We start from the raw sequence: 115,343 nt of genomic DNA on the forward strand, positions 1-115,343 counted from the left end.
CATCAGGCTCTCTTTCGCGCGCCCTTCTTCTGCCTCATTGAGGTGATAATCCATCAGCTTATGAAACACCCGCATGGTCGGATGGCGCTGTAACTGGCGAGTAATATAGACCTGCGCAGTGTCGTGCCCTTCCCGCGCTTCCAGAATATCGGCAAGCATCAACTCAGCGGCGGCGCCGGTGTTTTCTTCCACGGCCCGACGTAAGAACTCCGCCCATTCATCATTTTTACCAAGCTGCTGATAGCACGTCTGCAACATCTCCAGCGTTTCACTGACCAGCTCTTTATCCTGGGAGATAACCCGCTGTAAGCTCTCCACCGCTTTGGCGTATTCCCCCTTTGCCATAAACACACGGCCCATCATGATAGAAACACGGGCGCTGTTTTTGTCTGCGGCGGCGCCTTTTTTCAGCAACGTCATAGCGCGATCCATATCATCGCAGCCCATCTGTTGCAGCGCCAGTTCACAATAGAAATGTGCGATCTCAATGCGCTGTTTGTCTTTGCCGAGCTTCACCAGCCGCTCAGCCACATCAATCGCTTTCTGCCAGTCGCTGGTCGCCTGATAAATTTGCAACAGCTGTTGCAACGCCCCTACGCGGAAATCCGTTTCATCCGTGAGCTGGTTGAACATATCTTCCGCCCGGTCATACAACCCGGCCGCCATGTAATCACGCCCCAGTTGCTGCACAGCCAGCAGACGCTGCTCATAAGTCAGCGACGCGCTTTCCATTAAGGTCTGGTGGATGCGGATGGCGCGGTCTACTTCACCGCGAGAGCGAAACAGGTTTCCAAGAGTGAGATGAGCCTCAACGGTGCCGGTATCCTCTTTCAGCATATCGAGGAACAGATCCACCGCTTTATCCTGTTGGTTACTCAGGAGGAAGTTAACCCCCGCCACATAGTCGCGAGAAAGACGGTTAGCTTCGTCCTGTTTTGTTTGTTGCGCACTTCTGCGACCCATATACCAGCCATAGGCTGCCGCTACAGGTAAAAGCAGAAACAACAACTCCAGCATAAATGATTATTCCTTCACAACCGACGAATCGGCAGATACCGCAACGTCGGTCGCAGGCGAAAGCTGGTTTTCCAGTCGTTTGATTTTTCGTTCGGCACGCACCAGGGAGACGCGAACACGCAGCCAGAACAGGCCGCAAATTAGCCAACCAATAGCAAAGCCTGCGGCAAATAAAACGGCAAGCAACGTAGAAATACGGTACTCCCCTTGAGCCAGCAGGTAATTAAACGTTACCTGTTGATCGTTCTGCGCACCCAATGTCACCGAAATAACAAAAATCGCCAACACCAGTAAGAAAATGAGTAAATATTTCACATTACTTCCCGTTATGTGGTTTGAGCGAATAAATCGTGTTCAACTTACCGCATTCAGCCCTTTAAATTACCATTTTCGCGACGCGCGCGAAACGGAAAAGCGTTCTGTCCACTCATGATTTAAGGGCAAATTACGGAAAATCAACCACCGTCAACGTTCTTACTCCCGCTGCGCTATCTCGCGAGCCTCTTCAACGGGTGGCGTAAGCGGCCCGCAAATGCGCTGAGCAAGCCAGGTCGCCAGCGTCACCAGAAGCCAGGATATCAACGTCGCGACAACTAAATCACGCGGCCAATGCATACCCAACAACAGGCGACTGCCCATAACACTTGTCGCCCAGACTAACAAAATCGCAATCGTAAGGGTACGCCTGCGCGGCCATAATAGTCCTACCGCCAACAACGCCCAGCTTGCGGCAAACAGGGTATGCCCGGAAGGAAACGCGAATCCGGTCTCTTTTTGCCAGTGTTGACGCAGAAAAGCCGGAATATCCTGCTGCCCGGACAGCTGTTCTTTGACTAAGTGCCCGCGTTCTTTACGTTTTAAAGTGTAGAACTCATCAACGGGAATATGGTGCGTTTTTTCCAGCCAAATAACAAAGGGTCGGGGTTCCTGCACCCGCTCCTTCACCAGCGATTTTACCCCCTGCCCCAGCAGGATCGCACCGGCCAGAATAGCAAAAAGCATCATTGCGGCTTTCAGGCGAAATCTCAGGCACCAAAGAAACCAGGCGCACAGAAGCACATGCGTAATAATTCCCCACGGCTGCGTCACCGTTTCTGTCACCCAGTATAAGGATTTTAACCACCAGACCGAGTGTCCGGGTTGCCAGTTCCAGCCTGAAATCCATACGCTAACCGGCATCACAAGCAACAGAGCAGCGCCTACGGTTGTGCGCTTCGCAATCGAAAGCATGACCTCTCCTTTCGTCGATAAGTGCCACAATCATAACTGAAAACCTGGCGTGCCGGAAAATTGACAAATTTGTGCCATTCCAAAAGCGATCGCACGGCAGCGATTAGGTGAAGTCCGCCGCCTTATGGCAAAATAGAAACATACAGAAGCCAATTGGCGATGACACCAGCATTATCTGGAGAAATACATGCAGCTTAAACGAGTGGCAGAAGCCAAACTGCCAACCCCATGGGGCGATTTCCTGATGGTGGGATTTGAAGAACTGGCAACCGGACACGACCACGTCGCGCTGGTTTATGGCGATATCTCTGGTCAAACCCCTGTCCTGGCTCGCGTCCATTCAGAATGTCTGACCGGCGACGCATTGTTTAGTCTGCGCTGCGATTGTGGTTTTCAGTTAGAGGCGGCGCTGACGCATATCGCGGAAGAAGGTCGCGGTATTCTGCTCTACCACCGTCAGGAAGGACGTAATATTGGCCTGCTCAATAAGATTCGCGCCTACGCGTTACAGGATCAGGGCTACGATACCGTGGAAGCCAACCATCAGCTGGGGTTTGCCGCCGATGAGCGTGATTTCACCCTGTGCGCCGATATGTTTAAACTGCTGGGCGTCGATGAAGTCCGTCTGCTGACCAATAACCCTAAGAAAGTCGAAATTCTGACGGAAGCAGGTATCAATATTGTTGAGCGCGTACCGCTGATTGTTGGCCGTAACCCAAATAACGAACACTATCTGGATACCAAAGCCGCTAAGATGGGGCATTTATTGGGTAAATAAATTTTTGCTATTAAAGGCCTGATGAGCACCGCGCCATCAGGCCTTTTTTATGTCTTAATGCAACATATTACGAATCACATAATGCAGAATGCCGTCATTCTGGTAGTAGGTTAATTCAGTTGCGGTATCGATACGGCACCGGCACGAAATCACCTCTGTGCTGCCATCCACTTTGGTTAACGTCACCGGAATGGCGGCGCCAGGCTTCAGGTTTTGCAGACTGGCAATATCAATTGTCTCCTCGCCGGTTAACCCGAGCGTTTTACGCGTAACGCCCTGCGGGAACTCCAGCGGTAGAATCCCCATACCAATCAGGTTTGAACGGTGAATACGTTCAAACGACTCGGCAATCACGACGCGAATACCCAGCAAACGCGGGCCTTTGGCCGCCCAGTCACGGCTGGAACCGGAACCGTACTCTTTACCCGCAATCACCGCCAGCGGCGTTTTCTCCTGCTGATACAGCATCGCTGCATCATAGATGGAGATCACCTCCGTCCCCGGCAAATGTCGGGTCATTCCTCCTTCAACGCCGGGAACCATTTCGTTGCGGATACGAATATTCGCAAACGTACCGCGCATCATCACTTCATGGTTTCCACGGCGCGAACCGTAGGAGTTGAAGTCCCGACGCTCAACGCCATGATTCTGCAAATAGCGCCCTGCCGGGCTGTCCGCCTTTATGCTGCCCGCCGGAGAGATATGGTCAGTGGTGACGGAATCCCCCAGCATGGCCAGAATACGGGCGCCATGAATATCCTCAACCGGATCGGGTTGAACCTGCATTTCGTCAAAGAACGGTGACAAGCGGATATAAGTGGAGTCATCCTGCCAGCCATAGGTATCTGAGCGATCAACATTGATCGCTTTCCATTCCGGCGTCCCTTCAAAAACCTCTGCATACTCTTTGTGGAACATTTCTGACGACACCAGCTCAACGGCGCGGGCGATCTCCTGCGCGGAAGGCCAGATATCCTTCAGATAAACCGGGTCGCCTTTGCGATCGTGGCCCAGCGGCTCTTTCGCCAGGTTAATATTCATATTGCCCGCCAGCGCATAGGCAACAACCAGCGGCGGCGACGCCAGCCAGTTGGTTTTCACCAGCGGATGGATTCGGCCTTCAAAGTTACGGTTGCCGGAAAGTACCGCGCCCACCGTCAAGTCGCCCTTTTTGATTGCCGTTTCGATAGGCTCCGGCAGTGGGCCGGAGTTACCAATACAGGTGGTGCACCCATACCCCACCAGATTAAAGCCAAGTTCATCAAGATAAGGCGTGAGTTTCGCCTGCGCCAGGTAATCCGAGACCACTTTCGATCCCGGCGCCAGCGAGGCTTTCACCCACGGCTGCCGTTTCAGTCCCAGCGTTACCGCTTTTTTCGCCAGCAAACCGGCGGCCATCAGCACGCTGGGGTTTGAAGTATTGGTACAGGAGGTGATAGCTGCAATCACGACAGCGCCGTCCGGGAGCTGGTATTGATGGCCGTTCATAACATAATCGATTGGCTGCCGGTCTTTTTGCGCGGTGTTCAGTTCCAGCTCCGTGCTCGCGGCGAAGGCTTTCGGCACATCTGCCAGCGCAACCCGATCCTGCGGGCGCTTCGGCCCGGCAAGGCTCGCCTCGACATCCCCCATATCCAGTTCCAGCGAACTGGTGAAAACAGGTTCATCGCCAGGGTTTCGCCACATCCCCTGCGCTTTGGCATAGGTTTCGACCAGCTCAACCTGCTCCTCGCTACGGCCGCTTAAACGCATATATTCGAGGGTGATGCCGTCAATCGGGAAGAAGCCGCAGGTCGCGCCATATTCCGGCGACATGTTTGCTATCGTCGCGCGATCGGCCAATGGCAAGGAGTCCAGACCGTCGCCGTAGAATTCAACGAATTTACCAACGACGCCGTGTTTACGCAGCATCTGGGTCACGGTCAGCACCAGGTCGGTCGCGGTGATACCTTCACGCAGCTTACCGGTCAACTTGAAGCCAACAACATCGGGAATGAGCATTGAAACCGGCTGGCCCAGCATCGCGGCTTCCGCTTCAATCCCCCCGACGCCCCATCCCAGCACGCCAAGGCCGTTAATCATCGTGGTGTGGGAGTCGGTGCCGACCAGCGTGTCCGGGTATGCAACCCACTCTCCCGCCTGCAATTCGCTCCAGACGGCCTTGCCAAGGTACTCCAGGTTCACCTGGTGGCAGATCCCGGTTCCTGGCGGCACCACGCTGAAGCGACTAAAAGCCTGTTGCCCCCATTTCAGGAACACATAGCGCTCGTGGTTGCGTTCCATTTCCAGACGCACGTTCTCTTCGAAAGCGTCATCATCGCCAAAGCGATCGACCGTTACCGAGTGGTCAATAACAAGGTCTACCGGGGATAGCGGATTCACTTTCGCAGTATCCCCGCCGAGGCGTTTGACCGCTTCGCGCATGGCAGCCAGATCCACCACCGCCGGGACGCCGGTAAAATCCTGCATTAATACACGGGCGGGTCGATAGGCAATTTCGCGATCGGCATGGGCTTTTTTCAGCCACCCGGCTAACGCCTGAATATCTTCTTCGGTAACAGAGTCGCCGTCCTGCCAGCGCAGCAGGTTTTCAAGCAGAACTTTTAGCGACTTGGGCAAGCGGGTAATATCGCCCAGTTTTTTGGCAGCCAGGGGCAGACTGTAGTAATGATAGGTTTTGTCTTTGGCCTGCAACGTGTCCTTACTGGCTTCTCGTAGGGTTGACGACATAGCTCCTCCTTAATAACAGGGTTGGATACCCTGACTCTCCTCAGGGTTAGTATTAAAGATAACACAAACAGAATGTAACGTTTTGATAACAACCCGAATTGATAAAAGAGGAGAAACCTTACGGACGGGAATTGGCATGCGCAGGCCCGATGACGTTGCGCCATCGGGCATTGACCGGCATACGATCAGAAAGAGACAATCCAGATAAGTTGAGCCCAGAACAAGAGCGATACTGAGAACGCCCCAATCCATGACCAATATTTAAGATTCACAGTTTGCATAGGCTACACCGACATTTGTTTAATACTTTATGCTGAGATTTACTCAGCGCTTATTGCTGTGGTGTATAAGAAAGTACAGTACGGGATGTTAATGACCTGTACTGGAAATGATGATTAAAAAAATCGCCAATTATTGTTTCTGTTGCTCATCTTCAGCGAATGAATCAATAAATGCCTGTTGCTGTTGTGTGAGTTTCCAGGATTCTGGAATATTCGTCACACATTCGCTCCGCGCTTCCTTCACGCTATCACGAGGCTGACGTGCTGGCGTTGAGGGTTGCTGATGTTCCTGCGAAACCATGACTTACCCCCACACTTGCCAGATAACCAGCGCAATCACAACCCAGAACAGCGCAGAGCCGAGGAATACCGCCAGCCATGCTTTGCGTTTAAGCTCGGGGTCCCTGCGGGGTTCCTGGTTTCCAGAAGGCATTGCTAACCTCATACAATCGGCATCACTTATCATTTTAGCACCAAACAATCGGTACAATTAATCATCAGATGAGACAAATCCTAAAGAAACTTTAGTCAAAAATCCAGTGAATTTACGAATCGTTTCCCATGAATAAATCAATCTTTTGACCGGAAATAAATATTTGAAAGGCGGAATTTGCGAGGCGGGTAATTCGAAACTACTTTACTGGCGCTTTTCCATGAATACGATGCAGGTAATATGATCGCAGAAAAAACGAAAACCATAATCCATAAATTTAGTGGTTATTCAGGTATCTCCTCGTGTCTGGAGATACCTGAAAACTCACGCGCGTGATTACTTTTCCGGTAATTTAATATCGTTAAACATGGCTTCAATTTCTTCGTTAGAACGCAAGGCCACGGCGGTATCCACAACATCGCGCGTCAGATGCGGCGCAAAGCGTTGAATAAAGTCGTACATATAGCTGCGTAAAAACGTGCTGCGGCGAAAACCAATTTTCGTGGTGCTATGGCTGAAAATATCATGCGCATCGACACGCACCAGGTCCGGGTCGGAAATCGGATCGACGGCCATGCTGGCAATCACCCCTACCCCCAGTCCAAGTCGGACGTATGTTTTTATCACGTCCGCATCGGTTGCCGTAAAGACAATACGCGGCGTCAGCCCGGCGCGATTAAACGCGGTATCCAGCTCGGAGCGCCCGGTAAAGCCAAAGGTGTAGGTCACCAGCGGATACTGTGCCAGTTCCTCAATCGTCACCGATGATTTAGCGGCCAGCGGGTGCTCTGGCGTGACGACGATAGAGCGATTCCAGTGGTAGCATGGCAGCATCACCAGATCGTCATACAGGTGCAGCGCTTCAGTGGCGATAGCGAAGTCGGCATTCCCTTTCGAAACCGCTTCCGCGATTTGCGTGGGCGACCCCTGATGCATATGCAATGAAACGCGAGGATAGCGCTCAATAAAGCCCTTGATCACATTTGGCAGCGCATAGCGCGCCTGAGTGTGCGTGGTGGCAATATACAGAGAACCTTTATCCGGCCAGGTGTGTTCGCCCGCCACGGACTTGATGGCATCGACTTTGGACAACACTTCGCGCGCAATGCGAATAATTTCCTGCCCCGCTGGCGTCACTTGCGTCAGGTGTTTACCGCTACGCGCAAAAATCTGGATGCCAAGCTCATCTTCCAGCATACGAACTTGCTTACTGATACCCGGCTGGGAGGTGTAAAGCCCTTCGGCGGTGGAAGAGACATTAAGGTTGTGATTAACCACCTCAACAATGTAGCGAAGCTGCTGTAATTTCATGTTAAACCATCCAGATTAGCGCCGTCATGTCATCGTTTGATAAGCAGCACGTCACGCGCTGCTAATACGATTTAATAATAAAAAAGCCGTTAACTATAACCACTATATCATTTATATCAGAGCTGTATAGCTGCGAAGAAAAAATAATAAGCCCGGAATAAAAAAGGGCCGCTTGCGCGACCCTCTTAAGTGAAATTCAGCCAGGTGACTGTTATTTCTTACCTTCTACCCACTTGCCATCAACGAAGAATGCTGACCATCCCGTCGCTTTCCCGTCTTTTTCAGCGGCAACATACTGCTGTTTCGTCTTACGGCTAAAACGCACCAGCGTCTTATTGCCTTCCGGGTCCTGCTGCGGCGCATCGGCCAGATAACGCAGTTTTTCCGGCAGACGGTCGCGGAAGCGGTACAACTCTTCCACTAACGGCGCACGCGTTTCACGCGATTTCGGGAAGGTATTCGCCGCGAGGAAGATCCCTGCGGCGCCGTCACGCAGCACGAAATACGCGTCCGATTTCTCGCACGGCAGTTCCGGCAACGGCACCGGATCTTCTTTCGGCGGCGCGACTTCACCGTTACGCAGAATCTTACGGGTATTTTTACATTCGTCGTTAGTACAGGCCATGTACTTACCAAAACGCCCCATTTTCAGGTGCATTTCAGAGCCACATTTTTCGCACTCAACGATCGGGCCGTCATAACCTTTAATACGGAACTCGCCCTCTTCGATTTCGTAACCGTCGCAGGTCGGGTTATTACCGCAGACGTGCAGCTTGCGTTTCGGATCGATCAGGTAGCTGTCCATTGCGGTGCCGCACTTCTGGCAACGACGTTTTGCACGCAAGGCGTTGGTTTCCGCATCATCGCCTTCCAGTACGTTCAGCACTTCATTTTCCGGCACCAGGTTGATGGTGGTTTTGCAGCGCTCTTTCGGCGGCAGCGCATAGCCGGAACATCCCAGGAACACGCCGGTGCTGGCGGTGCGAATCCCCATCTTGCGCCCGCATGTCGGGCAGTCAATGCTGGTCAGCACCATCTGGTTAGGGCGCATGCCGCCCTCTTCAGGATCTTTCTCCGCTTTATCAAGCTGCTGAGTAAAATCGCTGAAGAAGTTATCAAGCACGTTTTTCCACTCGGCTTCGTGGCTGGCCACCTTGTCGAGGCTGTCTTCCATCTGGGCGGTGAAATCATAGTTCATCAGCTCGCGGAAGTTTTCTTCCAGTCGATCGGTGACAATCTCACCCATTTTTTCAGCATAGAAGCGACGGTTTTCCACGCGGACATAACCGCGATCCTGAATGGTCGAGATAATCGACGCATAGGTGGATGGACGACCAATACCGCGTTTTTCCAGCTCTTTAACCAGCGATGCTTCACTGAAGCGCGCCGGTGGTTTGGTGAAGTGCTGCGCCGGAGTCAGTTCAACCAGCGTCAACACATCGCCTTTATTCACCGCAGGCAACGTCCGGTCTTCATCGCCTTTACGCAGCGCAGGCATGACTTTCGTCCAGCCGTCGAAACGCAGAATGCGGCCACGCGCTTTCAGGCGGAAATCACCCGCGCCGACCGTCAGCGTGGTGGAATCGTACTGGGCTGGCGTCATCTGACAGGCGACAAACTGACGCCAGATCAGCTGATACAGTTTCTGCGCGTCCGCTTCCATATCCTTCAGCGCTTCGGCCATCACCGCGACATCAGAAGGACGGATCGCTTCGTGCGCTTCCTGTGAATTTTCTTTGCTGGCGTACTGGTTCGGGTTCTCCGGCAGGTATTTCTTGCCGAAGCTATCGCTGATATAACCGCGAACCATGTTTACCGCATCCTGGCTCAGGTTGGTGGAGTCAGTACGCATGTAGGTGATGTAGCCCGCTTCGTACAAGCGCTGCGCCATCATCATGGTTTTTTTCACGCCAAAGCCCAGACGCGTGCTCGCCGCCTGTTGCAGCGTCGACGTGATAAACGGCGCGCCAGGCTTACTGCTGGTCGGTTTATCTTCACGCTCCAGTACGCTGTAACGCGCTTTTTCCAGCAGGCTGACCGCCGCCAGCGTTTGCTCGCGGTTAACCGGACGGAACGGTTTATCATTCTGGTGCGTAACGTCGAGCGGCAAGGCATCGCCAGAAGGCGTTGTCGTGCTGGCGTTCACTTCCCAGAACTCTTCCGGTACGAACGCTTTGATGTCACGTTCGCGCTCAACAACCAGACGCACGGCAACGGACTGTACGCGGCCTGCCGACAGGCCTCGCGCAATTTTTTTCCACAGCAATGGCGACACCATATAGCCCACAACGCGGTCCATAAAGCGGCGCGCCTGCTGCGCGTTAACACGGTCGATATTCAGTTCGCCTGGCTTATCAAACGCCTGGCGAATCGCGTTTTTGGTTATTTCGTTAAACACCACGCGGCTATAGCGCGTGTCATCACCCCCGATCACCTCCCGCAGGTGCCAGGCAATGGCTTCCCCTTCGCGGTCAAGGTCGGTTGCGAGATAGATGTGGTCGGCTTTTTCAGCCAATTGTTTCAGTTCAGAGACGACCTTCTCTTTACCGGGCAGCACTTCATACTGCGCATCCCAGTTATGCCAAGGGTCAACCCCCATTCGGTTGACGAGAGCGCCACGTTCATCCTTTTTGGGCTTTTTAGCCGTTTTGGTGGAGGTAGAGTCGGCGCTCTTTTTAGCTGCTGAGCCACTGGTCGGCAAATCACGGATATGACCGACGCTGGACTTAACCACGTAATCATTACCCAGATACTTGTTGATCGTTTTGGCTTTTGCCGGGGACTCAACGATGACAAGAGCTTTACCCATATTCACCTTTACCTAAATTGATTCTTCCTGGAATGCGTCGCACGTTGATTCACCTTCCACTGGCGACGAGACACCGATATGGTCTCTGTGTCGGCGGATATCAACCCCTTGTACTGACTCGGTGCGCGAAACGTGATCCTCAGGTGACTGAGTTAACAGGCTTTTTAGCACACAAGCGCTATAGCACGACGGAATTTTGGTCGAATGTCAAGCAAATCTGTTGCCAGATTGACGAAAGCGTCACACTGTACCTGATAAAATTCGTTACGCAACTTTATTAGCATGCAAAAACAAATCTCGCCAGTAACAGCACCTTTACAAGACCTTCGTGTTTATCAGGGAATATTTGCCCATAAGCAGCGCCCGGCGTAGACTAATGTCCTTGTTTAAGGAGTAAATAATGCATAAAGACACCCAACCTATCGATCGTGAAACACTGCTGATTGAAGCCAACAAAATCATTCGTGAGCATGAGGACACGCTGGCGGGGATTGTCGCCACCGGTGTGACGCAGCGAAACGGCGTACTGGTCTTCAGCGGCGATTACTTTTTAGACGAGCAAGGTTTACCGACGCCAAAAAGCACCGCCGTGTTTAATATGTTTAAACATCTGGCGCATGTGCTTTCTGAGAAGTATCACCTGATCGATTAACGCAGGAAAGGTTTTGCCGGATGGCGGCTACGCCTTATCCGGCCTACAAAACAATCCGTAGGCCCGGTAAGCATTAGCGCCACCGGGCTGTTTGCCGGATGGCGGCTGCGCCTTATCCGGCCTACAAAACAGTCCGCAGGCCCGGTAAGCGTTAGCGCCACCGGGCTGTTTGCCGGATGGCGGCTGCGCCTTATCCGGCCTACAAAACACTCCGTAGGCCCGGTAAGCGTTAGCGCCACCGGGCAATGACAATTTTACATCAGCGGTTTTTGTCCGCGCTGCCACCAGCGTAGCAACAAACGATCGGCGCTTTCTGCGGCGCTGCCCGTAAACCGATCCATCAATTTCTTGCGCTGCATAAAGCGAACGTTGAACACCTCATAACCGTCCATCAAGCGGAGAATGACGTCATCACTGGTGTTGATTTCGTCCACCAGACCTTTCTCCAGCGCCTGTTGGCCATACCAGTGCTCGCCTGTGGCCACCTGTTCGATATCCAGCACAGGACGCATCTGCTGCACAAAATGCTTAAACAGGTGATGGGTTTCATTCAGATCTTCACGGAATTTCTGACGCCCTTCCTCCGTGTTCTCGCCAAGCAGCGTCAGCGTGCGCTTATACTGGCCCGCCGTGTGCAGCTCAATATCGATATCCTTCCCTTTCAAAAAGCGATTAAAGTTAGGGATTTGCGCCACAACGCCAATAGAGCCAACAATCGCAAACGGCGCCGAAACAATTTTGTCGGCCACACAGGCCATCATGTAACCGCCGCTGGCGGCGACTTTGTCCACCGTTACCGTCAACGGGATCTGCTTATCGCGCAGACGCTGCAATTGCGAAGCCGCCAGGCCATAGCCATGCACAACGCCGCCGGGGCTTTCCAGACGCACGACCACCTGATCCTGCGGTTTAAACGCCGCTAACACCGCCGTCACCTCCTCACGCAGCGCGCTGACTTCGTGGGCATCCATACTGCCTTTAAAATCCAGCACCCAGGCACGAGGTTTCCCCGTCGCGGCATTTTCCCCCTGCTTTGCTTTCGCTTTCGCCGCTTTTGCCTCCAGCTTCAGCTTCTTTTTCTGCGCTTTATGCCAGAGTTTTTGTTGATGACCGTCCATCAGCGCCGTCGCCAGATCGTCCTTCATCTCTTTATATTGCTCGCTGAGATTCGTTACCCGCAGTTCCCCACGCTGGCGTTTACGCTGGGCAGCATTCACGATCAGCATCACAATGACGGCGATTGCCACCACGACAGTGACGATTTTTGCCAAAAACAACCCATATTCAGACAACAATTCCACGAGTCCCACCTTGGTTAAACAACGCTATTTTGGCTCAGTGTACAACAGGCGTGTTAGCCCGTCTCGTTTGATCCTGCGTTGCGGTTACTGGGTGAAAAGTATGACAAAGTGTTCATTTTTCGGCGTTATCGCCGTTGACTGATTGAAATGACGCGGGCTTTCAGGCATAAAGCCGAAAAGTTAAAGAGAAGATAAGACAACTGGCAGGGTGACCCAACGCGTCGCCGAGGAGTAGCCGTGCATTACCAACCTAAACAAGATCTACTGCAAAATCGCATTATTCTGGTCACTGGCGCCAGTGATGGCATTGGCCGCGAAGCCGCGCTCACCTACGCGCGCTACGGCGCAAACGTTATTTTGCTGGGTCGAAATGAAGAAAAACTGCGTCAGGTCGCACAGACTGTCGCCGAAGATACAGGCGCATTGCCACAGTGGTTTACGCTGGATCTACTGACCTGCACCGCTGAAGAGTGCCACCAGTTAGGCCAGAGGATTGCGGCGCACTATCCACGACTGGATGGCGTTCTGCATAACGCCGGGTTACTGGGCGATATCTGCCCAATGAGCGAACAAAATCCGCACGTCTGGCAGGATGTTATGCAGGTTAACGTCAATGCGACATTCATGCTGACTCAGGCACTGCTTCCTTTATTACTTAAATCCGACGCCGGTTCGCTGGTCTTTACCTCATCAAGCGTCGGTCGTCAGGGACGCGCCAACTGGGGCGCTTACGCCACCTCTAAATTCGCCACCGAAGGCATGATGCAGGTACTGGCGGACGAATACCAGAACCACCCCTTACGTGTAAATTGCATCAACCCAGGCGGCACGCGCACGAGTATGCGCGCCAGCGCCTTCCCTACGGAAGATCCGCAGAAGTTAAAAACGCCCGCCGATATCATGCCCCTCTATTTGTGGCTGATGGGCGACGACAGCCGCCGTAAAACCGGTATGACTTTTGATGCCCAGCCGGGCCGTAGACCAGGAATCGCCCAATGACTGAAGAACGCTATCAACAACGCCAGCAGCGTGTGAAAGACCGGGTCGACGCCCGCGTTGCGGCGGCGCAGGACGAACGCGGCATCATCATCGTGTTTACCGGCAACGGTAAAGGCAAAACCACGGCGGCATTCGGTACCGCAACGCGCGCCGTCGGCCACGGTAAAAAAGTGGGCGTGGTGCAGTTCATTAAAGGCACATGGCCTAACGGTGAGCGCAATCTGCTGGAGCCCCACGGCGTGGAATTTCAGGTGATGGCGACCGGGTTCACCTGGGAAACGCAAAATCGCGAAACCGACACCGCAGCCTGTATGGCTGTCTGGGAACATGGCAAACGTATGCTGGCGGACCTAACGTTGGATATGGTCGTGCTGGATGAACTGACCTACATGGTGGCATATGACTATCTGCCGCTTGAAGAGGTCATCAATGCCTTAAATGCCCGTCCGCAGAATCAGACGGTAATTATTACCGGTCGCGGTTGTCATCGCGATATTCTGGAACTGGCCGACACGGTCAGCGAGCTGCGTCCGGTCAAACATGCTTTTGAAGCGGGCGTGAAGGCCCAGATGGGAATTGATTATTAGGAAACGGTGCCGGATGACGGCGTAAACGCTTTATCCGGCCTACGGCCAAAACGTAGGCCCGGTAAGCGTAAGCGCCACCGGGCATTCAGCATCAACCGTTGTTGTTACGACCGCCTGAACGACGACCGCCGCCAACCTGGCTGTGACGCTTCACCGCACGGCGAATCTGGTTCGCCTTCATACGACGTCGGTCTTTCTCCACGGCCACTTTGGAGGTGGTTTCCGGCGCCAGTTGCACCAGTTCACGCAGATAGTTGGTCTGCGCCAGATCCAGTTCAGTCCAGCCACCGCGCGGCAGCCCTTTCGGCAATGGAATATCACCATAGCGCACGCGGATCAGTCGGCTAACCTGCACGCCAACCGCTTCCCACAGACGACGTACCTCACGGTTACGCCCTTCGGTCAGCGTGACGTTGTACCACTGGTTAATGCCCTCACCACCGCTGAATTTGATGGTCTTAAACGCCGCCGGGCCATCTTCCAGTTGAACGCCACGACTCAGGTCACGCAGCTTGGCGTCATCAACCTGACCAAATACGCGCACGGCGTATTCACGCTCAACTTCACGACTCGGGTGCATCAGACGGTTCGCCAGTTCGCCATCCGTCGTGAACAACAGCAAACCGCAGGTATTCACATCCAGACGACCTACGGCAATCCAGCGCGCGCCGCGCAGTTTCGGTAAGCGATCAAAAACGGTAGGACGACCTTCCGGGTCGTTACGGGTACACAGCTCACCTTCTGGTTTGTAATAGGCCAGAACGCGACAAATTTGTTCCGCAGACTCTTTCACCGAGATCAGATGACCGTCGATACGGATTTTCAGACCCGGCGTGATTTCAACGCGATCGCCAAGCGTGGCGATTTTGCCGTCAACGCTTACGCGGCCTGCTTCAATAATGGATTCAATTTCACGGCGAGAACCGTGGCCAGCGCGAGCCAGCACTTTTTGTAACTTTTCGCTCATAGAGCTTCCTTCAGGTGTCGCCTTCACAGGCGTCGAACAGGAGAATCAACGGCGCTTTACAGCGCCATTTTAAGGCCGCGTAGTATACAGAGTTGCGCCCTTATAAGAAAGGTTTAACGTCACCAACGCCTTCGCGCAAGACAACCGGGGAATCATCGGTTAAATCAATCACCGTGGTCGGTTGCTGGCCGAGGTAACCGCCGTGAATGATCAAATCGACCTGTTTTTCCAGGCGGTCTTTGATCTCTTCCGGGTCAGACTCGGTAAATTCGCTGCCGGGCAGCATCAGCGAGGTGGAGAGCATCGGTTCGCCCAGCGCTTCCAGCAGTGCCAGCGCGATCGGGTTCGACGGCACGCGCAGACCGATTGTTTTCCGTTTTTCCTGTAACAGGCGGCGCGGCACGTCTTTCGTTCCCTTCAGGATAAAAGTGTAGTTGCCCGGCGTATTGTTTTTAATTAAGCGAAAAGCAACGTTATCGACAAACGAATAGGTCGATAACTCAGACAGATCCCGACACATCAGCGTGAAGTTATGCCCGTCCGGCAGGTGGCGAATGCGGCAGATGCGTTCCATCGCCCCTTTATCTTCGATTTTACAACCCAGCGCATAGCCGGAATCGGTTGGATAAACAATCACCCCGCCTTTACGCACAATTTCAACCGCCTGATTGATCAGCCGTTGTTGCGGGTTTTCAGGATGAATATAAAAAAACTGGCTCATACTTCCCTCACTGTGGTGTTTGTGGCTCTTCCCACAGCTGCCATACGCCTTCGACGCCTGCTGGCAGCCAGAGCTTGCGACCCAGTTCAATCCACGGGCACGGCTGATGAAAATCAGAGCCTTGTGATGCCCATAAATGGTGCTGGCGCGCATAGGTCGCCAGTTGGGTTCGCTCATTGGGCGACTGCTGGCATTGCGCCACTTCCATCGCATCACCGCGATGCAGCGCAAAATACGCAATCAACCTTTTCAGCCACTTAGCGCTAAGGTCGTAGCGGCCTGGATGGGCCAATACTGCCTTACCGCCAGAATGATGAATCACATCAATAGCTTGTTCTATTGTACACCACTGTGGCGGAACGTATCCGGTTTTCCCACGCGCAAGGTATTTTTTAAAAACATCGGCAATACTCCCGGCTTTGCCGCACTCCACCAGAAAACGGGCGAAATGCCCGCGCGTCACGGCCCCACCGTCGGCAAGCCGCAAAGCGCCTTCCCACGCCCCAGGAATATGCGCTTTCTCCAGACGCTCGGCAATCAGACGCGCACGCTGCTGACGACGTTCGGTTTGTTCCGCCAGGAACGCGCACATCGCCGGATGCGCAATGTCGATATTCAGACCCACAATATGGATCTCATGATTTTCCCAGACAGTTGAAATTTCCACGCCAGGAATCAGGTTCAGGGCAAGCCCGGAACGTGAAATTTCTTCTCTTGCCGCCGGAATAGCGGCTGTGGTGTCATGATCGGTGATCGCCAGTGTGCCGACTCGCATCTCTACCGCACGATGTACTAACGCTTCTGGCGTTAACCGACCATCGGACGCCGTTGTATGACTGTGCAGGTCGTAAATCACTGCGTAATTCGTGTCGCTCAAGGCGGCTCCCGTCTTAATAAATGTTCTTTCACAAACATCATAACGGTTCCGGCAAATATACTGAAATCAGGTGTTGACTTTATTTCATCGAACTAGTTAACTAGTACGCAAGTTCACATGAAGAAGGTATCTGAGATGAAAGCAACATTCGTACTGCACGGTTGGTGGCGCACTTCCTGATTTCGGGCAGTGTATGACGTCTGCAATAAGCAACCAGATACCCGGCCCGCCAGATGAGCGGGCTTTTTTTTGAACAGAATGAATGAGAATAACGATGCAAATACAAAAACCAACACTCGAATTGCTTTCCTGCAATGCCGCCTACCGTGAGAACCCGACGGCGTTGTTCCATCAGGTTTGTGGCGACCGCCCGGCAACGCTGCTGCTGGAATCTGCTGATATCGACAGTAAAAATGATCTGAAAAGCCTGCTGTTGGTCGATAGCGCGCTGCGCATTACCGCTTTGGGTGACACTGTCACTATCGAAGCGTTAACGGATAACGGTGCATCCCTGCTCCCGCTGCTGGATGCCGCGCTGCCTGCGGGCGTTGAAAATGCAGCGCAGCCCGGCAGCCGGAAGCTGCGCTTTCCCGCAGTAAGCCCGCTGTTAGATGAGGATGCGCGTCTGTGTTCGCTGTCGGTATTTGACGCATTCCGTCTGTTGCAGAACCTGGTGAATGTGCCTGCTGAAGAGCGCGAAGCCATGTTTTTCGGCGGTTTGTTTGCCTATGACCTGGTGGCGGGATTTGAAGCGTTACCGCAACTGGAAGCCGGTAATCGCTGCCCGGATTACTGTTTCTATCTGGCGGAAACGCTGATGGTGATTGACCATCAGAAGAAAAGCACCCGTATTCAGGCAAGCCTCTTTACCGATAATGAAGCGGAAAAACAGCGTCTGACGGCGCGCCTCGCGCAGCTGACGCAGCAATTAACCGAACCCGCGCCGCCGTTGCCCGTTACGCCAGTGCCGCAAATGCGCTGCGAATGCAGCCAGAGCGACGAAGAGTTTGGCGCCGTTGTGCGTACCATGCAGAAAGCGATTCGCGCAGGAGAGATTTTCCAGGTGGTGCCTTCCCGCCGCTTCTCATTACCCTGCCCGTCACCGCTGGCGGCCTATTACGTACTGAAAAAGAGCAACCCAAGTCCATACATGTTCTTTATGCAGGATAACGATTTCACCCTGTTTGGCGCCTCCCCGGAAAGCTCGCTGAAGTACGACGCGACCAGTCGCCAGATTGAGATATACCCCATCGCCGGCACGCGCCCGCGCGGTCGCCGTGCCGATGGCTCGCTGGATCGCGATCTCGACAGCCGCATTGAGCTGGAGATGCGCACCGACCATAAAGAGCTGTCTGAACACCTGATGCTGGTCGATCTGGCGCGTAATGATCTGGCGCGCATTTGTACTCCCGGCAGCCGCTACGTTGCCGACCTGACGAAAGTCGATCGTTATTCGTTCGTTATGCACCTGGTGTCCCGCGTGGTGGGTGAATTACGCAGCGATCTGGATGTGCTGCATGCTTATCGCGCCTGTATGAATATGGGCACGCTGAGCGGCGCGCCAAAAGTTCGCGCCATGCAGCTTATCGCCGGTGCCGAAGGGCGTCGTCGCGGCAGTTATGGCGGTGCGGTGGGCTATTTCACCGCGCATGGCGATCTCGATACCTGCATTGTGATTCGCTCTGCTCTGGTGGAAGACGGCATCGCCACCGTGCAGGCCGGTGCCGGAATCGTGCTGGATTCTGTTCCGCAGTCTGAAGCCGACGAAACCCGTAATAAAGCGCGCGCGGTTCTGCGTGCTATTGCCACCGCGCACCATGCACAGGAGATTTTCTAATGGCTGACATTCTGCTGCTCGATAACATCGACTCTTTTACTTACAACCTGGCAGATCAGCTACGGGCCAACGGCCACAATGTGGTGATTTACCGTAACCATATCCCGGCGCAGACCTTAATCGACCGTCTTGCGACGATGAAAAACCCGGTGCTGATGCTTTCTCCAGGGCCTGGCGTCCCCAGCGAAGCCGGTTGTATGCCGGAGTTGTTGACCCGTCTGCGCGGCAAGCTGCCCATTATCGGCATCTGCCTCGGACACCAGGCGATTGTTGAAGCCTACGGTGGTTACGTCGGTCAGGCGGGCGAGATTCTCCACGGCAAAGCGTCGAGCATTGAACATGACGGACAGGCGATGTTTGCCGGCCTTGTGAACCCGCTGCCGGTCGCTCGTTATCACTCTCTGGTGGGCAGCAACGTGCCTGCGGGGCTGACGATTAACGCCCATTTTAACGGCATGGTGATGGCGGTGCGTCACGACACGGATCGCGTCTGCGGTTTTCAGTTCCACCCGGAGTCCATTCTTACTACGCAAGGTGCGCTGTTGCTGGAACAAACGCTGGCCTGGGCGCAACAAAAGCTGGAGCCGACCAATACGCTGCAACCGATTCTGGAAAAATTGTACCAGGCGCAAACCATGACCCAGCAGGAAAGCCACCAGCTTTTCTCTGCCGTGGTCCGTGGCGAACTGAAGCCAGAACAACTGGCGGCGGCGCTGGTCAGTATGAAAGTGCGTGGCGAACATCCGAACGAAATCGCTGGCGCCGCTACCGCGCTGCTGGAAAATGCCGCGCCGTTCCCGCGCCCGGACTATCTGTTTGCCGATATTGTCGGCACCGGCGGTGACGGCAGCAACAGCATCAATATTTCCACCGCCAGCGCCTTTGTGGCGGCGGCCTGTGGACTGAAGGTGGCCAAACATGGCAACCGCAGCGTCTCCAGTAAATCTGGTTCGTCCGATCTGCTGGCAGCATTCGGTATCAATCTGGATATGAACGCCGATAAATCGCGTCAGGCGCTGGACGACCTGGGCGTCTGCTTCCTGTTCGCACCGAAATACCATACGGGTTTCCGTCATGCGATGCCGGTTCGCCAGCAGCTTAAAACCCGCACTTTGTTCAATGTGCTGGGGCCGCTGATCAACCCGGCTCACCCGCCGCTGGCGCTGATTGGCGTCTACAGCCCGGAGCTGGTGCTGCCCATTGCCGAAACTCTGCGGGTACTGGGTTATCAGCGTGCGGCGGTGGTTCACAGCGGCGGTATGGATGAAGTGTCGCTGCATGCGCCAACCATTGTGGCTGAACTGCACGACGGCGAAATCAAGAGCTACCAGCTCACGGCGGAAGACTTCGGCCTCACCCCGTATCACCAGGAACAGCTGGCAGGCGGCACGCCGGAAGAAAACCGTGACATTCTCACCCGCTTGTTACAAGGTAAAGGTGAAGCCGCTCACGAGGCCGCTGTCGCTGCGAATGTCGCCATGTTAATGCGCCTGCATGGTAAGGAAGATTTAAAGGCCAATGCGCAAACTGTGATTGATGTACTGCGCAGTGGCGCAGCTTATGACCGGGTTACCGCACTGGCGGCAAGAGGGTAAATGATGCAAACCGTTTTAGCGAAAATCGTCGCGGATAAGGCGATCTGGGTAGAAGCCCGTAAGCAACAACAACCGTTAGCCAGTTTCCAGAATGAGGTTCAGCCAAGTGCCCGCCATTTCTATGATGCGCTGCAAGGCACGCGTACCGCATTTATTCTGGAGTGTAAAAAAGCGTCCCCCTCCAAAGGGGTGATTCGTGATGACTTCGACCCCGCGCAGATTGCCGGTGTTTATAAACATTACGCGTCGGCGATTTCCGTTCTGACCGATGAGAAATATTTCCAGGGGAGTTTTGACTTTCTCACTGTTGTCAGCCGTATCGCGCCGCAGCCGGTTCTGTGTAAGGACTTCATCATCGATCCTTACCAAATCTATCTGGCGCGTTACTACCAGGCCGATGCCTGTCTGCTGATGCTCTCCGTACTGGATGACGAGCAATATCGCCAGCTTTCCGCCGTCGCCCACAGTCTGAAAATGGGCGTGCTGACGGAAGTCAGTAACGAAGAAGAACTGGAGCGCGCCATCGCACTGGGTGCGAAAGTCGTCGGCATTAATAACCGCGACCTGCGCGATCTGTCGATTGACCTTAACCGTACCCGTCAGCTTGCGCCAAAACTGGGGCACGGCGTGACCGTGATCAGCGAGTCCGGGATTAACACCTATGCACAGGTGCGCGAGCTAAGCCACTTCGCTAACGGTTTTCTGATCGGTTCTGCGTTGATGTCCCATGCCGATCTGCACGCCGCCGTGCGTCGCGTGCTGCTTGGCGAGAACAAAGTCTGCGGCCTGACGCGCGCTCAGGATGCAAAAGCCGCTTACGAAGCAGGCGCCATTTATGGCGGACTGATTTTTGTTCCCTCGTCGCCTCGCGTCGTAAATCTCGACCAGGCGCGCGAGGTGATAGCCGCAGCCCCCCTGCAATATGTCGGCGTATTCCGCAATACCGCTATCACCGAGGTATGTGAAAAAGCGACCACCTTGTCGCTCAAGGCCGTGCAACTGCATGGCAGCGAAGACCAGGCTTATGTCGATGCTCTGCGCGCCGCATTACCGGAACAGGTACAAATCTGGAAAGCGCTTAACGTGGGCGACGCACTGCCTGCTCGTGATTACCAGCACGTTGATAAGTACGTTCTCGATAACGGCCAGGGCGGCAGCGGCCAACGTTTTGACTGGTCGTTATTGAACGGTGAAACGCTGGACAACGTATTGCTGGCGGGCGGATTAGGCGCAGACAACTGCGTGGAAGCGGCAAAAACCGGCTGTGCCGGTCTCGATTTTAATTCTGGTGTAGAGTCACAGCCGGGCATCAAAGATGCACACCTTCTGGCCTCGGTCTTTCAGACACTGCGCGCATATTAAGGAAGAAAACATGACAACATTACTCAATCCCTACTTTGGTGAATTTGGCGGCATGTATGTCCCGCAAATTCTGATGCCTGCCCTGCGCCAGCTGGAAGAAGCGTTCGTCAGCGCGCAGAAAGATCCGCAGTTTCAGGCCCAGTTTGCCGATCTGCTGAAGAACTATGCAGGCCGTCCAACCGCGCTGACCAAATGCCAGAATATCACCGCCGGCACCAAAACCACGCTGTATCTGAAGCGTGAAGATTTACTGCACGGCGGCGCGCACAAAACAAACCAGGTACTGGGTCAGGCGCTGCTGGCGAAACGCATGGGTAAAACAGAGATTATCGCCGAAACGGGCGCAGGTCAGCATGGCGTGGCTTCCGCGCTCGCCAGTGCCCTGCTCGGTCTGAAATGCCGTATCTATATGGGCGCAAAAGACGTCGAGCGTCAGTCGCCAAACGTCTTTCGTATGCGACTGATGGGCGCAGAAGTGATCCCTGTACACAGCGGCTCCGCTACCCTGAAAGACGCCTGCAACGAAGCGCTTCGCGACTGGTCCGGCAGCTATGAATCCGCGCACTATATGCTCGGAACTGCGGCAGGCCCGCACCCGTTCCCGACCATCGTCCGTGAATTTCAGCGCATGATCGGGGAAGAGACGAAAGCGCAAATCCTCGAAAAAGAAGGTCGTCTGCCGGATGCCGTGATTGCCTGCGTGGGCGGCGGCTCCAACGCAATCGGCATGTTTGCGGACTTCATCAACGAAACCAGCGTGGGTTTGATTGGCGTCGAACCTGGCGGCCACGGGATTGAAACAGGCGAGCACGGCGCACCGCTGAAGCATGGCCGCGTAGGCATCTATTTCGGTATGAAAGCGCCGATGATGCAAACCGAAGAAGGGCAAATTGAAGAGTCCTACTCCATTTCCGCCGGGCTGGATTTCCCGTCCGTTGGGCCGCAGCATGCGTATCTGAACAGCATTGGTCGCGCCGATTACGTGTCGATCACCGATGACGAAGCGCTGGAAGCCTTTAAAACGCTCTGTCTGCATGAAGGGATTATTCCGGCGCTGGAGTCGTCCCATGCCCTGGCTCACGCCCTGAAAATGATGCGTGAAAATCCAGAAAAAGAACAATTGCTGGTCGTTAACCTTTCCGGTCGCGGCGACAAAGACATTTTCACCGTACACGATATTCTGAAAGCGCGAGGGGAAATCTGATGGAACGCTATGAAAACCTGTTTGCACAGCTGAAGGATCGCAAGGAAGGCGCATTTGTCCCCTTCGTGACCCTGGGCGATCCTTCCGTTGAACAGTCACTGAACATTATTGATACGCTGATTGAAGCCGGCGCCGACGCCCTTGAACTCGGCATTCCGTTCTCCGATCCGCTGGCAGACGGGCCGACCATCCAGGAAGCCACGCTGCGCGCGTTTGCCGCAGGCGTAACGCCTACGCAATGCTTTGAGATGCTGGCGCTGATTCGTCAGAAACACCCGACGATTCCGATTGGTCTGCTGATGTACGCCAACCTGGTGTTCAGCAAAGGGATCGACGAATTTTACGCGCAGTGCGAGAAAGTCGGTGTGGATTCCGTACTGGTGGCGGATGTGCCTGTTGAGGAGTCTGCGCCCTTCCGTCAGGCGGCATTACGCTACAACGTGGCGCCGATTTTCATCTGCCCGCCCAATGCCGATGACGATCTGTTGCGCCAGATAGCCTCTTATGGACGCGGTTATACCTATCTGCTTTCGCGGGCAGGCGTGACGGGCGCAGAAAACCGCGCCGCATTACCGCTGCATCATCTGGTGGAAAAACTGAAAGAGTATAACGCCGCGCCCCCGTTGCAGGGCTTTGGCATCTCTTCCCCGGAACAGGTTACAGGTGCCATTGAAGCCGGCGCCGCCGGGGCGATTTCCGGGTCAGCAATCGTTAAGCTCATTGAGAAAAACGTCGCAAACCCTGGGCAGATGCTGACCGAGCTGAAAGCGTTTGTCACGGCAATGAAAGCCGCGACCCGCGCATAATATTGCGCAGGCAACAGGCCCGATGATGCCATGCTTATCGGGCCAATCCTGTCATTCCCTCATCTGCTTCATTTTGTACATTTCGTTATCCGCATGCTGAATAGCCGTATCCAGATCGCGGGTTACTTCTGCGACGCCCCATGACACCGACAGCGGTACAACATGACCATCAACCATAAATGCATAATCATTTATCTGGCCGGTTATCCGCTCCGCGATGGCTATCGCGTCACCGATCTGCGCACGGTAAAGCAAAATAACGAACTCATCGCCGCCGGTACGAATCACCAGGTCATGACTGGTGCGGGTGTTAGAGAGCATTCTGTTGGCGATGATTTGCAACGCCCGGTCTCCCGCCACATGCCCCCAGGTGTCGTTGATGGCTTTAAACTTATTACAATCCAGCAGCACCACGCAGCTGCGCGTTAAGTCCCTGCGCTTCACAATATCAAGGATCTTGCGGTTAAAGCAGCCCGTCAGCGAGTCGATATACACCTTCAGGTCGCTCGCGTTCAGCCAGTATTTTAAGCCGAGGAAGATCAGGATAAAGAAGAATGGCGCCAGCAGAATCGCAATCCCGGCCTGCGTGTCGTATCTGACGAACCGATGCAGAGAGAGCGAGGAATGGAACGCATATTTTGCAGACATTGCGCGGATAGACTCCCCGGCAACAGGCTGGCAATCACCGCTCAGGCAGAGATTTTCCTGCGTGGGCGTATGCACCAGGGCCACATTAAGGCCGGGTGGAATATGATGTTCAAAGGCCTCCGTCAGCGCCTCCTGTAGCTCAGGTTTAGAATGGTCATACACCAGATACGCAACGATATGATCGGAGATCTCTTTTCCAGAAAGATCGTAAATATAACTGACTACGCTGTACGCTTTTTCATTCGTGATTTTGTCCGTATAAAAGTCCGTTGAACTGAGCGACTTGGATTTGACATTCTTTTGCAGCAGACGCGTATAAAAGCCCACGGGCGGTAAGAAAAAGTCGGTGATATCGCCCGCCATTTTAGAGTCGCTAAAATAGAAGGGTTTTGCATCTGCTGGCGTGAACCAATAAAAATAGCTGGCATCTTTGGCGATAATGTAGCGATGCGCGGCATAATCCCCCGGATTAAGGGTGTTCATCCGATCCCGAATAAACTCCGCCGCCGCAAACATACATAAAGCGTTAATATTGGGCTGACGGGAAACAATAGTGCCCGTTGCGGAATGGATCCGCGCCCGGTCGGCATTGATTCCCCATGAATCCGCATCCCTGGGGGAAAACCTTGAGAGGTTGCCGCACTGCCCGGCATTTTTGATCTGGTGATAGCGAACCCCTGTCGCATCGGCGATGAGTTCGTTATCGTTGAAAATATCCATCATCCGCGTTTGCAGACGACTCATCCCTTCATTCACAACGGCCTGTCGTTGTTCGTAAATAATAAAGAGATACAGTGAAGTAAAAAGTAAAGTGATAAGCGCTGACATCAACAACGCCTGGCTATTTCTTAGGCTGTCCTGAACAATCTTCACTGAGGCACCTTAAGCCTGAATCGCGGGGCCGAATACGTTAGTAGATTTTGCTGATACAGTACAGTTTTCAGTGATTAATCATCTCCTTCAATCGGGTATCCCGCCCTGCGAATAGCCTCACGGCAGTCACTGACGCCAGCGGCGTACCCGGCTTCAATCTCACAAACCGGACTCGAACTGCAATAAGGTAAACGGACGGGCGTAGCAATATTCTCTTCCAGCGCATCAATCTTATGCATTGCATCCAGCAGCATACGCAGCGCCTGTAAAGTGAACTCAGCCTCTTCATCTCTGACTATCGATTCCAGGGTCGCGATTTTTTGTTGCAGAAGGGCTTGAGTTACTATCATCGTCAATGCTCTCAAAACAGGCTTGTTTCAAAGATAGCATCTCAGGGAGAGGTATGATGTTGAAATCAGCAGAATATAAAAAGCGGGCTGTAAGACAGCCCGCTTTTTAGATGGGTCACATAAACTCAGAAACGATAACCGGCAGAGAACATAAATACCCACGGGTCGAGGCGGACGCTGTCATGCTGCTGGGCACCACCGAGTTTATAGCTTGCGGTAGTATCGATATCCATATACCAGACCGACATGTTAATTAACCAGTCCCGGTTAATCAGGTAATCCATACCCACCTGCCCGGCCATTCCCCAGGAATCCTTCAGACTCAGATCGGACAATCCTGTCTCTTTACCATTGTTGTTGAAACCTTCGTCAAAGAAGGTGGTGTAGTTTACACCTGCGCCAATATAAGGACGCAGTTTGCTACTGGCGTCGCCAAAGTACCACTGCGCCATTAATGTCGGCGGCAGGTGACGCACGGTAGCGATATCACCGGTATCCCCTGTCCCAATTTTATGGCGGAACGGCGTCGCCGCCAGCAGTTCAATACCAATGTTGTCGGTTGCCATATAAGTAAAAGTCAAACCGAGTTGCGTATTGTTACTGACATCAAAACCGTTCAGACTCCCCAGCGTTCCGCCTGCCCCTTCCGTCGGTCTCACGGTCGCCGAGCCCGCACGGATAAAAAACTCACCGCTCTCATGCGCAAGCGCACTACCAGAGAGAAGAGTACTTACTGCCAGGGCTGCCACTGTTAACTTTTTCATATCCGCTCCATCGTTATGGTTATAAATGCGTCACGAATATACCTACAATGGAGTAATAAGTGATCCAATACAGATCACATTAGGTCCTGTAATTTAACCTTTATTGATCCAGATTAATTTAGAACTTGCATCTAAAATCCTGGTTAAAGCCGTTTGAATCAAATTTTCCGAATTTTAGTGATAAATAGCCTTTTTCAACCAGGCGGATGGATTGTAAAAAAGAGGACGACTGGCGGTTTCGCAGCCAAAATTACCCGCGCTTTACAAAGATATGCTTTTCCATACACCCCGTGATGCTGCCACTGTAGAGTTATCCAGGGTACAATTGCCCGCAAATTAACACCTGCAAAACTCAAGGAGAGTGCATGTCTATCACGGCGAAGTCCGTTTACCGTGACACGGGGAACTTTTTCCGTAATCAATTTGTAACCATCTTGCTGGTTTCGTTGCTGTGCGCATTTATTACGGTGGTTTTAGGTCATGCCTTTTCCCCCAGCGATGCCCAAATCGCGCAACTCAGTGAAGGGGATCATCTGACCGGTAGCGTCGGCCTGTTCGATCTGGTGCAGAACATGACGCCGGAACAGCAGCAAATATTATTACGGGCTTCAGCGGCATCAACATTTTCAGGACTCATTGGCAATGCGATCCTGGCAGGGGGCGTTTTGCTGATGATCCAGCTGATTTCCGCCGGTCATCGGGTCAGCGCATTACGTGCTATCGGTGCCAGCGCGCCGGTTTTACCTAAATTGTTTGTCCTGATTTTTCTGACTACCCTGTTAGTGCAAATCGGTATTATGCTGATTGTCGTACCGGGGATTTTGATGGCGATTCTGCTGGCGCTTGCGCCGGTGATGCTGGTTCAGGACAAGATGGGCGTATTTGCCGCCATGCGCAACAGTATGCGTCTGGCGTGGTCTAATATGCGACTGGTCGCTCCGGCGGTGATCGGCTGGTTACTGGCGAAAACGCTCTTGCTGCTGTTTGCCCCCAGTTTTGCAGCGCTGACGCCGAATGTTGGCGCAGTGTTGGCGAATACGCTGAGCAATTTGATTTCCGCCATATTGCTCATCTATTTGTTCCGTCTGTATATGTTGATTCGCCAATAACCCTGAACGTGTTAAGGGCCAGTTTGCCCAAAACTTTTGATTACGGAATCGAAGAATGAAGCAGTTTCTTGATTTTTTACCACTGGTTGTCTTTTTTGCTTTTTATAAGCTGTACGACATCTATGCGGCGACCTCCGCCCTGATTGTCGCAACAGCCATTGTGTTGATCTACAGTTGGGTTCGCTATCGCAAGGTCGAAAAGATGGCGTTGATCACTTTCGTTCTGGTTGCCGTGTTCGGCGGCCTGACCATTTTCTTCCACAACGATGAGTTTATTAAGTGGAAGGTGACGGTGATTTACGGCCTGTTTGCCGGTGCGCTGCTGATAAGCCAGTGGGTCATGAAAAAGCCGCTGATTCAACGCATGTTAGGGAAAGAACTGACGTTGCCGCAGCCGGTCTGGTCTAAGCTGAACCTGGCATGGGCCGTATTTTTCATCCTCTGCGGGCTCGCCAATATCTACATCGCGTTTTGGCTGCCGCAAAACATCTGGGTCAACTTCAAAGTGTTCGGTTTAACCGCGCTGACGCTGATTTTTACCCTTCTGAGCGGGGTCTACATTTACCGCCATCTGCCGCAGGAAGATAAATCCTGAGTTCTGTTTGCCAGGCCGTCTGGTCTGGCATCCCCTTCACGCCAGCCTGACGCGCGTTTCCCCTCTGTTCTCCCTGCGCAAATCATAGTAGCATTCGCGCCTGAAATCTTTCTTCACAGTCGGTTCTACAATGACAACAACAAATAACGCTCCTCAGGGCGAACTGGTTTTACGCACGCTGGCCATGCCCGCCGATACCAATGCTAACGGCGATATTTTTGGCGGCTGGCTCATGTCACAAATGGATATTGGCGGCGCGATTCAGGCTAAAGAAATTGCTCATGGTCGCGTAGTGACCGTGCGCGTTGAGGGAATGAGTTTTCTGCGCCCTGTCGCCGTAGGCGACGTCGTATGCTGTTATGCCCGCTGCGTTAAACGCGGCACAACGTCTGTCAGCATTAATATTGAAGTGTGGGTGAAAAAGGTGGCGTCAGAGCCAATCGGCCAGCGTTATAAAGCAACCGAGGCGCTGTTCATCTATGTGGCGGTAGACAGTGACGGTAAACCTCGCCCGCTGCCGGTTCAGGCATGAATTACCGGATAAGGCGGTGCGCCGCCTTATCCGCTCTACGATTTAAGAGGATCGCGATTACTCGATCTGCGTGGTGCCGTTCAGACGGAAGATGATATTAACCACTAAGCCCGACCCCGGTTTCCCTGCTTCATAGCGCCATCTGCGCATCGCGTTTTTCACTTCACGCTCAAACATATTCGCCGGCTGAGCGGAAAGCACCTGAACATTCTCCACTCGCCCGTCTGAAGTGACGTCGAATTTCACTTTCACGCGGCCTTCAATACGCAACGCTTGCGCTCGTGCCGGATACTGCGGCTGGTTGCGGCTCAACGCGCGAGGCCCCGCAGGAACACTGACGGCCGGTTTGCTGGTTGCCGCTGCGGTATTCGTTGTCGGACGCGACGGCGCCGTATTTTCAAACGGTGCGGCCGGGCGCGATTCAGCAGGCTTAACATCACGTTTAGGCTGCTCCTGAACCTTTTTCACCGGTTTAGGTTTTGGCTTCGGCTTAGGTTTCGGCTTCTCAATCACCACCGGCGCCTCTTTTGGCGGCTCAGGAATAGGTTCCGGTTCCGGCTCAGGTTCGACGACGGGTTCCGGCGGCGGCTGAACCGCCTGTGGTGGCTCAAGATCGGCAGGCGCGACCATTGTGATTGAGATCGGCTGCGCGGGCGCAGGCAGTTCAATAACCTGATGTACCGAGGTATACAGCAGACCCGCCACTACAGCACCATGAATGCCAACGGAAAGTAACGTCGGCCAGTGAAAGCGACGAGGTAAATCAAGGGTCATTGAAGTCATAATCGTTTCAGTTAAAAAACCAGGCCTCGATTTTAAATGCAAATAGCAATCATATTCAATAAGACATCACGGTAAGCCGCATTTAAAACGCAATATTACCGCAAAAAGTCCCTGTGTTATGCACGGTCTTAACAAAGTCGTTATCTTTGCGTTGCAGTTGAAAGACCTTTCCAATAACGTAATTAACGACTTTTACCGATTAAGGAGCTCTACCCGTGCTGTATGTCATTTACGCTCAGGATATCGCCGATTCTCTTGAAAAACGTCTTTCCGTCCGCCCTGCCCATCTGGCACGCCTGCAACTGCTCCATGATGAGGGCCGACTGTTGACCGCAGGCCCTATGCCAGCCGTTGACAGCAACGATCCCGGTGCCGCCGGGTTTACCGGCTCAACCGTGATTGCACAATTCGAATCGCTGGAAGAAGCGCAGTCCTGGGCAGACGCAGACCCGTATGTGGCTGCGGGCGTGTATGCGCAAGTCTCTGTAAAACCGTATAAAAAAGTCTTTTAAATCAGGCGGGGTTTGCATTCATGGGCACCGAATACGGTGCCCTGGTTGTATCAGATGCTGTGAATCGCAAACAATAACGTGTTACGTTGATGATTGAGAATGCATTTTCTGATTGAGTGGATACGCATATTACGACGCGACTGTCCTTCAAGCCAACGCGCTTTACGGCGGCTAGCCTGACGTTGCATGCGCCAGCGTCCCACTTCCGTTCTACTACGCTTCATGTTAACTACTCTTACAGTGCCAGAGCAGGCATTATACCCTCTCGTCAGGAGCAGACCAGCGCTTTTCCGGTGTTTTTATTTGCCAGATGAAGCCTGATGCGTAAACTCTTAACAATACGCTTTCAAAAGGATTTTTAAATTTATGACAACCTTCTACACAGTGGTGAGTTGGCTGGTCATTCTGGGGTACTGGATACTTATTGCCGGTGTGACGTTACGTATTTTAATGAAACGACGCGCCGTTCCCTCCGCGATGGCCTGGCTCTTAATCATCTATATTCTGCCGCTGGTAGGGATTATTGCTTATTTATCATTCGGCGAGCTGCATTTAGGGAAACGCCGCGCCGAACGCGCCAGAGCGATGTGGCCGTCCACCGCTAAGTGGCTGAACGACCTCAAAGCCTGTAAACACATTTTCGCCGAAGAGAACAGCAGCGTCGCTTCGTCACTGTTTAAGCTGTGTGAACGACGCCAGGGAATCGCTGGCGTTAAAGGCAATCAGCTGCAACTGCTGACCGACTCTGACGATGTGATGCAGGCGCTTATCCGCGACATTCAACTGGCGCGCCATAACATTGAGATGGTGTTCTACATCTGGCAGCCCGGCGGCATGGCGGATCAGGTTGCAGAGTCGCTGATGGCGGCGGCGCGACGCGGCATTCATTGCCGTCTGATGCTGGACTCCGCCGGGAGCGTGGCCTTTTTCCGCAGCCCGTGGGCGGCCATGATGCGTAACGCCGGAATTGAAGTAGTTGAGGCGCTGAAGGTCAATCTGATGCGTGTCTTTCTGCGCCGTATGGATTTGCGCCAGCACCGCAAGATGGTGATGATTGATAACTACATCGCCTATACCGGCAGCATGAATATGGTCGATCCGCGTTTCTTCAAACAGGACGCCGGCGTGGGACAATGGGTTGATCTGATGGCAAGAATGGAAGGCCCGGTAGCGACCGCGATGGGGATTGTCTACTCCTGCGACTGGGAAATCGAAACGGGTAAACGCATCCTGCCGCCGCCTCCAGACGTCAATATCATGCCGTTTGAACAGGCCAGCGGACACACCATTCATACTATCGCCTCAGGACCCGGCTTCCCGGAAGATCTGATTCACCAGGCGCTGCTGACGGCAGCCTATTCCGCTCGTGAATATCTGATCATGACAACGCCCTATTTCGTCCCCAGCGACGATTTACTGCACGCGATCTGCACGGCGGCGCAGCGCGGCGTGGATGTCAGCATCATCCTGCCACGTAAAAATGACTCCATGCTGGTCGGCTGGGCCAGCCGCGCCTTTTTCACTGAGCTGCTGGCCGCCGGAGTCAAAATCTATCAGTTTGAAGGTGGATTGTTGCACACCAAGAGCGTGCTGGTGGATGGCGAGCTGAGTCTGGTTGGCACCGTGAACCTGGATATGCGCAGCCTGTGGTTAAATTTTGAAATCACGCTGGTGATTGACGACGCTGGATTCGGCGGCGATCTGGCTGCGGTTCAGGATGATTATATTTCACGTTCTCGCCTGCTTGATGCCCGCCTGTGGGTAAAACGGCCATTATGGCAGCGGATTACTGAGCGACTGTTTTACTTCTTCAGTCCGTTGCTGTAAAACGTGCCCAAGAGACGGTAAACGGGTAGTCATTATGGAAATGGATCTGAACAATCGCCTGACTGAAGACGAAACGCTTGAGCAGGCTTATGATATTTTTCTCGAACTGGCGGCAGATAATCTCGATCCGGCAGATATTATTCTGTTCAATTTACAGTTCGAAGAGCGCGGCGGCGCGGAGTTATTCGATCCGTCAGAAGACTGGCAGGAACACGTTGATTTTGACCTCAACCCTGACTTTTTTGCCGAAGTCGTGATTGGCCTGGCGGATAGCGAAGACGGTGAAATTAACGATATTTTTGCCCGCGTGCTGTTATGCCGCGAAAAAGATCACAAACTTTGCCATATCCTTTGGCGTGAATAAGAAAGACGTCGAGCAATCAGGCTGATGCCAAAAAAAGGGCTGACATCATGTCAGCCCTTAAATTTATAGCGGGTCCACCTTCAGGCAGGAAACCGCATGCCTGAAACTGCCCTCCAGCACCGGTCGGGTTTTCGCACACTCCGGCCCGGCAATCGGGCAACGCGTGCGGAAAACACACCCCGACGGCGGATTGATGGGTGACGGTAATTCCCCTTCCAGCAACTGAATCGTTTTGTTCTTTTCCAGATCGGGGTCGGGAATCGGCACGGCGGACATCAGCGCTTTGGTATAAGGGTGCAGCGGATTGTGATACACCTCATCGTAGGTTCCCAATTCCACCGCATGACCCAGATACATCACTAGCACACGATCGGAAATATGCTTCACCACCGCCAGATCGTGAGCGATGAAGATCAGCGATAATCCCATTTCACGCTGTAGCTGTTGCAGCAGATTCACCACCTGCGCCTGAATCGACACGTCCAGCGCCGAAACCGGCTCATCGCAAATAATCAGCTTCGGCTCCAGGATCAGAGCACGCGCGATACCAATACGCTGGCACTGGCCGCCGGAAAACTCATGCGGGTAACGGTTAATCAGATTCGGCAGCAGCCCCACCTTCATCATCATCGCTTTCACCCGATCGCGCACTTCCTGGCGCGGCAATTTGGGATGATAGGTGCGTAATGGTTCAGCGATGATTTCTCCAATGGTCATGCGTGGGTTCAATGACGCCAGCGGGTCCTGGAAAATCATCTGAATATCGCTGCGTACGTCCCGCCATTCATCAGGTTTCATCCCCAGCAGATCTTTCCCTAACCACGCCACGCGGCCATCGGTCGCTTTCACCAGACCAATAATCGCCCGCGCAAAGGTCGATTTACCGCAGCCGGACTCCCCAACCACCCCCAGCGTTTCACCTTCATACAATCGCAGCGTAACGCCATCGACCGCTTTCAGGGTTTTCGCCGGCTGCCAGAACCACTGTTTGCCATCTTTGATATCGAAATGCACTTTGAGATCGGCAATTTCGAGGAGCACTTTTCTCTCCAGGGTCACAGCATTCATACCAGCTCCTCCACCGGTTTAAAGCAGGCGCGCAAACGCCCCGGACTGAACTCCTCCAGGGGTGGAGTTGAACTGCAAATCTCCATCGCATACGGGCAACGCGGCTGGAATGGACACCCTTTAGGCAAGCGCAGCAAGTTCGGCGGGTTGCCCGGAATGGTCAACATCGTTTCCCCTTCGGCATCCAGACGCGGAACCGCATTAAGCAAACCGATAGAATACGGATGAACAGGCTGGTAAAAGACGTCGCGCGCCTTGCCGTATTCCATCGTACGCCCGGCGTACATCACCAGCACCTTATCGCAAATACCGGCCACGACGCCAAGGTCGTGCGTAATCATGATAATCGCCGTGTTAAATTCGCGTTTCAGTTCATTAAGCAACGTCATGATCTGCGCCTGAACGGTCACGTCCAGCGCGGTTGTCGGTTCATCCGCAATCAGTAATTTCGGCCGACACAGCAGCGCCATCGCAATCATCACACGCTGGCGCATCCCGCCGGAAAACTCATGCGGATACATCTTCATCCGTTTCCGCGCTTCCGGCATTTTCACCGCGTCCAGCATTCTGACAGACTCTTCAAACGCTTCGGCCTTGCTCATACCTTTATGCAGCATCAGCACTTCCATTAACTGCTCGCCAACCCGCATGTACGGGTTAAGAGAGGTCATTGGGTCCTGAAAAATCATTGAGATTTGTTCAGCGCGTAGCCTGTTGAGTTCACGCTCTGGCAGGTTGAGAATTTCGCGGCCGTTAAACGTCGCAGAACCACCAATGCGGCCATTCGCCGCCAGCAGCCCCATCAACGCAAACGCCGTTTGCGATTTGCCTGAACCTGACTCGCCGACAATGCCTAAGGTCTCCCCGGCACGCAGCGTAAAGTTCAGGTCGTTTACGGCCGTCACATCGCCGTCGGGTGTACTAAACGTCACGCGAAGATCTTTCACGTCCAGCAGTGCGTTAGCCCGTTGTTGCGCGAGTGGCGCGGTTGAGGTTTCAATTACGCTCATGGCTGCACTCCTTAACGATCTTTCGGGTCGAGGGCGTCACGCAGGCCATCGCCGATAAAGTTAAAACAGAATAAGGTCACAACGAGAAAACCCGCCGGGAACAGCAGCAACCAGGGTGAAACCTCCATAGAGTTCGCACCATCGCTCAACAATGCGCCCCAACTGCTCAGCGGCTCCTGCGTCCCTAAACCCAGAAAGCTGAGGAAGGATTCAAACAGGATCATGCTCGGCACCAGCAGCGATGCATAAACCACCACCACGCCCAGCACGTTCGGCACAATATGACGCACAACAATACTGACCGTTGAAACCCCGCCAACCTGCGCCGCTTCGATAAACTCTTTGCGTTTCAGGCTTAACGTCTGCCCGCGAACGATACGCGCCATATCCAGCCAGGAGACCATCCCGATCGCCACAAAAATCAGCAGGATGTTTTGGCCGAAGAAGGTCACCAGCAAAATGACGAAGAACATAAACGGAAAGGAGTTGAGGATTTCCAGCAGACGCATCATTACGGAGTCAATTTTGCCGCCAAGATAGCCGGACAGCGACCCGTACAGCGTACCGACAACCACCGCCACCAGCGCGGCAGCAATGCCGACCATCAGCGAGATTCGCCCGCCTATCGCCACACGAACCAGCAGATCGCGCCCGGAGGAGTCCGTACCAAAATAGTGGCCCGACTCCATATCCGGCGCGCTGGACATCATGCCCCAGTCCGTATCGAAATAGGTGAACTGTGACAGCATCGGCGCCAGTGTGACAAACAGCGCGATAATGACCAGAACGACAAGGCTGGCCACCGCCGCGCGGTTATGCATAAAACGACGGTGAGCATCCTGCCACAGGCTGCGCCCTTCAACCTCCAGCTTCTCACTGAAATTCTCCAGCGTCTCGCTGTTTTTCTTACTTAACATCATAGCGAGCTCCAGTATCAGTAACGAATTTTCGGGTCGATAACGGCGTACAGCACATCGACAATCGCATTAAACAGAATGGTGAGCGTACCGACGAGAATGGTCAGACTCAGCACCAGCGAATAGTCGCGGTTCAGCGCCCCGTTCACGAAAAGTTGCCCGATCCCCGGCAAACCATAAATCGTCTCAATAACCATTGAACCCGTAATGATACCGACAAAGGCCGGGCCCATATAAGACAGTACGGGTAACAACGCCGGTTTTAAGGCATGACGGAAGATAATCCGGCGCATCGGCAAACCTTTTGCGCGCGCGGTACGGATAAAGTTGGAGTGCAACACTTCAATCATGGAGCCACGGGTAATACGGGCGATACTGGCGATATAGGCGAGCGACAGCGCGACCATCGGCAAAATCATAAATTTCAGCGCCCCGCCATTCCAGCCGCCGCCGGGCAGCCATTTTAAGGTGATGGCAAATATCATGACTAATAAGGGGGCGACCACGAAACTGGGAATCACGACCCCGGTCATTGCCACCCCCATCACCGTATAATCCCAGCGCGTATTTTGTTTCAGCGCCGCAATCACGCCCGCGCTCACGCCAATAATAACGGCAAGGAAAAAGGCGGCTGCGCCCAGCTTCGCCGAAACCGGGAAACTCGACGCCACCAGATCGTTGACCGTATAGTCCTTATATTTAAACGAAGGCCCAAAATCGCCATGCGCCAGTTGTTTCAGATAGCTGAAGTACTGCGTCATGATGGGATCATTAAGATGGTATTTCGCTTCGATATTCGCCAGCACTTCCGGCGGTAATGCGCGCTCTCCGGTGAAAGGGCTTCCCGGTGCGAGACGCATCATAAAGAACGAAATCGTAATAAGTATAAAAAGCGTCGGAATCGCTTCCAGACAGCGACGTAAAATAAATTTTAACATTGCCCGTACCTTCTGGCGTGTGCCTTTACATCTCGTCATTCAGACGCACTGAAAGAGAGATGTTTATAGTGCGATGAAAATAAGACACTGTGGGGCAAAACACATTTGCCCCACGCTTTGCCATTAATGCTTGATAATATACAAGTTCTTAACGTAGATATTATCCATCGGGTCTTTACCGGTATAGCCGCCTACCCACGGTTTCACCAGACGCGCGTTCACATAGTAATAGAGCGGCACAATCGCAGAATCTTTATCAAGCTGCTGTTCCGCTTTGGCATACAACTCGGTGCGTTGCGCTTCGTCGGTCACTTTCAGCGTGTCGGCAATCAGCTTGTCAAACTCCGGGCTCTTATAGTGAGCGGTGTTGTTTGAGCTGTCGGACAGCATGGTGTTCAGGAAGGACGTCGGTTCATTGTAGTCTGCACACCAGCCCGCACGCGCGACATCAAACGTCCCCTGATGACGGGTATCAAGGAAGGTTTTCCACTCCTGGTTTTCCAGCTTCACGTTGGCGCCCAGGTTTTTCTTCCAGATTGATGCGACCGCGATTGCCAGTTTTTTATGCAGATCGGAGGTGTTGTACAGCAGATCAAACGTTAACGGCTTATCGGCGGTATAACCGGCTTCCGCCAGCAGTTTTTTCGCCTCTTCGTTACGTTTTTCCTGTGACCATGTGAACCACTCAGGCTCAACCAGTTTCGCGCCATCGGTATACGGAGGGGTGTAGCTGTAGGCTGGCAAATCGCCCTGGTTCTTCACTTTATTAACGATAATGTCGCGATCCATCGCCAGTTTCAGCGCGGTGCGAACGCGCACGTCGTTAAACGGCGCTTTCTGGTTATTAATTTCGTAATAGTAAGTGCACAGATACGGGTCAACGCGCACTTCATTTGGGATCTCTTTTTTCAGCTTCTGGAATAACTCAATCGGCATGTTGTTATAGGTCATGTCGATTTCACCGCTGCGGTAGCGGTTCACATCAGTTACTTCAGAAGAGATTGGCAGATAAGTCACCTGGTTGATAACCGTTTTATCGTTATCCCAGTACTGGGTATTACGTTCCAGAACAATCCGCTCGTTGACGACCCAGTTTTTGAGTTTATACGCGCCGTTGGTCACGATATTCGCAGGTTGGGTCCATTTCTCGCCAAATTTTTCCACAGCCGCTTTAGGAACCGGAGAAACGGACGGGTGAACCAACAGTTTGTAGAAATAAGGTACCGGTTCGCTCAGCGTCACTTCGAACGTATTATCGTCGATGGCTTTTACGCCGAGATCGGTCGCCGGTTTTTTGCCCGCAATAATGTCATCGATATTCGCGATGTGCCCGTATTGCAAATAGCTGGCATACGGTGATGCGGTGTTCGGATTTGCCAGGCGCTGCCAGCTATATACAAAATCGTGCGCGGTAACAGGCGTGCCGTCTGACCATTTTGCGTTTTTACGCAGATGGAATGTCCAGACTTTAAAATCTTTATTTTCCCACTTTTCAGCAACGCCCGGTGACGGGTGGCCTTCAACGTCGCTGATCAGTAAACCTTCAAACAGGTCGCGGCTGACGTTTGACTCCGGGACACCCTCAATTTTATGTGGGTCGAGAGACTGAACTTCAGAACCATTATTGCGAACCAGCGTCTGCTTGTCAGACAGCTGAACACCTGCCGGGACATCTGCGGCCATTGCGACATTCCCGCCGATTAGCGCAGTTAAAATCCCCGCCGCCAGCAAACTTTTTTTTGTGATGTTGGACATTGTGTTTGTACTCCACTCATTATAATTACTGGTTTTCTTAACCAGCCTGTTTAATCCCGTTAGGGTCCTGTACAGCACTGGAGATTTTGCTGCTGCCAGGTCGTTTACTGCTTTGCTATCACCGACTTTATTTATTCTAACGATTCGTACGATCGCCTTACGTCGATTCCGTATCCGCCTCCCCTGTCAGAGACGGACATTTATTCTGTCTGGTGCAAGAAGCTTATTGAAAATAATTCTCATCACCGCAAAATCTTCTGCAAAATATCTGGCCGGAAAGTACCAAATGCGTTTCTTAACCGCCAATACATTTTACAGATTTGTTAACTAATTCTCTTTTACGGAAAAATTTTTGACCAGAAAGACATCTCCAAAAGAGACGTTTAGGAAAAATTATTTGCCCAGTCAATACGTTAACTACTCACCCACAGTCTGACCTCGTTCTGTTGCTGCCGTCAGGCCAAAATGCACATAAATTTAACAATTGGTTATTATTTAGCACATTCATCTGAGAGAGCGTTGAAATAACTAATAACATTTCGATAATCCTTCATCAAGCCCCAGAGTATGATGTTAAGAAAATAACAGGCGACATAACGGCAGGCGTGAATGTTATTAGAATAATTTATAATAGAATCAATAACAAAGAGGCATAAACATTATCAGTATCTTTTATTATTTCAACGCTGAATTTCAACTTTAGTGAGAAGATTTACTGATAATGGAAAAGAAACGGAGCCTGAAGCGGCTCCGTTTTATCGGTCAGGATCGTTAATTCAGTAAACCGGGGAAAATCGCTTTAATCCCCGTAACAATGAATTCAATGCCCAATGCCATCAGCAACAAGCCCATAATACGCGTAATGACGTTGATGCCCGTTTGCCCCAATAACCGCACCAGCCAGGGCGCCATGCGGAACACTCCCCAACAACAGAACGCAAACAGAGCGATGGCCACAGAGAAGCCGATTAAATGCATAATGGTGTGGTAACGCGTTCCCCACACAATCGTCGAACTAATGGCCCCCGGCCCTGCCATTAATGGTAAGGCCAGCGGAACCACGCCAATACTTTCGCGAATGGCGGTCTCTGATTTTTCCTGTTTGTTTTGCTTATCTTCACCCAGCTTCCCGCTGATCATCGACATCGCGATCGTCACCACCAGAATCCCACCGGCAATTCTGAACGAATCGATCGAAATGCCGAAGAGTTGCAAAATGCCATCTCCGAGAAAGAGCGAAATCCACAAAATGATGGCTACCGACAGGTTTGCCGTGAGATTTGTTTTGTTGCGCGCCGCTGCCGTCTGGTAGCTGGTCATGCTGATAAAGACGGGGATAATCCCTACCGGGTTTACCAGCGCAAATAACCCTATGAAAAACTTGGAATAAACAGGAAAATCAAAAAGCGTTTGGGTCACGGTTAGCTCCGAAACGTTAGCCGGATAAATGATGTCGATAAAAATGGTGAAAAACGCGCTGAAGATACGCCTTTTGTCAGCATATTTCACCTCCTGACTGCTTGAAATTACGACTATTTCTCGGTGTTATAAATATGTGTAGATTATGCTAACTTCACCTCTATTCATCACCACTATTTATTAACACTTGGCGGAAATGGCTCAAATGGGCTGCTGAAAGGTGTCAGCTTTGCTTAAATTTGATCTGGATCACGCAATTACTACTCAGAAGTGAGTAACCTTGCTTACGCCACCTGGAGGTAACGCGTTAGAGTTAGATAACGCTATCGCTTAAGCTCTTTTAGTAAATCAGAGCGAAATGGACGTTAAGTAACCGTTTGATTTTCAGACTGTTATACAAACTTTCGTCAATCTGTCTATACTCTCGTATCGAGCAGATGATTTACTAAAAAAGTTTAACATTATCAGGAGAGCATTATGGCTGTTACTAATGTCGCTGAACTTAACGCACTCGTAGAGCGTGTGAAAAAAGCCCAGCGTGAATATGCCAGTTTCACTCAAGAACAGGTTGACAAAATCTTCCGCGCCGCCGCTCTGGCTGCCGCAGATGCTCGAATTCCCCTCGCTAAGATGGCCGTTGCCGAATCCGGCATGGGTATCATCGAAGATAAAGTGATTAAAAACCACTTCGCCTCCGAATACATCTATAACGCCTATAAAGATGAAAAAACCTGTGGTGTGCTGTCTGAAGACGACACCTTCGGAACTATCACCATTGCTGAACCGATTGGTATCATCTGCGGTATCGTACCGACCACTAACCCGACGTCTACTGCGATCTTTAAGTCTCTGATTAGCCTGAAGACGCGTAACGCAATCATCTTCTCTCCGCATCCGCGCGCCAAAGATGCAACGAACAAAGCGGCTGACATCGTTTTGCAGGCGGCTATCGCTGCGGGCGCGCCGAAAGACCTGATTGGCTGGATCGATCAACCTTCCGTTGAACTGTCTAACGCGCTGATGCACCACCCTGATATCAACCTGATCCTGGCGACAGGCGGTCCGGGCATGGTTAAAGCTGCATACAGCTCTGGTAAACCGGCTATCGGCGTTGGTGCAGGTAACACGCCGGTTGTTATCGACGAAACAGCAGATATCAAACGTGCGGTGGCTTCCGTACTGATGTCCAAAACTTTCGATAACGGCGTAATCTGTGCATCTGAACAGTCCGTTGTTGTTGTTGACTCCGTTTATGACGCAGTTCGCGAACGTTTCGCCAGCCACGGCGGCTACCTGCTGCAAGGCAAAGAGCTGAAAGCCGTTCAGGACGTTATCCTGAAAAATGGCGCGCTGAACGCGGCTATCGTTGGTCAACCGGCATATAAAATTGCTGAACTGGCAGGCTTCACCGTACCAGAAACCACTAAGATTCTGATCGGCGAAGTAACGGCTGTTGATGATAGCGAACCGTTCGCTCACGAAAAACTGTCTCCGACGCTGGCAATGTATCGCGCTAAAGACTTCGAAGACGCTGTTGATAAAGCAGAAAAACTGGTTGCAATGGGCGGTATCGGTCATACCTCCTGCCTGTACACCGACCAGGACAACCAGCCAGAACGCGTTGCTTACTTCGGTCAGATGATGAAAACCGCGCGTATCCTGATTAACACCCCGGCTTCTCAGGGTGGTATCGGCGACCTGTATAACTTCAAACTCGCACCTTCCCTGACTCTGGGTTGTGGTTCCTGGGGTGGTAACTCCATCTCTGAAAACGTTGGTCCGAAACACCTGATCAACAAGAAAACCGTTGCTAAGCGAGCTGAAAACATGTTGTGGCACAAACTTCCGAAATCTATCTACTTCCGCCGTGGCTCTCTGCCAATCGCGCTGGATGAAGTGATTACTGATGGCCACAAACGTGCGCTCATCGTGACCGACCGTTTCCTGTTCAACAATGGCTATGCTGACCAGATCACCTCCGTGCTGAAAGCGGCTGGCGTTGAAACTGAAGTCTTCTTTGAAGTTGAAGCTGACCCGACGCTGACTATCGTTCGTAAAGGCGCAGAGCTGGCGAACTCCTTCAAACCAGACGTGATCATCGCGCTGGGCGGCGGCTCCCCGATGGATGCGGCGAAAATCATGTGGGTCATGTACGAACATCCTGAAACCCACTTCGAAGAACTGGCGCTGCGCTTTATGGACATCCGTAAACGTATCTACAAGTTCCCGAAAATGGGCGTGAAAGCGAAAATGGTCGCAATCACTACCACTTCCGGTACTGGTTCTGAAGTAACGCCGTTTGCTGTTGTTACCGACGATGCGACCGGTCAGAAATATCCGCTGGCAGACTATGCGCTGACGCCGGATATGGCGATTGTCGATGCGAACCTGGTTATGGACATGCCGAAGTCTCTGTGTGCTTTCGGTGGTCTGGATGCGGTCACTCACGCTCTGGAAGCCTACGTTTCCGTACTGGCATCTGAGTTCTCTGACGGTCAGGCTTTGCAGGCACTGAAACTGCTGAAAGAAAACCTGCCAGCGTCCTACCACGAAGGGTCTAAAAACCCGGTAGCGCGTGAACGCGTTCACAGTGCAGCGACTATCGCCGGTATCGCGTTTGCGAACGCCTTCCTGGGTGTGTGCCACTCTATGGCGCATAAACTGGGTTCTCAGTTCCACATTCCGCACGGTCTGGCAAACGCCCTGCTGATTTGTAACGTTATCCGTTACAACGCGAACGACAACCCGACCAAGCAGACTGCGTTCAGCCAGTATGACCGTCCGCAGGCTCGCCGTCGCTATGCAGAAATCGCCGACCATCTGGGTCTGAGCGCACCGGGCGACCGTACTGCCGCTAAGATCGAGAAACTGCTGGCATGGCTGGAAAGCGTGAAAGCGGAACTGGGTATTCCTAAGTCTATCCGTGAAGCTGGCGTGCAGGAAGCTGACTTCCTTGCTCATGTAGACAAGCTGTCTGAAGATGCATTCGATGACCAGTGCACCGGCGCTAACCCGCGTTACCCGCTGATCTCCGAGCTGAAACAGATTCTGCTGGATACCTACTACGGCCGTGAATTCACTGAAGGTGAAGTTGCTGCGAAGAAAGAAGCTGCCGCACCGAAAGCTGACAAGAAAGCGAAGAAATCTGCTTAATTCGTTAGCCCAGGCGACATTCTGAAAAAGCCCCCGTCTTCGGGGGCTTTTTTTTGCCTGATGGCGGCACAAGCGCCTTATCAGGCCTACAGGTTCTGCATAGCGTTGTAGGGGTTGCCTGATGGCGGCGCAAGCGCCTTATCCGGCCTACAGAACGCACGAATCACGCGTGGCGGTGTTTCTCCTGAATCGACGTCAGGGAGCCTTCGGCAAGGGCTTCTTTGTAATGCTTGCGGCATACGGAGACATAACGCTCGTTCCCACCAATCACAACCTGCTCCCCTTCATTATAAGGTCTGCCAGACTGATCAAGACGCAATACCATGCTTGCCTTACGCCCACAAAAACAGATTGTCTTTAATTCGACGAGTTTATCTGACCACGCGAGTAAGTATTGGCTGCCGCCAAATAACTCGCCACGAAAATCAGTACGCAACCCGTAACACAACACCGGAATATCCAGTTGGTCAACAACCTCAGATAATTCGTACACCTGCTGGCGAGTCAAAAACTGACACTCATCAACCAGAACGCAATGTATTGTCTGTTGCGCATTCTCGGTGCGAATCTCTTCAAACAACGATGAATTTTGGTTAAACAATTTTGCTGGCGAGGAGAGACCGATACGCGAACTGACTTTACCGGCGCCGAAGCGGTCATCAATTTCCGCTGTATATACAACGGTACGCATCCCGCGTTCCTGATAATTGTATGAAGATTGCAGCAATGCAGTCGACTTACCCGCATTCATTGCCGAATAGTAGAAATATAGCTGTGCCATTGGCAGCAGGCCCTCACCTGGCTGAAATAAAGATTGGGCGGGATTGTATCATAATTTACCGGCATGTCGGGGGCGCCTCGTCACGCCTCCGGTATAAAGAATTGAGCAAACATCGTTCGGTTATACACATTCCTTCACAAATTGTGCCTAAGATATTCATCAATGCTGCTTATCATCTCATCGCATAACCGGGCGCTCATACTTATTGTTACGCTTCCTCATAAATGTGGCAACGTATTAGGACTTTCCCGTAAGGGAAACTAATACAAAAGGTTGAAATTACTGCAATGACAGCCTATTCCACCCTGATAAAATGTGACTAAAATCCTGGAATTTTAACGTTATGCCAGGAGTAACCTCGTTGCCAATAAGCTCTTTTTTGTGCGGTTCTTCAAGAAAAATTTAAGATGGGATAATTAATATCTGTACTTAATAAAGAGCAATTTTGAATTCCTTACATTCCAGGCTATTGCACATCTGAATTTATCGCTCTATTATTAGCTCAACAAACCACCCCCAATATAAGTTTGAGATTACTACAATGAGCGAAGCACTTAAAATTCTGAACAACATCCGTACTCTTCGTGCACAGGCAAGAGAATGTACCCTGGAAACGCTTGAAGAAATGCTGGAAAAATTAGAAGTTGTTGTTAACGAGCGTCGCGAAGAAGAAAGCGCCGCCGCAGCTGAAGTTGAAGAGCGTACCCGTAAACTGCAACAATATCGTGAAATGCTGATTGCCGACGGTATTGATCCGAACGAACTGCTGAATAGCATGGCTGCCGTTAAATCTGGCACTAAAGCTAAACGCGCTGCTCGTCCGGCTAAATATAGCTACGTTGATGAAAACGGTGAAACGAAAACTTGGACTGGCCAGGGTCGTACACCGGCAGTGATCAAAAAAGCGATGGAAGAACAAGGTAAACAACTGGACGATTTCCTGATCAAGGGATAATTCGGAATATGTTTGCTTAAAATCCCGCCAGTGGCGGGATTTTTTTTGCCCTTCCCTCATACCTCTTCTGTTCAGGGCAAAAAAAACGGCGCTGTTAAACAGCGCCGCGCCTTTCAGATTATACCGCTTACTTCTTAATACCCAGCTCGTCTTCAAGCCATGCTTTAAATTCAGTGCCCAGAGAATTATGACGGATGCCATATTCAACGAACGCCTGCATGTAACCTAATTTATTACCGCAGTCGTGGCTTTTGCCCTTCATATGGTAGGCTTCGACCGTTTCTTTTTCGATCAGCATATCAATCGCGTCGGTCAGCTGAATTTCGTCGCCCGCTCCCGGAGGGGTTTTCGCCAGCAGAGGCCAGATGTCCGCGCTCAGGACATAACGGCCAACTACCGCGAGATTAGACGGCGCGACATCCGCTTTCGGCTTCTCTACAACGCCAACCATCGGCACGCTTTCGCCCGGTGCCAGCGCCGCGCCTTTGCAATCAACAACGCCGTACGCGGTTACATCTTCAACAGGCTCAACCATAATCTGGCTACAGCCGGTTTCGTCAAAACGACGAATCATTTCAGCAAGGTTATCCTGAGACAGATCGGATTCGTATTCATCCAGAATAACGTCCGGCAGAATCACCGCGACGGGCTCATTACCAACAACAGGATGCGCGCACAATACGGCATGACCCAGGCCTTTCGCCAGCCCCTGACGCACCTGCATAATCGTTACGTGCGGAGGGCAAATAGATTGCACCTCTTCCAGCAGCTGACGCTTAACACGTTTTTCCAGCATAGCTTCCAGCTCGAAGCTGGTATCGAAATGGTTTTCGATCGAGTTTTTGGAAGAGTGCGTCACCAGTACAATTTCAGTGATGCCCGCAGCAATACATTCATTCACGACATACTGAATTAATGGCTTATCAACCAGCGGCAGCATCTCTTTCGGGATCGCTTTCGTCGCCGGTAACATCCTGGTTCCTAATCCCGCGACCGGGATAACGGCTTTTTTGACTTTCGAATTTAGGGCAGCCATTTAAAAATCTCCTGGACTGTTCATGTATTGAACGTGTTCATCAATCTGTATCGCATCCGAGTATATCAGCACTGGTACAAGCCTCAGTTCCGAAAAGGACGCGTGTTAGTATAATTAAGACAAATACGTATAATCTGGCGCTGATAGTAGCACCCACAGAGAAAGGCGGGTAAATCAATTTCACTTTGCCTTTTCATTTGCTCATTCCGCAGACAACATAAGACGCAAACGCCCACCCGCGCCCCAAATTTGGCACTGCCATGACTCACAGCGTTGGCTTAATTGGTTCAGGTAGGTATTGCCCAATGTGCCCAGCGGAACGCCATTACTGATCTGTACCTGGTGAGAACCGGTATTTAACGTCGCATTCAGGCCTGCTGAAACCAGTATCAAATTTTTAAGACCGCTGTGGTAATAACCCACTAATAGCGGAAACTGTCCCGGCAAATTCGCCTGCCGAAGCAGATGATTGACCTGTTTCAATAACGCCCCCAGTTCCGGCAGACGCTGATTCTGATGAGTGAGCTGTTCCTGCAATAAGCCATTAAATAGCGCCCGCAGTAATAACGCGGCCAGTACGCCATTATCCCCTGCCCGCGTCACGTCGAGGCAATAAAAAGCGAGATCGTTATCAGACAGCGGCGCAATATCCAGCACCAGACCGGGTTTGTCTGCCGCAACAAGTTGGCGGTAATTGATTCGGCAATGCGAGATAACCTGCTGAACCGGAGGTTGCAACTCCTGCAACAGCTTTGCTGCCGCCACCGGGTTATCAACCATCGCATCCCAGTCCCGAAACAGGCGTTCTTCTTCTTCAACCCGAGAGTTAAACATATTGGGATAGAGGCAGGCGAAGACGGTTTCCCGCAGACGATTGAGATCTTTCACTGGCTTTAGCAGGACGTCCTCAACACCCAGTCGCAGCGCTTTGGCGATATCTGCCATATTTTCTGTCGCCGAGATAACCAGAATGGGGGTCTGATCGCCCCGATTACGTAAATGCTCTACCAGTTTGAGACCGTTCATCCTTGGCATCGCAAGATCGCAGATCATCAGATCAGGCGTAAAACTTCCCAGTAACTCCAGGGCGTCAAGACCATCGCCCGCCAGTGCCGTTGTCGCTCCCAAAGAGGAAAACCACGAATCCAGAAGCGAGCGAAATACAGGCTCGTCCTCCACAATAAGAATCTGTTTTCCGACCAATGGCTGCGTCATGTTTTCTCCCCTGACTGGCTTTAGTAAATAGTGGCATGCTATTGCCGCTCGCGCCTGTCAGAATTTGCTTAAGTGTGTATAAAAGGTGCGTTAAACGTCGGTACGCACCAAAGGCAAAAGTTCGTCCATCTTTTTCTCTACCGCCAGTTGTCCCGCAGCAATAGCGGCACTGGCACGGTGGAAGTCCAACGTGGATATTTGCGGACAGAACGGTTGAATCAGAATATCCGGCGGGTCGCCTGCCATTCGGTTGCGTTTAAGGCGGTTTTCCAGCACCTGAATGGACGTTGTCATAATCTCCATCGCCGTTGGCGCGGTGACCGCACGGCGTGAAGTCATGCTGCTGAGGCGTTCTTTCAAACGCGCATGCCAGGAGAGCGAATCATCACTCTCGTCGTTATCATTGCTAACATTCAAAGACAAAAGATCTTGCTGCATGAGGTGCGCATCGTGCTGAAGGTCGACCGCAATAACAATATCGGCGCCCATCGCACGCGTCAGAGAGACAGGAACAGGGTTAACGACGGCGCCATCCACCAGCCAGTAGCCGTTATGCGCCACCGGAGACATCAGACCTGGCATACTGCAAGACGCGCGAACCGCAAGGTGCAGGTCGCCTTCGGTAAACCACAATTCTCGCCCTGTACTCAGGTTGGTCGCCACCGTACCAAAACGTCGGGTGCATTGTTCAAAATCCAGTACCGGCATAACGTTCCGGTACTGATTGAAAACGCGCTCGCCGCGCAGCAACCCTCCTCTGCGCCAGGAGAGATCCATCAGGCGCAGGACATCCCAGTAACTGAACGAACACACCCACTGTTCAAGCGCGGGCAGTTTATTGCAGGCGTATGCGGCGCCAACCAGCGAACCAATTGAACATCCCGCCACGATATCGATATCAATGCCCATGTGTTTCAGGGCTTTGATGACACCAATATGCGACCATCCTCTTGCGGCGCCGGAACCTAGCGCCAGCCCTATTTTAATTTTTCTCATCGTACGTAAAAACTTCCCCTGGCTTCCAGACGTAGCAACATCGTCACCACTCGGTTAACATAGCGCTACCCTGGCGTTTGTACGCCGTTTTTTTTATCCAGGGAGATGATTGTGTCTCAGCTTTGTCCCTGCGGTAGCGCTGTCGAGTATAGCCTATGTTGCGGCCCTATTGTGTCCGGTGAGCGAGTTGCACCCGATCCGTCACATCTCATGCGTTCTCGCTACTGCGCTTTTGTGATGAAAGACGCAAATTACCTGATTAGAACCTGGCATCCCGCATGTGGTGCAACCGCCTTTCGGGACGATATTGTCGCGGGGTTCGCCCATACTGAGTGGCTTGGGTTGACCATTTTTGAAGAGAGCGGGTCAGACGCGGAAAACACAGGGTATGTCAGTTTTGTGGCCCGTTTTATCGAACAGGGAACACCCGGCGCGATTATTGAACGTTCGCGTTTCTTAAAAGAAAACGGTCAGTGGTACTATATTGACGGTACGCGCCCCCAGTTTGGTCGAAACGATCCCTGCCCCTGCGGGTCCGGCAAAAAATTTAAAAAGTGCTGCGGCTAAAACGCCTGACAGTGCTGATACAGCAAACACATTAAACAGGATTTACCCGGTAATGCACTCACTACAACGAAAAGTTCTGCGCACTATCTGCCCCGATCAGAAGGGCCTCATCGCGCGTATTACAAATATCTGCTACAAGCACGAACTCAATATCGTGCAAAACAACGAATTTGTTGACCACCGAACCGGGCGCTTCTTTATGCGCACAGAGCTGGAAGGCATTTTTAATGATGTCACGCTGCTTGCCGATCTCGACAGCGCATTACCGGAAGGTTCGGTGCGCGAGCTAAATCCTGCCGGGCGTCGCCGCATCGTCATTCTGGTCACCAAAGAAGCGCATTGTCTGGGCGACCTGTTAATGAAAGCCAACTATGGCGGGCTCGACGTTGAGATTGCCGCCGTAATCGGCAACCACGAAACCCTGCGACCTCTGGTTGAACGTTTTGATATTCCTTTCGAGCTGGTCAGCCACGAAGGGTTAACGCGCGACGAGCACGATAAACAGATGGCGGACGCCATTGATGCGCACCAGCCTGATTATGTCGTGCTGGCTAAGTATATGCGCGTCCTGACACCGGAATTCGTTTCCCGCTTCCCGAATAAGATTATCAATATTCACCATTCGTTCCTGCCGGCTTTTATTGGCGCACGTCCTTACCATCAGGCTTATGAGCGTGGCGTGAAAATTATCGGCGCTACCGCGCACTACGTGAACGATAATCTGGACGAAGGCCCGATCATTATGCAGGACGTAATTCATGTCGATCACACCTATACGGCTGAGGATATGATGCGTGCAGGGCGTGATGTTGAAAAGAATGTGTTAAGCCGCGCATTGTATAAGGTGCTGGCCCAGCGTGTGTTTGTTTACGGGAATCGCACCATCATTCTGTAATCGTCAACGATATGAATTGATTAGCTTTACTCCGTTACGGATGAAAAGTACGCAAACAGTTCATTTTAAGCAAAGGAATGCTTTACAGCGGCGTGTCATTTGATATGATGCGCCCCGCTTCCCAACAGGAAGCAGGCCAGTACAAAGCATTACCCCGTGGTGGGGTTCCCGAGCGGCCAAAGGGAGCAGACTGTAAATCTGCCGTCATCGACTTCGAAGGTTCGAATCCTTCCCCCACCACCATCTCTTCGCAAGACCTCTACAATTTGAATTACCCCTGGTGGGGTTCCCGAGTGGCCAAAGGGAGCAGACTGTAAATCTGCCGTCATCGACTTCGAAGGTTCGAATCCTTCCCCCACCACCATTACTTATCTGTTGCACCCCAGCCAAATTAAATTCCTGTACTCCATATTTTGCCCGGTGGCACTCCGTTTACCGGGCCTACATGATCACATAACCACATGTTATGTCCGATCGTAGGCCGGATAAGGCGCAGCCGCCATCCGGCAGACAGGCATAAAAAAACCCTGCCGAAGCAGGGTTTAGCCGCACGCAAAGCCGTATCAGCGACGGGCGCGCACGACCTGGTATTTACGCGTCAGGTACTCGACCGGCGCGCTCCAGATGTGAACCAGGCGCGAGAACGGGAACAGCAGGAACAACGTCATCCCCAGCACCAGGTGCAGGCGGAAAATGAACGCTACGCCCTCTAAATGCTCAGACGCGCCGCCGTGGAACGTCACCACAGATTGCGCCCATCCCACCAGTTTCATCATTTCGCTACCGTCCATATGTTGCGCAGAGAACGGAATAGTCAGCAGTCCCAGCGCGCACTGAATCACCAGCAGAGAAAGGATCAAAATATCCGCTCCCGTAGTCGTTGCACGCACGCGTGGGCTGAACAGACGGCGTTTAAGCAGCAGTACGCCACCGACCAGCGTCATCACGCCACAGGCGCCGCCGGCAATCATCGCCATTTTCTGCTTCACTTCAATCGGCAGGAACGCTTCGTACATCCAGTGCGGCGTCAGCATCCCCAGGAAGTGACCCGCGAAGATCCCCAGAATACCGAAGTGGAACAGGTTCGAAGCCAGGTTCATCCCTTTGCGATCCAGCATCTGGCTGGAAGCCGCACGCCAGGTGTACTGACCGTAGTCATAGCGCAGCCAGCTGCCAATCAGGAACACTGACCCGGCAATGTACGGATAGATATCAAAGAAGAACATATTCAGGAAGTGCATTATTGCTGTCCTCCGGTGGTGATATTCAAATATTGCGGAGCGACAGCCCCGGCAAAACGACGCTGGTGAGCGGAAATCTCCGACTCGCCGCAACCCTGCTCAGCAAAGAATTTCACCTGTTCTTCTTCCCAGACGGCATCCAGTGCTTGCGGGGTATCGTCACGGACTTCATCCGCAATTTTCTCTGCCACTTTGTCGCTGTCGATAACGGTATTAGCCAGCTTCAGCAGCAGATCGAACAGCACCGCATAGCGACTTTCCCGCTGTTGCAGACGTGCGCCCAGCAACGCCAGAATCGGCGCGATGTCCTGCAAGCCGCCAAGCGCGTCGTTTTTCGGCAACTGCGCCAGATACTCCAGATACAGCGGCAAATGGTCAGGCAACTCACGACTGTCGAGTTGCAGGCCGTGCTGCTCGTACTGCGCCATCAAATCGACCATTGCCTGGCCGCGATCGCGGGATTCGCCATGAACATGCTCAAACAGCAACATCGACGTGGCGCGACCGCGATCAAACAGTTCGCTGTAGCTTGCCTGTACATCCAGCATCTCCTGCGCAGTGAGATCGCGCAGGAAAACCGCCAGACTCTGAGCATCTTCTTTATCCAGGTTTTCAGATGACGCGAGTGCATCGAAAAGTTCCTGTTGATGCTGCCATAAGGCAGCATCCGGGTACTCGAGCAGACGCGAAACAATGACGAGTTCAATCATTGGTGCGGCTCCGTTTTGCTGCTCACATCGATGGCATCAATGCGGCGGCTGTTGAACAGGTTGAATTTGGTATCTGAACCGTGGCAACCATCGCCGAACGTAAAGCCGCAACCGCTTTTCTCCGGGAACGCCTCACGCGCCAGCTCACGATGGCTGCTAGGGATAACGAAACGGTCTTCATAGTTCGCAATTGCCAGGTAACGGTACATTTCCTGCGCCTGCGCTTCGCTCAGACCCACCTCTTCCAGCGCGCGGGTATCCAGTTTACCGTCAACGGTTTCCGCACGTTTGTAGTGACGCATCGCCAGCATACGTTTCAGCGCCAGCAGTACCGGCTGGGTGTCGCCTGCGGTCAGCAGGTTCGCCAGGTACTGAACCGGGATACGCAGGCTTTCCACGTCCGGCAGGATGCCGTTGCTGCCCAGTTCGCCGGCGTCCGCCGCAGACTGAATCGGTGACAGCGGCGGCACGTACCAGACCATCGGCAGCGTACGGTATTCCGGGTGCAGCGGCAGCGCCAGCTTCCAGTCCATCGCCATTTTGTAAACCGGGGACTGCTGCGCCGCATCGATAACGCTCTGCGGAACGCCGTCTTTCAGCGCTTGTTCAATGACCGCCGGATCGTTCGGATCGAGGAACACATCCAGTTGGCGCTGATACAGATCTTTCTCGTTCTCGGTGCTGGCTGCGCTTTCAATCGCATCGGCGTCATACAGCAGCACGCCAAGGTAACGGATACGACCCACGCAGGTTTCGGAACATACGGTCGGTTGACCCGCTTCAATACGCGGATAGCAGAAAATACACTTCTCGGACTTCCCGCTCTTCCAGTTGAAGTAGATCTTCTTGTACGGGCAACCGGTGATGCACATACGCCAGCCGCGACATTTGTCCTGATCAATCAGGACGATGCCGTCCTCTTCACGCTTGTAGATGGCGCCGCTCGGGCAGGTCGCCACGCACGCCGGGTTGAGGCAGTGCTCGCACAGGCGCGGCAGATACATCATGAAGGTGTTTTCGAACTGGCCGTACATCGCCTTCTGCATGTTTTCGAAGTTCTGGTCTTTGGCGCGTTTTTCAAATTCACCGCCCAGAATTTCTTCCCAGTTCGGACCGCTGGTGATTTTGTTCATCCGCTGACCGGTGATCAGCGAGCGCGGGCGCGCAATCGGCTGATGCTTGCTTTCCGGCGCGGTATGCAGGTTCTGGTAGTCGTAATCAAACGGTTCGTAGTAATCATCAATGCCCGGCAGATGCGGGTTAGCAAAGATTTTACCCAGCAGCATCGCGCGGTTGCCCATGCGAGGTTGCAGTTTGCCGTTAATTTTACGGACCCAGCCGCCTTTCCATTTTTCCTGATTTTCCCAGTCGTTCGGGAAACCGACGCCAGGCTTACTTTCCACGTTATTGAACCAGGCGTATTCCATACCTTCACGGCTGGTCCAGACGTTTTTACAGGTCACTGAACAGGTGTGGCAGCCGATGCATTTATCGAGATTCAGCACCATGCCGACTTGTGAACGAATTTTCATTTTACGCTCTCCTGTACCTGGTCATTGCCTTCGCCATCCAACCAGTTAATGTTCTTCATCTTACGCACCACAACAAACTCATCGCGGTTTGAACCGACCGTACCGTAGTAGTTAAAGCCGTAGGCCAGCTGCGCATAACCGCCGATCATGTGGGTCGGCTTCGGCGTGATACGGGTTACCGAGTTGTGAATACCGCCGCGCTGCTGGGTAATTTCTGAACCCGGCAGATTAACGATACGTTCCTGCGCGTGGTACATCATGGTCATCCCGGCCGGAACACGCTGGCTTACCACCGCGCGTGCCGTCAGCGCACCGTTGCTGTTAAAGACCTCGATCCAGTCGTTATCTTCAATACCCAGATCTTTGGCATCGGTTTCGCTCATCCAGACAATCGGCCCACCGCGCGACAGCGTCAGCATCAGCAGGTTGTCGCTGTAGGTAGAGTGGATACCCCACTTCTGGTGTGGCGTCAGGAAGTTGAGTGCTTTTTCCGGGTTGCCGTTAGATTTCTCACCCATCACCGCTTTCACTGAACGCGTGTCGATTGGCGGACGGTAAACCAGCAGGCTTTCGCCAAAGTCACGCATCCACTGATGATCCTGATACAGGGACTGGCGGCCAGACAGCGTACGCCACGGAATCAGCTCGTGAACGTTGGTATAACCGGCGTTGTAAGAGACGTGTTCATCTTCCAGGCCAGACCAGGTCGGGCTGGAGATAATCTTACGCGGCTGCGCCTGAATATCGCGGAAGCGAATTTTCTCTTCTTCTTTATTGGTCGCCAGATGCGTATGGTCGCGACCGGTGAACTCACTCAGCGCCGCCCAGGCTTTCACCGCTACGTGGCCGTTAGTTTCCGGCGCCAGCGTGAGGATCATCTCGGCGGCATCAATCGCGGTATTCAGCATCGGCTGGCCTTTTGCCGGGCCTTCAGCTTTGGTGTAATTGAGCTTGCGCAGCAAATCCATTTCGCTCTGAGTGTTCCAGGCGATGCCTTTGCCACCGTTGCCGATTTTCTCCATCAGCGGGCCGATAGAGGTAAAGCGCTCATACGTCGCCGGGTAGTCGCGTTCCACCGGAATGATGTGCGGCGCGGTTTTACCTGGGATCAGGTCGCACTCGCCTTTTTTCCAGTCTTTCACGTCCAGCGGCTGCGCCAGTTCGGCAGCGGAGTCATGCTGAATCGGCAGCGTCACCACATCGGTTTCTTTGCCAAGGTGTCCCACGCAGACTTCAGAGAATTTCTTCGCGATGCCTTTATAGATTTCCCAGTCGCTTTTCGATTCCCAGGCCGGGTCAACGGCGGCAGACAACGGGTGAATAAACGGATGCATATCCGAGGTATTCATGTCGTCTTTTTCATACCAGGTGGCGGTCGGCAGCACGATGTCGGAGTACAGGCAGGTGCTCGACAGACGGAAGTCCAGCGTCACCACCAGGTCCAGCTTGCCGTCAAGACCGTTATCCTGCCATTCCACTTCTTCCGGCTTCACGCCGCCCTGCATACCCAGATCTTTGCCCTGAATACCGTTTTCCGTACCCAGCAGGTACTTCAGCATGTACTCATGCCCTTTACCGGATGAACCAAGCAGGTTCGAACGCCAGATAAACAGGTTACGCGGGTGGTTTTTCCCGTTTTCCGGCTGTTCCGCCGCAAAACGAATCGAGCCTTCTTTCAGCGATTTCACGGTGTAATCCACCGCCGTCATCCCGGCTTTTTCCGCTTCACGCGCGATGTACAGCGGGTTGGTGCCCAACTGCGGCGCAGACGGCAGCCAGCCCATGCGTTCAGCACGCACGTTGAAGTCGATCAGATGACCGCTGTAGCGGGATTTATCCGCCATTGGCGACAGCAGTTCCTGCGCGGTAACCGTCTCGTAGCGCCACTGGCTGGAGTGGTTATAGAAATAGGAGGTGCTGTTCATGTGACGCGCCGGACGCTGCCAGTCAAGAGCAAACGCCAGCGGCTGCCAGCCGGTCTGCGGACGCAGTTTTTCCTGGCCGACATAGTGCGCCCAGCCGCCGCCGCTCTGACCGATACAGCCGCAGAACACCAGCATGTTGATAAGCCCACGATAGTTCATATCGAGGTGATACCAGTGGTTCAGGCCGGCGCCGACGATGATCATTGAACGACCATGCGTCTTATCGGCGTTATCTGCAAATTCACGGGCGATACGGGTGATTTGCGCACGCGGTACGCCGGTTATCTGCTCTGCCCACGCCGGAGTATAGGCTTTAATGTCGTCGTAGCTGGTTGCGCAGTTTTCGTCGTTCAGACCGCGTTCCAGGCCATAGTTCGCCATCGTCAGATCGTAAACGGTAGTCACCAGCGCGGTGGTTCCGTCTGCCAGTTGCAGGCGTTTCACCGGCAGCTTGTGCAGCAGAACGTTTTGCAGCTCGACTTTGTTGAAGTGTTCAGTGCCTTCACCGCCAAAGTACGGGAAGCCCACTTCTGCGATATCGTCCTGGCTACCCAGCAGGCTGAGTTGCAGTTCGGTTTCTTCGCCTGACGTACCGTCACGCTGTTCGAGGTTCCATTTGCCTTTCTCGCCCCAGCGGAAGCCAATAGAACCGTTCGGCGCAACCATATCGCCGCGGGTGTTGATGGCAACGGTTTTCCATTCCGGGTTGTTTTCCTGACCCAGCGCGTCAATAAGATCGGCGGCGCGCAGCATACGGCCAGCGGCATAGTAACCGTCGCGTTCTTCAAGCATCACCAACATCGGCATGTCGGTATAGCGACGGACGTAATCGGTGAAATACTGGCTCGGGTTATCAAGGTGGAATTCACGCAGCATGACGTGGCCCATCGCCAGCGCCATCGCGGCGTCAGTCCCCTGCTTCGGCGCCAGCCACAGGTCGCACAGCTTGGCGATTTCAGCGTAGTCAGGCGTAACGGCAACCGTTTTGGTGCCTTTGTAACGCACTTCAGTAAAGAAGTGGGCATCCGGGGTACGGGTCTGCGGAACGTTAGAGCCCCAGGCGATGATGTAGCTGGAGTTGTACCAGTCAGCGGATTCCGGTACGTCCGTCTGCTCGCCCCAGGTCTGCGGAGACGCAGGCGGCAGGTCGCAGTACCAGTCGTAGAAGCTCAGGCAAGTCCCGCCGATCAGAGACAGGTAACGAGCGCCGGATGCGTAAGAGACCATCGACATTGCCGGAATCGGCGAAAAGCCCGCCACGCGATCGGGACCGTAATTTTTAATGGTATAAACGTTGGATGCCGCAATCAGTTCGTTCACTTCCTGCCAGGAAGAACGAACGAAGCCACCACGACCACGCGCTTGTTTGAAGCTTTTTGCTTTATCGGCGTCTTCGATGATGGAAGCCCAGGCTTCTACCGGATCGCTGTGCAATTTTTTCGCATCACGCCACATTTTCATCAGGCGCTTACGCATCAGCGGATATTTCAGGCGGTTTGCGCTGTAGAGATACCAGGAGTAGCTCGCGCCGCGCGGGCAGCCGCGAGGTTCATGGTTCGGCATATCCGGGCGGGTGCGCGGGTAGTCTGTCTGCTGGGTTTCCCAGGTGACCAGACCGTTTTTCACATAAATTTTCCAGCTGCAAGAGCCGGTACAGTTTACCCCGTGGGTTGAACGCACGACTTTGTCATGCTGCCAACGTTGGCGGTATCCATCCTCCCAGTCCCGGTTTGTTTCGAGAAGCTGGCCGTGCCCATCGGCAAAGGTTTCGCCCTTCTGTTTGAAGTAGCGAAACCGGTCCAGGAATTTACTCATCGGGTTTCTCCTGTTTGGAGCCTGACGGCTCTCTGATAAATCGACATTGCTGGATTGGCTGTGAAGGTAACGCTCTGAAAGGGCGTCAGAATTGATAACGATCAAGGCAGACGGGGATGAAAATCGGGGGTGTTTTTTGACATACCCCTTAAGGAGGATGATTTTTATTCATTCAACATACTGATTAATATAAATATTTTCAAATTCATCCATTATGTAAATGTTAAATTCTTTATAAGTGGGTATTAAGGGGTATGCCCCCTGCAAGGCATAAATGAACGCCGTTCTGACAAACCGGCGCTGTTTATTTATAAATAAGTATGTTGTAACTAAATACAGGCAAAAAAAAGCGCGGTCTAACGCCGCGCAATGGATAATCAAACAATTACTTTTTTATTTTTTAGAATGACGTCCGTATACCGCCCAGGTGATGACTACGCAGGCAATATAGAAAATCAGGAACACTTTCATCGCATCGACCGGTGAGCCGGTTAATGCCAGAGATGTCCCGAATGCTTTCGGAATAAAGAAACCGCCGATTGCGCCAATCGCAGAGATAAAGCCCAATGCGGCTGCGGTATCGGTCGCGGCTTCACGCAGCGCTTTCTCTTCAGAACCCCCTTCCGCTTTAACCCTGTCCATCGTCAGCTTACGGAAAATAACGGAGATCATCTGGAAAGTAGACCCACTGCCCAGCCCGGCAGTCAGGAACAGCGCCAGGAAGACAACGAAGAAGGCGATAAAGCTGCCGCCCTGGCCGTTAGAAGGCAAGGTCAGGAACAGTAAGGCGCTGAAAATCGCCATCAGCACAAAGTTAACCAGCGTCACGCGCGTTCCGCCCAGACGGTCGGAAATTGCCCCGCCCGCAGAACGGGCCAGCGCGCCGATTAACGGGCCGAAGAAGGCATAATGCAGGATCTGTACTTCCGGGAACTGCGTTTTGGACAGCATCGCAAACCCGGCGGAGAAGCCGATAAATGAACCGAACGTCGCCAGATACAGCAGGCTCATCATCCACAGGTGCCCACGTTTAAGTACCGGCAACTGATCTTTCAGCGAAGCCTTCGAGGTCGCCAGCTCATTCATACCGAACCAGGCGGCCAGGGTGAAAATGGCCAGGAACGGCACCCAAATCCAGGCGGCGTTCGCCAGATACAGCTGCGAACCGTCCGGCTGTTCCACACCGTGACTGCCAAATACGGCAAAGACAGACAACGAGACCACCAACGGCGCGACCAGCTGCATAACGCTCACGCCCATGTTGCCTAAACCGCCGTTCAGACCCAGCGCACCGCCCTGTTTCTGTTTTGGAAAGAAGAAGCTGATGTTAGCCATGCTGGAAGCAAAGTTCGCGCCGGCAAAACCGCACAGCAGAGAAATCAGAATAAAGGTGCTAAACGGCGTGGAGGTGTCCTGCACGGCAAAACCTAACCATACGCAAGGAATGACCAGAATCCCGGTGCTGAACGCCGTCCAGCGGCGGCCGCCAAACAGAGGAACCATAAAGGAGTACGGCACACGCAGTAATGCGCCAGAAACAGACGGCAAGGCGGTCAGCATGAACAGCTGATCGGTGGTGAAGTTAAAACCGACCTTCGGTAAATTCACCGCGACAGCGCTGAATAACATCCATACACAAAACGCCAGCAGCAAACAGGGGACGGAAATCCACAGGTTGCGGCTGGCAACACGATGACCACGCTGTTCCCAGAAAGCGGGATCTTCCGGCCGCCATTCTGTGATTACAGCTCCAGATGCCCTTTCGGGGGCAGATGAGTGACTCATAGACACCTCTGTTACTCGATTCGATGTCTGCCACATTAGGGTTTACAGCCGGGGGTAAGTTGATATAAATCAAAGGAAAAGCCGTCATTATTCGCGGCTAAAAATTATCATGCCCCTTAGTGAGTAGGCTTTGTCGACAAAAAAGATGTGGTTTTTCACGGTGCTGTATAACCCTACCCCCCGGCTTCGCGATCCCCTCCCACCACCAGCAATTAAGAGGTAACTCGTTATAGGTATGGGTATACTCCAGGGTATGGCTGAGAATAACGTCACTGTCGAAACGCCCCTCGGTGAGCATCCCGGCAGAATCGTCATTCATTAAGGTTTCCTGAGCAGGAAGCCTGAAGGAAGAAGTCTACATGTTTAAACGTTGTCTCTCTCCACTCACGCTGGTCAACCAACTGGCGCTTATTGTTCTCCTGTCCACCGCTATCGGTGTGGCGGGCATGGCTATCTCTGGCTGGCTGGTTCAGGGCGTACAAGGCAGCGCCCATGCGATCAACAAGGCCGGTTCGCTGCGTATGCAGAGCTATCGCCTGCTGGCAGCAGTGCCGCTGAGCGCCCACGACCAAAAGCTGCTGGATGAGATGAAACAGACGGCGTTCAGCCCTGAACTGACCCGCGCTGCGGAACGCGACGGGCAACAAGAGCAGCTTCGCGCACTACAGGACTACTGGCATACGGAACTGGCGCCAGGGCTGCAACGCGCGCAGGACAGAAACGCCGTTGCCGGCGATGTTATGCGTTTTGTCACCGGTCTGGATCGGTTAGTCACCGCCTTTGATCACACGACCGAGCTGCGCATTGAGCGCGTGGTGATGGTGCATCGGTTAATGGCCATCTTTATGGCGCTGCTGTTCGTCTTTACGATCATCTGGCTACGGGCGCGCCTGCTGCAACCGTGGAAACAACTGCTTTCGATGGCGCGAGCCGTCAGCCAGCGCGACTTCACCCAGCGGGCGCATATCAGCGGGCGCAATGAGATGGCGATGTTAGGCTCAGCGCTCAACAACATGTCGGAAGAGCTGGCCGAAAGTTACGCCGTACTGGAACAACGCGTGCAGGAAAAGACAGCCGGGCTAGAGCACAAAAACCAGATCCTCTCATTCCTGTGGCAGGCCAACCGCCGCCTGCATTCCCAGGTGCCGCTGTGCGAGCGCCTCTCCCCGGTGCTGAACGGCCTGCAAAACCTGACGCTGCTGCACGATATTGAACTGCGGGTTTATGACCTGGAAGATGAAGATAATCATCAGGAGTTCACCTGCCAGTCCGACAGCAGTTGTGATGACAAAGGGTGCCACCTCTGCCCGCGCGGCGCGCTGCCCGCGATCAACGGCGGCACTACGCTGAAATGGCGACTTACCGATGCCCATACGCAATACGGCATTCTGCTGGCGACGCTGCCGCACGGGCGCCATCTGAGTCACGATCAGCAGCAGATGATTGATACGCTGGTCGAGCAATTGACCGCTACGCTGGCGCTGGACAGAAATCAGGAACGCCAGCAACAGTTGATTGTGATGGAAGAGCGTGCCACCATTGCCCGCGAACTTCATGATTCTATTGCACAATCGCTCTCCTGCATGAAGATGCAGGTCAGCTGTCTGCAAATGCAGGGCGCGACGTTGCCGGAAAGCAGCCGCGAGTTGCTCAGCCAGATCCGCAACGAACTGAATACCTCCTGGGTACAGCTACGTGAACTGTTGACCACCTTCCGGTTACAGTTGACCGAACCCGGCCTGCGGCCTGCGCTGGAGGCGAGCTGTCAGGAATATAGCGCCCGATTTGGTTTTACGGTGAAGCTGGATTATCAGCTCCCGCCGCGACGGGTGCCGTCGCATCAGGCTATCCACCTGTTGCAAATTGCCCGCGAAGCGTTAAGTAACGCCCTCAAGCATTCCCATGCCGATGAGGTGGCCGTCGCCGTGGTGCAAAATGGCAATCAGGTCAAACTGACAGTAAAAGACAACGGCTGCGGCGTACCGGAAAATGCCGAGCGCAGTAACCATTATGGCATGATTATTATGCGTGACCGCGCGCAGAGCCTGCGTGGCGATTGTCGTGTACGCCGTCGTGAGACGGGCGGTACGGAAGTTGCTGTCACCTTTATTCCCGAAACAAACTTCACAGAAGTCCAAGGAGATACCCATGAGTAATCAGGAACCGGCTACCATCCTGCTGATCGACGATCATCCGATGTTACGGACCGGTGTTAAACAGCTTGTCAGCATGGCGCCCGATATTAGCGTGATCGGCGAAGCCAGTAATGGCGAGCAGGGTATTGAGCTGGCAGAGTCTCTTGATCCCGGATCTGATCCTGCTGGATCTGAACATGCCGGGCATGAACGGTCTGGAAACCCTGGATAAGCTGCGTGAGAAATCACTGTCAGGCCGTATCGTGGTATTCAGCGTGTCCAATCATGAAGAAGACGTGGTGACGGCGCTGAAGCGCGGCGCAGACGGCTATCTGTTAAAAGATATGGAGCCGGAAGATCTGCTGAAAGCCTTACAGCAAGCGGCCGCTGGCGAAATGGTGCTGAGCGAAGCGTTAACGCCGGTTCTGGCCGCCAGCCTGCGGGCAAACCGCGCGACCTCTGACCGCGACGTGACCCAACTGACGCCGCGCGAACGCGATATCCTGAAGCTGATCGCCCAGGGACTGCCGAATAAAATGATCGCCCGCCGCCTGGATATCACCGAGAGTACGGTCAAAGTGCATGTGAAACATATGCTGAAGAAGATGAAACTGAAGTCACGCGTCGAAGCGGCGGTATGGGTGCATCAGGAACGCATATTCTGATTACTCCTCCGGGAGCAGCTTCCAGCGCGGAGCGTTATCGGGCATCGCCATAAACGGTTCAGTCAGTGATAGCGTGATCTCATTGGAGGAGACACGCTGGCCCTGCTCATCTTCAACAACGACCGACAGCCGCCAGCGATTTGTCGCCCCTTCGCTGCTGTCCCAGGCAGGCATGATAATGGTCCAGCCCTCTGCGCTGTCCGCCTTCGCTCCTGCCGTCAGACTCAGCGCCTGCGTATCGCCCTGCCACGTCACATGATGAACGCCATGCCGACTGCGAATCTGCACCTTCAGCGGCACCGTCTCGCCAGGCTGGAGATCCCACGGCGGCGTCGCCAGAAAAACAGTGAGCGTTTTACGCTGACGATACTCCATCGTCGGGAGATTATTGCGCTGCGGGTTGTCATAGCGACTACCGCGCAACGACTGACTCTCCGCCACCTCGCTGGCCGACAGCTGTTTGTTCAGCGGCACGCCAAAACGGTAATTCAGGTTCAACCCCAGATTATTCTGGCTCACCCCGCTCTCGCCCTGTTTATGTTGCGCCGTTACCGTCACCAACGGCACCGGCGTGTAATTAAGCCCCAGTTTTACCGCTACCGGATTATGGTATCCCGTGCCTGAGTCAAACAGATCCACCCGTTCGCCGAAATACTGTTCCACACTGACGCTGGTGTTGAGGTGTTGATAAAACGGCATACGCATCTGCGCGGTAACATCGTAGCCGCGCGCCATACGCTGCTCTAAGGCGGTGGTCTGTTCATGCCAGGAAGCGAAAGGCTGGTAGTAATTGGCGGATAATCGCAGGTATTCGCCCCACGCTTCCGCGCCAAATCCCGCCCGTTGCAGATTTTCATCCAGCAGGTTGTCATAAAAAGTGTTGTACCCTAACAGCCAGCCGTCGCGCGCCCAGCGTTGGCCGATGCCGACATTACTGACCAGGCCATCGTCCTGCTGAGTCAGCCCGAGTTGACTCCAGGTCAGATACCGCGTGTTGTCCTGCCAGGGAATAAACCAGCCCCCACGACTGCCGGTAAAGCTCCCTTCGTTATCAATCCTGAGATCGACACTCGCATTCCCCCAGGGCGAAAGCCAGGACTCCAGTTGATGATTCACCTGTTCACTCACGGCGTCCCGCACCTGGCCAAACGCAAACTGACGCGCCTGCTCGCCGGTATCCAGCCCATTGTCGGTCATGCTCGCTTCGCCAAAGGCTTTCACCATCTCAGCAAACTGTTTTTCACCTTCGTGTGACTCAGGCGTCATGCCCAAATCAGGTAAACCATCCTGGTTGTTATCGAAGGGATTTTCCGCCTGTTGAATAAACGAGGATTGCGCGCTGGCAGTACCGCCTGCCAGCAGCAAGAGTATGCAAAGGGAAAGAGGGCGATAAACAATACGGCTCAAATTGTCAGCTGCTTTTACATTAAACGAATGAAATCTCACACTTAACTAAAACCATAACGTTTCCATCCGCGTTTTGCAGCCCTTTATCGCATTTTCAGGAGAATCCCAGGCTTCCGGCGGATGCCGTTTGCGCCAGCAGCGCTTTCAGCTCCGGTACGCATGAGCCGCAGTTGGTGCCGCAGCGTAATGTTTTGCCCAGCGCCTGAACGGAGTCGCACCCTTGTGCGATAGCCTGCTGAATAGCACACTCCCCCACGCTAAAGCAGCTACAGATAATGCGTCCCTGGTCGGGCATCCCGCCGCCCGGTTTGCCGCTCAACAGGCCATGCCGTTCAGGGGCGTTTTCCGGCGGATGGCGGAACGCGGCAATCACCGCCGCATCGTCTGTTTCGGGTTTTATCGCATCTGACCAGAACCCCAGCATTAACTGTTCCGCCTGCCAGGCCAGAATATTCAGCCCCTGCGGCGTCTGCGCGGTCTGCAATTGCCAGTGCTGTTCGCGGCACATCGCCAGCAACCAGTCGCGATCGTCACGATCGCTTGCGAGGGTGAAACGCGCCACGCCTTCCGCCGCTTTACGCCACCAGTGAACAAAAGGAGGAAAGGTTATCTCTTCGCGGATGAACAGTTCCCCCTGCCAGCGCGGCTGCCACGGCGTGATGCGTACCGCCGTTTGTTTACTCTCCGGCTGCCCTGATTGAGGATCGCAGACGGGCGCGACCAGCGCATTCACCCTTCCCTGCCGGGCAAAGCGATTATTCCAGTGCATCGGCGTAAACGCCGTCCCTTCCCGCAAGCCGGCCTGAATCACCACTCTGGCGACCATTACCCCACGCGAAGAGCTGATACGGCCAAATGCGCCATCCACCAGGTGAAAACGGGCGGCATCGGACGGTGAAACCTCAACAATCGGTTCGCTAATGTGCTGCATAAGCCGAACCACCGTTCCGGTTCGGGTCATGGTGTGCCACTGATCGCGCAGGCGGCCGCTGTTTAAAATAAGCGGATAGAGCGCGTCACAGCGCGTTCTCATGCCCTCCGGTTCAACGGGCACCAGCCGCAGACGCTTATTGCGATGCCAGCCGCGAGCCAGGTTCAGCGCTCCGTGGTGACGGCTGACCGGCCAGCGGACAGGCGCCATTTCATCCCACGCCGCGCGGTTCAGATCCGCCAGCGCGCCAATATCAAACGCGCGGTCGCCGTCATTTTCAAACCCCGACAGCGCAGCGTGTTCCCGAAAGACATCCCACGCATCCTGCCAGGCGAATGCCTCACCAAAACCGAGTTGTTTCGCCATCTGCGCGACAATCCACCAGTCTGCTCTGGCCTCGCCGGGGGCGGTTAAAAATGCGCGCTGACGCGAGATGCGCCGTTCAGAGTTGGTGACGGTGCCGTTTTTCTCCCCCCAGGCCAGCGCCGGAAACCGGATATGCGCCAGTCGACTAGTATCGGTATCGGCCACCACCTCCGAGACAATGACCAACGGGCAGGCAGACAGCGCCTGACAGACGGCATGAGTGTCCGGCAGCGATACCGCCGGATTCGTGCCCATGATCCACACCGCCTTCACCTCGCCGCGCGCGATAGCGTCGAACAGATCCACCGCCATCAACCCTGGCGTCTGCGCCAGCCGCTCCGTGCCCCAGAAACGGGCAACCCGCGACAGATCCTGCGGCTCAAAATTCATGTGCGCCGCCAGCTGTGTCGCCAGCCCGCCGACTTCACGCCCTCCCATCGCATTTGGCTGTCCGGTCAGCGAAAAAGGCCCGCAGCCTTCCCGCCCGTATTTACCGCTGGCAAGGTGTACATTAATGATCGCGTTACATTTATCACTGCCGCTGGCGGACTGGTTAATCCCCATCGTGTAAAGGGTGATTGCGCGCGGCGCGGTCAGAAAGCCATCATAAAACCGGCGGATTTCCGCGGGTTCCAGACCACAAAATTGCGCGACTCGCTCAACAGGCCAGCGGCTGGCGCGGGCAAACGCCGCCTGCGCATCATCAAAATCGACGTCATATTCGCCGCTTGTCGCGATGGCGTGCAGCAGCCCGACAAACAGCCCGCCATCGCTGCCGGGCGTCAGAGCCAGGTGCATATCCGCAATATCACAGGTGGCGGTGCGCCGGGGATCAATCACCACCACTTTCATGGACGGGTTCTCTTTTCGCGCCTGCACCAGGCGCTGATAGAGCACCGGATGCGTCCACGCCGCGTTCGAGCCGACCAGAATCACCAGATCGCTGCGCTCTATATCTTCGTAGCTGCATGGCACCACATCCGCGCCAAACGCGCGTTTGTAGCCCGTAACGGCTGACGACATGCACAGGCGCGAATTGGTATCAATATTGGCCGCACCGATGAATCCCTTCATCAGCTTATTCGCCGCATAGTAGTCTTCCGTCAGCAGTTGTCCCGAGGCGTAGAAAGCCACCGACGCAGGGCCATATTGCGCGATGATGCTACGCAGGCGCTCGCCCGCCGTATTCAGCGCCTGCTGCCAGCTTACCGTTTCACCGTTAACCTGCGGGTGTAATAACCGTCCGGTCAGGCCGGTGGTTTCTCCCAGCGCGGCGCCTTTCACACACAGTCGCCCAAAATTGGCCGGGTGATCGGGATCGCCCTGAACCGTGACGCCCTGTTCGCTGACGCGGGCGATCACCCCACAGCCGACGCCGCAGTAAGGGCACGTTGTCCGGGTTTCATTCATGACGCCTCCGCGCGCAGCAGTAGCGCCTGATTCCCGACCCATACCTTGCCCGCTTCGACTTTCACCGGCCAGGCGCGCACAACGGGCTCACCGCTGTCATACTGCCGACCATCGCGCAGGCGAATACGCTGTTTGTAGAGCGGTGAAATGACAACGGGTTCACCGCCGGCATCCCCCAGAATTCCCCGGGAAAGCACGTTTGCGTCGCTGCCAGGTTCATGGTTATCAAGGGCGTAAATCGTCTGACCAAAGCGAAACAGCGCAATTTGCAGGTTGCCTAAACGGGCGCCAATGCCCGCCTGCTCGGGGATCTCCTCCAGCTGACAAACCTCCTGCCAGGGTTTTGTCGGCAGGATGGCTCTCGCTGGCGCCGCCGGTTTCGCCAACTGCGGTTGCCCACGTAGCATCTGGCGCGCTACGGCTTCATCCGGTTCGTCACCGTTCACGCTGGAGCGGAACAGCGCCAGACGCTGCGGATCGTTCAGCGTGGTTTGCCATTCACACTGGTATGTTTCCACAATCCGCGCCATCTCCTGTTCAAGCTCGTCGCCGATACCCAGGCTGTCGTGTATAACCACCTCGCGCAGATAGTCGATGCCCCCTTCAAGATTATCCATCCAGGTGCTGGTGCGTTGCAGGCGATCGGCGGTACGGATATAGAACATCAGGAAGCGATCCACGAATTTAATCAGCGTGGCGTCATCCAGATCGCTGGCGAACAGATCCGCATGACGCGGCTTCATACCGCCGTTTCCGCAGACATACAGGTTCCAGCCCTTATCGGTGGAGATCACGCCAACGTCTTTCCCCTGCGCTTCGGCACACTCGCGGGTACAGCCGGAGACCGCCATTTTGATTTTGTGCGGGGCGCGCAGTCCCTTGTAGCGGTTCTCCAGCGTAACGGCCAGACCGGTTGAATCCTGAACGCCATAGCGACACCAGGTTGATCCGACGCAGGATTTCACCGTGCGCAACGACTTCCCGTAGGCGTGCCCGGTTTCAAAACCGGCGGTAACCAGATCGCGCCAGATATCCGGCAGCTGTTCGAGGCGCGCGCCAAACAAGTCGATACGCTGCCCGCCGGTAATTTTGCTGTAGAGCTGATAACGTTTGGCGATTTCGCCAATGGCGATCAGCCCATCCGGCGTCACCTCGCCTGCCGCCATGCGCGGTACGACGGAATACGAACCGTCTTTCTGGATATTGGCAAAATAACGATCGTTGGTGTCCTGCAACGGCAGATGCGCAGGTTTTAGCAGATACTCATTCCAGCAGGAGGCCAGCACCGAGCCCACCAGCGGTTTGCAAATCTCACAACCATGCCCGCGACCATAGCGGCTAATCAACTGCTCAAAGGTGTGGATGCGGTTCACCCGCACCAGGTGGTAAATCTCCTGTCGCGAGTACGCAAAGTGTTCGCAGATATCCTTTTTAACCTCCACGCCCTGTGCCGCCAGCTGGAACTCCATCACCTGTTTCACCAGCGCGCTGCACCCACCGCAGCCGGTTGCCGCTTTGGTGCACTGCTTGATTGCGCCCATCTCCGTTGCGCCCGCGCTGACCGCCTGGCAAATGTCCGCCTTGCTGACGTTATGACAAGAGCATATTTGCGCGCTGTCCGGTAATGCCGCAACGCCCAACGCTTTCGGCGCGCTGCCCGCCAAAGCAGGTAAAATCAGCGATTCCGGCTGTCCGGGCAGCGCCATACCGTTAAGCATCATTTGCAATAACGTGGCGTAATCCGCCGCATCCCCCACCAGCACGCCGCCCAGCAGCGTCTTGCCGTCCGCGCTGACCACAATTTTTTTGTAGATTTGCTCCGGGCCATGCGTCCACTGATAGCTTTGCGCGCCTGGCGTGCGCCCCTGCGCATCGCCGAACGAGGCCACATCCACCCCCAGCAATTTGAGTTTGGTGCTCATATCCGCCCCGCTGAACGCCGCATCTTCACCGGCCAACTGCGCTGCCGCCACGCGCGCCATCTGGTAGCCCGGCGCAACCAGCCCAAACACCCTGCCGTCCCAGAGCGCACATTCACCGATGGCAAAAACATCCGCGTCAGAGGTCAGACAGTGGTTATCAATACACACCCCGCCGCGTTCTCCGATACGAAGTCCGGCGCCGCGCGCCAGCGCATCCTGCGGGCGAATACCGGCAGAAAACACCACCATATCCGTCTCCAGACGCTTACCATCCGTAAACACCAACTGTAACCCTTGCGGGGTGGAGACAATTTCCGCAGTGGATTTCGAGGTATGCACGCTCACGCCCAGCGCCTCGATTTTTTCGCGCAGCATCGCCGCGCCAGCGTTATCAAGCTGAACCGCCATTAAAGATGGCGCGAACTCGACAACATGCGTCTCCAGCCCTAATTGCCGCAAGGCGTTCGCCGCCTCCAGCCCCAACAGCCCGCCGCCAATCACCACCCCACGGCGAGAGTGTTTTGCCTTCGCGGCAATAGCATCCAGATCGTCCAGCGTGCGATAGACGAAACACGCCGCCGAATCACCGCCTTTCACCGGCGGAACAAAGGGATATGATCCGGTTGCCAGCACCAGTTTATCCCAGTGCGTTTCATGTCCGCTGGCGGTGCGAATAACGCGGGCATCCCGATCGATCGCCGTGACGCATTGTGACAACCGCAGCTCAATACCGTGGCGGGCAAAAAAATCGCCTTCCACCAGCGAGAGCGATTCTGCGCTGCGCCCGGCGAAATACTCCGACAGATGAACGCGGTCATAGGCGGCATAACGCTCTTCGCCAAAGACCACAATCTGATAGTCAAGATGCAGATTACGGCTAACGCATTGCTCAAGAAAATGGTGGCCAACCATACCGTGTCCAACAACAGCCAACGTGGGTTTTGTCATAGTCACCTGTCCTGCAGCCGCAGGCTGCGTATCAAATCTGTCGAATAACCAGTCAGGATTCGCCGACGCAGCCTGCGCCAGCAAATCAGTCAACGGCGCGGCGCTGCGGCAATCGCCCATCAGCAGCACCCCCTGTAACCGTCCATTGCGGATCAGCAGACGACGGTAATGGCCGCTCAGCGGGTCAAATGTGCGCAGCAGGTCATCACCCGCCGTGGCGTTTACCTCCCCGGCGCTGAACAGATCGATGCCCGTCACCTTCAGACGCGTACCGCTGTCCTGCCAGTGAAAATCAGCGCCGGGGGTTCCCGCCAGGCGAGCCGCCAGCACCTCCGCGTGCGCCAGACAGGGCGCGACCAGCCCCCAGGTCTGACCGTCGATTTCACAGCACTCGCCTATCGCGCTGATCCCTGCCACCGCCGTGCGCAGTTGCCCGTCCACCACAATTCCACGCTGACAGGGCACCCCGCTTGCCTGCGCCAGCACCGTATTGGGTTTTACGCCAGTGGCAATCACCACGCGCGTTGCAGACAGCACGCAACCGTTCGTCAACGTGACGTCATCAGGCGTAATCCTGTCGATACCGGACGACAGCACGCAGTCAATCCCGCGTGCGTTAAGGTGTTCCGCCAGCAGTTCCCCGGCCTGCTCATCAAGCTGTTGCTCCATGAACCGATTGCCACGATGAATCAACGTGACATTGTCACCTTTTAGTCGCAGCGCGGCGGCCGCTTCGACCCCAAGTACACCACCGCCCAGCACGGCAACCGGCCCGCAGCCATGCAGGATGCTGTCCACATCGTTAATCGTGCGAAAAGCATGCACATGGGGTAAATCAGCGCCGGGGATCGGCGGAATAAACGGAACCGAGCCGGTGGCAAACACCAGCGCATCCCACGCCAGCGTTCGACCGGTGGTAGTGGCGGTACGCGCTATCGCGTCAACGGCGATGACGGCTTCCCCCGTCAGCACCGTGGCGCCGTGGCGCTGATACCACTCAGGCGGATGCAGCAGCGTCTGCGCAAAGCGCTTTTCGCCGCCCAGTACGGGCGAAAGCTGAATGCGGTTATACGCATGCTGCGGTTCTTCCCCCACCACGGTTATCGTGAAGGCCTGCGGCGCCCGCGCCAGCAGCGCCTCCACCAGACGGGTGGCGGCCATCCCGTTTCCGATAATGACCAGTCGCTGCGTCATACCGCCTCCCTACGCCGCCTTCGGCTGCTTTTCGTAGAGGAAGTGAAAAATCTGCTGGCGCAACTGGTGGTATCGGCTGTCGTCAGCCAGCTGCACGCGATTACGCGGGCGGGGGAGCGTGACGGGCAAAATGTCGCCTACCGTCGCCGCCGGGCCGTTGGTCATCATCAGCACGCGATCGGAGAGCAGCACCGCTTCATCCACATCGTGGGTAATCAGCACAATGGTGGTATTGAGCGACTGCTGGATTTGCATCACCGTGTCCTGCAAATGCGCGCGCGTCAGGGCGTCCAGCGCGCCAAACGGTTCATCCATCAGCAGCACTTTGGGTTTCATCGCCAGCGCCCGGGCGATGCCGACGCGCTGCTTCATCCCCCCGGACACTTCTCCCGGATGCTTGTGCATGGCGTGCCCCATTTGCACCCGTTCAAGATTGTGTTCAATCCATTCCCGACGCTCTGTTTTCCCCATCGTGCGGCGAAAGACCCGATCAACCGCCAGCGCAACGTTATCGAAGCAGGTCAGCCACGGCAGCAGCGAGTGATTCTGAAAGACCACCGCCCTTTCCGGCCCCGGCCCGGCGATTTCCCGGTTGTCGCAAATAAGCCCCCCGTCGGTAGGGAGCGTAATTCCGGCAATCAGATTCAACAGCGTCGATTTCCCGCAGCCGGAATGCCCAATAAGGCTGACGGTTTCACCTTCATGAATGTCGAAAGAGACGTTTTGCAACGCCAGAAATTCGCCGCTGGCGGTAGAAAAACGCTGACTGACAGCCTGTACCTGAATTAACGGTTTCATGGTGTTCCCCTTATTTTTCCTGCCAGCTAAAACGACGCGCCACCAGCATTAAGCCCTGCTCCAGCAGCAGGCCAACCACGCCGATGATGACGATAGCGATGAGAATGTTTTCCACATTGAGGTTGTTCCACTCGTTCCAGATCCAAAAGCCAATGCCAAGGCCGCCGGTGAGCATTTCCGCCGCCACAATCACCAGCCAGGCGATGCCGATAGACAGGCGCACGCCGGTCAGCACCGCAGGCAGAACCGCCGGAAAGAGAATACGGCGCATCACCGTCCATTCCGGGAGTTGCAGGACACGGGCAACGTTAAGGTAATCCTGTGGGATGCGGCGCACGCCTTCGGCGGTGTTGATCACCATCGGCCAGATAGAGCAGATAAAAATAGTCCAGCTTGATGCCGGTTCCGCTTTCTGAAACAGCAGCAAGCCAATTGGCAACCAGGCCAGCGGGCTGACCGGTCGCAGCAGCGCGATCAGCGGGGTAAACATGCGCGAGAAAAAGGTGAACCGGCCGATCAGGAAGCCAAGCGGGATACCCACCAGCGCCGCCAGCCCAAAACCAATCGCCACACGCTGTAGCGACGCCAGCACATTCCAGCCAATCCCCATATCATTAGGCCCACCGTTATAAAACGGGTCGGCAAACAGCGTCAGCGCGGAATCAAGGGTGCTGAGCGGCGTCGGGAAGCCTTTGCTGTTAATGGCCGCCAGTTGCCAGCCCACCACCAGCAGCGCCAGCCCCAGCAATGCGGGAACGGTTCGCTGCGCCAGCGTTCGCATCAGATGCGACAGCGGCGGATTACGCCTGCGCACCGTAACGGGCGGCAGCGTAATCACTTCACCGGCGGCGGGTTCAGGAATGCGTCTTTGCGCGTTTTGTACTGTTTTCATGTCAGGCCCCTTGATGATGGAGAGTGAAGCTGTTGGCGTAACGTTCGGGGTCCCGCCCGGTCCATACGGAACCATCCATGAGGGTGCTGGTGCGTAACAGCTGAGAAGGCGGCGTGATGCCGCCTACCGCTGCGGCGGCGTCCCGCCAGATGTCCGTGCGGTTAATCCGGGCGGCGATGGCGTTATAATCCGGCGCGTCCTTGAGCAGCCCCCAGCGACGGAACTGCGTCAGGAACCACATCCCGTCGGAATGCCACGGAAAACTCACTTCCGCATCGTGATAAAAACGAATGGCGTGCGCGTCCTGCCAGCGATGCCCTGCGCCGTTGTCGTACTCGCCCAACATACGTCCGGTCAGGTACTGCTCTTTGGTATTAAGCCAGGCGCGACGGGCCAGTATTTGTGCGGTTTCGCGTCGGTTTTCCACTGAGGCGTCGATCCAGCGCGCCGCCTCCAGTACCGCGCTGACCAGCGCTCTGGCGGTGTTTGGATGCTGTTCGACCCAGTCACGGCGCGTTCCCAGGATTTTTTCCGGGTGATCGGGCCAGATGGCCTGTGAGGTCGTGGCGGTAAAACCAATGCGATCATTAATCGCACGGGCATTCCACGGTTCACCGACGCAAAAACCCACCATGTTGCCAATACGCATGTTCATCACCATTTGCGGCGGCGGCACGACGACCATTCGGACATCAGAGAACGGGTCAATACCCGCGCTGGCCAGCCAGTAATAGAGCCACATCGCATGCGTTCCGGTCGGAAAAGTATGCGCAAAGGTGTAAGTGCCGGGCGCTTGTTCGGCGATCATGTTTTTCAATCCGCCAGCGTCGGTAATGCCTTTCTCCTGAAGCGCCGTCGACAGCGTGATTGCCTGCCCGTTCTGATTTAGCGTCATCAGGTTCGCCATCGGCTGTGGCTTACTGGCAATACCAAGCTCAAGACCATAGAGCAGGCCATACAGCACATGCGCCGCGTCCAGTTCGCCGGAAACGAGTTTGTCGCGCACCGCCGCCCAACTGGCCTCTTTGGTCGGCACAAGGGTAATGCCGTATTTCTTATCAAACCCTTTCAACGCGGCGATGATCAGCGGCGCGCAGTCGGTGAGCGGAATAAAGCCGACTCTGACGGTTTCAAGTTCGGGTTTGTCCGACCCTGCCGCCCACACGGACTGCATCAAACCGGGTACCAGCAGCGCCCCGCCCATCGCGGCCCCTGCCTGCAATAATCGACGTCGCGTCAATGAAACAGACCTGTCACCCATACATGCTCCCCATTGCAAAAAAAAAGCGCCCGGCAATGCCGAAGCATTGCAGGACGCCTTTATCCCAAACGCGCGCAAACCGTCGTTGGTTTGCCGCTAAACTGTTTTCAGAACTCTTTCACCATTTCAGTCCTGCAATTCAGATGCCAACATCAACATGCCCCTATTCCGCCGCTTTTCAGGCGGTACGCGAACGCGCTTGCACCCGAATCTGGCACACGATGCCCAGCCGTTGTGCAGCTACCCTTTGGTTGTCACCTGCCAGAGCGATTTCACCGTGAGCAGCGCACGCGCGATGTCCACCATCCGCTGGTTCTTATCCATCGCCATTTTGCGCAGCGACTGCCAGGCCTGCTCTTCAGACAGATTCTGGTGATGCATCAGCACATATTTGGCCTTATCAATAACCTTTCGCTCCTCCAGCGCATCCTGTAGCGACGCCAGCTGCCCGCTGAGCTGCTCCAGCTCCCGCGCCTGTTGCCGCACAACCAGCAGCAACTGCTTATCCCGGCGCAATGAGAACGTATCGTCGGTGGCATCATCCAGCCAGCTGGCGAGCGGCAACGTTGTCTCATCCTGCGCCAGACGGCGCTCCACCGCAGACATTAACTCGGCGATCAGCATCTCCTCGATGCTGCGCAGTTGCTCCAGCCGTTGCGTCTGGAGCGTGAACCAGCGTAAAGCGCTTTCGCCCTTATCGGGCGCAGGCTGGCGCGTACAGGCCAGACGGCGCCACTGTTCGATAGCGGCTTCCGCTTCGCACTGTCGGCGAAATGCGTGAACCACCGCCGGTGACGCCAGCGATATAAAGGTGTCAAAGCAGAGCTGCTGTCCGTCAATGCGATCCACCAGTTCCTGTCGCATCTCGTGGCTGAACGCCCCTTGCGTAAACCCTATCGCCCCCAGCGCCCGCTCTTGCCCCACCAGCTCCTTACCCTGCATAAAGCTGTACAGCGCGACCATCCCTCCGGCGATGTGGGGATGGTCGATGTTGTCGTTAAGCTGCGGCACAATGCTTAACAGGTGGCGCAGCGTGCGGCTGTACTGCTCCATCGCCTGTGGCGCATCGCTATGCCGTCCACTGACCGCTTCGCGCAGCTGCGGCAACTGCTCCAGACACCAGACAGCCCCGGCGATGCGATGACAGAGCGCGCTGTTCGCCATCGGCCTCATCTCCTGCAACAGGGACTGCAACCGGGCGTGTTCTTCGTCCACCAGCGCGCGGCTGGCGCGTATCTCCGGCCCATAAAGTTGCCCTGCGGAACACAACCAGATGTTGGATGCGCCGCGTTCGCACTGTAGCATATGCACCAGATGGCTAATCCGGGACACCAGTTTCCCTGACTGCGCCAGTTGGCGAAGCTGCGTATTCTCAAGCTGGCGCGCATAATGAAACCATTGGGTGGCGCCGGGGCGGCTTTCCATATTCGTCATCATCGTTGCTCTCCCGGGTAACAGGTCTACCCGTAACTACAAGCAATATCCATGCCCCCCTGACAACAGGAGTCAAAATGCAAAAGATAGTGATCGTCGCAAACGGTGCGGCATACGGTAGCGAAGCGTTATTTAACAGCCTGCGTCTGGCCATTGCGCTACGTGAACAGGCCGGCGACCTCGACCTGCGTTTATTTTTAATGTCGGATGCCGTCACCGCAGGATTACGCGGACAGAAGCCTGCGGAAGGTTACAATATCCAGCAAATGCTGGAGATCCTGACCGCGCAGAACGTCCCGGTGAAACTGTGTAAAACCTGTACCGACGGGCGGGGAATCACCACATTGCCGCTCATTGACGGCGTGGAAGTCGGTACGCTGGTCGAACTGGCCCAGTGGACGCTGGCGGCGGATAAAGTTCTGACCTTCTGATCCCCGGCGCGGGAATTGCCCCTGGTTTCCGCGCACCTTCATTAGCGCTTAACGCGCATTTAGCCCTGCTGATACTATTTTCTTATGGACGCGGTTGCAGCCTCAAGAATCGCCGCCCGGTAGCCGATAGGATTTCCAATACCACACTGAAGGAAATACTATGTTCAGCTCAATTCGCGCCCGTATTATTGCGGCGACAACGGTATGTCTGGTTGTCGCCCTCCTCCTTAACACGCTGATTAACCTTCAGGTAACGCGTCTCGATAACCGACAAGCGCAGCAGGATACGCTCATCAGTACCAGCGCCAGCCACAGTCTGGCGATTGCCGACTGGGTTAGCAGCAAAATGAATATGATTTCCTCGTTGCAGCAGGCGGCGCTAACCGACGATCCGGTGCCGGTATTTCGTCAAATGGCGCTGGGCGGCGGCTTTACGAATATCTATGTCGGGTATGCCAGCAAAACAGCAAAATTCTCCGACCCGGCAGGCATACCGCCAGATTTCGATCCGACGTTACGTCCCTGGTATCAACAGGTTGTCAGCGCTGACGCTGCCGTCGTTACGGCCCCCTATGTTGATGCCGGAACCGGCAAGCTGGTGGTAACGTTCGCCGTTCCGGTGAAAGAGAACGGCGAACTGAAAGCGGTGGTCGCCGGTGATGTCGCGATGGATGCCGTCGTGGCGAATGTACACGGTATTCGACCGACGCCCGCCAGCAGCGGTATGTTGCTCGACCAAAACGGAACGCTCATCGCCGCCAACGATCCGGCGCTGACGATGAAACCTTTCGCGCAGATCGTCAGCGGCGTGGATTTCAATCAGGTAAAAAGCGGACACCCTGTTCAGGCGCTGATCGGCGAGAGTAGTAAAACGCTGCTGGCGACGCCGGTGCAAGGAACCCACTGGTGGCTGGTCGTGGCGTTAGACGAAAAAGAGGCAACCTCCGGCATGCTGGCGCTGCTGAAGGCGTCCACCCTGTCCCTGCTGCTGTTGGTTCTCGCGGGCGGCGCAGTGATGCACCTTCTGGTGGCTCGCCTGATGAAGCGTCTGTCCACGATCCGCGACGCGATGCATGCCATTGCCAACGGGACGAACGATTTGTCTCAACGTTTGCCGGACAGCGGCACGGACGAGGTCGCACAAATCGCCAGGGCGTTTAACGGTTTTAGCGATAAGCTGTCCGTGGTAATGGTACAGCTACGCGATGCCAGCGCCTCGGTGAAAATGGCCGCGCAGGAGATTGCCGCCGGTAACCGCGACCTTTCAGGCCGTACCGAGCAGGCCGCCTCCAGCCTGCGTGAAACCGCCAGCGCCGTTGAGCAAATCACCGCATCGGTCGCCCAGTCCACGGAATCTGCCGCCGAAGCCAACGATCAGGCGCAAAAAGCCTCACAGGCCGCCACGCGCGGCGGCGACGTGGTCTCGCAGGCAATCACGACAATGCAATCCATTGAAGGGGCATCGGCGAAAATCGGCGATATCACCAGCGTGATCGACGGCATTGCGTTCCAGACCAATATTCTGGCGCTGAATGCTTCGGTCGAAGCCGCCCGGGCGGGAGAGCAAGGCCGCGGGTTTGCCGTTGTCGCGGGTGAAGTGCGCAACCTTGCCAGCCGCAGCGCGCAGGCGGCAAAAGAGATTAAATCGTTGATCGACTCCACAACCACCAGCGTCGCGACAGGTTCACGTTATGTTCATCTGGCCGGAGAAAGTATGCAGGAGATCCTGTCCAGCATCGGCCATGTCTCCGGCATCATGCATGAAATCAGCATCGCCACCAGTGAGCAGATGAAAGGCATTCAGGAAATAAATCACTCCGTGAACCACCTTGATCGCATGGTGCAACAGAACGCTGAACTGGTGGTGCAGTCTGCCGCCGCCGCAGGCGCCTTGCAGAGCCAGGCAGGCGAGCTGGCTGAAACTGCCGGGCATTTCCGAATTTAATCTTATAAGGGCGTGTTTTTGTCGAAAGTTACCACGCCCTTTCAATGATTTTCAGGCATTTTGTCATTTTTGTTTAATGGTTATGCCATTTTTTGATCAAAATCAGCATCCGTGAGCTCACCCTTTGGTGTTATGCAGTGAGTGAAATGTGAACAACATCACGCAGCACTTCCGCAAGGGAGTACGTTGTTTTCAAGAACGGGGTGAAAAATGGCATTAGTGAAAGCAAGTTTGAAATTGTTTGGTGGGGATACGGTGATAGTGCGTTGTTCTGAACGCTGCCACATCCATTTAATGAGCGAGAAAAAACACGTCAAAGACACGCAGACCGATATTTTAAGCGTGCAGAACCGTGATAATGCCTGGCTGACCGTACCGTACACCGGTGTCTGGAACGTGCTGATCGACAGCCACAGCCAGTCACTGGAACACTCCATCAGTTATATCGCAGCCTGATGTTTTTGCCCCTGGATTCAGGGGCAACGCTCAGGCAAATCCGGGGTTGAATCCCCTTTCCGGCTGATTCTCGCCTAACAAGCCTCTGACTTTCGCCACCAGATCGTTCAGACAATCGTCCCGCATCCCCAGTCTGGCAAGCTCCTGTTCCAGCGAGAACAGATATTGCGCGTTGGTGCCCAACGGCCCACTGGCGGCAGCGATCAGCGGCGCGATAATCTGAGCGCGAGTATCCGACTCATACAGCGGGTGTCGCGGGTCCATAATAAACACCAGCGCATTGACCGTCCGGCCATCATCCAGCGCCAGCTGGCACCAGGTGGGAAGATAGCAGCCGGTAATCATTTCCCGCTTCCACAGCAGCGTCAGCTCCTGCTCCAGCGCGTTCTCCGGCAGTTTATAAGCCACGCCAGTAGTTCGCCCGCCCTCTTTCAGCGCCAGCATCCGTCCGGGCTGGCACGCCGTTCCACGCCCTGCCGTCAGACGCAGACAAAACGCCCGGTGCCAGCCGACCAGCGTACCGGTACAGGACTCGTCAAATTCTAACGCTGGATTCCACATCAACGATCCATAACCGAAGATCCACACCGGTCCATCATCGGGCCTACAGGCAAGCGTCGCCGCCAGTGAAGCAGCCCGTTGTTCTGCTGACCAAAGTAGTGATTCTTCAATAGCGCCAAACGCCGTTTTACAATCGGCATTCAGTAAAAAATCACGCGTTAACACCTTACACCTCCGCCACTGCAAACTTCCCTGCAACACTTTTTTGACGCCTTCCGGGCATTTTAACTGCTCATTTTGAAACCACTAACAGGACAATATGCAATTCAATCGCCGCTTGCAAGGCAGCAGACGCTCAACGCGCATCATTTGCCTGATCTGAAATGAAGACGATCAGCGCTTTTTATGCCACTTATCATCGTCCCCTTTTTGGTAATCATTTTTGACGGCAGCCCAGGCAACCTTATGCGCGGTCTCCTCCCGGCTGGCGTCGTCACGTCTGTCCGCTTTATCTTTATATTGTTCCCAGGCGCTATTAAACGCCTCTTTATAGACATCCTGCGCGTGCGCAGGCAGCACATTCTGCACGCTTTCCGGCAAATCGCTTTTCGTTTTATAAGGCATTGCTGACTCCTCTTTTTGCTGTAAACCTTTAGTGTGGTCAACAATGTTTTGTCTCGCCAGTCGGGTGCTATTTTACTTTTTATTTGTCACTAACCCACTGTTATTCATATACTCTCTAAACAAGACGTACTTTTTTATTCACTCTGCGGGGAAAAATAGCCCATGCCGTAAAATTACGTAAAAACACAATGATGAAGCCGCGATTTCTGTTATTTTTTACAATCTTTAATACATTTATAATTAAAAACACCTGCGGAGATGGAGAATCATAATGACACACGCACATGAGGCGGTGAAAACCCGCCACAAGGAGACCTCGCTTATTTTCCCGGTTCTGGCACTGGTGGTGCTGTTCTTATGGGGAAGCAGTCAGTCACTACCAGTGGTCATCGGTATTAATATACTTGCCCTTATTGGTATTTTAAGCAGCGCTTTCAGCGTTGTCCGCCATGCGGATGTATTAGCGCACCGACTCGGCGAACCCTACGGTTCCCTGATCTTAAGTCTTTCTGTCGTTATTCTGGAAGTGAGTTTAATTTCCGCATTGATGGCCACCGGCGACGCCGCGCCAACGCTGATGCGCGACACGCTCTATTCAATCATCATGATTGTAACTGGCGGACTGGTCGGTTTTTCTCTGCTGCTTGGCGGTCGTAAATTCGCCACGCAATATATGAACCTGTTTGGCATTAAACAGTATTTAATTGCCCTGTTTCCGCTGGCGATTATCGTACTGGTCTTCCCTATGGCGCTGCCAGGGGCGAATTTTACTACGGCTCAGGCGCTGTTAGTGGCGCTTATTTCCGCCGCGATGTACGGCGTTTTCCTGCTGATTCAGACAAAAACGCACCAGAGTTTATTCGTTTACGAGCATGAAGATGAAAGTGATGACGATGACCCGCACCACGGCAAACCGTCCGCGCACAGCAACATCTGGCACGCTGTATGGCTGATCGTACATCTGATTGCCGTTATCGCCGTGACGAAAATGAACGCCAATCCACTGGAGACACTGTTAACCGAACTGAATGCGCCAGTGGCATTTACCGGTTTCCTCGTGGCCTTGCTGATCCTCTCCCCTGAAGGGCTGGGCGCGCTGAAAGCGGTGTTGAATAACCAGGTACAGCGAGCCATGAACCTGTTCTTTGGTTCGGTACTGGCAACCATCTCCCTGACCGTACCGGTGGTGACGCTGATTGCATGGGCTACCGGAAATGACCTGCTCTTCGGTTTGGGCGCCCCGGAGATGGTGGTAATGGTGGCCTCACTGGTGCTGTGCCACATTTCCTTCTCGACCGGGCGAACCAATGTGTTGAACGGCGCGGCGCATCTGGCTCTGTTTATCGCTTACCTGATGACCATTTTTGCCTGACGGACAAAAAAGCCCGGTAGCGTTTACGCTTTCCGGGCTTACGAAACCGCGTTTATTGTAGGCCGGATACGGCGTCAGACGCCCTCCGGCACACATCATCCCCGCTTAGTGTTCGGTATCCAGCTCGCCGAAGCTTTTCACCAGATCGTCAATCGCTTTAATTTGCTTCAGGAACGGTTCCAGCTTCGCTAACGGCAGCGCGGACGGACCGTCACATTTCGCATGCTCCGGGTCCGGGTGCGCTTCAATGAACAGACCGGCCAGACCTACCGCCATACCGGCGCGCGCCAGTTCAGTAACCTGCGCGCGACGACCGCCAGACGCGGCGCCAAACGGGTCGCGGCACTGCAACGCATGGGTGACGTCGAAAATAACAGGCGAGTTACCGGAAACTTTCTTCATCACGCTAAAGCCCAGCATATCAACAACCAGGTTGTCGTAGCCGAAGTTCGCACCGCGATCGCACAGGATCACTTTATCGTTGCCGCCTTCGTGGAATTTGTCCACGATATTGCCCATCTGACCAGGGCTGACGAACTGCGGTTTTTTCACGTTAATGACCGCGCCGGTTTTTGCCATCGCTTCCACCAGGTCGGTCTGGCGAGCGAGGAATGCCGGAAGCTGAATGACATCCACCACGTCAGCGACAGGCTGCGCCTGACTGGCTTCATGAACGTCGGTGATCACTTTCACACCAAACGTTTGTTTCAGTTCCTGGAAAATCTTCATCCCTTCTTCCAGACCCGGGCCACGGTAAGAGTGAATAGAGGAACGGTTGGCTTTATCAAAAGAGGCTTTGAACACATAAGGAATACCCAGCTTCTGGGTCACGGTTACGTAGTGTTCACAGATACGCATCGCCAGATCGCGTGATTCCAGCACGTTCATACCGCCAAACAGCACAAACGGCAGGTCATTTGCCACGTTGATGTCGCCAATGCTAACCACTTTTTGTTTCATAGGATCGCCTTAACCATGGGTAAAATGTCGATTAATTAATGCAAAACAATTTGCTTGTGCGCAATGGTATTAATCTGCGCACGAATCATTTCGCTGATCGGGTCTTCTGGACACTGTTCAACAAAATAACTTAAATCCGTCAACGCAACATGTTCACACTCCAGTTGCGCATAAATCAGCCCCCGGTCGCGGATCTCGTAGGGGTCTTCCGGGTTAAATTGCAGTAACGCTTCGCTGGCGCGCAACGCCAGTTCCATTTGCCGCTCTTCCATCAAGGAAGATTTCAGCGTATCCAGCAACTTGCGAATGACCTCAGCGTTATCCGCCTCATCCAGATCTTCGTTAAACAGTTCAGCGACCGGGCTAATATTGCCCTTCAGCCAGACTTCCAGCGTATGCTCATCGAGCGTTTCGCCGTTAAATGGGTTGATCAGCCACATTTCCCCCTCCAGCGATTCAATACGCAGAATCAACTGGGTCGGGAAAATGACCGGCACCAATGGGAGACCCAGCCGGTGAGCCAGCCACAATAAGATTGCGCCTAACGATACCGCGCTCCCCTGGCGGTTTTTCAGAACCTGATCGAGCCATAATGCATCAGAAAGACGGTAGACGCCGTGGGTATCTCTGAACCCCCACTCGCCATAAAAAAGTGCCAGCAATTTTTCCAGTTGCTCATCCTGAGACAGGAGCTGGCTAATTTCTTCATGCGCCAGACTGGCCAGACGTTCCAGTTCGTCATAGACCGCTTGCGTCGGAAAATCCAGGCGGATCGATTCCGATGCCAGGATCATCCCATCGCACAGTGGCGCTTTATTAAATTCGAAATCAGCTAACGACCTCATGACTTACCCCAGTAACGGTATTTTTGTGGTGGCGAGTTTAATGATGATGTACAGCACCACCAGCGCCAGCGGGAAGGCGATAACGCGCGCCTGCTGACTGCGCGCCTGACGATAATCAAGCGCAATAAAACCCAAAACGATGTAGATGATAACGCCAAACAACTTCTCAGTCAGCCATGTCCCCTGTTCGGTGAATGGCAGGATGTGCGTTTTTATGATCAACCCCGCTCCGCTAAGCAGCAAAACGGTGTCAATAATCGGCGGGACAACCCGCGTCCAGCGTGCGGATGCCAGCGCATGGCGGGTATAGCGCCACCAGAAACGCAGCACGAACAGGCTAACGGAAAGCGTAACGCTGGTCAGATGGACGCCCAGCAGCAGCGTAAATGTATTCATGGCGCGATCCGCCCAAGCGTGATTCGTTCGTTGTCGCCATAATCACGGCAGGTCTCAACCTGAACGTACCCCGCCTGCGTCAACGCGGTTCTGACCGCCGCCCCTTGCTGCCAGCCGTGCTCCAGCAACAGATACCCCCCCGGCGCCAGCGCATGGCGCGCCTGCGCGATAATGTGCGTGATATCCGCCATGCCGTTATCGTCTGCGACCAGCGCCGACAGCGGTTCAAAACGCACATCGCCCTGCGCGAGATGGGGATCATGCGCATCAATATACGGAGGGTTGCTGACGATAATGTCAAATTGCTGCCCCGGCAACGCCGCGAACCAGTCGCTTTGCAATATGCGAACATTGTGAATCGCCAGATGTTGCGCATTACGGCCAGCCAGCGCCACGGCGTCTGGCATACGGTCTACCGCCGTGACTTCGCAGTCCGGTCGCTCTGTCGCCAGCGCCAGCGCAATCGCGCCGGTTCCGGTGCCGAGGTCGAGAATCCGACACGGCGAATCAGGCAGACGCGCCAGCGCCTGCTCGACCAGACATTCGGTGTCCGGGCGCGGAATCAGCGTAGCGGGCGAGACAAACAGCGGCAGTGACCAGAACTCGCGCATGCCAGTCAGGTGTGCGACCGGTTCGCCGCGCTGACGACGCGCCAGCAACTGCGCCAGTTGCTCACGCTGCGTGTCGGTCAGCGCCGTTTCGCCAAATGCCAGAATAAAGGTGCGCGCCTTACCGGTAACGTGGCCCAGCAAAATCTCGGCATCACGTCGGGGGCTTTCACTCTCCTGTAAGCGGCTTATCGCCTCACGCAACCAGTGCTGGTAATCCATTATTCCTGCTCGGACAACGCCGCCAGTTGGTCGGCCTGATGTTCCTGAACAATCGGCTCAATGAGCATGTCCAGTTTCCCCTCCATCGCCTCATCCAGACGGTAGAGGGTCAGGTTAATACGATGATCCGTCACGCGACCCTGCGGGAAGTTATAGGTACGGTTGCGATCGCTGCGGTCGCCGCTGCCTAACAGGTTACGCCGGGTTGAGGCTTCAGCCTGCTGACGCTTCGCCGTTTCTGCGGCATGGATGCGCGCCCCAAGCACCGACAGCGCCTTCGCTTTGTTTTTATGCTGTGAACGTTCGTCCTGGCACTCCACCACAATACCGGTCGGTAAGTGCGTAATACGAATTGCGGAGTCGGTGGTGTTAACGTGCTGACCGCCCGCGCCCGAAGAGCGGAAGGTGTCGATACGTAAATCAGCCGGGTTAATATCCGGCAGTTCGGCCTCCGGTAGTTCCGGCATAACGGCGACGGTACAGGCGGACGTGTGGATACGCCCCTGCGATTCGGTCGCCGGGACGCGCTGAACGCGATGGCCGCCGGACTCAAACTTGAGTCGCCCGTAAACGCCATCGCCGCTGATTTTGGCGATGATCTCTTTATAGCCGCCATGCTCGCCTTCACTGGCGCTCATGATCTCTACTCGCCAGCGACGCGCTTCAGCGTAACGGCTGTACATGCGGAACAGATCACCTGCGAACAGCGCGGCTTCATCGCCGCCTGTTCCGGCGCGCACTTCGAGGAAAGCGTTACGTTCGTCATCGGGATCTTTTGGCAGCAGCAGAACCTGCAACTGTTGCTCCAGTTGTTCACCTTTTTCTTTGGCTTCGCGCAGTTCATCCTGCGCCATCTCGCGCATTTCAGGATCGTCGAGCATCATCTGTGCCGTTTCGATATCATCCTGAACCTGTTGCCAGTCCGTAAAACAGCGAGAAACATCGCTTAATTGCGCATACTCACGCGACAGCGCGCGAAAGCGTTCCTGGTCTGCGATGGTTCCCGCATCACCCAACAGCGCCTGAACTTCTTCATGGCGTTCGTGCAGGGCTTCCAGTTTGGCAACGATAGAAGGCTTCATAGGCGTAAATGCACCCTGTAAAAAATAGATTGGTGTGCTGCTACTCCAGCCCGAGGCTGTCGCGCAGAATATTCAGGCGTTCGTCATCCCCGTCACGGGCAGCCTGTTGAAGAGATTTAGTTGGCGCATGGATCAGGCGGTTGGTCAGTTTCCATGCCAGATCCTGCAAAATGGCTTGCGCGTCGCCGCCCTGTTCAAGGGCTGCCAGCGCTTTAACTGTCAGTTCATCGCGTACGTGCTCTGATTGACTACGGTATTCGCGGATGGTCTCGCTGGCGCTTTGCGAGCGCAGCCAGGCCATAAATTCGCTGGCTTCCTGCGCGACAATCGTTTCGGCTTCCACTGCCGCCGCTTTACGCTGCGCCAGGTTATGCGAAATGATGCTTTGCAGGTCATCAACGCTGTACAAATAGGCATTCGCCAGTTTACCGACTTCCGGCTCCACGTCGCGCGGCACGGCAATGTCCACCAACAGCATCGGCTGGTTACGGCGGCTTTTTAACGCGCGCTCCACCATCCCTTTGCCGATAATCGGCAGCGGACTGGCGGTTGAGCTGATAATAATATCGGCTTCCCGCAGACGTTCGTCGATGTCGCTCAACGAAATAACCTCGGCTCCCACTTCATCCGCCAGCACTTGCGCACGTTCGCGGGTGCGGTTGGCGATGATCATTTTCTGTACTTTATGTTCACGCAGATGGCGCGCGACCAGTTCAATGGTTTCACCCGCCCCGACCAGCAACACCGTCACCGTAGAGAGGGATTCGAAAATTTGACGCGCCAGCGTACAGGCGGCAAAAGCAACGGACACGGCGCTGGCGCCGATGTCTGTTTCGGTGCGTACGCGTTTGGCGACGGAAAACGATTTCTGGAACATGCGTTCCAGCGCGCTGGCATGCAGATGGCCTTTTTGCGAATCCGCAAACGCTTTTTTCACCTGACCGAGAATTTGCGGTTCGCCCAGCACCAGCGAGTCCAGCCCGCTGGCGACGCGCATCAGGTGGCTGACGGCGTCGTTGTCCTGGTGCCAGTAGAGGCTATTGCGCAGGTCGTCTTCATTGAGATTATGGTAATCACATAACCAACGAATCAGCGCCTCTTGCAGGTTATCCTGTTCTTCAACGCTGAGATACAGCTCCGTACGGTTGCACGTCGACAACACCACGCCGCCCTGCACCATCGGCTGCGCAAGCAGGCTGTCCAACGCCTGATCGAGCGTATCTGGCGAAAACGTTACGCGTTCTCGCAGCGATACAGGTGCCGTTTTATGGTTAATACCGAGCGCTAAAAGGGTCATGTGTGCGGGAATAGTACCAGCGTTGATAAGGTTAGACTGGGTGCATCATACAGGATGCTCGTGGTCAATAAAAGAGACAGCCTCCTTTTGGAGTAATAGCTTACTGTTTAAATTAAGATAACGTGAACGTAGACGATGTACCCGGTCAGCGCTAGCATTAAGGGTTATAACTGCAACCAACCGACGGGTTCAGTTTGTCGGCCTGATAAGCATAGCGCCATCAGGCAATTATCGCACCGTATTACAAGGATTCGTCATCACTATGACCCTGCCTGATTTTCGCCTGATCCGCCTGCTTCCGCTGGCTAGCCTGGTCCTCACCGCCTGTACGATCAATGCGCCGAAAGGTCCTGGCAAAAGTCCCGACTCCCCTCAGTGGCGTCAGCATCAGCAGGACGTGCGCAAGTTGAATCAGTATCAGACGCGTGGCGCGTTTGCTTATATCTCCGACGATCAGAAAGTGTATGCCCGCTTCTTCTGGCAGCAAACCGGTCAGGATCGCTACCGTCTGCTGTTGACCAATCCGCTGGGCAGTACCGAACTGGAGCTGAACGCCCAGCCGGGCAATGTGCAACTGGTCGACAATAAAGGGCAGCGTTACACCGCCGACGACGCCGAAGAGATGATCGGCAAGCTGACCGGGATGCCCATTCCGCTTAACAGCTTACGCCAGTGGATTCTCGGTCTGCCGGGCGACGCCACCGATTACACCCTCGACGACCAGTACCGCCTGAGCGAAGTGAACTACCGCCAGGACGGTAAAAACTGGAAAGTGGTATACAGCGGATACGACAGTAAAACGCAGCCCGCCATGCCGGCAAATATGGAACTCTCTGACGGCGGTCAGCGCATCAAACTGAAGATGGATAACTGGATTGTAAAATGATGACCCACTGGCCATCTCCGGCAAAACTGAATCTGTTTTTATACATCACCGGACAGCGTGCGGACGGTTATCACACATTGCAAACGCTGTTCCAGTTTCTTGATTACGGCGACACGATCGGCATTACGCCACGCGGCGACGGCGAAATTCATCTTTTGACGCCTGTCGAGGGCGTCGAAAATGACGACAATCTGATCGTCCGCGCGGCGCGGTTGCTGATGAAGACAGCGTCCGCCCACGGGCGTTTGCCCGCAGGCAGCGGCGCGGATATCAGCATCGAGAAACGTTTGCCCATGGGTGGCGGTCTGGGGGGCGGCTCGTCCAATGCGGCGACCGTTCTGGTGGCGCTGAATCATCTCTGGCAGTGCGGATTATCGGTCGATGAACTGGCGGAAACAGGCTTAACGCTGGGCGCGGACGTCCCGGTGTTTGTCCGTGGACATGCGGCCTTCGCCGAGGGCGTGGGTGAAATCCTGACGCCGGTAGACCCGCCGGAGAAGTGGTATCTGGTTGCCCACCCTGGAGTAAGCATCCCCACGCCGGTTATTTTCAAGGACCCCGAATTACCGCGCAACACGCCAAAAAGGTCAATAGAAACGTTATTAAAATGTGAATTCGGCAATGATTGCGAGGTTATCGCAAGAAAACGTTTTCGCGAGGTTGATGCGGCGCTTTCCTGGCTGTTAGAATACGCGCCGTCGCGCCTGACTGGTACAGGGGCCTGTGTCTTTGCTGAATTCGATACAGAATCCGCTGCTCGTCAGGTGCTTAAGCAAGCCCCGGAATGGCTCAATGCGTTTGTGGCGAAGGGTGTCAACCTCTCTCCATTGCAAAAAGCCATGCTTTAAGCCGGGCAAGCTGAGTTTCGGTGACAACGTCACCCTGTTCCAGACGTTGCATCGCGCTCTTTAATACACCGCCTGGATAGGATATTGCCTGGCCCGCACAGTTTTCGGCAGATTCTATCCACCAATGGACGCATGCCTGAGGTTCTTCTCGTGCCTGATATGAAGCTTTTTGCTGGTAACGCCACCCCGGAACTAGCACAACGTATTGCCAACCGCCTGTACACTTCTCTCGGCGACGCCGCTGTAGGTCGCTTTAGCGACGGCGAAGTCAGCGTACAAATTAACGAAAATGTACGCGGTGGTGATATTTTCATCATCCAGTCCACTTGTGCCCCTACTAACGACAACCTGATGGAATTGGTTGTTATGGTCGATGCGCTGCGCCGTGCTTCCGCAGGCCGTATCACCGCCGTTATCCCTTACTTTGGCTATGCGCGTCAGGACCGTCGTGTACGTTCCGCTCGTGTACCGATTACCGCAAAAGTCGTCGCTGACTTCCTGTCCAGCGTTGGCGTTGACCGCGTTCTCACCGTTGACCTGCATGCTGAACAGATCCAGGGCTTCTTTGACGTTCCGGTTGATAACGTATTCGGTAGCCCAATTCTGTTAGAAGATATGCTGCAACTGAACCTGGATAACCCGATTGTGGTTTCTCCAGATATCGGTGGCGTTGTGCGTGCCCGCGCTATCGCTAAGCTGCTGAACGATACCGATATGGCGATCATCGACAAACGTCGTCCGCGCGCTAACGTTTCTCAGGTGATGCACATCATCGGTGACGTTGCCGGTCGTGACTGCGTACTGGTTGATGATATGATCGATACCGGTGGTACGCTGTGCAAAGCAGCAGAAGCACTGAAAGAACGTGGTGCCAAACGCGTATTCGCCTACGCGACTCACCCGATTTTCTCAGGCAATGCGGCAAACAACCTGCGCAATTCGGTGATTGATGAAGTCGTTGTCTGTGACACCATTCCACTGACCGATGAAATTAAAGCACTGCCGAACGTGCGCACGTTGACACTGTCGGGTATGCTGGCCGAAGCGATTCGTCGTATCAGCAACGAAGAATCCATTTCAGCTATGTTCGAACACTAATCGAACCCGGCTAAAAAACCCGCTGCGGCGGGTTTTTTTGTCTGTAACTCTTATTTGTATGACCAATGCCTCCTTCACCTGCCATTTAGTTGACAGATGATGCGCTCATGGATGAAACATTATTGTGAACAGAATATTTTCCTCACATGTGATGCCTTTCCGCGCCCTCATCGACGCTTGCTGGAAAGAAAAATATACCGCCTCACGGTTCACCCGTGATGTGATTGCCGGGGTAACCGTCGGGATCATCGCTATCCCGCTGGCGATGGCGCTGGCAATTGGCAGTGGTGTTGCACCGCAGTACGGTCTTTATACGTCCGCTGTGGCGGGAATTGTTATTGCCTTAACCGGCGGGTCACGCTTCAGCGTCTCCGGCCCGACCGCCGCATTTGTCGTTATTCTCTACCCGGTATCGCAACAATTTGGGCTGGCAGGCCTGCTGGTCGCCACCCTCATGTCCGGGATGTTCCTGATCCTCTTCGGCCTCGCGCGTTTTGGCCGCCTGATCGAATACATTCCCGTATCGGTCACGTTAGGTTTTACATCAGGGATCGGCATCACCATCGGGACAATGCAGATTAAAGATTTTCTCGGTCTGCAAATGGCCCATGTGCCGGAGCATTACCTACAAAAAGTCGGGGCGCTGGTTATGGCGTTGCCGACCATTAATCCGGGCGATGCCGCTATTGGCGTGGTGACGCTCGGTATGCTGGTTTTCTGGCCGCGTCTGGGGATTCGTCTGCCGGGCCATCTTCCGGCGCTGCTGGCGGGCTGCGCCGTTATGGCCGTGGTTAATCTGCTGGGTGGCCATGTGGCGACGATTGGTTCACAGTTCCACTATGTGCTGGCCGATGGTTCGCAGGGCAACGGCATTCCTCAGCTGCTGCCGCAGCTGGTGCTGCCGTGGAATCTCCCGGATTCAGATTTCACGCTAAGCTGGGATTCATTGCGGGCGTTATTGCCAGCCGCTTTCTCGATGGCGATGCTGGGGGCGATTGAATCCCTGCTGTGTGCGGTCGTGCTCGACGGCATGACAGGCACCAAACACAAAGCAAACAGCGAATTGATCGGCCAGGGACTGGGGAATATCGTGGCGCCGTTCTTTGGCGGGATCACCGCGACGGCGGCGATCGCCCGTTCTGCGGCAAACGTGCGCGCAGGCGCGACCTCGCCCATTTCCGCCGTTATCCACGCAATTCTGGTCATCCTCGCCCTCCTCGCACTGGCTCCCCTGTTGTCATGGCTGCCGCTTTCCGCCATGGCCGCGCTGCTGCTGATGGTCGCGTGGAACATGAGTGAAGCCCATAAGGTGGTCGATTTACTGCGACATGCGCCCAAAGACGACATCATCGTGATGATGATGTGTATGTCGCTGACGGTGCTCTTCGATATGGTGATTGCTATCAGCGTCGGGATTGTCCTGGCTTCCCTGCTGTTTATGCGCCGTATTGCCCGTATGACGCGCCTCGCGGCGGTAAACATCACGGTTCCCGATGATGTGCTGGTATTACGCGTTATCGGGCCGCTCTTTTTCGCCGCCGCGGAAGGGTTATTTACCGACCTCGAATCACGCATTGAGGGTAAACGCATTGTGGTGCTGAAGTGGGACGCCGTTCCGGTGCTGGATGCCGGTGGTCTGGACGCCTTCCAGCGCTTTGTGAAGCGTTTGCCGGAAGGCTGTGAACTGCGCGTCAGTAACGTGGAATTCCAGCCGCTGCGTACCATGGCCCGCGCCGGTATCAAACCCATTCCAGGTCGTCTGGCATTCTTCCCGAACAAAGATGCCGCGCTGGCGGATATCTAATCCCGGCTGCCGGTCTGTACCTCAACAGACCGGCAAGTTTTCTTGTTGAAAACTGGTTTTCTGCGTCTGGCTTGTTATTATCGTTTTCCTGATATTTGTTAGCGATAACCGATATGAAACCAACCTCTCCGTTTGTTTTTCGTGAAATAACGCGGGACGATATTCCTGCCGTACAGTCCTTTATTATTCGGCATCTTAATCTTTATTTTAATGCCGGAAGAGCATTACCCACTGCGAGTGACGACGTATTCGACCTCCAGGGAAATTATCTTGAGCGGGAAAGAAACCAATTGTTCGGCGTCTGGAATGAACAACAGCAGATAATTGGGACGCTGGCGATATGTCAGTACGATGACAGAATAGAGATGTTGCACGGTCGTTATAATTTACCGGAGACAGCTGAGATTTGTCGCTGCTATGTCGATCAGCATTATCGCAGGCAAGGTATTGGCAGCCAACTGGTCTCGCTGGCTGAACAATTTTGCGAGCAGCAACGCTATAAAATATTATATTTGCACACCCATCATTTTTTACCCGGCGGGTATCAATTCTGGCGGCGAAATCTGTTTAACGTCTTCATGGATGTGGGCGACGAGTGGCAGATCGTGCATATGGAAAAACCGTGTAAATATATTGTTACCAGCGACAATATTGATAACATTCACTGCTTATAATAACGCCTTCTTTCTCATCGCGATTAATTGATCAACGTCAATCAATTCTCATTTGCCTTTCCGTTATTACTTGCGGTTGCAATAATCACCACTCCAACAAAAACACAACCATTTGAATTTAAATTAATTAATATAAAAATCACCATAAAGTATGATGTTTTTTGTTCTTTTTTCATACGGTTGACGAGGTTATTGATTGCCGATACAGTCGCCAGTGACAGTATTCATAACACAGCCGTTGTTTTGAAAGGAATATGGTGCGGATTATTTTAATCTCATTCCATAGCTGCCCCCGCAACTGTAGGCGGATACCGAATATCTGCGTGTGGTTATTGTAACCACCGGTCACTGTAAAGATTTGCTTTATGGGAAGGCCGATATTCTGATTACCGCGAGCCAGGAGACCTGCTGTCAGGGTTGTACACATTGAGTGGACGGGATGGTCCATGGGATGATTTATTTGGCATAAATACCATTATGAATTGATGAGCCTATTCCTGCTGAGATTTTGCATTCTCATAATTTCATCATTCAATGTCATCTATCGTCATGTACCTGTCCCGATATATGGAACCAAATAAACCATGACCAGACGTTCAGATTCTGGCATGTACAGGACGATAACAATGTACGCAGACTTTACTTTACCTCATAAAAAATACCTTCTGGCTGTGGCTGGCGCAGCGTTATTATTCACATCAGGATTGACTCATGCAGCAAAAACAGTCTATCCGTTGACAATTAAAAACTGCGGCCGTGATATTACCTTCAATAAAGCCCCGGAACGCGTTGCCACGGTTGGGCAAAACAGCACTGAAATTCTTTATTCCCTGGGGCTGGCCGAGCGCGTTGTCGGCACATCGCTGTGGTTCGGCCCCGTCCCGGATGCTTACAAAGCGGCAAATGAAAAAGTGGCCGTGATTGCGCAGAACATCCCCAGCTTTGAAGGCATTATTGCCAAAAAACCGGATTTGGTCGCCAGTCAGTTTGAATGGCAAATTGGGCCTGCCGGAACCGTCGCCTCTTACGAGCAGTTTAGCGAGTTGAACGTGCCGGTATATACCGCGCCTGCGGACTGCGCTAAAGACAACGAAGACGGTGGCGACGGTGTACGTAAAGGCATGTTTGATATTGCTATGGTTTATCAGGAAGTCTCCGATCTGGCGAAAATTTTTGACGTGCAGGACAAAGGCGATGAATTGATCGCCAGTCTGAAGGCTCGTGAAGCTGCCGCCAAAAATAAAATTGCCGGAATGGATAAAAACGTCTCCGCCGTATTCTGGTTTTCCAGCGCCGATCTGCAACTGGACCCCTATGTGGCCGGGAAATTTGGCCCTGCCGCATGGATCGCCCAGACGCTGGGGGTGAAAAATGTGATTGATTCTGCTGAAGAGTGGCCAACCGTTGGCTGGGAAACCATCGCGAAAGCCAGCCCGTCCGTCATTGTTCTCGGTGAAATGAGCCGTCGTCGTTTCCCGGCAGATGACTGGCAGGTCAAACTGGAATATCTCAAGTCCGATCCCGTGACTAAACTCATCCCCGCCGTGAAGGAGAACCATCTGCCGGTGGTGGATGTGCAAACAATGAACGCCGGCATCAGAACTATAGATGGCGTCGAGAAACTCGCCGATGCGTTGGTTGAATACGGTCTGGCGCATCCGAAAACGGCTCAATAATCTTTATGTCGCGCTATGTCTTACCGGGCATAGCGCGCCTCTGGTATTCAGGATTGCAGGTAGATGATGAGCGAAACTCGCAGGACGCGTCGCGCTGTCGGCCAGTTAACGATAAGAATCGGGGGACACGCCCTTTGGGTCAGCGTGCTAATGTGCTGCGTTCTACTGGCGGGTATCTCCATTGGCGAGACGTTTATCCCCTGGCAGCATGTCATCCATACGCTTTCTAACCAGTTCTTTGATACGCGCTATGCCGTTGATGCGCTGGATGCGGGCATTATCTGGAACTATCGCCTGACGCGGGCGTTGGTTTCTGCCTGTTGTGGCGCATGTCTGGCGGTTTCCGGCGTCGTATTGCAGTCATTGCTACGAAACGCGCTGGCAGAACCTTATCTACTGGGGATCTCTGCCGGCGCCTCGACCGGCGCTGTTCTGATCGCCTTAACAGGGCTTGGCGCTGGGATCGTCAGCATGTCGCTCGGGGCTTTTATTGGGGCGTTAACGGCTTTTCTTTTCGTGGCGTTACTGGCGATCGCCGCCGGGGGGAGACAGGGAAGCGCCACCACGCAAATCATCCTGGCCGGGATCGCCAGTTCACAGCTATTTAATGCCCTCACCTCACTAATCATCACTCGCTCAGCGAATGCGGAACAGGCTCGTGGGATTATGTTCTGGCTGCTGGGCAATCTGAGCGGCGTTCGCTGGCCAGATGTCGTTTTGGCCGTCCCTACCGCGCTGGTCGGTGTGGCGTTATGTTTTTGTTACGCCCGTCATCTGGATGCATTTTCGTTTGGCGCAGAGTCCGCAGCGTCACTTGGCATCCCGGTAAAACGCACGCGCGGAGTCCTGATTGCCGCCGTTACCGGGATGACGGCAATTATGGTCTCCATTGTCGGGGCGATTGGTTTTGTCGGCCTGGTGATCCCTCATGCCGCCCGCCTGCTGGTGGGTAATCAACACCATCGATTGCTGCCGGTCAGCGCCATGATCGGCGCCATTTTTCTCATTATCGCCGACGTAATCTCCAGAACATTACTTCCCGGGCAGGTGTTACCCATCGGGGTGATTACGGCGCTTGTAGGCGCACCTGCGTTTTCCATCATTTTGATCAGAGGAAACCAGACAAAATGACGGTAAATTCTGCTCTCACCGCTCCACGCTATCCTTCTGCAACAGTCCGAAACCTGGTGCAGGCGCAGCAACTGCACTGGGAAGTAAAAGGCAAAGCCATCGTCAGCGACGTCTCTTTTCACGTCGCGCCCGGTGAGTTTGTCGGCATTATCGGCCCCAATGGCTCAGGCAAAACATCACTGATCTCATTGCTTGCCGGTTTACTGAAACCCTCATCAGGCAGCGTAACGCTGGAGAATAAAAATATTCGCCACTACTCGCGCCGCCATTTAGCGCAAAAAGTGGCGCTGGTGGAACAACAAGCGGAAACCAGTGAACGTCTCACCGCATTGCAGGCTGTCTCTCTGGGGCGTACCCCGTGGTTGAGTCTGCTCTCGCCCTGGTCTAAACAAGATGACGATATTGTCCAGACCATGCTGGAGAAGGTAGATCTACAGCGCGTACAAAATCGCTGCTGGAATACTTTTTCTGGCGGGGAAAAACAGCGTCTGCATATCGCCCGGGCCCTGGCGCAGCAACCGAAAGTGCTGCTGATGGATGAACCCACGAACCATCTCGACATTCAACATCAGATAGGTCTGCTTAATCTGGTGAAACGCCAGAAACTCACCGTCATTGCGGCTCTGCACGACCTGAACCATGCCGCCATGTTCTGCGACCGCATTCTCGTAATGAAAGCGGGTCAACTGGCAATGCAGGGCAGCCCTGCAACCATTTTTACGCCTGAAAACCTCAGCCAGTGGTTTGGCATTAATGCCATCGTTGAGCAGGCGCCGGATGGATTGAGTTGCTTCATCCGCTACCAACGACCGGAATAAACACCTAAGGGAGAACCCATGAAATTGATTAAGCAAAGCCTGAGCATGTTATGTCTGTTAGCGCTGACCACCACGGCTTTCGCTCAGACCCACGAAGTGCTGATGAAAAACAGAGGCGCGGGCGGCCCGATGGTATATGAACCTGATTATCTGGCGATTCAGCCAGGCGACACCGTGAAGTTTATTCGCAAGCATAAGAGCCATAACGCTGCGTCAATCGCAGAGCTTTCGCCAGCAGGCTACCCCGGATTTGTCGGCAAGATTGATGAGGAAATTGAGGTCAAGTACGACAAACCTGGATTTTACGGTATTAAATGCACCCCACATTACGCGCAAGGGATGGTGATGCTCATTAAAGTGGGTGATGTAACCCTGCCTGACAGCTATCGAACCTTTAAGGCGCCGGGGATCGCGGATAAGCGTTTTCAGGACATTTATACACGCATTGAGAAACAGTAATCCAGATACGCGAAAATGGTGAGGGGCGCACGGTGGCGGATAAAAAACAGGGCAATGAAGATGTTCAGGTACAGCGGAGAGAATGCCTGTGTAAACTCACAAAATTTGTCGGGGCTGTGGGCGTCACCGCCGCCGTCTGGCCGCTCATCTCCGCACTGGGGCCGGATGATAAAACCGTAGCGGAAAACGAACCTGTCGATGTCTCTCTTGCCGGGGTTGCCGTCGGCCAGACGGTGAAAAGAGTCTGGCAGGGAAAGCTTATCCTTATTCATCACCGTACCCCGGAGGAAATTCGCTCAGCGCAGCAGGCGGATGTCCATCGTTTTATCGATCCGCAGGCTGACGGCGAACGTATCAAGACAGAGTATCCGCAGTGGCTGGTCATTCAAGGTTACTGCCCCCACGCAGGCTGTGTGCCCAATGCCAAACCCGGTGGGCAAGGCTGGGTATGCCCTTGTCATGGCTCGGAGTTTGACACTTCAGGGCGCGTCACGCGGGGGCCCGCTACGGCGAATCTCGCAATCCCCGATTACGCGTTTCATCCCGATGGCCTGACGGTGCGTATTGGCGCGAAGGAAGTCTGAAATGGCGGCAGAACATCTATCCATACCCCGACGAGAGCGAGTGTGGCGTATTCCCTTCCCTCGTACGGTCGCAGGCGTCTGGGTTTTTGCCGTCGGGATCATTCTGCTGGTGATGCTCGGAGTACAAATCCTTTCTGGTCTCGTTCTGGCGATGTTTTATGTACCCACGGAAGGGCTGGCCTTTGATTCAATCATTCATATTATGCGATCCGTGAGACACGGCGAACTGGTGCGCAACGCGCATTCTATTGGCGCATCGCTATTTTTCTTCGCCTGTTACCTGCACATCTTCCGCGCCATGTATTACAACGTGTACCGAAAGCCTTATCTCAAAATGTGGATGATAAGCGTGACGTTATACGTGTTACTGATGATCACCGCATTTCTGGGATATAGCCTGATTTGGGGGCAAAAGAGCTACTGGGCCGCTACCGTTATTACCGGATTCACTCGTGCGATCCCGTGGGTGGGAGATACGTTGTATTCGTTTTTAGTCGGCGGGTATGCTCCAGGAACACCCACATTAGGCCGTTTTTATGTGCTTCATTTTATTATTCCCTTCGTCATTGTCGGGGGAACGATATGGCATATCCGCACCGTGCAGTCCGCATTTGCGCAGGCAATGAAAAAGACATTTACGCAGAGCGAGTCCCGGAAACTGTTTTTCGATTATAAAATCACCGACAGTGATGCCATCAAGCTCACTCTTTTCATGATGCTGTTCGCCTGGTTTTTATTCTTTGCCCCGCACTATCTCAGCAGCGCCGATAATTTTATCCCGGCAGATCCCACCGTAACGCCCGCTGTCGTGGCGCCTGAGTGGTATTTTTTGCCGTTCTTTTCCATTTTGCGCTGCTTCCCAAACGAACTTCTCGGGATAGTCGCCATGTGTGCTTCAGTGCTGATTTTTTATTTTCTCCCCTGGCTCGACACTTCACGCGCCCGCTTTCGCAATTACAGCAAGCTCGTTAAATGTGGTTTTTGGCTCTGGGTTGCTAATGCATTCTTTTTAGGATGGCTGGGTTCAAAAGCGCTGGTCGGCCCCGACCTGCCTGACGGTTTCAGTAATGAAGAGGGCTGGATACGCGCGGCATCGCAACTTTCAACGCTGGTTTACTTCGGATGGTTTGTCATCGTACTGCCCTGCCGACGTTTTCTGGAAAAGCAGGATTAACCGCCATGAAGGGATTAGTAAGATATAGCGTTTTATGGCTGTGCATTCTGGGCGCCAGCGCTGTCTGTGCGCAAGAGACGCCACCTCGCCAGGCGTGGAGTTTTAGCGGCATAACGGGCCACTATGATAAAGAACAACTGCGGCGCGGTTTACAGGTCTACGAAGAGAAATGCCGCGCCTGCCACGGGATGGTTCATCTTAATTTTCGCACCCTGACAAAGCCAGGCGGGCCCGAACTCTCGCTCACAGAGGCAAAGCGTCTTGCCAGCGGCTACGTCTTTCCCGACATTCAGGATGATGGTCAAACTGGCGAGCGGGAAGGTAATCTCAATGATACGTTTGTCTCGCCCTACCTTAACGATCAGGAAGCAAGATATCTTAATAATGGCGCCCTTCCCGTCGATTTAACCTATATCGTTCGCGCCAGAACGTACGACCGGGGGTTCCCGCAATTTCTGTTCGATGCCTTCTTGCCCTATACCGATCAGGGGGCGGATTACGTCTATGCCTTGTTGACAGGTTATCTGCCTGACGACCCGGAAATGAAGGCAAACCGATACGCTCCCGGCGGCATAATTAACATGCCGAAGCCGTTGTCTGATGGGGAGATCAACTGGTCAGAAAAGGACGATATACCAGAAACCGAAGAGCAGTACGCGCGGGACGTTACGGCTTTTCTGGCATGGGCTGCCGATCCGGCGCTTGAACAGCGAAAGCATCAGGGCCATTACGTAATGAGTTATCTGGTCATTATGCTGGCATTGCTGCTGATTTTGCGCCGATTAAAGAGACGCTCGTCAGAAAAAACGAGTGAGAGTGGTTAAGACAATGACCAGTCAGTCCAACGCTGACTGGTCTTAAACCGACGCGATACCTTAGCTGTGACGGCGATTGTCGTTACGGCGGCAACGTTTGTCGTAGTGGCGAACCCACCAGTAACGATCGCTCACCTGTTCATGCCCACCTACGCGGGCGCCTGCCAGCCAGAGAATGGCACCGACAAAGATGCTCAGCACCGCACCATGTGCAAAAAATTGTGGCAGGTTAAACTGCGGTAACTGGTTTAAAATAGAATAACCAACACCAACCACCATGACCACTAACCCCAACCCCATGAGCACGTTACCGAGTAACGAAGCGTTTTTGCGTTTCATATGTCACCTCCGGAACTTTTGGGTTGTTTCAGGGAATACCCCTAATCCTTATGTGTAAAGTATAGACAACACTGTGCTTTATGAGTGCGTGGGCGATCACAATTACAACCTGTTATTCAACAAAACTTTACAAATAACCCTCTGAACAGCTTGACTTTCCAATAGTTCAAACAGGCAATTATTCAGCTTCCGGCGCAATCCACGCTGTTTTTTGTCAAGCGCGGCCGCAGACAGTAAACTACGCGCCAGTTATGGACACACTCAGGACAAAAAACGTGACGATTAAATTGATTGTCGGCCTGGCGAACCCCGGCGCAGAATACGCGGCGACACGCCACAATGCGGGCGCATGGTACGTCGATTTACTGGCAGAGCGACTACGCGCGCCTCTGCGTGAAGAGCCGAAATTCTTCGGTTACACCTCCAGAGTGACCCTCGAAGGGGAAGATGTTCGCCTGCTGGTGCCGACCACGTTTATGAATCTGAGCGGTAAAGCCGTCGGCGCGATGGCCAGTTTTTACCGCATCATGCCCGATGAGATTCTGGTTGCCCACGACGAACTGGATCTCCCCCCTGGCGTCGCGAAATTTAAGTTAGGCGGCGGACACGGTGGTCATAATGGCCTGAAAGACATCATCAACAAACTGGGTAATAACCCTAACTTTCATCGCTTACGTGTCGGAATTGGTCATCCGGGCGATAAAAATAAAGTTGTCGGTTTTGTTCTGGGTAAACCGCCGGTGTCAGAACAAAAGTTAATTGACGACGCCATTGACGAAGCGGCACGTTGTACTGAAGTCTGGTTCAAAGAAGGGTTAACCAAAGCGACGAACCGATTACATGCCTTTAAAGCACAATAAGCAGTGATGTGCGGCATTTTTGCCGCGCGCTGTGTATAATAGGCAAAGTTGTTTACTTTTCTACAATCTGTTTTCTGCAACAGGTTGATTATCAAGATATTAAGGTGATTTAAATCATGGGATTCAAATGCGGTATCGTTGGTTTGCCCAACGTCGGGAAATCCACCCTGTTCAACGCCCTGACTAAAGCCGGTATTGAAGCGGCAAACTTCCCGTTCTGCACCATCGAGCCAAATACCGGTGTAGTGCCGATGCCCGATCCGCGTCTGGACAAACTGGCTGAGATTGTCAAGCCGCAGCGCATTCTCCCTACCACCATGGAGTTCGTCGACATTGCCGGTCTGGTAAAAGGCGCGTCGAAAGGCGAAGGCCTGGGTAACCAGTTCCTGACAAACATCCGTGAAACCGAAGCGATTGGTCACGTAGTACGCTGCTTTGAAAACGACAACATCATCCACGTTGCGGGGAAAGTAAACCCGGCGGAAGATATTGACGTTATCAACACCGAGCTGGCGCTGTCCGACCTTGATACCTGTGAACGCGCCATTCACCGCGTGCAGAAGAAAGCCAAAGGCGGCGATAAAGACGCGAAAGCTGAGCTGGCCGCGCTGGAGAAATGCCTGCCGCACCTGGAAAACGCCGGCATGCTGCGCTCACTGGATCTGACAGACGAAGATAAAGCGGCGATCCGCTATCTGAGCTTCCTGACGCTGAAGCCAACCATGTATATAGCTAACGTCAACGAAGATGGCTTCGAAAATAACCCGTACCTGGATCAGGTTCGCGCCATTGCCGATGCAGAAGGCTCTGTCGTGGTTCCGGTTTGTGCCGCTATCGAGGCCGACATCGCAGAACTCGACGATGCTGACCGTGACGAATTTATGGCTGAGTTGGGTATTGAAGAACCGGGTCTCAACCGCGTTATTCGTGCGGGCTACAAGCTGCTGAATCTGCAAACTTATTTTACCGCTGGCGTGAAAGAAGTACGCGCGTGGACGATTCCTGTCGGCGCAACCGCACCGCAGGCTGCGGGTAAAATTCACACCGATTTTGAGAAAGGCTTTATTCGTGCGCAGACCATCGCTTTCGACGACTTCATCACGTACAAAGGTGAACAAGGCGCGAAAGAAGCCGGTAAGATGCGTGCGGAAGGCAAAGACTACATCGTTAAAGACGGCGATGTGATGAACTTCTTGTTCAACGTCTAAATAAAATTTGTTGCCTTATGAGGTTTCAATAAACCTCGTAAAGTCCACAAAAACCCATAAAATCCACGCAATTGCGTGGATTTTTTATTTAAAGCGTATCCGTTGATATCATGGAAGTGCGGTCGGAACTGAGTATAGCGGTGGTTATAATCTGAATAGCCACCCATTTTGTAGACGCCTTAAGTGGTTGTAGTTATAAATTATCCTTTGTATGAGGCTTCTTGTCCACAATGACAGGCGGAAGTCGGCTAAAAACGATATTACATGTTATTTAATCATATCCAGAATGTCTTGAGCCTTTTGAAATAGCTCGTCATAAGTGACAATCTCAACGTTTGTCATACTATTTCTGAATAGCTCAAATGATTTGTATTGACTATTATTTTTAAGCTCTGACTCAAGTGTACCAATAACAATTAAGCATTTAGGATTGAATGCCGAAAATGAATCACCTCCGTTACCTTCACTTAGCTTGAAGTATTCTTTCATTAATTGGTCTTTATAATTTAACACCTGAACAAACGCCCCAGATAGTTCTTCGCTAATTGAATAGGCATTAGTTCTATATCTTTTCCCCAGTAATATCGTCTTTGGGGTCTTTATTTCGACCAATACTATATTTCCAGTCAGTCTGCTTGCGTAGATAAAATCGACAAGATTACCACCCGAATTGTTTATCGATTTTCCGCCAACATAGCATTTACTGCCTAACTGAAACATACTTTGTGGAAATATCTGTGATAATACAGCAGGACATTTTTGTAGAAGAGTTTGCCAGAATTCCTCGGATGCATTTTCACGATTTACTTTCCAGACACCTATTGCTTCCTCTAAAGAGATTTCGACCTGCTCATCCAGCTTGACCTCTGCTACACACTTAGAGGCAGACACTATTTCTGATATTTTATTTAAATGTTCTTTCCTGGCCTTTCTTAGCCACTCAGCCGAATATATTTCCGGCTGCCTGTCAATAATCGCATGATGATTCGGGCACAACAGAAGATAGTTTTCTGTTTGAAGTAGTTGGTCTGCATTTGTAGAAGGGTTGTGTCTTGGCCCGTGAGAGTGAATGGCTTCAATCGAAGCTATTTCCCCAATAAATGATGAGTCCTGAAGCATGAGGTTTTGATCACAACCTGGAAACGAGCATCGATAGCCGCTCAATATAGCTACCTGCCGCTTCACGCTAGCGGAGAGATAACGTCTTACCTTTCTCTCAAAGGTTACTTTTTCCGCCTCAAATTCCATTAGCACAACCTCAACTTTAGCAGTGTATTTTATTTATCCTGACGCGCATCTTGCAGATGCGTACAGCATATTCGAGTATCTTTACCTGCATCATACGATTTTGTCAGTAGATTTCCACTCACCGTTTTTGAGTGAAGATTCTCCGCAATGAGCGACAACATCTGGTCGCCAGCTGCGCTCAGCCGCTGTCGACTCATCATTGCCCTTTGCACTAAACATAAATCTGCCCGAAATGGGTGTTCATGAACGGAAGCTTTACTCATCATTGACCAATAGGAAAAAGTTGATCAACCAAGTAACACAGGTAAGATATATCTAATCCGAATCATTAAGAAGCACTATGCAAGTGAGGGTCCTATGGGGATTCCAGGAAATTATTACCTTAAGGGTTATATAGATGATTCCAGGCCAGGCCACATCGAGACGCTCTTTCAGGCAACATTCTCTGGCACAGAAGAAGTTGTTGCATCCTGCCCCCTTTTACCCGAAGAAGTTTTTCTCTTGGTCGAACGGCTTTACTGGACCTCGATTGATGGCGACACGATTTATAAAAACGATGACAGCGGTACTAAATTAATTCTAAAATATCCTTTTTCACGATTTTGGGATGTTATTACAAATAACTTTGCTATAGCACAATATTCTGAGCATTACGGGCTTTCTTTTCAGCTAAATTTGAGAGAGAAACTCAATCTCGATAACCTGCGATTCCCTCATTTCATCCGCATCACACTGCCGGGAAACTCGATTGGTGACGAATTTAACAAAATAAAAACACGCCCTCATCATGCTGGTATTGATCATTTCGAATGCCGCTCAGATATAATTTCTCATGCTACATATGTAGAAGGAATGTTGTACAAAATAATAATTAATAGTGGACTGTCAGTAACCGGGTCCATTGATGAAATGACATTTAATGAGAAAATAGTATTTTGCAGAAATAACAAGCTACTCAAGATGAAACTTATTAATATAGTCTGGCTTTTGAAAAATTTAAGAAATGAGGCAGCCCATCAATTTTCCTTTGAAATTGATGACTCTTCAGAAAGTCATCTAGAAATAAAACCCGTCAGCGAAAAACTGTTAGTCGGGATAAAAGAGTTTGTTAAAACCTGCGAGAAGCGATATGGTTTGACAGCAGCTAAGATACATCGCTTTGATAATAGCTTTCGAATGCTTGCGGGAGAGCTAAATGAAGCAGCTAACCTTACCCAGGTCATTACTCTGGGAAAGCAGTTCCCGGTCGAACTATCTAGTTATTTTTACGGATAATGGAAACTACAAATTATCAACGCTAGCAGAGAATTCAGAACCGAGTATGAGTCAATCTAAGATATCCGGCCATCCCCGTTGATAATGGTTAGCGAACTCCCTTCAATGTTGGCATGGTTAAATGTTCGCTCAAGGGAATTGTGGTTTTCAGGGATCTGAGCTTTTGACCCATAACGTATCTTCGTGAAAGAGACACCTTTCACGAATAACAAAAATCCACGCTCTGGCGTGGATTTTTTTCATAACGCTGCACTTCACATTAATAACCAGCCGCTGACTGCCAGGGCGGGCAATCTCACCCGACTACCCCTGCTCTGCCGCTATTAAATAGGGCGCAATGCTCGCTAATTTCTCCCGGGTTTCCGTCAGTTCGCGTTCCGGCGTAGATTGCGCGATGATCCCCGCCCCCGCCTGTATCCAGCTGCGCTGGCTGTCCTGAAATACGGAACGCAGGACTAGCGCCGCATCAAAGCGCGTATCGTCCAGCAGCAGGATTGCGCCGGAATAAAGCTCTCGCGGCGTCTTCTCAATTTGCATAATCGCGTTCAGAGCAGCATTTTTAGGGATACCTGAGGCGGTAATCGACGGAAACAGCACGGTAAACGCATCCCAGGCATCCTTGTTTTCCGCAAGCTGACCGCTCACGCCAGACCCCAGATGCTGAACGCTGCCGCGCTGGCGAACCGACATTAAATCTTCAACCACCACGCTGCCCGGCAGGCAAACGGCCTCCAGTTCAGCAATCGCTTCTTTGACAGAAAGGATATGCTCAAGCACCTCTTTACTGTCGTGCAGCAGTTCTGCCTCTTTCGCCTTATTATGCTCCGGGTTTCCCATGCGATCGCGGGTGCCCGCAAGCGGTTCAGTGACCACTTTATTGCCCGTCACTGACATCACCAGTTCCGGGCTAAAGCCCAGCGCTTCGCGTCCTTCCTGACGGAACATAAACGACCGCACAGGCGTGTTTGCCTGCCGCCCGTATAACAGCGTGGCGGGCATATCAATCCGCGATGGCAGGGGAATGGCGCGCGAGACAATCACTTTGACATACTCGCCACGGCGGATCTCCGCAACGGCGCGCGCAACCTGTTGTTTATACGCCTCGCCATTGAGGGCGGTATCCACCGCCAGTGGTGCGTTCTGCGTCGTTGTACTGGCCTCTTTTACCCACTCGCACAAACGTCGGCACCCGTCGGCGGAGTCCGCATAAACGGTGACATTTCCCTTTTCAAAAATAAGTTCTTCACGGGGAACGGTTAACGTCAGCAACGGCCACTCCCCGGCGTTAAAGGCAATCCCCCGCGCATGCGCCGCAAAGTTGAACCCAACCTGTCCATAAACCCGACGTCCTTTCACCTGAGGATGTGCCATAAAACGACGCGCGCAGTCGGCAATGGAATCCACCGCCCATTTTTGCTCCCCGGCATCATCAATAAATGTCGCCTGCGTTCCATCGGCATTAATGTGCAACCGTGCCTGGCACCCTTTGCCTAAATACCAACAGGGTTGACGCTCATAGACATAACATTCTTCTTCTGCGAACTGGCGTAAAACGCCAGAAATCGTCGGCAGCCATTGTTCCTCTGGTAACGCCAGGTGTAGAAATTCACTGATTTTCATCCCTTACCTCTCTGTGTTATTCCCGGATCAATCAATTGCGCTTGTCATCAGTTCTCTTGCCGAATGCAGCCGGATATAAGCAACCCACGCCGCCAGCAACGTGAATGCCCCGGCAAACAGGAAGCAGGCCGCATAGCCAAAATGTTGAGCAACAACGCCACCGATAACGCCTGCCAGAATGGCGATTGCCGCGTCAGTACATTGAAAGAGGGTGAAGTCGACACCGGCCTGCAAAGGCGATGAAAGCGACATCAGCGTGGCGTAAAGACAGACCAGCGCGCAGGCCAGCGAAATGGACTGGACAATGACCAGACACTGGAGAATCGGCAGCAGCAGATGACCCGGCGCCATCATGAGCGTCATCACCACCGCCAGCAGCGCGATCCCCTGGACGCCATAAGCCGTCAACAGCGCTCTGCCGGGTGAGGTGTATTTCATCAGCAATCCGCCGGCCAGCGTTCCTGCTATGCCCGCTGCAATATTGCCGCCGCTGAACAGCGCGCCCAACGCGGACATGCTTAACCCATGATCCAACAACAGCGGCGCCAGAAGAGGCAGCACAAACCGCATGCCTGAATTCAGCATCAATACCAGCAGTAAGCCCAGGCGCGCCTGCTTCCTCCTTAGCGCATAACCTAACGCCGGAACATGCGGGATAGTCGCTGTTCGCGTCGGCTCCGTAATGCGCCACAGCGGGAGTGACAGCGCCATAATCAGCACCGCCATCATCAGCATGGCGACAGGCCAGCCGGATGCCGCCGACAGCATCAGAAACACCCCGCCGCCGCACATCATTCCCAGATAGCTGCCGCCGACCTGCACGCTGTTTCCCCAGCCGTAACCCGCGCGGGTCAGTTGATCGACGCAAAAGCCGTCGCTGGCGATATCAATGGTGGAGGCGACCGTGCCTGCCACCATAAACAGAACAAATAACGCGACGATTTGCGTATCGGGGAATCCCCCTTCTCGCCCAAACCAGCCAATCGCTGCGGCAATAGTCAGGATCGCCGCTAGCGCGACCTGACCACGCAGGATTAACATGCGGGAACGGCGTTCCTGGCTACCGGGCGGAAGCCGCCAGCGCTCGATCCACGGCGCCCAAATAAACTTCAGCGCCCAGGGCAGCATGAACAGGGTTGTCGCACCGGCAAGCGCCAGCGATCCGCCAGCAGCGCGCACCAGCGCGGGTAAGGACTGCATAGACAGCGCCGATACCAGGCTCTGCGTCACATAGACGCCGGCAATAGCAAAAATCACCCGCCCGGTCGTCAACGTCAGCGGTTTCACATTCGACTGAACATCACTCATGCACCCACTCTCCAGACGCGGAAACCCCATCGTCGCGCCACACGCGCGCGGCCATTTGCGCCTGCCACAGCGCCTGATAACGTCCATGACGGGAGATCAATTGCGCATGAGTACCCTGCTCAACCACCTGTCCCTCTTCCATCACCAGAATGTTTCCGGCCCCGGCGATGGTGGATAAACGGTGAGCGATGATAATCACCGTCCGGTTGTGAACCAGGTTATCGATCGCTTTTTGCACCGCCAGCTCGCTTTCAATATCCAGCGCGGCGGTCGGTTCATCGAGAATGACGACCGGCGCGTTTTTCAATAACGCTCTGGCAATGGAAATCCGCTGGCGCTCGCCGCCCGATAGCTGGCCGCCCATCTCCCCCATTGGCGTCAGCCAGCCTTGCGGAAGACGGGAAATAAACTCAAGGCACTGCGCCGCGCGGGCGGCCTCTTCCACCTCCTGTCGCGTCGCCTGTGGGCGCGCGATACGGATATTCGCCAGCAGCGTGTCATCAAACAGCCAGACATCCTGGAAAACAACAGAAATCAGGCTATTGAGCTGTTCCGGCGTCAGGCGGCGAATATCGACGCCGCCAATAGAAATCTGCCCTTGCTGCGGATCGGCATAGCGCATTAACAGTTTAGTGACCGTGGTTTTGCCTGCGCCGGAGGCGCCCACCAGCGCGCTCATACTGGCCGCCGGGAACGTCAAAGAAACATGATTAAGCGCGTGGCCGTCGCCTTCTTCGTAGCGATAGCTGACGTTGTCAAAGCGGATATCGTAACGTTCCGGCATCTCGCTTTGCTCTGCGACGGGAAGCGGCGCTATCGCCATAAACTGCTCAATCCGTTGCAGGGCGCTGGCGATCAGTTCCACAACCGAGGTGTAGCTGATAAACATCGCCATCGGTTCTGCAAAGCGCATAATCATCGCGACGGCGGCAATCAGAAAGGCGAGGTTCAGAGTGCCCGTCACCACCCAGACGATCCCGGATAACACCACCACCTGTAGGCCCAACTCCACGACGCTGGCGATCAGCATCGTCGCGCCAGCGCCCTGACGGTGAGTGCGGGTCTGTAAGTTTTCCAGCGCATTGAAATGCGCCAGCAGCGCCCGGCTTTTATCGGCATCGCTGCCGCAGGTGCGCAATACCATCATCCCCTGAGCAAATTCAACGATATCACCGCTCAGCCGCTGGTGCGCTTCCCCCAGCGTCTGCATTTGTCGCCGCATCGCCGGGCGGCGCCAGTAATAAAACGGCACCAGCAGAGGGAAGATCAGCAACATCACCAGCCCCAGCCGCCAGTCTATCCACAATGTCGCCAGCGACGCCGTCAGCGGCGTGACAATGGTGAGCAGCAAAATATTGGCTATCGCAATAACATAATTGAGGTTTTCATCCACGCTGCCCAGCAGCAAGGCGTTCATTTCGCCCGCCCTGCCACGCTGGAGCTTCTCCAGCGGCACGCGGCGTAACTGCTCGCCAAGTCGCAGGCGCAACTCATGGGTGGCCTGCGCCAGATGACCACGGTATTCAAAGCCCAGACCAGACCAGCGTAGCGCCAGCGTCACAATCGCGGCAACGCTGAAGGCCACAGCCCAGTTGAGAAGTTGCGGCGCGTCTCCCCGTAACAGCGCATCAATGATCGGATAAAGACAGGCAAAGGCGATCCCCTGCATGAATGCCGCCAGCAACAGCGCCAGCATACTGCGCCGCAGCATCCTGGCCTGACTGCCAACGCTGGAGATAAGCTGGCGCCAGATGACGCGCCAGGCCAGGTTATCCGCAGGATTATTGTCTTTCATTTTCCACCACCTCTTCCTGTATTCCACCCGGCACCCAATGCTGCGCCTGCTGATAGTGTTGCCAGAGCCGTTGATACAGGCCGCCCTGCGCCAACAGTTGCGTATGGTTCCCCATTTCCCTGAGCTGTCCGTCGGAAAACAGCAATATCACATCGGCCTGAGTCACCATTGAAAGACGATGCGCGACCATGATGACCGTCCGGCCGCGCATGGCCGCCGCGAGCGCCTTGATAAGCGCCGCTTCGTTTTCCGGGTCAGCAAACGCCGTCGCCTCATCGAGCACCAGGATGGGGCGATCCTGCAAAAGCGCCCGGGCGATAGTGATGCGCTGCCGCTGGCCGCCGGAGAGAAATACCCCGCGTTCCCCGACTCGCGTGTTGTAACCTTCTGGCAGCGCGCTAATAAAATCATGGGCCTGCGCCACTCTGGCCGCCGCTATTACCGCCTCCAGCGGCGTATCCGGCGCGCCCAGACGAATGTTATTGGCTATCGTGTCGGCAAAAAGGAAGTTGTCCTGAAACACAAACGAGAGTTGCTTCATCAGGGTGTCCGTCTGCATATCACGCAGATCCACGCCGCCAATACGGATATGGCCTTTGTCCGGGTCGGCGTAACGCAGCAGCAAGCGCGCCACGGTGCTTTTTCCGGCGCCGCTTGGCCCGACCAGCGCCACAATTTGCCCGGCAGGTACATGAAAGCTCACCTCCTGCAACGCGGCGCCAGTACGCGCTTGCGGATAATGAAAGCTCACCTGCTCAAAGGTAATGCTCGCCTCTTGCGGCTGCTGGTCAGACTGCGGCAGCGATAACTCCGGCATTGCGAGAACCTGATAAATACGTTGAATGCTTAAACGCGTTTGCGCGACCAGGTTATTGAGCATCATCATTGGCATTACGGCTTCGGCCATTCCGCTGCCCAGCAGTAAAACGGCCACCCACGCGATAAAATCGAGACTGCCATAGTGCAACAGGCCGTATCCCGACCAGATCAGGACAAACAGGGTCGGGAGAGGATTCAGAATCGAGAAGGAAAAACGCGCTGAAAAACCGGCTTTGCGATACCAGGTTTTGAGCACATCGACCCACTCTTCAAGGGCGCGTTGATAGCGCAAAAAACTGGTGCTGCCGCTATCAAACGTTCTCACCACGGGCATGGCCTGCACGAACTCAATAACCGCCGCACTGACCTGCTCGCGCGCCTTATGATAACGCTGAGCCATATCTTCCGAACGCTGGCGGGCAAGCACGAGAACAACCGAGCCAAACGCCAGTACCCCCAGCGTCGCGATTGCCAGCCGCCAGTCCAGCCAGAACAAGATAACGATTGTCGCCAGCGGCATGATGATCGCGCGGGCATAGAGCGGCGTGCTGTCGGCCACAAAAATATGCAGTGACTTCACGTCATCCAGCATCACTTTCGCCACTGACCCGCTGCCCATTTGCTGTAACACGCCAGGCGGAAGCTGCAATGCTTTACGGGCTAATCTGCTGCGCAGAATGTTCTCCAGATGAAAAGCCGCGTAATGAGAGGTGTTGAACGCCTGTAAGCGCAGAACAAAAGTTAAGACCACGCAGCCGATCACGCCGCCCAGCGGCCAGGCCGGAATAGCGTCAGGCGTCGCGCGAATGTCACGCAGGCTCCACGCCAGAAAAAGGAGCGCCCCCAGGCTGGTTAATGCCGCCAGCCCCGCCAGCGCCATAGCTAAAATAACCTTCCTGCGAACCGGTGTAATCACCTGCCAGAGAGGAAATCGGGACAGCGATTCAGTATTGGATGATTGAGATGACATGGGAGTAACTGAATTTCCTGATGAATTTTTACGGACGCCAAAAACGACAATTCAGGGTGGCGTTCTGAGAATTAATGTGAATAATAACCATTATCAATAACTCATCTACCCCATTCGGTTCTATTTATACCCGCATTGGTCTAAGCCACAGGGAGATAACCAGGTCATGACGGAGTCACCGCAAACGCAATCTGAAATCTCTATTCACCAGTTGGTGGTCGGGAAACCTGCAAACGATGGCAATATTCCTGCTCAGTGTGAACTGCTGCGCTGTTCGTTGCAGGAAGGTATGGATATTTTGCTCTGGAGGGGCCATTTTGCGCGGCCTGAGACGTTGCAGCTACACGACGATCTGGGCAGGATTAACTTCTCGTGCATCCTGGAAGGCACATCGCGCTTTGCGATTCAGGGACTCAGGCGCCACACCGACTGGGAGCTTGCGCGCAATCGCCATTACATTACCCATACGCCAGACTGCCGCGGCAGCGCCTCCTATTGTGGCCGATTCGAGAGCATTACCCTCTCCTTCAGCCCTGAAACCCTCGCGCTGTGGGTGCCGGATATTAGCGCGGTCATTAAGAATAAGATCGACTCCCACTGCTGTTGCCAGCAGCAGCGTTGTAATGCTGAAACCCATTTAACGGCTCAGGCTTTGCGTCACGCGCTGATGCGCATGCACGGCGGCTTCAGCCATGAACAAAAGCCGTCGACGCTATGGTTGCAGGGGCAAAGTCTGGTCATGCTCAGTCTGGTGCTGGATGAACATCGCGAAGACGCCAGTTGCCTCTCCTGCCACTTCAACCCGATGGAACGTCAGAAACTGCTGCGGGCGAAGGATCTGCTGCTGGCTGATCTGACGCAAGCGCCGGGCGTCGCGGAGCTGGCCAGAGAGTCCGGTCTGAGCGTTCTCAAAATTAAGCGAGGCTTCCGCGTTCTGTTCAACAACAGCGTCTATGGCCTGTTTCAGGCTGAACGAATGCAGGAAGCCAGAAGACGCCTGGCCAACGGCAATACTTCCGTCATGACGGTGGCGGCCGATCTGGGCTATGCCAACGCCAGCCATTTCTCTGCCGCCTTCCAGAAACAGTTTGGCGTAACCCCTTCGACCTTTAAACGCGTGATGTAACCGGGGTCGCCCCCCCCTAAATTCCTCCCTGACAGAGGCCCGGATACCCCATCCGGGCCTCTGTTCTTTCCGCCTGTTACCAACCCGAAACGGGCATAAATAAACCCGTTTCGGGTAGCATCCAATTGTTAATAATTATTATTCTCATGTGAGCAATGCTTTTCGGTAAGACGTGCCATCAGGAGGAAGAATGATTTCTGGCGCACCATCTCAGGATTCGCTGTTACCGGACAACCGCCACGCGGCTGATTACCAACAATTACGCGAGCGGCTTATACAGGAACTGAATTTAACGCCGCAGCAGTTACATGAAGAGAGCAATCTGATCCAGGCCGGCCTGGATTCCATAAGGTTGATGAGATGGTTACACTGGTTTCGTAAAAATGGCTACCGCCTTACCCTTCGCGAGCTGTATGCCGCCCCCACGCTGGCGGCATGGAACCAGTTAATGCTCAGCCGGTCGCCGGAGAACGCGGAAGAAGAAACGCCGCCCGACGAATCATCCTGGCCGAATATGACCGAAAGTACCCCCTTCCCATTGACGCCGGTACAGCACGCCTACCTGACGGGCCGCATGCCGGGGCAGACGCTTGGCGGCGTGGGTTGCCACCTGTATCAGGAGTTTGAAGGCCATTGTCTGACGGCGTCGCAGCTGGAGCAGGCCATTACGACCTTGCTGCAACGCCACCCAATGCTGCATATCGCCTTTCGCCCCGACGGGCAGCAGGTCTGGCTACCGCAACCTTACTGGAACGGCGTCACCGTTCATGATTTACGCCATAACGACGCTGAAAGCCGCCAGGCCTATCTGGACGCACTGCGCCAGCGCCTGAGCCACCGTCTTTTACGCGTGGAGATCGGCGAAACGTTTGATTTTCAGCTGACGCTCTTGCCGGACAATCGCCACCGCCTCCATGTCAATATTGACCTGCTGATTATGGATGCCTCCAGCTTTACGCTTTTCTTCGATGAGCTTAACGCCCTGCTGGCCGGAGAATCGCTGTCGGCTATCGACACCCGCTATGATTTCCGCTCGTATTTGCTGCACCAGCAGAAGATCAATCAACCACTGAGAGACGACGCGCGCGCTTACTGGCTGGCGAAAGCATCGACGCTTCCCCCCGCGCCCGTCTTGCCGCTGGCCTGCGAACCCGCCACGCTGCGTGAAGTCCGTAATACCCGGCGCCGCATGATTGTCCCGGCAACACGCTGGCACGCCTTTAGCAACCGGGCCGGCGAGTATGGCGTGACGCCGACAATGGCGCTGGCGACCTGTTTTTCTGCCGTGCTGGCTCGCTGGGGCGGCCTGACGCGTCTGCTGCTTAACATCACCTTATTCGACCGCCAGCCGCTGCACCCGGCGGTTGGCGCAATGCTTGCCGACTTCACCAATATTCTTCTGCTGGATACCGCCTGCGATGGCGATACCGTCAGCAACCTGGCGCGTAAAAACCAGCTCACGTTTACGGAGGACTGGGAGCATCGCCACTGGTCCGGCGTCGAGCTACTCCGTGAACTCAAACGCCAGCAGCGCTACCCCCACGGCGCCCCGGTGGTATTTACCAGCAATCTGGGGAGTTCCCTCTACAGCAGCCGCGCAGAATCGCCGTTGGGCGAGCCGGAATGGGGCATCTCGCAAACGCCGCAGGTCTGGATAGATCATCTGGCGTTCGAGCATCACGGCGAGGTCTGGCTGCAATGGGACAGCAACGACGCGCTGTTCCCTCCGGCGTTAGTCGAAACATTGTTCGACGCCTACTGCCAGTTGATTAACCAACTCTGCGATGACGAAAGCGCCTGGCAAAAGCCGTTCGCAGATATGATGCCCGCCAGCCAGCGCGCGATACGCGAACGGGTCAACGCCACCGGCGCCCCCATTCCCGAAGGTTTGCTGCATGAAGGCATTTTCCGTATCGCTCTGCAACAGCCGCAGGCGCTGGCGGTAACGGACATGCGTTATCAGTGGAATTATCATGAGCTGACAGACTATGCCCGCCGTTGCGCAGGCAGGTTAATCGAGTGCGGGGTTCAGCCCGGCGATAATGTGGCTATCACGATGTCGAAAGGCGCAGGACAACTTGTTGCGGTTCTGGCCGTCCTGCTGGCCGGGGCGGTTTACGTTCCGGTTTCGCTGGACCAGCCTGCCGCACGGCGCGAGAAAATCTACGCTGACGCCAGCGTCCGGCTGGTGCTCATTTGCCAGCACGACGCCAGCGCCGGGTCAGACGATATTCCCGTCCTTGCCTGGCAGCAGGCCATTGAGGCGGAGCCGATCGTCAACCCGGTGGTACGCGCCCCCACGCAACCGGCCTACATTATCTACACTTCCGGCTCTACCGGCACGCCGAAAGGGGTAGTCATTTCTCACCGGGGAGCGCTCAACACCTGTTGCGATATCAATACCCGCTATCAGGTTGGCCCGCATGACAGGGTGCTGGCCCTCTCCGCCCTGCATTTTGATTTATCGGTTTACGACATTTTTGGCGTACTGCGCGCGGGCGGCGCGCTGGTGATGGTGATGGAAAATCAACGGCGCGATCCTCACGCATGGTGTGAGCTGATCCAGCGCCATCAGGTCACGCTCTGGAACAGCGTCCCGGCGCTGTTCGATATGCTGCTGACCTGGTGTGAAGGTTTCGCCGACGCCACGCCGGAAAACCTGCGCGCAGTGATGCTTTCCGGCGACTGGATCGGGCTTGACCTCCCCGCCCGTTATCGGGCCTTCCGGCCACAAGGACAATTTATCGCGATGGGCGGCGCCACCGAGGCGTCTATCTGGTCTAACGCCTGCGAAATTCACGACGTCCCCGCCCACTGGCGCTCCATCCCTTACGGTTTTCCGCTAACCAACCAACGCTACCGGGTGGTGGATGAACGGGGCCGGGACTGCCCTGACTGGGTGCCGGGCGAATTATGGATTGGCGGCATCGGGGTCGCGGAAGGCTATTTCAACGACCCCCTGCGCAGCGAGCAGCAATTTTTGACGCTCCCGGACGAGCGCTGGTATCGCACCGGCGATCTCGGCTGCTACTGGCCAGACGGCACAATCGAGTTCCTCGGTCGTCGCGACAAGCAGGTCAAAGTCGGAGGATATCGCATCGAGCTGGGCGAAATCGAAAGCGCGCTCAGCCAGCTGGCGGGGGTGAAACAAGCAACCGTTCTGGCGATCGGCGAAAAAGAAAAAACGCTGGCGGCATACGTTGTTCCTCAGGGCGAGGCTTTTTGCGTTACCGATCATCGGAACCCGGCACTGCCGCAGGCGTGGCACACGCTTGCGGGAACGTTGCCCTGTTGCGCCATCTCGCCAGAGATCTCCGCAGAACAGGTAGCCGATTTCCTTCAGCATCGCCTGTTAAAACTAAAGCCGGGTCACACCGCTGGCGCCGATCCTCTCCCCCTGATGAACTCACTCGCTATCCAGCCGCGCTGGCAGGCCGTGGTGGAACGCTGGTTAGCATTTCTGGTGACGCAACGGCGACTGAAGCCCGCTGCTGAAGGTTATCAGGTCTGCGCTGGTGAAGAACGCGAGGATGAGCACCCGCATTTCAGCGGACATGACTTAACCTTATCGCAAATTCTTCGCGGCGCCCGTGACGAACTGTCGTTACTGAACGACGCGCAGTGGTCGCCGGAAAGCCTGGCCTTCAACCATCCGGCCAGCGCCCCGTATATTCAGGAACTGGCGACAATTTGCCAACAGCTTGCACAGCGCTTACAGCGCCCGGTACGCCTGCTTGAGGTGGGAACCCGCACCGGCCGCGCCGCAGAATCGCTGTTGGCACAGCTCAACGCCGGACAGATTGAGTATGTCGGGCTTGAGCAGAGCCAGGAGATGCTGCTGAGCGCCCGGCAGAGGCTTGCCCCCTGGCCTGGCGCTCATCTGTCCCCCTGGAATGCAGACACGCTGGCGGCGCACGCTCACTCGGCGGACATTATCTGGCTTAATAACGCCCTGCATCGTCTGCTGCCGGAAGATCCCGGGCTCCTTGCGACATTACAACAGCTTGCCGTTCCCGGCGCGCTGCTCTACGTGATGGAGTTTCGCCAGTTAACGCCGTCCGTCTTGCTCAGCACGCTTCTGTTAACCGATGGGCAGCCGGAGGCCTTGCTGCATAACAGCGCCGACTGGGCGGCATTATTTAGCGCAGCCGCCTTCAATTGTCAGCATGGCGATGAGGTCGCGGGGTTACAACGCTTCCTCGTACAATGTCCTGACAGGCAGGTGCGCCGCGATCCCCGTCAACTTCAGGCCGCCCTCGCCGGGCGCCTGCCGGGGTGGATGGTGCCGCAACGGATCGTCTTCCTCGACGCCTTACCGCTGACGGCTAACGGGAAGATTGACTATCAGGCGCTGAAGCGTCGTCATACCCCTGAAGCGGAAAACCAGGCCGAAGCGGATTTACCCCAGGGCGACATTGAAAAACAGGTTGCCGCCCTCTGGCAGCAACTCTTATCGACTGGCAATGTCACCAGAGAAACCGACTTCTTCCAGCAAGGCGGCGATAGCCTGCTGGCGACCCGTCTGACCGGGCAACTTCATCAGGCAGGTTATGAAGCGCAATTAAGCGACCTGTTTAATCATCCCCGGCTGGCGGATTTTGCCGCCACGCTGCGGAAAACCGACGTCCCGGTCGAACAACCATTCGTCCACTCCCCTGAAGATCGCTACCAGCCCTTTGCGCTTACCGACGTGCAGCAGGCTTACCTGGTGGGGCGTCAGCCAGGCTTTGCCCTGGGCGGCGTCGGCTCACATTTCTTTGTTGAATTTGAAATTGCCGATCTGGATCTCACCCGGCTGGAGACGGTCTGGAACCGATTAATCGCCCGCCACGATATGCTGCGCGCCGTCGTGCGTGATGGACAGCAACAGGTGCTCGAACAGACGCCCCCCTGGGTGATACCCGCACACACCCTCCATACGCCTGAAGAGGCGTTGCGGGTGCGCGAAAAACTGGCGCATCAGGTACTCAACCCCGAAGTGTGGCCGGTATTCGATCTCCAGGTCGGATACGTGGACGGGATGCCCGCCCGCCTGTGGCTGTGTCTGGATAACCTGTTGCTTGACGGTCTGAGCATGCAGATCCTGCTGGCGGAACTGGAGCACGGCTACCGCTACCCGCAGCAGCAGCTTCCGCCGCTGCCCGTCACCTTCAGGGATTATCTGCAACAGCCCTCGCTACAGTCGCCCAATCCAGATTCTCTGGCATGGTGGCAGGCGCAGCTTGATGATATTCCTCCAGCGCCTGCGTTGCCGCTGCGCTGCTTGCCTCAGGAAGTTGAAACACCGCGCTTCGCCCGCCTGAACGGCGCGCTGGACAGCACGCGCTGGCATCGGCTGAAAAAACGGGCGGCTGACGCCCATCTCACCCCGTCGGCCGTGCTGTTGTCGGTGTGGTCAACGGTTCTCTCTGCATGGAGTGCGCAGCCTGAGTTCACGCTTAACCTTACGCTTTTCGACAGGCGACCGCTGCACCCGCAAATCAACCAGATTCTGGGCGATTTCACCTCGCTGATGCTGCTGAGCTGGCATCCCGGCGAAAGCTGGCTGCACAGCGCGCAGTCACTACAGCAGCGGCTGAGCCAGAACCTCAACCACCGCGATGTGTCGGCCATCCGCGTGATGCGTCAACTGGCGCAACGGCAAAACGTGCCAGCCATTCCGATGCCCGTCGTCTTTACCAGCGCGCTGGGCTTTGAGCAGGATAACTTCCTCGCCCGGCGTAATCTGCTCAAACCGGTTTGGGGCATCTCCCAGACGCCGCAGGTCTGGCTCGATCACCAGGTTTATGAATCCGAAGGCGAACTGCGCTTTAACTGGGATTTTGTCGCCGCGCTGTTTCCTGCCGGGCAGGTGGAGCGCCAGTTTGAACAATATTGCGCATTGCTAAACCGAATGGCCGAGGATGAAAGCGGCTGGCGACTGCCGCTCGCCGCGCTGGTGCCTCCCGTTAAACACGCAGGGCAATGCGCAGAGCGCCCACCGCGCGTATGCCCTGAGCACTCTCAGCCACACATTGCGGCGGACGAGAGCACCGTCAGCCTGATTTGCGACGCCTTCCGCGAGGTGGTTGGCGAGTCTGTCACACCCGCAGAAAACTTCTTTGAGGCGGGGGCAACGTCACTGAATCTGGTGCAATTGCACGTTTTGTTACAACGTCACGAATTTTCCACCCTGACGTTGCTTGACCTCTTCACCCACCCTTCTCCTGCCGCCCTGGCCGATTATCTGGCCGGCGTCGCCACGGTGGAGAAAACAAAACGTCCTCGCCCTGTTCGCCGTCGTCAGCGGCGGATATAGCGCGAAGCAAACTGATTTTCCCCGGAACGCCATCGCGAACGCCTGGCGTTCCATTGACTTTGTGAATCTTAGGAAACGGGACCGATTATGGATAACTTGCGCTTCTCTTCTGCGCCGACAGCAGATTCCATTGATGCATCGATCGCTCAACACTACCCGGACTGCGAACCTGTCGCGGTTATCGGCTACGCCTGCCATTTTCCTGAATCGCCGGATGGCGAAACGTTCTGGCAAAACCTGCTGGAAGGTCGTGAATGCAGCCGACGCTTTACGCGCGAAGAGCTTCTGGCCGTCGGTCTGGATGCCGCCATCATTGACGATCCTCATTATGTCAATATCGGTACGGTGTTAGACAACGCCGACTGCTTCGACGCCACCCTGTTTGGCTATTCGCGACAGGAAGCGGAGTCGATGGACCCGCAGCAGCGCCTGTTTTTGCAGGCGGTCTGGCATGCGCTGGAACATGCCGGTTATGCCCCCGGCGCCGTCCCCCATAAGACCGGCGTTTTCGCCTCTTCCCGGATGAGTACCTACCCCGGTCGCGAAGCATTGAACGTGACAGAAGTCGCGCAGGTAAAAGGTCTGCAATCTCTGATGGGCAATGATAAAGACTATATTGCCACCCGCGCCGCGTACAAACTCAACCTGCACGGCCCGGCGTTATCGGTACAGACCGCCTGCTCCAGTTCGCTGGTTGCCGTGCATCTGGCCTGTGAAAGCCTGCGCGCAGGCGAATCCGATATGGCGGTTGCCGGCGGCGTGGCGCTCTCTTTCCCCCAGCAAGCGGGCTACCGCTACCAGCCCGGAATGATTTTCTCTCCTGATGGTCACTGTCGTCCTT

General features: G+C 54.2%; 96 protein-coding genes, 2 tRNA genes, 3 pseudogenes, 1 riboswitch and 1 other annotated feature (2 of these 103 running past the window's edge). Of the genes and pseudogenes, 47 read left to right on the forward strand and 54 right to left on the reverse strand.

Features of this window, described 5'->3' with window-relative positions; all coding sequences use genetic code 11:
* The 3 genes from lapB to pgpB all read right to left on the reverse strand — a co-directional run.
* A protein-coding gene (lapB, locus tag OGX93_RS04280) for a lipopolysaccharide assembly protein LapB (protein ID WP_012132243.1) crosses the window boundary here: on the reverse strand, positions 1 to 1,017 show its 5' portion. It extends 153 nt beyond the left edge of the window; the window shows 1,017 of its 1,170 coding nt (coding positions 1-1,017); its start codon is at positions 1,015 to 1,017; its stop codon lies beyond the left edge, outside the window.
* Between the two features lie 6 nt (positions 1,018 to 1,023).
* Positions 1,024 to 1,332 carry a lipopolysaccharide assembly protein LapA gene (gene lapA, locus OGX93_RS04285; protein ID WP_047463550.1) on the reverse strand — a complete coding sequence of 103 codons (309 nt, stop codon included), beginning with the start codon at positions 1,330 to 1,332 and terminating at the stop codon, positions 1,024 to 1,026.
* Between the two features lie 159 nt (positions 1,333 to 1,491).
* Positions 1,492 to 2,247 carry a phosphatidylglycerophosphatase B gene (pgpB, locus tag OGX93_RS04290; protein WP_114847859.1) on the reverse strand — a complete coding sequence of 252 codons (756 nt, stop codon included), beginning with the start codon at positions 2,245 to 2,247 and terminating at the stop codon, positions 1,492 to 1,494.
* A 187-nt stretch (positions 2,248 to 2,434) separates the two neighbouring features.
* On the opposite strand from pgpB, the gene ribA reads away from it, so the two are divergent.
* Positions 2,435 to 3,025 carry a GTP cyclohydrolase II gene (gene ribA / locus OGX93_RS04295; protein ID WP_012132238.1) on the forward strand — a complete coding sequence of 197 codons (591 nt, stop codon included), beginning with the start codon at positions 2,435 to 2,437 and terminating at the stop codon, positions 3,023 to 3,025.
* 54 nt (positions 3,026 to 3,079) lie between these two features.
* Here the strand turns inward: ribA and acnA are convergent, their stop codons facing one another.
* From acnA to topA, 6 genes are all read right to left on the reverse strand, one after another.
* Positions 3,080 to 5,755 carry an aconitate hydratase AcnA gene (gene acnA, locus OGX93_RS04300; RefSeq protein WP_047463548.1) on the reverse strand — a complete coding sequence of 892 codons (2,676 nt, stop codon included), beginning with the start codon at positions 5,753 to 5,755 and terminating at the stop codon, positions 3,080 to 3,082.
* A gap of 185 nt (positions 5,756 to 5,940) precedes the next feature.
* Positions 5,941 to 6,036 (reverse strand): small membrane protein YmiC, encoded by a 96-nt coding sequence (gene ymiC / locus OGX93_RS04305; protein WP_223849120.1) that lies wholly within the window; start codon positions 6,034 to 6,036, stop codon positions 5,941 to 5,943.
* A gap of 130 nt (positions 6,037 to 6,166) precedes the next feature.
* Positions 6,167 to 6,337 (reverse strand): YciX family protein, encoded by a 171-nt coding sequence (locus OGX93_RS04310; RefSeq protein WP_096753854.1) that lies wholly within the window; start codon positions 6,335 to 6,337, stop codon positions 6,167 to 6,169.
* Between the two features lie 3 nt (positions 6,338 to 6,340).
* Positions 6,341 to 6,502 carry a YmiA family putative membrane protein gene (locus OGX93_RS04315; RefSeq protein WP_012132233.1) on the reverse strand — a complete coding sequence of 54 codons (162 nt, stop codon included), beginning with the start codon at positions 6,500 to 6,502 and terminating at the stop codon, positions 6,341 to 6,343.
* Between the two features lie 303 nt (positions 6,503 to 6,805).
* The gene (cysB, locus tag OGX93_RS04320) at positions 6,806 to 7,780 is read right to left on the reverse strand and encodes an HTH-type transcriptional regulator CysB (protein ID WP_012132231.1); all 975 of its coding nucleotides are present in this window, start codon (positions 7,778 to 7,780) and stop codon (positions 6,806 to 6,808) included.
* A 211-nt stretch (positions 7,781 to 7,991) separates the two neighbouring features.
* Positions 7,992 to 10,589, reverse strand: a complete 2,598-nt coding sequence (gene topA, locus OGX93_RS04325; RefSeq protein WP_049011909.1) for a type I DNA topoisomerase — start codon at positions 10,587 to 10,589, stop codon at positions 7,992 to 7,994.
* Positions 10,590 to 10,989: 400 nt separating this feature from the next.
* Here topA and OGX93_RS04330 point away from each other — a divergent pair, with 400 nt between their 5' ends.
* Positions 10,990 to 11,241: a YciN family protein gene (locus OGX93_RS04330; protein WP_003020616.1), complete on the forward strand. Its 252-nt coding sequence runs from the start codon at positions 10,990 to 10,992 to the stop codon at positions 11,239 to 11,241.
* A 254-nt stretch (positions 11,242 to 11,495) separates the two neighbouring features.
* Here the strand turns inward: OGX93_RS04330 and sohB are convergent, their stop codons facing one another.
* Positions 11,496 to 12,542, reverse strand: coding sequence for a protease SohB (gene sohB, locus OGX93_RS04335; RefSeq protein ID WP_024130302.1), 1,047 nt, complete (start codon positions 12,540 to 12,542; stop codon positions 11,496 to 11,498).
* 237 nt (positions 12,543 to 12,779) lie between these two features.
* Here sohB and OGX93_RS04340 point away from each other — a divergent pair, with 237 nt between their 5' ends.
* Both OGX93_RS04340 and cobO read left to right on the forward strand, forming a co-directional pair.
* Complete coding sequence (locus OGX93_RS04340; protein WP_115181592.1) at positions 12,780 to 13,541, forward strand: YciK family oxidoreductase; 762 nt, start codon at positions 12,780 to 12,782, stop codon at positions 13,539 to 13,541.
* Complete coding sequence (cobO, locus tag OGX93_RS04345) at positions 13,538 to 14,128, forward strand: cob(I)yrinic acid a,c-diamide adenosyltransferase (RefSeq protein WP_286449568.1); 591 nt, start codon at positions 13,538 to 13,540, stop codon at positions 14,126 to 14,128. Before OGX93_RS04340 ends, cobO begins: the two co-directional genes overlap by 4 nt.
* Positions 14,129 to 14,219: 91 nt before the next feature.
* Here the strand turns inward: cobO and rluB are convergent, their stop codons facing one another.
* The 3 genes and pseudogenes from rluB to rnm all read right to left on the reverse strand — a co-directional run bounded on the left by rluB (position 14,220) and on the right by rnm (position 16,693).
* Positions 14,220 to 15,095, reverse strand: coding sequence for a 23S rRNA pseudouridine(2605) synthase RluB (gene rluB, locus OGX93_RS04350; RefSeq protein WP_012132223.1), 876 nt, complete (start codon positions 15,093 to 15,095; stop codon positions 14,220 to 14,222).
* A 100-nt stretch (positions 15,096 to 15,195) separates the two neighbouring features.
* Positions 15,196 to 15,816 carry an L-threonylcarbamoyladenylate synthase gene (locus OGX93_RS04355; protein WP_012132222.1) on the reverse strand — a complete coding sequence of 207 codons (621 nt, stop codon included), beginning with the start codon at positions 15,814 to 15,816 and terminating at the stop codon, positions 15,196 to 15,198.
* A pseudogene (gene rnm, locus OGX93_RS04360) lies at positions 15,813 to 16,693 on the reverse strand (RNase RNM). The gene OGX93_RS04355 and the pseudogene rnm overlap by 4 nt, the downstream one beginning before the upstream one ends.
* A gap of 135 nt (positions 16,694 to 16,828) precedes the next feature.
* On the opposite strand from rnm, the gene trpL reads away from it, so the two are divergent.
* From trpL to trpA, 6 genes are all read left to right on the forward strand, one after another.
* Positions 16,829 to 16,873 carry a trp operon leader peptide gene (gene trpL / locus OGX93_RS04365; RefSeq protein WP_012905981.1) on the forward strand — a complete coding sequence of 15 codons (45 nt, stop codon included), beginning with the start codon at positions 16,829 to 16,831 and terminating at the stop codon, positions 16,871 to 16,873.
* Positions 16,850 to 16,944: a sequence feature (Trp leader region), on the forward strand. (Overlaps the previous gene by 24 nt.)
* 23 nt (positions 16,945 to 16,967) lie before the next feature.
* On the forward strand, positions 16,968 to 18,530 hold the full coding sequence (locus tag OGX93_RS04370) for an anthranilate synthase component 1 (protein WP_047463534.1): 1,563 nt from the start codon (positions 16,968 to 16,970) through the stop codon (positions 18,528 to 18,530).
* A complete protein-coding gene (gene trpD, locus OGX93_RS04375; RefSeq protein WP_012132219.1) occupies positions 18,530 to 20,125 on the forward strand; it encodes a bifunctional anthranilate synthase glutamate amidotransferase component TrpG/anthranilate phosphoribosyltransferase TrpD in 1,596 nt (531 codons plus the stop codon). The genes OGX93_RS04370 and trpD overlap by 1 nt, the downstream gene beginning before the upstream one ends.
* A gap of 3 nt (positions 20,126 to 20,128) precedes the next feature.
* Positions 20,129 to 21,487, forward strand: a complete 1,359-nt coding sequence (gene trpCF / locus OGX93_RS04380; RefSeq protein WP_286449596.1) for a bifunctional indole-3-glycerol-phosphate synthase TrpC/phosphoribosylanthranilate isomerase TrpF — start codon at positions 20,129 to 20,131, stop codon at positions 21,485 to 21,487.
* Between the two features lie 10 nt (positions 21,488 to 21,497).
* The gene (gene trpB / locus OGX93_RS04385; protein WP_012132217.1) at positions 21,498 to 22,691 is read left to right on the forward strand and encodes a tryptophan synthase subunit beta; all 1,194 of its coding nucleotides are present in this window, start codon (positions 21,498 to 21,500) and stop codon (positions 22,689 to 22,691) included.
* Positions 22,691 to 23,497 (forward strand): tryptophan synthase subunit alpha, encoded by an 807-nt coding sequence (gene trpA, locus OGX93_RS04390; RefSeq protein ID WP_049009727.1) that lies wholly within the window; start codon positions 22,691 to 22,693, stop codon positions 23,495 to 23,497. The genes trpB and trpA overlap by 1 nt, the downstream gene beginning before the upstream one ends.
* Positions 23,498 to 23,548: 51 nt before the next feature.
* On the opposite strand, the gene OGX93_RS04395 is transcribed toward trpA, so the two are convergent.
* From OGX93_RS04395 to ompW, 3 genes are all read right to left on the reverse strand, one after another.
* Positions 23,549 to 25,018, reverse strand: a complete 1,470-nt coding sequence (locus tag OGX93_RS04395; RefSeq protein ID WP_047463528.1) for a GGDEF domain-containing protein — start codon at positions 25,016 to 25,018, stop codon at positions 23,549 to 23,551.
* 74 nt (positions 25,019 to 25,092) lie between these two features.
* On the reverse strand, positions 25,093 to 25,368 hold the full coding sequence (locus tag OGX93_RS04400; RefSeq protein ID WP_286449569.1) for a hypothetical protein: 276 nt from the start codon (positions 25,366 to 25,368) through the stop codon (positions 25,093 to 25,095).
* Between the two features lie 125 nt (positions 25,369 to 25,493).
* Positions 25,494 to 26,132 carry an outer membrane protein OmpW gene (ompW, locus tag OGX93_RS04405; RefSeq protein ID WP_012132213.1) on the reverse strand — a complete coding sequence of 213 codons (639 nt, stop codon included), beginning with the start codon at positions 26,130 to 26,132 and terminating at the stop codon, positions 25,494 to 25,496.
* 250 nt (positions 26,133 to 26,382) lie between these two features.
* Between ompW and OGX93_RS04410 the strand changes: the two are divergent.
* The 4 genes and pseudogenes from OGX93_RS04410 to yciA form a co-directional block, all read left to right on the forward strand.
* A pseudogene (locus tag OGX93_RS04410) lies at positions 26,383 to 26,472 on the forward strand (YkgJ family cysteine cluster protein); the annotation flags it as partial.
* 25 nt (positions 26,473 to 26,497) lie between these two features.
* On the forward strand, positions 26,498 to 27,241 hold the full coding sequence (locus tag OGX93_RS04415; RefSeq protein ID WP_012132212.1) for a YciC family protein: 744 nt from the start codon (positions 26,498 to 26,500) through the stop codon (positions 27,239 to 27,241).
* 55 nt (positions 27,242 to 27,296) lie between these two features.
* Positions 27,297 to 27,836: a septation protein A gene (locus tag OGX93_RS04420; RefSeq protein WP_012132211.1), complete on the forward strand. Its 540-nt coding sequence runs from the start codon at positions 27,297 to 27,299 to the stop codon at positions 27,834 to 27,836.
* A gap of 130 nt (positions 27,837 to 27,966) precedes the next feature.
* Positions 27,967 to 28,368, forward strand: coding sequence for an acyl-CoA thioester hydrolase YciA (gene yciA, locus OGX93_RS04425; protein ID WP_012132210.1), 402 nt, complete (start codon positions 27,967 to 27,969; stop codon positions 28,366 to 28,368).
* A 57-nt stretch (positions 28,369 to 28,425) separates the two neighbouring features.
* Here yciA and tonB read toward each other — a convergent pair whose 3' ends face one another.
* Positions 28,426 to 29,151 carry a TonB system transport protein TonB gene (tonB, locus tag OGX93_RS04430; protein ID WP_286487774.1) on the reverse strand — a complete coding sequence of 242 codons (726 nt, stop codon included), beginning with the start codon at positions 29,149 to 29,151 and terminating at the stop codon, positions 28,426 to 28,428.
* Between the two features lie 215 nt (positions 29,152 to 29,366).
* Between tonB and OGX93_RS04435 the strand changes: the two genes are divergently transcribed.
* Positions 29,367 to 29,663, forward strand: a complete 297-nt coding sequence (locus OGX93_RS04435) for a YciI family protein (RefSeq protein ID WP_012132208.1) — start codon at positions 29,367 to 29,369, stop codon at positions 29,661 to 29,663.
* Between the two features lie 50 nt (positions 29,664 to 29,713).
* Here the strand turns inward: OGX93_RS04435 and OGX93_RS04440 are convergent, their stop codons facing one another.
* Positions 29,714 to 29,887 carry a YciY family protein gene (locus OGX93_RS04440; protein WP_012132207.1) on the reverse strand — a complete coding sequence of 58 codons (174 nt, stop codon included), beginning with the start codon at positions 29,885 to 29,887 and terminating at the stop codon, positions 29,714 to 29,716.
* A gap of 142 nt (positions 29,888 to 30,029) precedes the next feature.
* Here OGX93_RS04440 and cls point away from each other — a divergent pair, with 142 nt between their 5' ends.
* Positions 30,030 to 31,490 carry a cardiolipin synthase gene (gene cls, locus OGX93_RS04445; protein WP_012132206.1) on the forward strand — a complete coding sequence of 487 codons (1,461 nt, stop codon included), beginning with the start codon at positions 30,030 to 30,032 and terminating at the stop codon, positions 31,488 to 31,490.
* Positions 31,491 to 31,524: 34 nt separating this feature from the next.
* On the forward strand, positions 31,525 to 31,854 hold the full coding sequence (locus tag OGX93_RS04450) for an HI1450 family dsDNA-mimic protein (RefSeq protein WP_012132205.1): 330 nt from the start codon (positions 31,525 to 31,527) through the stop codon (positions 31,852 to 31,854).
* A gap of 63 nt (positions 31,855 to 31,917) precedes the next feature.
* On the opposite strand, the gene oppF is transcribed toward OGX93_RS04450, so the two are convergent.
* From oppF to OGX93_RS04480, 6 genes are all read right to left on the reverse strand, one after another.
* Complete coding sequence (gene oppF, locus OGX93_RS04455) at positions 31,918 to 32,922, reverse strand: murein tripeptide/oligopeptide ABC transporter ATP-binding protein OppF (RefSeq protein WP_058669233.1); 1,005 nt, start codon at positions 32,920 to 32,922, stop codon at positions 31,918 to 31,920.
* Positions 32,919 to 33,932, reverse strand: a complete 1,014-nt coding sequence (oppD, locus tag OGX93_RS04460; protein ID WP_012132203.1) for a murein tripeptide/oligopeptide ABC transporter ATP-binding protein OppD — start codon at positions 33,930 to 33,932, stop codon at positions 32,919 to 32,921. The genes oppF and oppD overlap by 4 nt, the downstream gene beginning before the upstream one ends.
* A gap of 11 nt (positions 33,933 to 33,943) precedes the next feature.
* The gene (gene oppC, locus OGX93_RS04465) at positions 33,944 to 34,852 is read right to left on the reverse strand and encodes an oligopeptide ABC transporter permease OppC (protein ID WP_286449570.1); all 909 of its coding nucleotides are present in this window, start codon (positions 34,850 to 34,852) and stop codon (positions 33,944 to 33,946) included.
* Positions 34,853 to 34,866: 14 nt separating this feature from the next.
* Positions 34,867 to 35,787, reverse strand: coding sequence for an oligopeptide ABC transporter permease OppB (gene oppB / locus OGX93_RS04470; protein ID WP_012132201.1), 921 nt, complete (start codon positions 35,785 to 35,787; stop codon positions 34,867 to 34,869).
* Between the two features lie 123 nt (positions 35,788 to 35,910).
* On the reverse strand, positions 35,911 to 37,542 hold the full coding sequence (oppA, locus tag OGX93_RS04475; protein WP_012132200.1) for an oligopeptide ABC transporter substrate-binding protein OppA: 1,632 nt from the start codon (positions 37,540 to 37,542) through the stop codon (positions 35,911 to 35,913).
* Positions 37,543 to 38,313: 771 nt separating this feature from the next.
* The gene (locus tag OGX93_RS04480) at positions 38,314 to 38,961 is read right to left on the reverse strand and encodes a YchE family NAAT transporter (protein WP_024130298.1); all 648 of its coding nucleotides are present in this window, start codon (positions 38,959 to 38,961) and stop codon (positions 38,314 to 38,316) included.
* 477 nt (positions 38,962 to 39,438) lie between these two features.
* Between OGX93_RS04480 and adhE the strand changes: the two genes are divergently transcribed.
* Positions 39,439 to 42,114 (forward strand): bifunctional acetaldehyde-CoA/alcohol dehydrogenase, encoded by a 2,676-nt coding sequence (adhE, locus tag OGX93_RS04485; protein WP_047463440.1) that lies wholly within the window; start codon positions 39,439 to 39,441, stop codon positions 42,112 to 42,114.
* Between the two features lie 163 nt (positions 42,115 to 42,277).
* On the opposite strand, the gene tdk is transcribed toward adhE, so the two are convergent.
* Positions 42,278 to 42,895, reverse strand: a complete 618-nt coding sequence (tdk, locus tag OGX93_RS04490) for a thymidine kinase (RefSeq protein WP_134769371.1) — start codon at positions 42,893 to 42,895, stop codon at positions 42,278 to 42,280.
* Between the two features lie 541 nt (positions 42,896 to 43,436).
* Between tdk and hns the strand changes: the two genes are divergently transcribed.
* Positions 43,437 to 43,850, forward strand: coding sequence for a histone-like nucleoid-structuring protein H-NS (hns, locus tag OGX93_RS04495; protein WP_012132196.1), 414 nt, complete (start codon positions 43,437 to 43,439; stop codon positions 43,848 to 43,850).
* 127 nt (positions 43,851 to 43,977) lie between these two features.
* Here the strand turns inward: hns and galU are convergent, their stop codons facing one another.
* The 3 genes from galU to rssA form a co-directional block, all read right to left on the reverse strand.
* On the reverse strand, positions 43,978 to 44,886 hold the full coding sequence (gene galU, locus OGX93_RS04500; RefSeq protein WP_110494195.1) for a UTP--glucose-1-phosphate uridylyltransferase GalU: 909 nt from the start codon (positions 44,884 to 44,886) through the stop codon (positions 43,978 to 43,980).
* Positions 44,887 to 45,087: 201 nt separating this feature from the next.
* Entirely contained in the window at positions 45,088 to 46,101 is a 1,014-nt protein-coding gene (gene rssB / locus OGX93_RS04505) for a two-component system response regulator RssB (protein ID WP_114847856.1), read from the reverse strand.
* A gap of 90 nt (positions 46,102 to 46,191) precedes the next feature.
* Complete coding sequence (gene rssA, locus OGX93_RS04510; RefSeq protein WP_012132192.1) at positions 46,192 to 47,097, reverse strand: patatin-like phospholipase RssA; 906 nt, start codon at positions 47,095 to 47,097, stop codon at positions 46,192 to 46,194.
* 111 nt (positions 47,098 to 47,208) lie between these two features.
* On the opposite strand from rssA, the gene OGX93_RS04515 reads away from it, so the two are divergent.
* The 4 genes from OGX93_RS04515 (at position 47,209) to OGX93_RS04530 (ending at position 48,923) form a co-directional block, all read left to right on the forward strand.
* On the forward strand, positions 47,209 to 47,664 hold the full coding sequence (locus OGX93_RS04515; protein WP_115182331.1) for a YchJ family protein: 456 nt from the start codon (positions 47,209 to 47,211) through the stop codon (positions 47,662 to 47,664).
* Between the two features lie 52 nt (positions 47,665 to 47,716).
* Positions 47,717 to 48,559 carry a formyltetrahydrofolate deformylase gene (purU, locus tag OGX93_RS04520; RefSeq protein WP_012132190.1) on the forward strand — a complete coding sequence of 281 codons (843 nt, stop codon included), beginning with the start codon at positions 47,717 to 47,719 and terminating at the stop codon, positions 48,557 to 48,559.
* Between the two features lie 158 nt (positions 48,560 to 48,717).
* Positions 48,718 to 48,802, forward strand: a tRNA-Tyr gene (locus OGX93_RS04525).
* A 36-nt stretch (positions 48,803 to 48,838) separates the two neighbouring features.
* A tRNA-Tyr gene (locus tag OGX93_RS04530) sits at positions 48,839 to 48,923 on the forward strand.
* A gap of 199 nt (positions 48,924 to 49,122) precedes the next feature.
* Here the strand turns inward: OGX93_RS04530 and narI are convergent.
* The 5 genes from narI to OGX93_RS04555 all read right to left on the reverse strand — a co-directional run bounded on the left by narI (position 49,123) and on the right by OGX93_RS04555 (position 57,567).
* On the reverse strand, positions 49,123 to 49,800 hold the full coding sequence (narI, locus tag OGX93_RS04535) for a respiratory nitrate reductase subunit gamma (RefSeq protein WP_012132187.1): 678 nt from the start codon (positions 49,798 to 49,800) through the stop codon (positions 49,123 to 49,125).
* Entirely contained in the window at positions 49,800 to 50,510 is a 711-nt protein-coding gene (narJ, locus tag OGX93_RS04540; protein WP_198448144.1) for a nitrate reductase molybdenum cofactor assembly chaperone, read from the reverse strand. The genes narI and narJ overlap by 1 nt, the downstream gene beginning before the upstream one ends.
* On the reverse strand, positions 50,507 to 52,042 hold the full coding sequence (gene narH / locus OGX93_RS04545) for a nitrate reductase subunit beta (RefSeq protein WP_012132185.1): 1,536 nt from the start codon (positions 52,040 to 52,042) through the stop codon (positions 50,507 to 50,509). The genes narJ and narH overlap by 4 nt, the downstream gene beginning before the upstream one ends.
* The gene (locus tag OGX93_RS04550; protein WP_012132184.1) at positions 52,039 to 55,782 is read right to left on the reverse strand and encodes a nitrate reductase subunit alpha; all 3,744 of its coding nucleotides are present in this window, start codon (positions 55,780 to 55,782) and stop codon (positions 52,039 to 52,041) included. Before OGX93_RS04550 ends, narH begins: the two co-directional genes overlap by 4 nt.
* 393 nt (positions 55,783 to 56,175) lie before the next feature.
* Positions 56,176 to 57,567 (reverse strand): NarK family nitrate/nitrite MFS transporter, encoded by a 1,392-nt coding sequence (locus tag OGX93_RS04555; RefSeq protein WP_024130296.1) that lies wholly within the window; start codon positions 57,565 to 57,567, stop codon positions 56,176 to 56,178.
* 359 nt (positions 57,568 to 57,926) lie between these two features.
* On the opposite strand from OGX93_RS04555, the gene narX reads away from it, so the two are divergent.
* Both narX and narL read left to right on the forward strand, forming a co-directional pair.
* Entirely contained in the window at positions 57,927 to 59,723 is a 1,797-nt protein-coding gene (gene narX / locus OGX93_RS04560) for a nitrate/nitrite two-component system sensor histidine kinase NarX (protein WP_049010662.1), read from the forward strand.
* Positions 59,716 to 60,367: pseudogene (gene narL, locus OGX93_RS04565) on the forward strand (two-component system response regulator NarL). Before narX ends, narL begins: the two are co-directional and overlap by 8 nt.
* Here narL and OGX93_RS04570 read toward each other — a convergent pair.
* The 7 genes from OGX93_RS04570 to nasR all read right to left on the reverse strand — a co-directional run bounded on the left by OGX93_RS04570 (position 60,368) and on the right by nasR (position 72,933).
* Positions 60,368 to 61,774, reverse strand: coding sequence for a YchO/YchP family invasin (locus tag OGX93_RS04570; RefSeq protein ID WP_286449571.1), 1,407 nt, complete (start codon positions 61,772 to 61,774; stop codon positions 60,368 to 60,370).
* A gap of 94 nt (positions 61,775 to 61,868) precedes the next feature.
* Complete coding sequence (locus OGX93_RS04575) at positions 61,869 to 64,481, reverse strand: nitrate reductase (protein ID WP_286449572.1); 2,613 nt, start codon at positions 64,479 to 64,481, stop codon at positions 61,869 to 61,871.
* Positions 64,478 to 68,545 (reverse strand): nitrite reductase large subunit NirB, encoded by a 4,068-nt coding sequence (gene nirB, locus OGX93_RS04580; RefSeq protein ID WP_286449573.1) that lies wholly within the window; start codon positions 68,543 to 68,545, stop codon positions 64,478 to 64,480. Before nirB ends, OGX93_RS04575 begins: the two co-directional genes overlap by 4 nt.
* Positions 68,546 to 68,554: 9 nt before the next feature.
* Positions 68,555 to 69,343 (reverse strand): ABC transporter ATP-binding protein, encoded by a 789-nt coding sequence (locus OGX93_RS04585; protein ID WP_286449574.1) that lies wholly within the window; start codon positions 69,341 to 69,343, stop codon positions 68,555 to 68,557.
* Positions 69,344 to 69,353: 10 nt separating this feature from the next.
* Complete coding sequence (gene ntrB, locus OGX93_RS04590; RefSeq protein ID WP_012132174.1) at positions 69,354 to 70,235, reverse strand: nitrate ABC transporter permease; 882 nt, start codon at positions 70,233 to 70,235, stop codon at positions 69,354 to 69,356.
* A gap of 1 nt (position 70,236) precedes the next feature.
* Entirely contained in the window at positions 70,237 to 71,496 is a 1,260-nt protein-coding gene (locus OGX93_RS04595) for a CmpA/NrtA family ABC transporter substrate-binding protein (protein ID WP_286449575.1), read from the reverse strand.
* Positions 71,497 to 71,736: 240 nt separating this feature from the next.
* Entirely contained in the window at positions 71,737 to 72,933 is a 1,197-nt protein-coding gene (gene nasR / locus OGX93_RS04600; protein WP_286449576.1) for a nitrate regulatory protein NasR, read from the reverse strand.
* A gap of 74 nt (positions 72,934 to 73,007) precedes the next feature.
* Between nasR and OGX93_RS04605 the strand changes: the two genes are divergently transcribed.
* The 3 genes from OGX93_RS04605 to OGX93_RS04615 all read left to right on the forward strand — a co-directional run bounded on the left by OGX93_RS04605 (position 73,008) and on the right by OGX93_RS04615 (position 75,762).
* Positions 73,008 to 73,361 carry a DsrE/DsrF/TusD sulfur relay family protein gene (locus OGX93_RS04605; protein ID WP_049010651.1) on the forward strand — a complete coding sequence of 118 codons (354 nt, stop codon included), beginning with the start codon at positions 73,008 to 73,010 and terminating at the stop codon, positions 73,359 to 73,361.
* A 160-nt stretch (positions 73,362 to 73,521) separates the two neighbouring features.
* Positions 73,522 to 75,306, forward strand: a complete 1,785-nt coding sequence (locus OGX93_RS04610; RefSeq protein WP_286487775.1) for a methyl-accepting chemotaxis protein — start codon at positions 73,522 to 73,524, stop codon at positions 75,304 to 75,306.
* Positions 75,307 to 75,516: 210 nt separating this feature from the next.
* On the forward strand, positions 75,517 to 75,762 hold the full coding sequence (locus OGX93_RS04615) for a DUF1883 domain-containing protein (protein ID WP_012132167.1): 246 nt from the start codon (positions 75,517 to 75,519) through the stop codon (positions 75,760 to 75,762).
* 30 nt (positions 75,763 to 75,792) lie between these two features.
* Here the strand turns inward: OGX93_RS04615 and OGX93_RS04620 are convergent, their stop codons facing one another.
* Both OGX93_RS04620 and chaB read right to left on the reverse strand, forming a co-directional pair.
* A complete protein-coding gene (locus OGX93_RS04620; RefSeq protein WP_049010648.1) occupies positions 75,793 to 76,488 on the reverse strand; it encodes a gamma-glutamylcyclotransferase in 696 nt (231 codons plus the stop codon).
* Between the two features lie 168 nt (positions 76,489 to 76,656).
* Positions 76,657 to 76,887, reverse strand: a complete 231-nt coding sequence (gene chaB / locus OGX93_RS04625) for a putative cation transport regulator ChaB (RefSeq protein ID WP_286449578.1) — start codon at positions 76,885 to 76,887, stop codon at positions 76,657 to 76,659.
* A gap of 271 nt (positions 76,888 to 77,158) precedes the next feature.
* Here chaB and chaA point away from each other — a divergent pair, with 271 nt between their 5' ends.
* Positions 77,159 to 78,259, forward strand: coding sequence for a sodium-potassium/proton antiporter ChaA (gene chaA, locus OGX93_RS04630; RefSeq protein ID WP_012132163.1), 1,101 nt, complete (start codon positions 77,159 to 77,161; stop codon positions 78,257 to 78,259).
* A 105-nt stretch (positions 78,260 to 78,364) separates the two neighbouring features.
* Here chaA and kdsA read toward each other — a convergent pair whose 3' ends face one another.
* From kdsA to hemA, 6 genes are read right to left on the reverse strand one after another with little or no spacing between them, the layout of a single operon-like run.
* Positions 78,365 to 79,219 carry a 3-deoxy-8-phosphooctulonate synthase gene (gene kdsA, locus OGX93_RS04635; RefSeq protein WP_012132162.1) on the reverse strand — a complete coding sequence of 285 codons (855 nt, stop codon included), beginning with the start codon at positions 79,217 to 79,219 and terminating at the stop codon, positions 78,365 to 78,367.
* 35 nt (positions 79,220 to 79,254) lie between these two features.
* On the reverse strand, positions 79,255 to 80,064 hold the full coding sequence (gene sirB1 / locus OGX93_RS04640; protein ID WP_012132161.1) for an invasion regulator SirB1: 810 nt from the start codon (positions 80,062 to 80,064) through the stop codon (positions 79,255 to 79,257).
* Positions 80,065 to 80,067: 3 nt separating this feature from the next.
* Entirely contained in the window at positions 80,068 to 80,460 is a 393-nt protein-coding gene (gene sirB2 / locus OGX93_RS04645) for an invasion regulator SirB2 (protein WP_047463430.1), read from the reverse strand.
* On the reverse strand, positions 80,457 to 81,290 hold the full coding sequence (prmC, locus tag OGX93_RS04650) for a peptide chain release factor N(5)-glutamine methyltransferase (protein ID WP_286449579.1): 834 nt from the start codon (positions 81,288 to 81,290) through the stop codon (positions 80,457 to 80,459). The genes sirB2 and prmC overlap by 4 nt, the downstream gene beginning before the upstream one ends.
* On the reverse strand, positions 81,290 to 82,372 hold the full coding sequence (prfA, locus tag OGX93_RS04655) for a peptide chain release factor 1 (RefSeq protein ID WP_012132158.1): 1,083 nt from the start codon (positions 82,370 to 82,372) through the stop codon (positions 81,290 to 81,292). Before prfA ends, prmC begins: the two co-directional genes overlap by 1 nt.
* 40 nt (positions 82,373 to 82,412) lie before the next feature.
* Positions 82,413 to 83,669: a glutamyl-tRNA reductase gene (hemA, locus tag OGX93_RS04660; RefSeq protein WP_012132157.1), complete on the reverse strand. Its 1,257-nt coding sequence runs from the start codon at positions 83,667 to 83,669 to the stop codon at positions 82,413 to 82,415.
* Between the two features lie 262 nt (positions 83,670 to 83,931).
* Here hemA and lolB point away from each other — a divergent pair, with 262 nt between their 5' ends.
* From lolB to OGX93_RS04720, 12 genes are all read left to right on the forward strand, one after another.
* Positions 83,932 to 84,555, forward strand: a complete 624-nt coding sequence (lolB, locus tag OGX93_RS04665; protein ID WP_047463422.1) for a lipoprotein insertase outer membrane protein LolB — start codon at positions 83,932 to 83,934, stop codon at positions 84,553 to 84,555.
* A complete protein-coding gene (ispE, locus tag OGX93_RS04670) occupies positions 84,552 to 85,403 on the forward strand; it encodes a 4-(cytidine 5'-diphospho)-2-C-methyl-D-erythritol kinase (protein WP_012132155.1) in 852 nt (283 codons plus the stop codon). Before lolB ends, ispE begins: the two co-directional genes overlap by 4 nt.
* Before the next feature lie 150 nt (positions 85,404 to 85,553).
* Positions 85,554 to 86,501, forward strand: coding sequence for a ribose-phosphate diphosphokinase (gene prs, locus OGX93_RS04675; protein ID WP_001518537.1), 948 nt, complete (start codon positions 85,554 to 85,556; stop codon positions 86,499 to 86,501).
* 124 nt (positions 86,502 to 86,625) lie between these two features.
* Complete coding sequence (gene dauA / locus OGX93_RS04680; RefSeq protein ID WP_286449580.1) at positions 86,626 to 88,305, forward strand: C4-dicarboxylic acid transporter DauA; 1,680 nt, start codon at positions 86,626 to 86,628, stop codon at positions 88,303 to 88,305.
* A gap of 113 nt (positions 88,306 to 88,418) precedes the next feature.
* On the forward strand, positions 88,419 to 88,979 hold the full coding sequence (locus tag OGX93_RS04685; protein WP_200023419.1) for a GNAT family N-acetyltransferase: 561 nt from the start codon (positions 88,419 to 88,421) through the stop codon (positions 88,977 to 88,979).
* Between the two features lie 201 nt (positions 88,980 to 89,180).
* Positions 89,181 to 89,406, forward strand: a riboswitch (cobalamin riboswitch).
* A 181-nt stretch (positions 89,407 to 89,587) separates the two neighbouring features.
* The gene (locus tag OGX93_RS04690; protein WP_410736130.1) at positions 89,588 to 90,655 is read left to right on the forward strand and encodes an ABC transporter substrate-binding protein; all 1,068 of its coding nucleotides are present in this window, start codon (positions 89,588 to 89,590) and stop codon (positions 90,653 to 90,655) included.
* A 66-nt stretch (positions 90,656 to 90,721) separates the two neighbouring features.
* Positions 90,722 to 91,786, forward strand: coding sequence for a FecCD family ABC transporter permease (locus OGX93_RS04695; protein ID WP_024130289.1), 1,065 nt, complete (start codon positions 90,722 to 90,724; stop codon positions 91,784 to 91,786).
* Complete coding sequence (locus OGX93_RS04700; protein ID WP_134769364.1) at positions 91,783 to 92,604, forward strand: ABC transporter ATP-binding protein; 822 nt, start codon at positions 91,783 to 91,785, stop codon at positions 92,602 to 92,604. Before OGX93_RS04695 ends, OGX93_RS04700 begins: the two co-directional genes overlap by 4 nt.
* 18 nt (positions 92,605 to 92,622) lie before the next feature.
* Complete coding sequence (locus OGX93_RS04705) at positions 92,623 to 93,063, forward strand: pseudoazurin (protein WP_286449582.1); 441 nt, start codon at positions 92,623 to 92,625, stop codon at positions 93,061 to 93,063.
* A 32-nt stretch (positions 93,064 to 93,095) separates the two neighbouring features.
* Positions 93,096 to 93,647: a ubiquinol-cytochrome c reductase iron-sulfur subunit gene (gene petA, locus OGX93_RS04710; RefSeq protein ID WP_286449583.1), complete on the forward strand. Its 552-nt coding sequence runs from the start codon at positions 93,096 to 93,098 to the stop codon at positions 93,645 to 93,647.
* 1 nt (position 93,648) lies between these two features.
* Positions 93,649 to 94,821 carry a cytochrome b gene (locus tag OGX93_RS04715; RefSeq protein ID WP_012132146.1) on the forward strand — a complete coding sequence of 391 codons (1,173 nt, stop codon included), beginning with the start codon at positions 93,649 to 93,651 and terminating at the stop codon, positions 94,819 to 94,821.
* A 5-nt stretch (positions 94,822 to 94,826) separates the two neighbouring features.
* Positions 94,827 to 95,645, forward strand: coding sequence for a cytochrome c1 (locus OGX93_RS04720; RefSeq protein ID WP_198448139.1), 819 nt, complete (start codon positions 94,827 to 94,829; stop codon positions 95,643 to 95,645).
* Positions 95,646 to 95,696: 51 nt separating this feature from the next.
* On the opposite strand, the gene ychH is transcribed toward OGX93_RS04720, so the two are convergent.
* Entirely contained in the window at positions 95,697 to 95,975 is a 279-nt protein-coding gene (gene ychH, locus OGX93_RS04725; protein WP_012132144.1) for a stress-induced protein YchH, read from the reverse strand.
* A gap of 275 nt (positions 95,976 to 96,250) precedes the next feature.
* Here ychH and pth point away from each other — a divergent pair, with 275 nt between their 5' ends.
* Both pth and ychF read left to right on the forward strand, forming a co-directional pair.
* Complete coding sequence (pth, locus tag OGX93_RS04730; RefSeq protein ID WP_012132143.1) at positions 96,251 to 96,835, forward strand: aminoacyl-tRNA hydrolase; 585 nt, start codon at positions 96,251 to 96,253, stop codon at positions 96,833 to 96,835.
* Positions 96,836 to 96,951: 116 nt separating this feature from the next.
* On the forward strand, positions 96,952 to 98,043 hold the full coding sequence (gene ychF / locus OGX93_RS04735) for a redox-regulated ATPase YchF (protein WP_012132142.1): 1,092 nt from the start codon (positions 96,952 to 96,954) through the stop codon (positions 98,041 to 98,043).
* A gap of 267 nt (positions 98,044 to 98,310) precedes the next feature.
* Here ychF and OGX93_RS04740 read toward each other — a convergent pair whose 3' ends face one another.
* The gene (locus tag OGX93_RS04740) at positions 98,311 to 99,291 is read right to left on the reverse strand and encodes a Shedu immune nuclease family protein (RefSeq protein ID WP_286449584.1); all 981 of its coding nucleotides are present in this window, start codon (positions 99,289 to 99,291) and stop codon (positions 98,311 to 98,313) included.
* A gap of 357 nt (positions 99,292 to 99,648) precedes the next feature.
* Here OGX93_RS04740 and OGX93_RS04745 point away from each other — a divergent pair, with 357 nt between their 5' ends.
* Positions 99,649 to 100,566, forward strand: a complete 918-nt coding sequence (locus OGX93_RS04745) for a hypothetical protein (RefSeq protein ID WP_286449585.1) — start codon at positions 99,649 to 99,651, stop codon at positions 100,564 to 100,566.
* Between the two features lie 303 nt (positions 100,567 to 100,869).
* Here the strand turns inward: OGX93_RS04745 and ybtS are convergent, their stop codons facing one another.
* From ybtS to ybtP, 4 genes are read right to left on the reverse strand one after another with little or no spacing between them, the layout of a single operon-like run.
* Entirely contained in the window at positions 100,870 to 102,186 is a 1,317-nt protein-coding gene (gene ybtS / locus OGX93_RS04750) for a yersiniabactin biosynthesis salicylate synthase Irp9/YbtS (RefSeq protein WP_286449586.1), read from the reverse strand.
* A 27-nt stretch (positions 102,187 to 102,213) separates the two neighbouring features.
* A complete protein-coding gene (ybtX, locus tag OGX93_RS04755) occupies positions 102,214 to 103,494 on the reverse strand; it encodes a yersiniabactin-associated zinc MFS transporter YbtX (protein WP_200030130.1) in 1,281 nt (426 codons plus the stop codon).
* Entirely contained in the window at positions 103,487 to 105,289 is a 1,803-nt protein-coding gene (gene ybtQ, locus OGX93_RS04760; RefSeq protein ID WP_286449587.1) for a yersiniabactin ABC transporter ATP-binding/permease protein YbtQ, read from the reverse strand. The genes ybtX and ybtQ overlap by 8 nt, the downstream gene beginning before the upstream one ends.
* Positions 105,276 to 106,988 (reverse strand): yersiniabactin ABC transporter ATP-binding/permease protein YbtP, encoded by a 1,713-nt coding sequence (ybtP, locus tag OGX93_RS04765; protein WP_286449597.1) that lies wholly within the window; start codon positions 106,986 to 106,988, stop codon positions 105,276 to 105,278. Before ybtP ends, ybtQ begins: the two co-directional genes overlap by 14 nt.
* 256 nt (positions 106,989 to 107,244) lie before the next feature.
* Here ybtP and ybtA point away from each other — a divergent pair, with 256 nt between their 5' ends.
* The 3 genes from ybtA to irp1 all read left to right on the forward strand — a co-directional run.
* The gene (ybtA, locus tag OGX93_RS04770) at positions 107,245 to 108,204 is read left to right on the forward strand and encodes a yersiniabactin transcriptional regulator YbtA (RefSeq protein ID WP_000140406.1); all 960 of its coding nucleotides are present in this window, start codon (positions 107,245 to 107,247) and stop codon (positions 108,202 to 108,204) included.
* Between the two features lie 190 nt (positions 108,205 to 108,394).
* Complete coding sequence (irp2, locus tag OGX93_RS04775) at positions 108,395 to 114,502, forward strand: yersiniabactin non-ribosomal peptide synthetase HMWP2 (RefSeq protein ID WP_286449588.1); 6,108 nt, start codon at positions 108,395 to 108,397, stop codon at positions 114,500 to 114,502.
* An 87-nt stretch (positions 114,503 to 114,589) separates the two neighbouring features.
* Positions 114,590 to 115,343, forward strand: the 5' portion of a protein-coding gene (irp1, locus tag OGX93_RS04780; protein ID WP_286487776.1) for a yersiniabactin polyketide synthase HMWP1. The gene runs 8,738 nt beyond the window's last position; only the first 754 of its 9,492 coding nucleotides appear in the window; it begins with the start codon at positions 114,590 to 114,592; the stop codon falls past the right edge of the window.

The sequence above is a fragment of the Citrobacter sp. CK195 genome (assembly GCF_030333365.1).
GTDB classification, from domain to species: Bacteria; Pseudomonadota; Gammaproteobacteria; order Enterobacterales; family Enterobacteriaceae; genus Citrobacter_B; species Citrobacter_B koseri.

Excerpts from the sequence above, each read along its gene's own strand:
- tonB (WP_286487774.1), bottom strand. The coding sequence starts at position 29,151 with ATGACTTCAATGACCCTTGATTTACCTCGTCGCTTTCACTGGCCGACG.
- OGX93_RS04575 (WP_286449572.1), bottom strand. The coding sequence starts at position 64,481 with ATGAATGAAACCCGGACAACGTGCCCTTACTGCGGCGTCGGCTGTGGG.
- OGX93_RS04420 (WP_012132211.1), top strand. The coding sequence starts at position 27,297 with ATGAAGCAGTTTCTTGATTTTTTACCACTGGTTGTCTTTTTTGCTTTT.
- OGX93_RS04585 (WP_286449574.1), bottom strand. The coding sequence starts at position 69,343 with ATGAAACCGTTAATTCAGGTACAGGCTGTCAGTCAGCGTTTTTCTACC.
- nasR (WP_286449576.1), bottom strand. The coding sequence starts at position 72,933 with ATGATGACGAATATGGAAAGCCGCCCCGGCGCCACCCAATGGTTTCAT.
- ribA (WP_012132238.1), top strand. The coding sequence starts at position 2,435 with ATGCAGCTTAAACGAGTGGCAGAAGCCAAACTGCCAACCCCATGGGGC.
- ymiC (WP_223849120.1), bottom strand. The coding sequence starts at position 6,036 with ATGCAAACTGTGAATCTTAAATATTGGTCATGGATTGGGGCGTTCTCA.
- hns (WP_012132196.1), top strand. The coding sequence starts at position 43,437 with ATGAGCGAAGCACTTAAAATTCTGAACAACATCCGTACTCTTCGTGCA.
- OGX93_RS04330 (WP_003020616.1), top strand. The coding sequence starts at position 10,990 with ATGCATAAAGACACCCAACCTATCGATCGTGAAACACTGCTGATTGAA.
- pgpB (WP_114847859.1), bottom strand. The coding sequence starts at position 2,247 with ATGCTTTCGATTGCGAAGCGCACAACCGTAGGCGCTGCTCTGTTGCTT.
- ompW (WP_012132213.1), bottom strand. The coding sequence starts at position 26,132 with ATGAAAAAGTTAACAGTGGCAGCCCTGGCAGTAAGTACTCTTCTCTCT.
- ybtQ (WP_286449587.1), bottom strand. The coding sequence starts at position 105,289 with ATGAAAGACAATAATCCTGCGGATAACCTGGCCTGGCGCGTCATCTGG.
- rluB (WP_012132223.1), bottom strand. The coding sequence starts at position 15,095 with ATGAGCGAAAAGTTACAAAAAGTGCTGGCTCGCGCTGGCCACGGTTCT.
- yciA (WP_012132210.1), top strand. The coding sequence starts at position 27,967 with ATGACAACAACAAATAACGCTCCTCAGGGCGAACTGGTTTTACGCACG.
- irp2 (WP_286449588.1), top strand. The coding sequence starts at position 108,395 with ATGATTTCTGGCGCACCATCTCAGGATTCGCTGTTACCGGACAACCGC.
- OGX93_RS04400 (WP_286449569.1), bottom strand. The coding sequence starts at position 25,368 with ATGATAGTAACTCAAGCCCTTCTGCAACAAAAAATCGCGACCCTGGAA.
- chaB (WP_286449578.1), bottom strand. The coding sequence starts at position 76,887 with ATGCCTTATAAAACGAAAAGCGATTTGCCGGAAAGCGTGCAGAATGTG.
- cls (WP_012132206.1), top strand. The coding sequence starts at position 30,030 with ATGACAACCTTCTACACAGTGGTGAGTTGGCTGGTCATTCTGGGGTAC.
- sirB1 (WP_012132161.1), bottom strand. The coding sequence starts at position 80,064 with ATGAGGTCGTTAGCTGATTTCGAATTTAATAAAGCGCCACTGTGCGAT.
- ispE (WP_012132155.1), top strand. The coding sequence starts at position 84,552 with ATGATGACCCACTGGCCATCTCCGGCAAAACTGAATCTGTTTTTATAC.
- lolB (WP_047463422.1), top strand. The coding sequence starts at position 83,932 with ATGACCCTGCCTGATTTTCGCCTGATCCGCCTGCTTCCGCTGGCTAGC.
- OGX93_RS04700 (WP_134769364.1), top strand. The coding sequence starts at position 91,783 with ATGACGGTAAATTCTGCTCTCACCGCTCCACGCTATCCTTCTGCAACA.
- hemA (WP_012132157.1), bottom strand. The coding sequence starts at position 83,669 with ATGACCCTTTTAGCGCTCGGTATTAACCATAAAACGGCACCTGTATCG.
- OGX93_RS04705 (WP_286449582.1), top strand. The coding sequence starts at position 92,623 with ATGAAATTGATTAAGCAAAGCCTGAGCATGTTATGTCTGTTAGCGCTG.
- OGX93_RS04555 (WP_024130296.1), bottom strand. The coding sequence starts at position 57,567 with ATGAGTCACTCATCTGCCCCCGAAAGGGCATCTGGAGCTGTAATCACA.
- sirB2 (WP_047463430.1), bottom strand. The coding sequence starts at position 80,460 with ATGAATACATTTACGCTGCTGCTGGGCGTCCATCTGACCAGCGTTACG.
- OGX93_RS04610 (WP_286487775.1), top strand. The coding sequence starts at position 73,522 with ATGTTCAGCTCAATTCGCGCCCGTATTATTGCGGCGACAACGGTATGT.
- OGX93_RS04595 (WP_286449575.1), bottom strand. The coding sequence starts at position 71,496 with ATGGGTGACAGGTCTGTTTCATTGACGCGACGTCGATTATTGCAGGCA.
- prmC (WP_286449579.1), bottom strand. The coding sequence starts at position 81,290 with ATGGATTACCAGCACTGGTTGCGTGAGGCGATAAGCCGCTTACAGGAG.
- narI (WP_012132187.1), bottom strand. The coding sequence starts at position 49,800 with ATGCACTTCCTGAATATGTTCTTCTTTGATATCTATCCGTACATTGCC.
- galU (WP_110494195.1), bottom strand. The coding sequence starts at position 44,886 with ATGGCTGCCCTAAATTCGAAAGTCAAAAAAGCCGTTATCCCGGTCGCG.
- OGX93_RS04550 (WP_012132184.1), bottom strand. The coding sequence starts at position 55,782 with ATGAGTAAATTCCTGGACCGGTTTCGCTACTTCAAACAGAAGGGCGAA.
- cysB (WP_012132231.1), bottom strand. The coding sequence starts at position 7,780 with ATGAAATTACAGCAGCTTCGCTACATTGTTGAGGTGGTTAATCACAAC.
- OGX93_RS04315 (WP_012132233.1), bottom strand. The coding sequence starts at position 6,502 with ATGATAAGTGATGCCGATTGTATGAGGTTAGCAATGCCTTCTGGAAAC.
- ychF (WP_012132142.1), top strand. The coding sequence starts at position 96,952 with ATGGGATTCAAATGCGGTATCGTTGGTTTGCCCAACGTCGGGAAATCC.
- ybtX (WP_200030130.1), bottom strand. The coding sequence starts at position 103,494 with ATGAGTGATGTTCAGTCGAATGTGAAACCGCTGACGTTGACGACCGGG.
- rssB (WP_114847856.1), bottom strand. The coding sequence starts at position 46,101 with ATGACGCAGCCATTGGTCGGAAAACAGATTCTTATTGTGGAGGACGAG.
- nirB (WP_286449573.1), bottom strand. The coding sequence starts at position 68,545 with ATGACGCAGCGACTGGTCATTATCGGAAACGGGATGGCCGCCACCCGT.
- trpD (WP_012132219.1), top strand. The coding sequence starts at position 18,530 with ATGGCTGACATTCTGCTGCTCGATAACATCGACTCTTTTACTTACAAC.
- OGX93_RS04605 (WP_049010651.1), top strand. The coding sequence starts at position 73,008 with ATGCAAAAGATAGTGATCGTCGCAAACGGTGCGGCATACGGTAGCGAA.
- trpA (WP_049009727.1), top strand. The coding sequence starts at position 22,691 with ATGGAACGCTATGAAAACCTGTTTGCACAGCTGAAGGATCGCAAGGAA.
- OGX93_RS04450 (WP_012132205.1), top strand. The coding sequence starts at position 31,525 with ATGGAAATGGATCTGAACAATCGCCTGACTGAAGACGAAACGCTTGAG.
- OGX93_RS04745 (WP_286449585.1), top strand. The coding sequence starts at position 99,649 with ATGGGGATTCCAGGAAATTATTACCTTAAGGGTTATATAGATGATTCC.
- kdsA (WP_012132162.1), bottom strand. The coding sequence starts at position 79,219 with ATGAAACAAAAAGTGGTTAGCATTGGCGACATCAACGTGGCAAATGAC.
- OGX93_RS04355 (WP_012132222.1), bottom strand. The coding sequence starts at position 15,816 with ATGAGCCAGTTTTTTTATATTCATCCTGAAAACCCGCAACAACGGCTG.
- oppC (WP_286449570.1), bottom strand. The coding sequence starts at position 34,852 with ATGATGTTAAGTAAGAAAAACAGCGAGACGCTGGAGAATTTCAGTGAG.
- OGX93_RS04415 (WP_012132212.1), top strand. The coding sequence starts at position 26,498 with ATGTCTATCACGGCGAAGTCCGTTTACCGTGACACGGGGAACTTTTTC.
- OGX93_RS04615 (WP_012132167.1), top strand. The coding sequence starts at position 75,517 with ATGGCATTAGTGAAAGCAAGTTTGAAATTGTTTGGTGGGGATACGGTG.
- prfA (WP_012132158.1), bottom strand. The coding sequence starts at position 82,372 with ATGAAGCCTTCTATCGTTGCCAAACTGGAAGCCCTGCACGAACGCCAT.
- tdk (WP_134769371.1), bottom strand. The coding sequence starts at position 42,895 with ATGGCACAGCTATATTTCTACTATTCGGCAATGAATGCGGGTAAGTCG.
- OGX93_RS04720 (WP_198448139.1), top strand. The coding sequence starts at position 94,827 with ATGAAGGGATTAGTAAGATATAGCGTTTTATGGCTGTGCATTCTGGGC.
- oppA (WP_012132200.1), bottom strand. The coding sequence starts at position 37,542 with ATGTCCAACATCACAAAAAAAAGTTTGCTGGCGGCGGGGATTTTAACT.
- ybtA (WP_000140406.1), top strand. The coding sequence starts at position 107,245 with ATGACGGAGTCACCGCAAACGCAATCTGAAATCTCTATTCACCAGTTG.
- OGX93_RS04370 (WP_047463534.1), top strand. The coding sequence starts at position 16,968 with ATGCAAATACAAAAACCAACACTCGAATTGCTTTCCTGCAATGCCGCC.
- ybtS (WP_286449586.1), bottom strand. The coding sequence starts at position 102,186 with ATGAAAATCAGTGAATTTCTACACCTGGCGTTACCAGAGGAACAATGG.
- OGX93_RS04715 (WP_012132146.1), top strand. The coding sequence starts at position 93,649 with ATGGCGGCAGAACATCTATCCATACCCCGACGAGAGCGAGTGTGGCGT.
- cobO (WP_286449568.1), top strand. The coding sequence starts at position 13,538 with ATGACTGAAGAACGCTATCAACAACGCCAGCAGCGTGTGAAAGACCGG.
- ychH (WP_012132144.1), bottom strand. The coding sequence starts at position 95,975 with ATGAAACGCAAAAACGCTTCGTTACTCGGTAACGTGCTCATGGGGTTG.
- purU (WP_012132190.1), top strand. The coding sequence starts at position 47,717 with ATGCACTCACTACAACGAAAAGTTCTGCGCACTATCTGCCCCGATCAG.
- ntrB (WP_012132174.1), bottom strand. The coding sequence starts at position 70,235 with ATGAAAACAGTACAAAACGCGCAAAGACGCATTCCTGAACCCGCCGCC.
- ybtP (WP_286449597.1), bottom strand. The coding sequence starts at position 106,988 with ATGGCGCTGGCGGGGCTGGCGGCATTAACCAGCCTGGGGGCGCTCCTT.
- OGX93_RS04310 (WP_096753854.1), bottom strand. The coding sequence starts at position 6,337 with ATGGTTTCGCAGGAACATCAGCAACCCTCAACGCCAGCACGTCAGCCT.
- OGX93_RS04740 (WP_286449584.1), bottom strand. The coding sequence starts at position 99,291 with ATGGAATTTGAGGCGGAAAAAGTAACCTTTGAGAGAAAGGTAAGACGT.
- trpCF (WP_286449596.1), top strand. The coding sequence starts at position 20,129 with ATGCAAACCGTTTTAGCGAAAATCGTCGCGGATAAGGCGATCTGGGTA.
- OGX93_RS04690 (WP_410736130.1), top strand. The coding sequence starts at position 89,588 with ATGTACAGGACGATAACAATGTACGCAGACTTTACTTTACCTCATAAA.
- rssA (WP_012132192.1), bottom strand. The coding sequence starts at position 47,097 with ATGAGAAAAATTAAAATAGGGCTGGCGCTAGGTTCCGGCGCCGCAAGA.
- topA (WP_049011909.1), bottom strand. The coding sequence starts at position 10,589 with ATGGGTAAAGCTCTTGTCATCGTTGAGTCCCCGGCAAAAGCCAAAACG.
- narX (WP_049010662.1), top strand. The coding sequence starts at position 57,927 with ATGTTTAAACGTTGTCTCTCTCCACTCACGCTGGTCAACCAACTGGCG.
- OGX93_RS04440 (WP_012132207.1), bottom strand. The coding sequence starts at position 29,887 with ATGAAGCGTAGTAGAACGGAAGTGGGACGCTGGCGCATGCAACGTCAG.
- chaA (WP_012132163.1), top strand. The coding sequence starts at position 77,159 with ATGACACACGCACATGAGGCGGTGAAAACCCGCCACAAGGAGACCTCG.
- acnA (WP_047463548.1), bottom strand. The coding sequence starts at position 5,755 with ATGTCGTCAACCCTACGAGAAGCCAGTAAGGACACGTTGCAGGCCAAA.
- adhE (WP_047463440.1), top strand. The coding sequence starts at position 39,439 with ATGGCTGTTACTAATGTCGCTGAACTTAACGCACTCGTAGAGCGTGTG.
- OGX93_RS04685 (WP_200023419.1), top strand. The coding sequence starts at position 88,419 with ATGAAACCAACCTCTCCGTTTGTTTTTCGTGAAATAACGCGGGACGAT.
- oppB (WP_012132201.1), bottom strand. The coding sequence starts at position 35,787 with ATGTTAAAATTTATTTTACGTCGCTGTCTGGAAGCGATTCCGACGCTT.
- narJ (WP_198448144.1), bottom strand. The coding sequence starts at position 50,510 with ATGATTGAACTCGTCATTGTTTCGCGTCTGCTCGAGTACCCGGATGCT.
- narH (WP_012132185.1), bottom strand. The coding sequence starts at position 52,042 with ATGAAAATTCGTTCACAAGTCGGCATGGTGCTGAATCTCGATAAATGC.
- trpB (WP_012132217.1), top strand. The coding sequence starts at position 21,498 with ATGACAACATTACTCAATCCCTACTTTGGTGAATTTGGCGGCATGTAT.
- oppF (WP_058669233.1), bottom strand. The coding sequence starts at position 32,922 with ATGAATGCTGTGACCCTGGAGAGAAAAGTGCTCCTCGAAATTGCCGAT.
- OGX93_RS04695 (WP_024130289.1), top strand. The coding sequence starts at position 90,722 with ATGAGCGAAACTCGCAGGACGCGTCGCGCTGTCGGCCAGTTAACGATA.
- oppD (WP_012132203.1), bottom strand. The coding sequence starts at position 33,932 with ATGAGCGTAATTGAAACCTCAACCGCGCCACTCGCGCAACAACGGGCT.